Raw genomic sequence first — 108,766 nt, forward strand, 5'->3', positions numbered from 1 at the left:
CCGCCGGGTGGTCGACGAGGCGCCCCAGGGCGCCGGTGAGGTGCGGGTGCGCGCCGGCCGCGAGGCAGGCCGCCATCTCGCGCTCGGGCAGGCCGTCGCTGGTCATGGCACCCTTGAACAGCTTCAGCGCGACCGCCTCGGCCGGGGCCCCGCCGCGGCGCCAGAGCGCCCGGTGCACGCGGCCCGAGGCGCCCTCGCCGAGGAGGTCGCCCGGTTCGAGATCGCGCCAGGGCACGCCCGGCACGTCGCGGCGCCCGGGCGCGTCATCGACGGGATTGCCCGCGAAGGAGGTCCAGGCCAGGGCCGGCAGGGTGGTCAGCCAGGGCGGCAGCGCCTCCAGGCGGTTGGCGGCCAGCCGCACCAGCTCCAGGTTCGGCGCCCCCGCCAGGCTCCCGGGCAAGGCCGCCAGGGCGTTGCCCGAGAGCATGAGCTTCTGCAGGTGCGGGCGCTGCCCGAGGGCGTCCGGCAGGGCGGCGATCCGGTTGTCCGTGAGGGTGAGCCAGCGCAGGGCCGGGGGCAGGGCCTCGCCCGGCACCTCCTCGAGCCCGGTGCCGCGAAAGCCGACCTGGCTCAGGGACGGGCAATCCCCCAGGACCGGCGGCAGGCGGGTGAAGCGGCTGCCCGAGCAGAACAGCACGCGCAGGTGCCGCAGGCGGCCGAGATCCGCCGGCAGCGCGTCGAGGTGGCTGCCGCTGAGGTCCAGGAGCTCGAGGGTGTCGGCGAGGCCGAAGACCTCGGGCGGGAATTCGGCGAGGCCGGGGGGAAAGCGCAGGGCCCGGGCCCCGGCGCAGTCGCCCCGGCGCAGGGAGGCCAGCTGGGCGGCCAGCGGGTCGGCCAACGGGTCCTGGGTCATGTCGGGGGCGCGGGGAGCCGGATCATGCCGCCGGTCCTAGCGCGGGTGGGGGACCGGGCGCACGACTTTTCGCGCGCAGGGCCGCGGCCCGGCCAGCGCCGGCGCGGGGATGGGCGGCGTCGAAGGCCTCCATCAGGCGGGCGGCGTCGACCTTGGTGTAAAGCTGCGTCGTGGCGAGGGAGGCGTGGCCGAGCAGCTCCTGGATCGCCCGCAATTCGCCCTGGCGCGCCAGGAGGTGGGTGGCGAAGGAGTGGCGCAGGGCGTGCGGCGTCGCGCTCGGGGGTAGGCCCAGCCCGCCCCGCATCGCCGCCACGGCGTACTGGATGATCCGCGGCGAGAGCGGGCCGCCCTTGGCGCCGACGAAGAGCGGGCCGTCCGGCGCCAGGGCGTAGGGACAGGCCGCCACGTAGTCGGCCACCGCCGCCGCGACCACCGGCAGCACCGGCACCATCCGGGTCTTGCCGCCCTTGCCGAGCACGGTGACGGAATCGGTGCCCGGCACGGGCGCGTCCTTCGCCCGGATCCCGAGTGCCTCCGAGATGCGCAGGCCCGAGCCGTAGAGCAGGGCCAGCACGGCGGCGTCGCGCGCCAGCACCCAGGGTTCGCGGGTCTCGCCGGCCCGCAGCTCCGGCCCGGTCATCGCCCGGGCGGCGTCGATGGGGATCGGGCGCGGCAGGCGCCGCTCCACCTTGGGCGAGCGCACGGCGCCCAAGGCCGCCACGGTGCCGTGGCCCTGGCGCTCGAGGTGGCGGGCGAAGGAGCGCAGGCCCGCCAGCGCCCGCATCAGCGAGCGCCCGCCGACCCCGTCCGCCCGGCGCGCGGCCATGAAGGCGCGCACGTCGCGCGGTTTCAGGGCGACGAGCTGGGCGATGCCGGGCGGGCCGTGCCGCCCGGCGCGATGGGCCAGGAACTGGCGCAGGTCCCGGGCATAGGCCTCGACGGTGTTGGGCGAGAGGCGCCGCTCCCGCGCGAGTTCGTCCTGCCACGCCCGGGCTTCGGCACGCAGGGCCGCGTCCCCGGGAAACGCCAGGGCGTCGGCGGGGAGCGGGGCGGGACCGGGTGCGGAGGATGCCATCCGGCCACTGAAGCCCGAGAGGCGTTGACGCTCCGTTGCCGAGGGGGCGCGGGGTGGCGGAATCTGACTGCCGGGGAGGTCGGCTTCCGACCCTTTGCAGAAGCCGACAACGTCCGCTTCCAGGTTGCTAATTAGACAGAAGCCTACGACCGGCACGGGTGGAGTTCTGCCAAACTGGTTTCGAATGACAATTCTCGGTCCCAGTCATTCGATAGAGTGGATGTGAGTAAAGTATCCATCCATAGTGCTGTGGTTCGCATGCTGCGAATTGACAGCAACAGGAGCAGCATATGAGAATAGTTACTGCAGCCGTGGCGTGCTTCGTAAGCGCTTCCGGAGCCTTCGCATTAGATACACAGGACATCCACGGGACGTGGCGCCTTTCGAGTGCTACCCGGAAGATCGTGGATACCAATGAGGTAATCGACGCCTATGGTGGTCCTCGGCCAACCGGCTGGATCAACTATGGGAAAGACGGGCGCATGATGGTGATTTGCGCTTTCGAGGGTCGCGAAAAACCTGCGGCAAACGATAAGATGACGGATGAGGATCGGGTCCGCCTCCACAAGACGTTCTTTGCTTACGCAGGCACCTTTAAATTCGACGGCAAGAAAGTCACACATGCCATTGATACGTCGTGGAATGAGGTTTGGACAGGTACGTCACAGGTCAGAGAAGTGGAGTACAGCGATAATAAACTCACACTGGTCACTCCGCCCTTTAAGTTCAATGTCGACGGCAAGATGAGCGTAATCACGCTTGTTTGGGAACGGTATCCTTGAAACTTCAGGGTTTCAGATTCAATATTGTCCTATAATGCCAAGCGGAATCTGGTTTTTCGAAGCATTGTGAGCGATCCGTACGAAAGCACTTATTACGTCCGTTTTAGCAACAGAGTGGATCAGCGCTCAGGGTGAGGTTTAAGTGTGGAGAGGAATGTCCGCTTCGGCGAGAAAGGCCAAGGGCGGCTCCCCACCCTTCTCAGACCCTTGGAAGGTCCGCTTCTCGGCAGCTACGTCGAGGATGACCCACGTCCAGGGTGGTGGATTTCCGACGGTCCGCTTTGGGAAGTGAGGGCTGAGAAAGTGGCCCTCACTCGATCGAGCAACCGCAGTGATCAGCCTTCATCCGCGTTCTCGAAGAGCGGTGTCCTGATCTGGGCCCATGAGGCGTCAGGCGATGCAAATGCCTGGAACCTCGACCTTACGGAACAGATGGGGGCTCGCCCTCGCGCTCTCTGGATACTCCGAGAGTTTCGCCCGAAACTCGGGGTTGGCGAAGGCGGCCCGGAAATGGGCGACGGACTGCCAAACCGCATAGTTCAGAAAGGCACCGCTTCCCGCGATGCCGCGATGAAGCTGTGTCGAGATGAAGCCCGGCTGCCGTTTCATGATCGCCGCATCGCGGCTCCAGACCTCCAGAAGCGCGTCCGCGTCCTCTGGCGGGACGACGAAGGTGTTGATCAAGACGATCGGACCAGCCTCCTCGTCGGCCAACTGGTCGGCGAGGGTCACGGTGCTGTCCATTTCGATGAACGTCGACATCGGGTGCTCCCTGGGCATGCAGGCCAATGAGTTGCCTTCGTGATGCCTACATGGCATCATAATGTCATTATCAGCGAAATGGCATCATGATGTCAATAGGGCGGTGATCTCTGCGATGTCCGAAGTTTCTCGCTCTGCTGAAGCGCTGACCGATCTCGTTCTCACGCTCTTCCGGGTCAACAACGCGACGCTGATCTGGGGCGACCGCCTGGTCGAGCCCTTCGGGCTCACCAGCGCGCGCTGGCAGATCATGGGGGCCATCGCCTGTGCAGATCGGCCGCAGCCGGTGGCTTGGCTGGCCCGGGACCTCGGCGCAAACCGGCAGAACGTGCAGCGCATCGTCAACGAACTCGCCAAGGACGGCTTGGTGGCCTTCGAGACCAACCCGCACCACAAGCGCGCACAACTCGTAGTTTTGACGACGGCAGGTCGGCACGCCTACGAAGCCGCCGTTCGGGCTTGGTTTCCGGCGGCCGACGACTTGGCCAAAGACATCCCTTCCGACGATCTCGCCACGGCGCTGCGTGTTCTCGGAATGCTGCGTAACAGGCTCGCGGAGAGCGGCGCCGATGCCGAGGACCGGAGCGCATAGCTCACGGTCGGCTGACGCTCCCGACGCCCCAGGTATCGTCCACAAGGACGGCTGCTTTCGGGGATCGCTGGCGGAACGTCCGCTTGAGGGCGAAGGGTCAGGGTCTGCTCCCCACCCTCTTCGGACTCTGGGAAGGTCCGCTCCTGGGTTATCGATGGGGTAAGGTCCAACGACTGGGTCGGGTGAAAAGCGGCCGCTCGCGGTGGTCACTTATGCTGCCGCAACGGGATCACGCACCGGACTAAGTTTACTGCCGATACAAGCGGGATAACCATGATCAGGAGCGAGACGGCAGCAAAGGCCCACGGCCACTGAATAGCGGTCTGGCTGACCGGCGTGGCACATGAGCCCGGCCGAACGCTGACGGCGATCTGTTCCCCGAGCTTCGGCCTGTGGCTCCAGTAGCCAAGCGATACATCGGCGCGACATTCTATTTCGCGTCCCTCGGCCATGCCGCTGTATTGGACGACCGCAACGATGACCCCCCGAAAACTACGCGCAGACAACACACGTGCGTCAATACCCTGTCCATCGCGCAATACGGCCTCGTGCTCAAATTGGGATAATGTCAAGCTGCCGAAGTAGTAAGTGAGGACTAAGCCAAGTAGTAGCCCAGCGAAATTCTCTCGGACACGTTGCCTTCGAGCGTCAGCTTGGGTAACGTTTTCCATCGAACCATCGCAACAGCCGCCGGACAAAATGACCCGCGAACCCTACTATCTGGTGTCAGAGTGATTCAAGAAGCTTGGCTGCCACTTGCCTAAACAACCTGACGGTCCGCTTTCGCGCGGTAACGCGAAGAGTCAGACGCCGCCGCTGCACTCGTTCCTGACCCACAGCAGACGTTAAGAAGCGCTTTGCATAGAGCTCTTACTCTGCTTCTGAGAGGTAGGCATGAAGTGGGTGAAGAGAGCCGCACTGGTGTTTTTGGCGCTGATGGCCCTCGCAATTGTACTCAGCGTCCGCGCATGCTGGAAGATTAACGAGGAGATCGACCGCTGCTCTGACCAGACATCAGGAAGCTACATCTGGGATGACGCCGCTCGCCGTTCGGAATGCGGGCGACGATAGGTCCGCTATCCACTCTCAGCGGCCTATCCCATCACCGCGTGATCTAGCTGCGCTTTGAGCCAAGATACTGCTGGGTGTACCGAGCTATCACGAAACACGGCAAGGATAGATTCAAAAGATATATGATGAACGTATATTCTGTGGGAACTTGCAGGACCATGCAAACTCCGACCAACAAAATACTTACAAAGAAAATCTTCAAGGATCGCGAGATTGCTGATCCCAGCGTGGGAACATCAAAGAAAAATTCGACCATAAAATAATAGATGCTTAACATGCGGTTCGCCAGACGCGTCTCATCAGCACTGTAGCCGATAGGTGTGAAGGGCTGCTATCCATTCCGGACCGAAATTGTCGGGCGGCAGACGAGTGTCCGCTTCCAGGAGTCCGAGTGAGGACCGCTCCCCACCCATCACCGACGCAGAGGGGCGGGCCTAACACCCGCCCTCGATCCGAAACGGGCCGCCGCGACGTCTCATTGCCATACAGAAGCGCCCGTCACTCGCCCCACATCCAACCCCTCACCCCCGGCCCATCCGGTCCCCCAAAAAATCCCAGATCCGCGCCTCGGCCCGGCGGGATTCCGGCAGGCCCAGCAGCGGGTAGACGTGCATCAGGCCGGGCTCCTCGTGATAGGCGAGGGGGGCCTCCTCCGCCCGGGCGAGGGCGGCGAGGCGGCGGGCATCGGCCACCAGGATGTCGTGGGTGCCGCAGAAGAGTTCGATCGGCGGCAGGCCCCGCAGGGTGCCGAAGAGGGGGCTGACCCGCTCGTCCGTGAGGTCCCAGTCGCCTGCGTACCAGCGCCCGAGGGTCCGCACGCCCGGGCGCATCAGCATCACGTCCCGGGGTTCGATCCGGGCCTGGGACGGGTCGGCGGTGGTGACGTCGAGCCAGGGCGAGATCAGGACGAGGCCGGCGGGACCGGGCAGGTTGCCTGCGCCGCCGGTCTCCCGCACCTGCATCGCCAGGGACAGAGCGAGGCCGCCTCCGGCCGAATCGCCCATCAGGGCGATCGGCGCGCCCGGATCGGCCTCGGCGCAGGCCCGGTAGACCGCCATCGCGAAGGCGCTCGCCTGCGCGCAGGCATGCTCCGGCGTCAGCGGGTAGAGCGGCACCGTGACGGTGAGGCCCGTGGCCGAGACCAGCCGCGCGAGGAAGCGCCAGTGGAGGCGGGTGATCGGGCTCGTATAGGCGCCCCCGTGCAGGTAGATCACCCGCCCCGTGCGGGCTCCCTGGCCGGGTGCCCCGGCCCCCGTGCGCGGCGCCCGTGCCCCTGCGCGCGGCGCCCGTGCCCCCGTGCGCGGCGCCAGGGTGTAGACCTCGAAGCCGTCGCGGGTCTCCCAGGTCACCGCCAGGGTCCGGCGCAGGGCGGGCGTCGGCCGGGCCGGCCGCGGGCGCCGGGCCACCGCCGCCTCGGGGTCGCGCTCCGCCTGGGCGAAGCTGCGCCGCCGCCCGGTGAGGCGGATCGCCAGGGCGAGGAGGCGCGCGGGCAGGCTGGTCACAGCCGCCCCGCGATGGAGTCGCCGACCCGCAGGGCGTTGGCGATGATGGTCAGGGTCGGGTTCACGGCCCCGATCGAGGGGAAGAAGCTCGCATCGGTGACGTAGAGGTTGTCGATGCCGTGGGCCCGGCAATCGAGGTCGAGCACGGAGGTGGCCGGGTCCGTGCCGAAGCGCAGCGTCCCGGCCTGGTGCGCGGTGCCGCCGATGGGCGTGTCCTTGCCGAGATAGAGCGAGCGGTCGAACAGGTGCGGGTGCACGTCGAGCTTGCCGCAGAGGTCGCGCAGCTTCTGCTTCAGGCGGGTATGCCCCTCCATGTTGCTCTCGGTGAGGTCGAGGCGGACCCGGCCGCCCTCGTAGAAGATCCGGTTCTCCGGCCGGGGCAGGTCCTCCGAGGTCAGCCAGAAGTCGAGGGAATGCTTCGCGATCCAGTCGAAGGGCTTTTCGGGAAACCATTGCAGGAAGCCCGGCAGGCCCTCGCCGTGGATCTGGGTGCCGTCGGACTTGCCGACCATCTGGATGTGGCCCAGCGGAAAGTCCCAGTCGTCCGAACCGAAGTAGAAGTCGTTGAGCCCGAGGGTCTTCTGGAACTTCGTCGGGTTCGGGGTGCGCGAGACTGCCAGCACGGTGGCGTTGTTGTGGCGCATGTAGTTGCGCCCGACCTGGCCGGAGCCGTTGGCGAGGCCGTGCGGGTGCGCCTCGTTGGCCGAGCGCAGCATCAGCAGGGCCGAGGAGAGGGCGCCGCAGGCCACCACCACGATGTCGCCCGAGACCGTCCGGCTCTGCCCGTCGCGCACGAGCTCGACGCCGGTGATCGCCCGCCCGCTCGGGCTGGTGAGGAGGCGCTCGACATAGGCGCCGGTCCACAGGGTGAGGTTCGGGTGCCGGGCCAGGGCCGGGTCGACGCAGATGATCTGCGCATCGGCCTTGCCGTTGGTCAGGCAGGGATAGCCGTCGAAGGCGTCGCAGCGGATGCAGGCCGAGTGCGGCAGGGCCTTCCCGTCGCGCTCGTCGAGGAGCACGCCCACCGGCAGGTGGAAGGGCCGGTGCCCCTCGCGCTTCAAGCCGTCGAACAGCTCCTGGATGCGCGGCTCGTGGGAGACCGGCGGGTAGGCGTAGGGCTTGTCCGCCGGAGGCTCGGTCGGGTCCTCGCCGCGCAGGCCGTGGACGTGGAAGAGCTCCTCCGCCGCCTGGTAGTAGGGCGCGAAGGTGTCGTACTTCACCGGCCATTCCGGCGCCTCGCCGTCGGGGTGGCGCACCACGTCGAAGTCGCGGGCGCGCAGGCGCAGCAGCACCGAGCCGTAGACCTTGCTGTTGCCGCCCACGTAGTAGTGCAGGCCCGGGTGGAAGGTGCGCCCGTCGGCGCCGTACCAGGTCTCGGGCGCCTGGTAGCGCGCATCCACGAAGACCGCCTGACTGTCCCAGTTCTCGCGCTCCCGCGGCAGGTAGCCGCCGCGCTCCAGGAGCAGCACCCGCTTGCCGGTCTGGGCGAGGCGCCAGGCCATGGTGCCGCCGCCCGGCCCCGAGCCCACGATCACCACGTCGTAATGGTCCTGATTCATGGGGGGTTCCATGGGGCGTCCTTCGGGATCCTGCGCCGCGGGCGGGTCGGTTCGCGGATGCCGGCACCGGAGCCTCGCTTGCGCCACGATCGCGCGCCGCGGTGCAGCATCCGGTGCTCCGAACGTTTGAACCCCCGCGCGGGTGCCGCGTTCAACCGCCGATGGCATCACGTTCTGCCGAGCCATCCCATCCCGGCGGGTCGCCCACCTCTCAGGTCAGGACCGGATCTTGGTCGCACTCAGCATCGGTATCGCCTTCGCGGTCCGGCTCCTCCTGGTCCTGCTGTTCCTGCCCTTCAGTGCGCTGGACAAGATCCTGAATTTTCGGGGCGCGGTGGGCCAGGCCCGCGAGCGGGTCCCCAGCACCGGCCTCGCCCGCGCGCTCATCCTCGCCGGGCTCTTCGTCGAGGTGGTGATGTCGGCCGGCATCCTCACCGGCATCGCCGACCGGGCCGCGGCCTTCGTGCTCGCCGGCTATTGCGGCGTCACGGCCCTCCTGTGGAAGCAGTTCTGGCGCCCGGGCGACTTCTGGGCCGGCGGCGACAGCAAGGGCCGGGGCCTGTTCTGGGACTTCCTCAAGAACGTCGCCCTCGCCGGCGGGTTTCTGCTCATCACCTTCGGCACCGGGGCCGACACGGTGCGGCTCTTCCTCGCCGACCCGCTGGCCTCCTCGCAGCCCTACCGCACCACCCCCGTTTCCACCCCCGTCAGGACGAGCCCATGAGCGACGAGACCGCCCCCGAAAAACCCCGCGTGCCCTACTGGCACCTCTGGACCGACGCCGAGGGCGTCAGCCACCAGACCCGCTGCGCCCTGACCGATTTCGACATGAAGTCGATGCAGCCGCCGGCCGATCCGCAATGGCAGGGCACCAAGACCCATGATGGCGCCACCGTGATGGTCACGGTGCAGCCGGTGGGCTGGACCGGCGCCTGGCACGAGAACCCGAAGCCCCAATGGATCATCCCGCTCTCGGGGCGCTGGTTCGTCGAATCCATGGACGGCACCCGGGTCGAGATGGGGCCCGGCGAGATCTCCTTCGGGGAGGACCAGAACACGAAGGCGGTGGACGGGCGCCAGGGGCACCTCTCCGGCACGGTCGGGCCTGAACCCGCCGTGCTGATGGTGGTGCAGTTCGATGCGCCGCCCACCGTCGCCACCCCGTGCCGGTTCCGGTAGCCCCATGGCGTCCACGCTCCCGAATCCGGGCGTCGAAATCGTCGATCCGCGCTTTGCCGGATACCTGCTGGGCAATGCCGAACTGGAGGAGATCGCCACCGGCTTCCGCTGGATCGAGGGGCCGGTCTGGTTCGGGGATGCCGACTGCCTGCTGTTCCAGGACCTGCCGCGCGACCGCACCCTGCGCTGGAGCGAGGCGGAGGGGCTCTCGGTCTACCGGGCGCCCTCGCACTTCGCCAACGGCCAGACCCGCGACCGCCAGGGCCGGCTGATCGCGTGCTCGCACCGGAACCGCTGCCTCACCCGCACCGAATACGACGGCGCCGTTACCACCCTCGCCACCCACCATGCCGGGCGCCGCCTCAACGCCCCCAACGACGTGGTGGTGGCCTCCGACGGCGGGATCTGGTTCACCGACCCGGTCTACGGCATCGCCACCGACTACGAGGGTGGGCGCCAGACCTCCGAGCAGCCGCCGGCCCTCTACCGCCTGGACCCGGCTTCCGGCGCGGTCCGCGCCATGGCCACCGATTTCGACGGACCGAACGGGCTCGCCTTCTCCCCCGACGAGCGGAGGCTCTACGTCTCCGAGACCGGCGACCAGAGCCGGCCGAACCCGCGCCAGTACATCCGCGTCTTCGACGTCGGCTCCGACTTCGCGCTCTCGGGGGGCGGGGTCTTCCACACCGTCGCCCCCGGCTACTGCGACGGGATGCGGGTCGACGAGGACGGCAACGTCTGGAGCAGCGCCGCCGACGGCGTCCACTGCATCGATCCCTCCGGCAACCTGATGGGCAAGATCTTCGTGCCCCACCGGGTCTCGAACCTGACCTTCGGCGGCCGGATGAAGAACCGCCTGTTCATCGGCGGCTCGCACACCCTCTACGCGATCTTCCTCAACCGGCGCGGCGCGCAGACCCCATGACGGGGGACGTAAAGCCGGATAGCGGGGCCGGACCGCTGCGCCTGGACCGGATTCGCCTCGTCAGCGCCGATCCTGAAACGCTGGCGCGGTATTTCACGGCGGCGCTCGGGTTTTCCCGCGTGACCTCGACACGACCTCTGGTCGACCGGCGAACCACTTTTGGCGAAACCGTCGTGTCCCTCCGGCTCGGCGCGCAGGCCGTCGACCTCGTCGGGTTCGACCGTCCGGGGCGGCCCTATCCCGACGCCGTGCCGGGCTGGAGCCCCCTGTTCCAGCACATCGCCATCGTGGTCTCGGACATGGCGGCCGCGGTCTCACGCCTGTCGGCGACGCCGGGCTGGCGCCCGATCTCCACGGCCGGGCCGGAGCGCCTGCCGGCGGCCTCGGGCGGCGTCACCGCCTTCAAGTTCCGCGACCCCGAGGGGCATCCCCTTGAATTCCTTGCGTTTCCCCCCGGGCAGGTACCGGAGGCCTGGCGCAGCGGCGGCCCCGATCCCTGCCTCGGCCTCGATCATTCGGCGATCTCGGTGACGGATACCGCCGCGAGCCTCGCCTTCTACGCGGGCCTCGGCTTCAGGGCGGCGTCGCGCTCCACCAATGTCGGTCCCGCGCAGGCCCGCCTCGACGACGTGCCGGACCCGCACGTCACCGTGACGGGCCTGAGGCCGCCGGGGGCACCGACACCGCACGTCGAACTCCTTGACTATGCAGGGGAATTTTCCCGCGGCGGTCACGTCTGCGACGACCGCGACATCGCCGCCACCGTCCTGGTCTTCGCCGGCGCCGATGGCGCGCCCCGCCACCTCCGGGACCCGGACGGCCATCGGCTTCGGCTGACCTGAGATCCTCGTCCGGAGCGGCCCGCCCGTGGGGCGCAGCGCCGAATGCGCCCGGAACCGGAAATTCACGGCCTGCGGACCCCGTCGCGCACGCCCTCGCCGGACGGCGTGTCCGCCTGCGTCGCGATCCAGGCCAGCGCTGCAGCCAGATCGCGGAAAGGCGCCGGCCTCGGAGAACCGAGGTTGCCGAAACCCACCTCCAGGAACCAGTGTCCGGCCTCCGGGCCATGGTCGGCCGAGAGTTGGATCAGGATCGCGACGAGGAGCCCCTCGTCCATGACCAGCCGGCCTTCCTCGTCGCTGCTCCCTGTCCGGATCCGGATGGACTGGAGGCTCAGCGTCATGGGCCGGGTGGCCGCTTCTGATGCAGGTAGGCCGGGTCGAATTCCGCGCGGTTCGTCAGTGCGTCCCAGTCGTGGATGACGAGGCGCTGCCCCTGAAGGGTCAGCAGTCCCTGGCCGCGCAGATCCTGTAGGACGCGGTTGACGTGGACGTTCGAGACGCCGATCGCATCGGCGATGTCACCTTGGGTGAGGGGCATCTCGCAGGCGAAGTCCCGCGCCAGTCCCATGCCGTGCAGCTTCAAGTAGATCTCGCAGAACAGGTGCGTGATCCGGCCGAGCGTCGAGCGGCGTCCGATATTGGTCATCCACTCCCGGAAGATCGCCGCGTCCACGAGGGTATCCCGCCAGAGGGCGGCCGTGATGCCGGGATGGTTGCGGGTGAGGTCGAGCATCGCCTCGTGCGGGATGAAGGCCAGGGTGCAGGCCGTCAGGGTGCTGAGGCTATGATCCATCACCGGCAGGTGCAGGCTCTGCAGGTCGGGGATGTCCCCGGGGATGTGGACCGACAGGATCTGCCGCTTGCCCTCGTCGAGGAGCTTGTAGCGGAAGGCCCACCCTTCGAGCAGGAGGCAGCATTGCTTGGGATGGTCGCCGTCGCGCACGATGTCCTGATGGGCGCTCAGTTGCCGGCGCGTGACCGGCAGGCGTTCGATCGCCCGACGCTCGAGGTCCGAGACGGTGATGATCGTCTCCAATTTTCGAACGAGCAGGCTGAGATCGGTGCCGGCGGCAAGGCTCATTGCGCAAGTGCCTTTCTCGGGCAGGTTTGGCGTGGGCAGGAGTGACGCATCGGAACTCCGTAGACCGGCCGGACCGCGCAATCCTCACCTACTAACATGAAGACAGGTGGGGAGGTGCCCGCGTTGGCCGGGTCTGCCCGCGGGTATCGACCTCGCCCTCTCGCCAGGGGGTGTTCCCGAATGGGCCTGCTTTAACAAGGCGAACGCCGGCGCATTAACAAATATCAGTGACAGGCCTGACTACGCCGATCAGTCTGAAAGTATCACGCGGATGTGAATGGGCCCTTCGCTGGTGGAAGCGATCCCCGATCTTACCGAAGAACGTGGCGGGGGCGTGAGAGACCCGCGCCGCTTCGTTCAAGTCCAGATCGGCCACACCCCCTGGGGGCATGCGACCCTGCCCCTGCAAATCCGTCTGGCTCGCGGATTCTCATGTCGCATGACCGGGTGGGCAGGGATGAGATGCCCGTCACCCACGCATTCCTGGCCCAGACCCTGGGATCCCAGCGCCTCGGCACGACCCTCAGCGTGCAGGCGCTCGAGGCGCTCGTCGCCAGCAGCAACGGACCGCCCGAGGGCGAATATCACCGGCTCATTCCGCAGGGACCGGACCCGGAGCGCGGCGCCGGGATCTGAGCCGGTGTGTCCCGTCGGATGCGCGCGGCCTGACGCGGGTCTGAAAGGCGGGGCTGGGCGGTTGCAGCTGTTGAGACTCGAGCCGCCCAGCCCCTATCGGAGCGCGGACCTTGGGAAGGAGGCACTTCGATCGGGGGGGGAATCTGCATTCTGATGGAACGCGATCACCCACGATTACGTCGCACCACGTGATGTCCGCGGAGCGCCTTTTAGAAAGTCGGAGCCGACGCAGGCACGTGCGGCCACATCTTCAGTACGTCGGCATCACGGCTACCGGATTCAAGCGCATCGAAGTCCGGGCCTCATGGAGGACCCGCCTCTCGCCAAAACTCAGTCGTTATTCTGGACGAAGTCCCATGCGAATGGTTGGGAGGCGGTCCGAATTGAGGCAAGATCTCATGAATATTCAAAGATAAATTTGAATAACAGAAATGCATGAAGATAATCGGTCGCGGGGCGGATTTGGAAGATTCCATGGCAGGGGCCGACCTGCACACGGTTCGCGACGAGAAATGCCTGTGGACTTGGTCGACCACGGCACCGTACAACCATTCCAAAGACGGGGCCGCCGCCGCGGACATCCGGCGGAGCACGACTCACGACTGGGCAACACGGCAGGAAACGCATGATCCGTTTGAATTTGAACGGCGCCATCCGCGAGGTCGAGGCCGAACCCGACACGCCGCTCCTCTGGGTCATCCGCGAGCAGGCCGGCCTCACTGGCACCAAGTACGGCTGCGGCATCGCACAGTGCGGCGCCTGCACGGTGCATATCGACGGCACGGCGGTGCGCTCCTGTTCGATGCCGGTCTCCAGCGTCACCCCTGACCAGAAGATCGTGACGATCGAGGGCCTGTCGAAGGATCGCTCGCACCCGGTGCAGAAGGCCTGGGCCGAACTCGACGTGCCGCAATGCGGCTTCTGCCAGTCTGGAATGATCATGGCGTCGGCGGCGCTGCTGGCGCAGAACCCGCACCCGAGCGAGGCGCAGATCCGCTCCGAGATCACCAACATCTGCCGCTGCGGCACCTACAACCGCGTCCTGGCCGGCATCAAGCTCGCCGCCGATGGCGGCCAGGCCGGTTGAGGAGACAGCCATGAATGCCCTCGCGAACAAGCCTTCCCGACGCGCTTTCGTGGCCGGCGCCGTTGCCGCCGGCGGCCTCAGCCTCGGATTTCACGTGCCCTTCCCCGAGGCTGCCGCGCAGGAGGCTCCGCCGGCGCTCACGCCCGAGGTCAATGCCTGGGTGGTGATCAAGCCGGACGAGACTGTGGTGATCCGCATCGCCCGATCCGAGATGGGCCAGGGCACTCTCACGGGCCTCGCCCAGCTCGTCGCCGAGGAGCTCGGCTGCGACTGGAGCAAGGTGGTCACCGAGTATCCCACGCCGGGCCAGAACGTCGCCCGCGGCCGGGTCTGGGGCGATTTCGGCACGGGCGGCAGCCGCGGCATCCGCGAGTCCCAGGACTATGTTCGCAAGGGGGGAGCCGCCGCCCGCATCATGCTGGTCGAGGCCGCCGCCCAGGGTTGGGGCGTCGCTCCTTCGGAGTGCCGGGTCGAGAAGGGCGTGATCAGCCATGGGGGCTCCGGCCGCACCACCACCTTCGGTGCGGTGGCGATGGCGGCAGCCAAGGTCACGCCGCCGAAGGACATCGTCCTCAAGGATCCGAAGGACTGGACCATCGCCGGCAAGCCGGTGAAGCGCCTCGATACCGTCGAGAAGACCGACGGCAGCCAGATCTACGGCATCGATCTCACCATGCCTGGCCTGCTGAACGCGGCAATCCGCGACTGCCCCGTCTTCGGCGGCACCGTGAAGAGCTTCGACGCCAAGGCTGTCGAGGGTATGCCCGGGGTCAAGAAGGTCGTCGCGGTGGGCGATACCGGCGTGGCGGTCATCGCCGACACCTTCTGGCGTGCCAAGACCGCCGTGGAGGCCCTGCCGATCGTCTGGGACGAGAGCCCGAACGGCCAGGTTTCGAGCGAGACCATCGCGGCGACCCTGCGCGACGGCCTGGACGCCGAGGACGCCTATGTGGGCAACAAGGGCGGCGACGTCGCGACCGCCCTGAAGGGCGCGGCCCGGGTCGTGGAGGCGACCTACGGCGTCCCCTTCCAGAACCACGCCACCATGGAGCCGATGAACGCCACGGTGCGCTGGACCCCGGAGCGCTGCGAGGCCTGGGCACCGACCCAGAACGGCGAGGCGGCGCTCGCCGCCGTGGCCGAGGCCGCCGGCCTCTCGGCGAAACAGTGCGACGTCTACAAGCTCCTGCTTGGCGGCGGCTTCGGCCGGCGCGGCGCCACCCACGACTGGCTGCGCCAGGCCGTCCTCATCGCGAAGGAGATGCCCGGGACCCCGATCAAGCTGATCTGGACCCGCGAGGAGGACATGACCCACGGGCGCTACCACCCGATCACCCAATGCCGGATGCGCGCCGGGCTGGACGACGCCGGCAACGTCACCGGGCTGCACATGCGCATCTCGGGGCAATCGATCCTGGTCTCGGTGGCGCCGAACCGGATGGTGGACGGCAAGGATCCGGTGGTGTTCCAGGGGCTCAATGCCGGCGGCGCGGAGGCCGCGATCGGCTACGCGATCCCGAACATTTTGGTCGACCACGCCATGCGCAACCCGCACGTCCCGCCGGGCTTCTGGCGCGGCGTGAACATGAACCCGAATGCGATCTACCTCGAATGCTTCATGGACGAGCTCGCCCATGCGGTGGGACAGGATCCCCTGGCCTTCCGGCTGAAGCTGATGGAGCAGCACCCCAAGCACCGGGCGGTGCTGCAGGCGGTGGCGGACAAGGCCGGCTGGGGCTCGAAGCCCCCGGCAGGCGTCCACCGAGGTCTCGCCCAGATGATGGGCTTCGGGTCCTACGTGGCAGCGGTGGCCGAGGTCTCCGTCGGTGAAGACGGGACGGTCAAAATTCACCGCATCGTCGCGGCCACCGATCCGGGCCATGCCCTCAACCCACAGCAGATCGACGCCCAGATCGCGGGCTCCTTCGTCTACGGCCTGTCCGCGGCGCTCTACCAGGAATGCACCGTCAAAAACGGCCGCATCGAGCAGACGAACTTCGACACCTACCCCGTGATGCGGCTCCAGGAGATGCCCGTGGTCGAGACGATCGTGATGCCGTCGGGCGGCTTCTGGGGTGGGGTCGGCGAGCCCACCATCGCGGTGGCGGCCCCCGCTGTGCTGAACGCGATCTATGCGGCCACCGGCAAGCGCGTGCGCCAGATGCCGGTGAAGAACACGGACCTGCGCCGGGCGTGATGCGCCCGGCTGTGCTCGCGGCCTGGCTGCTCGCCGGGTCCGTCGGGATGGTCCTGGCGAGGGAGCGCCCGCCGCCGGGGGCTTCCTCCTGCGCCGGGTGTCACGCCGAGGGGGCCGCGATGGGGGCGATCGACGGTCGCCCGGAGGCCGAAATCGCGGCGGCGCTCGCCCAGTACCGTTCGGGCGTGCGACCCGCGAGCGTGATGAGCCGCATCGCCAGGGGTTTCTCGGAGGAGGAGTCCCGAGCGATCGCCGCCTACCTGTCGCGGCAGCGTCCGGCCGCCCCCGAGACGAGCCAGGAGCGACCATGAGCCCGACGCGCCGCGCGGTCCTCGCCACTGGGGCGGCCTTCGCTTTGGGGCGGCCGGCTCTGGCTCAGGGCGCGGCGAAGGTCGTGGTGATCGGCGGCGGCTTCGGCGGCGCCACCGCCGCGCGCGCACTGCATGGCGGCGGCCTCGACGTGACCCTGGTCGAGGTGAACCCGACCTACGTGTCCTGCCCGTTCAGCAACGAGGTCATCGCCGGGCTCCAGCCGATGGCGGCGCAGCGGTTCGGCTACGAGGGCCTTGCCCGTGCCGGCCTGCGCGTCGTGCACGCCGCTGCCACCGGCATCGACGCGAATGCACGCCGGGTGACGCTCGCAGACGGCACCGCACGCACTTATGACCGACTCGTGCTCTCGCCGGGGATCGACCTGCGCTTCGACGCCATTCCCGGCTACGACGCGGCGGCGGCCGAGCGCATGCCCCATGCCTGGAAGGCGGGCGAGCAGACGCTGCTCCTCGCCCGGCAGCTCGCCGCGATGCCCGAGGGCGGCACCGTGGTGCTGGCGGTGCCGGGCAATCCCTATCGCTGCCCGCCCGGCCCCTACGAGCGCGCGAGCCTGATCGCCCATGTGCTCAAGACCACCAAGCCCCGCGCGAAGCTGATCCTCCTCGACGCCAAGGACACCTTCTCGAAGCAGCGCCTGTTCCAGTTGGGCTGGAAGGCCCTCTACCCGACGCAACTCGAATACGTCCCCCTGGCGGAGGGCGGACAGGTCACTGCCGTCGACCCGGACGCCATGATCGTCCGCACCGACTTCTCGGACTACAAGGCCGACGTGGCCTGCATCATCCCGCCCCAGCGGGCGGGGCGGATCGCCGCCGTCGCTGGCGTCGCCGACCGCAGCGGCTGGTGCCCGATCGATCCCGTCACCTTCGAATCCCGGCTGGTGCCCGGCATCCACGTCATCGGCGACGCGGCCATCGCCGGGGCGATGCCGAAATCCGCTTTCTCGGCCAACGCCCAGGCCAAGGTCTGCGCCGACGCGGTGATCGACCTCCTGGCTGGCCGCGCACCCGAGACGCCGAAGCTGATCAACACCTGCTACAGCCTGGTGGCGCCCGGCTACGGCATCTCGATCGCGGGCGTCTACCACCCGGCGGGCGGCGTCCTCGCTGACGTGGAGGGGGCCGGCGGCATCAGCCCGGTCGACGCGTCGATGGCCCTGCGCGAGCAGGAGGCCCTCCACGCCGCCGACTGGTACCGCACCATCACCCGGCAGGTCTTCGGGTGAGGCGCGTGCCCGGATGGGTCTGGATCGGCTGCACGATCCTGGCCGCGCGGGCCGAGGCCGCGGCGGGAGCCGAACCGGGCGCGGAGCCCCTGCGGCCCGTCACCGTCGTCGACCGCGCCATACCCGCCAGCCTGACCGGCGTGCCGGGGGATCCCGCGCGGGGCCAGGCCCTCGTGACCGACCGCACCAAGGGGCTCTGCCCGCTCTGCCACGCCGGGCCGTTCCCCGAGGAGCCGTTTCCCGGCAATCTCGGCCCCGACCTCGTGGGCGTCGGCGACCGGCTTGCGCCCGGAGCCCTGCGCCTGCGCCTCGTGGACGGCCGGGTCTTGAACCCGGACACCATCATGCCCTCCTATTACAGCCTCGCCGGCACCACGCGGGTCGGCGCAGCCTGGCGCGGCCGGCCGGTGCTGGCACCCCAGGAGATCGAGGACATCGTCGCCTTCCTTGCGACGCTACGCGAAACCCCTTCGGAGAGGCCGGCGCCGTGAGCCCGCACATGTCCCACCACCCGAGCCGACGCGGCGTCCTCGCCCTTGGACCCGGCCTCGCCGCGACCGTCGCCCTGCGCCCGGTGGCGGCCGGGGCCGCGATCCGCACCGAAAGCACGGCCGAGGCCATCCGGCGCTTCGCAGGCGAGGCCGAGATCCTCCCGGGGCGCGTCCGCCTCGACCTGCCGCCGCTGGTCGAGAACGGCAACGCGGTGACGATCACCGTGGCGGTGGACAGCCCCATGACGCCGGAGGACCATGTCCGCCGCATCGCGGTGTTCAACGACAGGAATCCGCAGCCGAACGTCATCACCGTATACCTAGGGTCGCGTGGAGGTCGCGCTGCGATCACGACCCGAATCCGCCTCGCCGACACGCAACGCATCACCGCCATCGCGGAGACCAGCGACGGGCGCTACTGGTCGACCACGGCCGACGCCATCGTCACCCTCGCCGCCTGCCTGGAGGGCTGAGCCGCCATGGCCCGCACCCTGATCAACGTGCCGAAATCCGCCCAGGTCGGCGAGGTCGTCACGATCAAGACCCTGATCTCGCACCCGATGGAGACCGGCTTCCGGCCGGGGGCCGACGGGCGCATCCGCCCGCGGGACATCATCACGGAGTTCGCCTGCCTCTACGACGGCGAGACGGTGTTCCGGGCCGAGCTGTTTCCGGCCACCGCAGCCAACCCCTACCTGACCTTCAGCCTGCGGGCGACGCGGACGGGCACGCTCACCTTCACCTGGCGCGGCGACAACGGTTTCTCGCAGACCGAGACCGCGACCCTGACGGTGACGTGAGGCGGTTCGCGCTCCTGATGGTCGCGGTCCTGTCGGCGGGGCCGGGGCGGGCGGACGGGAGTCCCGCCGCCGCGCGGCGCTCGGGCTTCGACACCATGAGCCCCGACATCCAGGCGATGCAGCGCGACGGCATGGCCAACCCGGCCCTGCTCTGGCTCGCGGACGGCGCCGACCTCTGGGGCAAGCCGCCGGCCCCGGGCCGGCCCGCCTGCGCCGGCTGCCACGGCGAGGCCGGGACCACGATGCGCGGCGTCGCCGCCCGCTACCCGGCCTGGGACGCCGAGACCGCGGCCCCCCTCGACCTCGAGGGCCGGATCAATGCCTGCCGGCGGCGCCACCAGGGCGCGGAGTCCTATCCGTACGAGAGCCGTGAGCTCCTCGGGCTCGCCGCCTACGTCGCCGCCCAGTCCGCGGGCCTGCCGATCACGGCCCCGGACGATCCCCGCCTCGGTCCCGCCCGGGCGGCCGGCAAGGCGCTGTTCACGCAGCGCATGGGCCAGCTCGGCCTGTCCTGCGCCGCCTGCCACGACGACAACCCCGGACGCCGCCTCGGCGCGGCCCTGATCCCGCAGGGCCACCCCACCGGCTATCCGCTCTACCGCCTGGAATGGCAGGGGGTCGGGTCCGTGCAGCGGCGCCTGCGCAACTGCATGACGGGAATGCGGGCCGAGCCCTTCGCCTACGGCGGGGAGGAGTTCGTCGCCCTGGAGCGCTACCTCATGGACCGGGCCGCGCCCCTGCCGGTGGAGACCCCGGCGGTGCGCCCGTAGGGGTCAGCGGAGCCGGGCCAGCACGAGCCCGCCGGCCGCGGTGAGCAGGACGACGATCCAGGGGGGCGCCCGCCCTGCGGTGAGCAGCACGAAGGCCAGGACCGCGAGGGCGAAGTCGCGGGCATCGCCCACGGCGCTGACCCAGACGGGATCGTAGAGGGCGGCTCCCAGGATGCCGACCACGGCGGCGTTGGTGCCGCGCATCGCCGCCTGGGCGCGGGGACGGGCGCGCAGGCCGTCCCAGTAGGGCAGGGCGCCGTAGACCAGGAGCAGGCCCGGCAGGAAGATCGCCACCAGGGCGATGACCGCCCCGGGCAGGCCGTGCGGCACCGGGCCGACCGCCGCGCCGAGATAGGCCGCCACGGTGAAGAGCGGCCCCGGCACCGCCTGGGCGGCGCCGTAGCCGGCGAGGAACCGGGCCGGATCGATCCAGCCGGGGCCGACCACCTCCGCCTGCAGCAGCGGCAGCACCACGTGGCCGCCGCCGAACACCAGGGCGCCCGCGCGGTAGAAGGCGTCGAACAGGGCGAGCCCCTGGCCCGCCGGACCCGCGGCGCCGCTCGGGGCGAGCAGGGCCGGCCCCATGAGGGTCGGCCCCACGAGCAGCCCCGCGAACAGGATCAGCGCCACCGCGCCCGCCCGGCGCGAGACCGGCACCGCGAGGCGGCCGACGGTGGCGGCGGGCGCACCCCGGCACAGGATCAGCCCGGCCGCGGCCCCGAGGGCGATCGCCAGCACCTGTCCGACGGCGCCGGGCAGGAAGACGACCCCCATCAGCGCCGCGACGGCGATCCCGGCGCGGGGCCGGTCGGGGGTGAGCGTGCGGGCCATGCCCCAGACCGCCTGGGCCACCACCGCCACGGCCACGAGCTTGAGGCCGTGCAGCACGGCCTCCGCCCAGGGGCCCGTCAGGGCGCCGGCCCCGAGGGCGAAGGCGAGGAGCACCAGCGCGGAGGGCAGCGTGAAGGCCGCCCAGGCGGCGAGCCCGCCGAGGAGGCCGCCGGCCCGCAGCAGCCCGAGGGAGAAGCCGACCTGACTGGAGGCCGGCCCCGGCAGGAACTGGCACAGGGCGACGAGGTCGGCATAGCCCGCCTCGTCGATCCAGCGCCGGCGCTGCACCAGCTCGTCCCGGAAGTAGCCAAGATGCGCGATCGGACCGCCGAAGGACGTCAGACCGAGCTTGAGGAACACGCCGAACACCTCGGCGGCCCGGCCGGGACCCGGACGCGTCTTGGGGAATGGAGGCTGTGCCTGCCCGTTCACGCGGTGATCCTCATCGTCGACACGTCTGCAGCACCCATCCCGCTCTCGATCGACCATGGACCGGTTCGGCGGGCGGATACCATCCGGCGCGGCCTAAGTCGCGGCGATTCCCACCGGCCGGCCCGTCCCCGGGGCGCGGCGCACCGGCGGACCGCAGGCGCGCCGCGCGGGAAACGCCCAAACGAGGCGCAGAGCAATCAAGTCTCGCTATAGTACGCATCGTCCTAAGTAAAGTACGGATCGTCACCTAATCAATCGACTCGAAGGTCTGTACTTACAAATCCATAAACCAATCCCGGTCGAGATTGATGTGCCTAGACGGCATTGATGGCTCCAAACCTGGATTGCATCTCATGGACTATTCTGTTGGTCTAACTCAGGCTGCGCGTGACAACGTGCTCTCTCTGCAGAACACCGCGTCGCTGATGTCTACCAATCAGGAGCGCCTGACGACTCGAAAGAGCGTCAACAGCGCCCTGGATGATCCGGTCAAGTATTTCACCGCGCAGGCGCTCACGGATCGCGCCGGCTCCCTGACGAGCCTGCTCGCAGGCATGTCCAACGGCATCCAGACCATCAAGCAGGCGTCGAATGGCCTCGACACGATCAGCACCTACGTGAAGTCGATGCAGGCGGTGGTGCAGCAGGCCCAGAGCAGCGCCGCGCAGAACCTGCCCAAGATTTCCGGGACCGCCGTCCTCGGTGCTCCGAACTTGGCCACTGCCGCGGGCATGAGCGTCCGTGACTACTCCCTCGGCATGACCCTGATCGCTCCGGTCGCCCCGGCCAAGGCCGGTGCCAACGGAAACGTCGGGCTGGCGACGACCGTCAACACCCTGCAGATTTCGGCTGGCAACGCGAGCTACAGCTACACGATCACGGCGTCCGACACGGTCGCCGACCTCGTCAGCCAGATCAACAAGTCGGGCCTCGCCACCGCGTCGGTGGACAACCAGGGTTTGATGCAGGTGGTCGGCGAGGGATCCGATCCTCTCACCATCAATCTCGGTGCCGCCGCGACGCCGCCGGCGACCGGCTTCACCGCCAACACGACGGCGACGACGCGGATCTTCGGTGCGAAGTCGAATGCCGTCGTCGGCGGCCTCACCTCGGCGGCCCGCTCGGCTCTGGTCGAGCAGTTCAACACCTTGCGCACCCAGATCGACTCCGCAGCCAAGGATTCCGGCTTCAGTGGCATCAATCTGCTCAACGGCGACAAGACCTCGGTCGTCTTCAACGAGTTGACCGGGCCGGACCAGTCAAAGCTCGTCGTGCAAGGCACGGTGACCAACTCAGCAAACCTAGGGATCGGTCTGATGCAGGATATAGCCACGTCCGCCGGTGGGTCGAACTTCGGCATCCAGAACAACGCGGACCTCACGAAAGCGGCGGACGCGCTGACCGGTGCGCTCAACACCCTGAAGACCCAATCGAACGTGCTCTCCTCGAACATGTCGATCATCCAGACCCGCCAGGACTTCACCAAAAGCATGACCAACATCCTCGCGACCGGCGCCTCCAACCTGACGGCGGCGGACATGAACGAGGAGGTTGCCAACTCGCAGGCCCTGCAGCTTCAGCAGTCGCTCGGCGTCTCGGCGCTGTCCCTCGCCAATCAGGCGAACCAGAGCATCCTGCAACTCCTGCGCTAAGCGGACCCAGCAACTCGGCGCGGTTCGATTGACCGCGCCGAGTTGCGCCCGGGGTTCGCGCACGCCGGTGCGACCGCGGCCCCTCTCTCAGCATGATCCGGCCGGCCATGGCTCTCGCTTCCGAACTGTCCAGATGGCTTGCCGCAGGGGCAGCGCTGACGGGTGCCATCGTGATGATGACGCAGTCCGCCCCCTCGTGGGACGGTGTGCGGATCGGGCTCGTGTGTCTCGTCTCATGGGCGATCTTCACGACAATCGGGTTTGCAGGCGGGTTTGAGGCACTCGTTACCGGCCGGACGCGCAAGCGGGCCGGACGTTCATCGACCGGGCGCCCGGCAAAACCGGACCCGGCCGGGCCCCTGACGGACGGCCCTGCCGCGAACGAGCGGACATCGCCGGAAGCCCCGTCCCCGCCTGCTCCAGCCTCGTCCGCCGCATCCCTTCCGGCCCATCGGAAGCGGATTCTACAACGGAGATTTCTCTGATCCATCCGGTCTGACAATTTTCAGTCTCATCTATGTTCAAATAACTCTGTTTCGTCTCAGCGTAGATTACAGATAAGTGTAGATTACTATCAGGTCTATGGGCCGCTGATCGCGGGCTCGTTCGGGAATTATTCTGTCGAATGCAGAGTCGACCGCGATGAAAGACGAGCCTGATCCGTTCCGTTGCTGTTGGAATAGTTCCAAGGTCATACGCCAGTGACCTCCTGGATTATCCTCCGGCGGGCCGCGATCGGGGCTTCCGGTCGGCACCATCGTTCTTGGACCGTCCCGCGTTGCGCGTGCTCCACTCTCCCGGCGTTCGAGATTGGCAGGCTTCCGTCCGAGGGGCGGAGCGACCCGTCAGACCACCCGTCCGGTCCGGACTAGGAAATAGTCTTTCTGTTTCCGGGATGAGGTTCGAAGTCGCAGTCTATAGGCCAACTTATAATGTAAATTATAGATATATCTGAATCTTATGGAAGATAGATACGGCGCCTGATCTTTCTCTATCCCAGTCGGGAGGAGCGATTGCATGGTGTGCCCATTCGACCGAGATCGCAGGCGCTGTCCGCGGCCTCCGCGTCGCCCGTCGATGCGGGTTCCGCACCCTGGGCGCCCTTTTCCGAGGATGGGCTTCGCCGAGGGAATCCGCCGCAGGCACGCGCCTGGTCGGGCGGCACGCGTCGACGAGTCCGACCGGGACGCACGCATCTCCGCGAACCGACTCAGGGCCGTTTCAGTCAGCCAAAACCGCGCGCGTGCACGCAAGACGGGTGCAGCGCAGCGCGCGCGGCGTTCTGAGACTGACGATGGCGTGTGCACGGACGGACGTTCCGTCCTTCAATCCAGACAATCCATCCCGGAGCGTGCGGATCCGCTGTGGCGCTATTCACTGCGCGAAGAGCGAACAATAGATTGTCCGGGAGGCGTACTCCGGGATATCCGGACTGTTTTAGGTCAATCGAGAGGGCCATAGAACTGGATCGGATAGATGATAGAGTATCTTTTCCAGAGCATCGCCGACAACAATACGCGTCGAAGAGCCTGGATTGATGCCTTGGCGGATCTATTCGAGGTGCGTTGCGAGCAGGACGTCTTTGTTCCGTGCAGTGTATACCAAAGATATTATAATCTGAAGAAAATGATGTTTACCGAGACCGACGGCTTCAAGCAGGTCGCGGAGAGAAAATTGTCTCAAATCGCGAACCAGAACATCGATCACATCTGCATCTCCCTCCAGCTCTCAGGTCGGAAAAAGATTGCAACCGGAAGGTGCGTTTCGGAAATCGAGAAGGAGATGCTGGTCGTCTTCGATCTTTCTCAGGAGCTCTCGATCGACCGCGCGGGCGGGGGCGCCGAATTGGGTGCGATCGTGCCGCGCCGTGTCCTGGATGGTTGGCGCGGCGATCCGTCGAGCTGGCATGGACGGGTCATCCCTCCGACGACCACACCCCTCACCCTTCTGCTCGCCGACCATCTGAAAGGCTTGCGGACCTGCCTTCGGACGGCGGCCCCGCTGCAGAAGAACAGGCTCGCCGAAGCCTCCATCGCCCTCTGCAACGCGGCGTTCATCGCGGAGGCGGACAGCGCCTACAATCACACCGGCGTCCTCGGGATCGCCGTGCGCCAGGAAATCGACCGAAACCTCGCCGCGATCGACGCCGAGACGCTGATGGCCAAGTTCGGCCTGTCGCGGACGCCCCTCTACAAGCTGTTCGAGGCCGATGGGGGGGTCTACGCCTATATCCGCAGCCGGCGCCTCGCGCACGCCATGCAGCAGCTCGCCTGCGCCGCCGGCGGGCGGCGCCCGAGGATCGCGCAACTGGCGTTCGAGAGCGGTTTCGAGAACGAGCAGGTGTTCAGCCGGGCGTTCCGGCGCAAGTACGGCCTGAACCCGAGCGAGGTCGACGCCACCTGCCAGGTCTGCCCGCACGACGACCGCGCGTCACGCCTGCTGTCCTGGCTGCGTGAACTCTAGCCGATCGCGGGTCCTGCTCACGGCGCCGCGCCGTTCGCGCCCCGTCGGCTCAGCAGGTCCTTGCGGAACTTGGCATCGGGGCGCTGCAGGAAGTGCCCGGCGCAGCGCATGTGCTCGTGCATCTCGCGCCCGACACGTCGGCGCCCCGGGACCGAGCGGCGCTTCGATCCCAGGGCCCGCCTCGTCCCGGATGCGCGGGAATCGGTGTCCGGAGAAGCCCCGGTTGGGCACGGGCGGACCGCCCGCGGACTGGCCGGTGCTCAATTCGCAGGAGTCCGAAGGTGCACGAAAGCAAAAATTCGAAAAACGGATTCATACATTGTGAATTGCTGGCCCGTATGCCTGTAGCGCGTAAGATTTAAAAATCGAGCCGCATGCAACTTCTGCGTTATAGAGCTTGTATCACAGAAACTTGTTCCGATGCTGTTCGATCAGAAAACCTTTCGAAAGATGGTCTTGAATCGTACAGGACATCCCTGCCAGCCTGAAACGACCGGAAAAGCCGACGTTTTTCTCAATGTGCGTGCGGTTGCGCTGCTCGAACGATTCCGCTCGGACAGTCGTGGCGCGACCGCCGTCGAATTCGGGCTCGTTGCAATTCCGTTCTTCACGATGCTTGCGGCGATCATCCAGATCTCGTTTCAGGTCTGGGCTGCGCAGAACCTCGACTATGCTGTGCAGAAGGCAAGCCGATCCATTCTGACGGGATCCTTTCAGGTGGCCAATAGCGGGCAGCGGGACCCGGCCGTTCTGTTGGGACGTCTGCGGGACAATCTCTGCAACTCCGGCGCGCTGATGCCGGCCTTCGACTGCCAGTCGATCAAGCTCGACGTCACGCTGAGCGGGTCCTACGGCAGCGGCAGCGTTTCCAGCCCGTTCGACTCGAGCACGGGCGGCTGGTCCCGCACGGCCGGGACGCAGTTCAGCTGTCCGCAGCCGGGCGCCATCGTCATCGTTTCGGCGGCCGCGAAGTTTCCGGTGTTCTTCTCGTTCCTGAAGCTGAGCCCGAATACCTTCGCCGATGGATCCCAGCTGATGCTGTCGACGGCCGTCTTCCGGACGGAGCCCTACCAGACGACATCGACCACGGGCTGCAACACCTGACATGGGTTCGCCAGGCTCCTTCCCGCCACCTGCCCGGAACATCCACGCCGTCCGGATCCGTGCCCGTTCGTTCGGGCGGGCGGCCGAAGGCGTGTCGGCGGTGGAATTCGCCCTCATCTTCCCGATCATGCTCCTGCTGCTGGTCGGCATCATCGAGCTGTCGAATGGTGTCGACAACTGGCGCAAGGTGACCCTCCTGTCGCGGGCCGTCGCGGATCTCACGTCGCAGGGCGACAAGCAGAACCCGATGACGGATGCGGCGATGGCCGACATCCTGAAGTCGGCCAAGCTCATTCTTCGTCCCTTCGACACCACGAACGTCAAGATCGTCGTGAGCGCGCTGGGGGTCGACCTGAAGGGCTTCTCCCTGAGGCCCGTCGTCTGTTCGAGCGCCGCCACGGACAACGCCAAGGCGCGCGCCACCGGGGCCGCCGCGGACCTGAGCGTTCCGCAGGGATTCCAGGTCACCGGCACCCGCTACATCCTCGCGGAGGTGACGATGCCCTACGCGCCGATGCTGGGCAGCGCCCTGGTGAACCAGCTCGGCGGGACCAACGGGCAGATCACCCTGACCGTCAACACGCCCTGGCCGACCCGCGGCGGCCAGCCCTACGGGGTGAACCCCTACAGCGAGGTGGTCCTGCCCAAGGGATCGCCCTGCCCCGCCCCCGTGACCTGAGTGCGACGAGGTGAGGAGATGATCGTGCGTCGTCCTGGTTTGGTCCAACGCTTCCACGGCGATCGCCGCGGGAACGTCGCGGTGATCTTCGCGCTCGCGAGCCTGCCGCTGCTCGCCTTCGCGGGGGCCGCCCTCGATTACGGAACCGCCACGCGGATGCAGGCCAAGCTCCAGGCGGCCACCGATGCGACGGCCCTGAGCCTGTGCCAGAGCCCGAGCACGACGACCACGGCCCAGATGCAGGCCCAAGCCCAGGCCATGATGGCCGGCTACATGGGAGCCGCCGGATTGACGGTCGATCCCATCAGCGTGACGACGAGCCCGCGCAAGATCGTCCTGGCCACCCATATCAGCTCGCCGGCCCTGTTCGGCCAGGTCTCCAAGACGCTGGATCTGAATCCCACCGCCGTCGCCCAATGCGCGACGCCGCTTCCGAAGACGTTCGAGATCGCCCTCGTGCTGGACACGACCGGCTCGATGAGTTCGAGCGGCGGCAGCACGACGAAGATGCAGGCCGCCCAGCAGGCGGCGAACAACTTCATCGACTACGTCCACAACAACCCCGCCTTCACCGCGGATACGCGGATCTCGATCGTTCCCTTCGCGGCGTCCGTCGCGGTCAATCCGGTCACGTACCGGAACGCGGCCTGGATCGATAAGCTCGGCAAATCCTCCTACCACTGGAACAACGTCAGCGGCGCCACGGCGGCCGGGTTCACCAGTCGGTTCGGGATCTTCGATTCCCTCAAGACCGTCTCGCCGAGCTGGGGCTGGGGCGGGTGCCTGGAGACCTTGCCCTATCCGCTGAACGTCCAGGACGGGCAACCGGGGGCGAGCGCCGATTCCCTCTACGTCCCGATGTTCGCACCCGACGAGCCCGGTCAGGGGACGACGTCCTATACGACCTATGCGGGGAACTACACGTTCAACAGCTACCTGAACGACGCGACGGGCTCCAATTCCTGCAAGGCGGACACCAGCCTGAGCTTCGCCGCCACCGAGGCGCGGGCCTGCAAGTACGTCAATCCCCAAGGCGCGGCGCCCACGGAGAGCTCCTACCTCGCCCTGCCGAACGGACCCAATTTCGGCTGCACCAGTCAGCCCCTGCAGCGGCTGACCAACGACGTCACGATCCTCAAGTCGCTGGTCTCGAGCCTGAAGCCGCAGGGCGCGACGAACATCCTCGAAGGCCTGATGTGGGGATGGCGCACGGTGTCGCCCAACAGCGTCTTCGGCGATGGCGGCTCCTACGCCTCGGCGAACGTCAACAAGATCATCATCCTGATGACGGACGGGGCGAACAGCTGGAGCGACAACCCCTACCAGAACTACAACGGGACGTTCTTCTTCTCGATGGGGTATTTCAAGAACGCCGACGGCTCGACGCCGAACGGGCGCCTGCCGCCCAACTACCAGAATCTCACGACCACCACCCAGGCGCGCAACGCCCTGGACGCCCTGACCCAGACGGCCTGCACCAACGCCAAGGCGGCCGGCATCCAGCTCTACACGATCGGCTTCAGCACCGCGGGCGATCCGATCGACAGCCAGGGCCTGAGCCTGCTGAACGGCTGCGCGAGTTCGCAGAGCCAGGCGTTCATCGCCAACACCTCGGACGCCCTCATCGCGGCCTTCGACCAGATCGGAAAGAGCATCGGAACGCTGCGCCTGACCCAGTGAGGGCACCCGTCCCTGGGCCGGCTTCCAGACGCTGAGGGCCGTCGTCCCGGGCCCGACCCTCACACACCCGCGCCGTTCGCGCCCCGTCGGCTCAGCAGGTCCTTGCGGAACTTGGCATCGAGGCGCTGCATGAAGTGCTCGGCGCAGCACATGTGCTCGTGCATCTCGCGCCGGACGGCCTCGGCGTCCTCGGCCCGGTAGGCGGCCACGAGGGCGCGGTGGCTTTCGAGGTTGTGGGCGCCGAAGGCCTCGTGCTCGGTGAGGCTGTCGCTGCGGAATTCCACGAGGTCGCGCAGCAGGCTGTTGAGGAACCGGCACATGAAGGCGAGGAGCGGGTTGTCGCTGGCGTCGCACAGGATGTCGTGGAAATCGACCTCGACCACCCGGCCGAGGCCGCGCTGGTCGCCCGCGTTGGCGGCCTCGCAGGCGGCCATGTTCGCCTCCAGGCGGCGGAACTCCGCCTCGCCGAGGCGGCCGACCACGCTGACGCCGAGCGTCACCTCCAGGCTGCGGCGCAGGGCGTAGACCTGGGCGAAGTCGAGCTCCTGGAAATGCAGGAACCGGCGCAGCTGCTGCGCGGCGGCGTCCACCGAGATCGGGCGGATCTCCGGGCCGCCGTTGGGGCCGGACTGCATCGTCACCAGACCCTGGACCTCCAGGGCCTTCAGGGCCTCGCGGATCGTGCCCTTGGCGCAGCCGTAATGCTGCATCAGGGCGCGCTCGTTCGGCAGGCGGTCGCCGGGGGCCAGGCGTTCGCGGGCGATCCGGTTGCAGAGATCCTCGGCGATCTGGTCCGACAGCTTGATCCGCCGCATCGGCGCGGGCGGGCCGTCCACCTCGGGCGTGGTCATCGGGGAGCCGGACTCGGTGGAGCCCAGGCCGCGTCGGCGTCGAGGGGGAAGATCGGGCGGGCGAGCTTGGCGAACGGGAACAGGCCGTAATCGGAGCTGGTGACGCCCCGGCTCGCGCACTCCACCACCGCCCGGGCGAGGGGCTCGAAGACCGGCCGGCAATACATCCGCGACTTCAGGATCAGCACCCGGGCCGCCGCCGGGTCGAGGCCGAGGCTGGTGAACACGCCGAGGTCCCAGGGCTCGTGCGGCTCTTCCGTGACGAGGATGCGGGCCGCGCCCGTGTCGAGCACCGCCGCCCGGCCCATGCGGCAGCGTTGGCCCGTATAGGTCGGGCCGGTGATGACGTAGTCCCCGTCGCCCAGCGCCGTCACCGTGCCGGCGAGGGGGAGGGGGGCCTGGCGCGGGAAGCCCGGCAGGGGCACGCGGTTGCCGAGGCCGCAGGCGACCCGGGCGCCCACGCCCGCCGCGTGCAGGGCGGCCACGGCCTCCGGATCGCAGATCGGGCCGGCGAGGATGCCGTCCATCCCGGCGTCGAGGGCGGCGGCGAGCACGTCCATCACGTCGCAGGTGCCGCCCGACATGCAGTTGTCGCCGTGGTCGAGGAGGAGCACCGGGCCGTCGCCGGGCTGCGCCAGCGCGGCTTGTCCCGCCGCGATGGACTCGGCCAGCGGCGCCTCCGCGTAGACGAAGGCGTCCCGGGCGTCCCAGAGCCCGGCCGCGAGGTCGCGGGCCGCCGCGTCGGCGGCGCCCTGCGTCTCGGCCGTGACCGTGACCGAGACGCCGGCCTCGGCGAGGTCGGCCAGGGAGAAGCCGCCGAAGATCGTGGCGGCGAGCACGCCGGGGCGGGCCTCCGCCGCCCGGGCGGCCGCCACCGCCGCCTGCATCGGGCCGGGTACGCGGGTGTCCATGCGCAGGGTGTGGGCGAGCATCGGCGGGTGGACCCAGGCGCGGTGGGGCCTGAGGCCTTCGTCGAGCATGCGCCCGACGATCCCGGCGACGCGGGCGCCGGTCTCGGCCATGTCCACGTGCGGGTAGGTCTTGAAGCCGGCGAGCGCGTCGCACTGCGCCACCATCGCGTCCGTGATGTTGCCGTGGAGGTCGAGGGCGACGCCGAGCGGCACGCCTGGCGCCAGGGCGCGGATGCGGGCGAGCAGCGCACCCTCGCCGTCGTCGTGGCTCTCCGTCACCATCGCCCCATGCAGGTCGAGGAGGATGGCGTCGCAGCCCGGGCGGATCGCGTCGAGGATCGCCGCGCAGAGCGTCTCGAAGGCCGCGTCCGCCACCGGGCCGCTCGGGTTGGCATGGGCCGAGACCGGCACCGCGACGGTGGCGCCGCGCGCCTCCGCGAAGCGGATGAAGGCGCCCAGCGCCGTGGTGCTGTCGCGGCCCGCCGCCAGGGCCGCGTCGCCCCAGAGTGGGTGGAAGGCGGCCAGCGGGGTGGCCAGGGGCGAGAAGGTGTTGGTCTCGTGGTTCACCCGGGCGGTGACGATGCGCATGGCGGCAACTCGTGTCGTTGGGGTCAGGCCGCGGCGCTGTGGCGGGCGTCGTAGTCGAGCACTGCGTCGAGCAGGACCTGCGCGCCGGCGGCGCATTCGGACGGGGCGGTGGATTCGGCCGGGTTGTGGCTGAGGCCCCCGGCGCTCGGCACGAACACCATGGTGGTGGGCACCAGGCCGGCGACGTGGGCGGCGTCGTGGCCGGCCCCCGAGACCATGTCGCGGGTGGCGTGGCCGCCCTTCGCGGCCGCCCGCCGGACGGAGGCGATGCACTCGGGGTCGAAGGCGACGGGCGCGGTCCGGGCGATGGCCTGCAGGCGGGTCTCCAGCCCGAGCTCGGTGGCGACGCGCGCCACGGCCGCCTCGAGTTCCGCCTCCAGGGCGTCGAGCACCGCGTCCTGCGGGTGGCGCAGATCGACGGTGAGGAAGACGTGGCCCGGGATGACGTTGTTGGAGTTCGGCGTCACCGTGAGGTGGCCAACGGTGCCCACCGCGTCGGGGGCGTGCGCCTGAGCGGCGGCGTCCACCGCCTCCACCAGCCGGGCGGCGCCGACCAGCGCGTTGCGGCGCAGCGGCATCGGGGTCGAGCCCGTATGGGCGGACCGGCCCTCCAGGGTGACCTCGAACCAGCGCATGCCCTGCACGCCCTGCACCACGCCGATGGTGGCGCCTTCCGCCTCCAGGATCGGGCCCTGCTCGATGTGCAGTTCGAACATCGCCCCGAACGGCACCGCGCCCGCAGGCGCCGTGCCGCGGTAGCCGATGGCGTCGAGGGCTTCGCCGAAGCGCGTGCCGGCGCTGTCCTGGCGCGCCTCGGCCCAGTCGCCGGCATAGATGCCCGCATAGACGCCGGAGCCGAGCATGGCGGGGGCGAAGCGCGCGCCTTCCTCGTTGGTCCAGTTCACCAGCAGCAGCGGCGCCTCGGTGACGTAGCCGGCCCCGTCCAGGGTGCGCAGCACCTCGAGCCCGGCGAGCACGCCCAGCACCCCGTCGAACTTGCCCCCCGTGGGCTGCGTGTCGAGGTGGCTGCCGAGCGCGATGGGCTGCAGGTCCGGGTTCCGGCCGGGGCGCAGGGCGAACATGTTGCCCACCGCATCCACCGTGAGGGTGCAGCCCAGGGCCTCGACCTGGGTCCGCAGCCAGTCGCGCACCCGGCGGTCCTCGTCGCTCAGGGTCAGGCGGGCGATGCCGCCGTCGGGGGTGGCGCCGATGGCGGCGGTCTCGGTCAGGGTGTCCCAGAGGCGTTCGGCGTTGATGGTGAGGTTCGACATCGGTGTTTCGGAGTCCCTGCTGCTCACGCCGCCTTCACGCCGAGGAAGCGGTCGCGCGCCGCCTCGTCGGCGACGAAGTCGGCATTGCCGGCCGCGTAGGCGACGCGGCCGAGTTCGAGGATGTAGTGGCGGTCGGCCAGGCTCGTGCAGACCGCCAGGTTCTGCTCCACCAGCAGGATCGGGACCCCGGCCTCGCGGATGGCGCGGATCTGGGCCACGATCTCTTCGACGATGACGGGGGCGAGGCCTTCCACCGGCTCGTCGAGCATGAGGAGCTTCGGCCCGGAGAGGAGGGCGCGGGCGATGGAGAGCATCTGCTGCTCGCCGCCCGAGAGCTGCGCGCCCCCGTTGCGGCGGCGCTCTTCGAGACGCGGGAACATCGCGTAGATGTCCCGCAGGCCCCAGGGCGAGCCCTTGCGCACGGCGATGGCGAGATTCTCCGCGACGCTGAGCAGGCTGAAGATGCCCCGGTCCTCCGGCACGAGGGTGAGGCCGGCCCGGGCGATGCGGTGGGCGGGCCAGCCCGCTACGTCGGTTCCGTGGAACTGCACCCGGCCGCCGCGCGGGGGCAGGAGGCCGCTGATCGCCTTGAGCGTCGAGGTCTTGCCGGCACCGTTGCGCCCGAGCAGGCAGACGATTTCGCCGTCGCGCACCTCCAGGCTGACGCCCTGGAGGATGTGGCTCTTGCCGTAGAAGCCCTGGACCGCGTCCAGGCTGAGGGCGACCGGGCCGCTCACGAGGCGTGCGCCCGGGCGGGCGTGAGGTCGCCCGTGATCATGTTGCCGAGATAGGCCCGCCGCACCTCCGGGTCGTCGCGGACCCGGGCCGGCGGCCCCTCCACCAGCACGCGGCCGGCGCGCATCACCGTTACGGTGTCGGAGATGTTCATGACGATGCCCATGTTGTGCTCGATGAACAGGACGGTGTGGTCGCGGCCGAGGTCGCGGATCAGCGCCGTCATGGCGGCGATGTCGTCGATGCCCATGCCGGAGGTCGGCTCGTCGAGGAGGATGACCTTCGGCGCCGCCGCCATCGCCATCCCGACCTCCAGGCGCCGCTGCTGGCCGTGCGAGAGCGCGCCCGCGGCGCGCAGGGCCACCGCGGTCAGGTCGAGGCGTTCCAGCATCGCCTCGGCCATGGCCAGCGCCGGCCGGTTCGCCTCGGCCCGGCGCCAGGGGGCCAGCGCCTGCCAGGGCGTCTTGCCCTGCGCGGCCAGCCGCAGGTTCTCACGGACGCTCAAGGTCGGGAACAGGCTGGTGACCTGGAAGGAGCGGGCGAGGCCGAGGCGCACCCGCTCGTGGTCGGCGGTGCGGGTGATGTCCCGGCTGCCCAGGGTGATGCGCCCGGCCGAGGGCGCGATCCGGCCGGTCAGCGCATGGAACAGGGTCGTCTTGCCGGCGCCGTTCGGGCCGATGATCGAGTGGACGCTGTTTTCGGCGATGCGCAGGGTCACGTCCTGCAGGGCGACGAAGCTGCCGTAGCGGACGCCCAGGGCGTCGGTGGCGAGGATCGGCGCGCTCATCGGGCGACCTCCGGTGCGCGGCCGGTCTCCGCGCCGGGAAGAGCCTCCGGCGCGGGCGCGACCTCGGGGGCGGTCACCACGGGCCGGTCCGGCGCCGGATCGTCGACCGGCGGCGCCCGCGTCACGAGGGCGACGGCGTGCTCGATCAGGCCCCAGAGGCCGCGCTGCAGGAACAGCGTGATGACGATGAGGAGGAGCCCGAGGAGGAGGAGCCAGCGCGGCCAGATCGCCGAGAGGGCGTCGGCGGCGAGCAGGTAGGCGCCGGCCCCGAGGAGCGAGGCGAACAGGTTGGCGCTGCCGCCGATGATCGTCATGATCAGCAGGGTCTCGCTGGTATGGTAGTCGATGTTCGAGAGGGGCGCGACGCCGATCAGCATGGCGTGGAGCGCGCCCGCGAAGGCCGTCACCGCCCCGGAGATCGCGAAGGCCGCGACCTTGAAGGCGCGCACCGGATAGCCGATCGCCCCGGCCCGGCCCTCGTTGTCGCGGATGGCGAGCAGGGTGCGCCCGAAGGTCGAGAGCGCGACCCGCTGCAGGGCGGCGAAGAGCCCGAGGAAGAGCACGGCCACGAAGGCGTAGTAGGTCCAGGGATCGGCTAAAACCGTGCCGGCGAGGCGCGGGCGGGGAATGTCGAGCAGGCCGTTGTCGCCGCCCGTGAGGCCGCTGAAGGTGTAGGCCAGGAAGTAGAACATCTGCGAGAAGGCCAGCGTCAGCATGACGAAGTAGACGCCCTGGCGCCTGATCGAGACCCAGCCCACGGCGGCCGCCACCAGCGCCCCCATAGCCAGGGACAGCAGCAGCATGACGGGGGCGGGCAGGCCGGCGCGGACGAGGCCGAGCCCGGCGACGTAGCTGCCCAGGCCGAAGAAGATGCCCTGGCCGAAGGAGAGGAGGCCGGTATAGCCCAGCAGAAGGTTGCAGGCGGCGACCGCCAGCCCGTAGATCAGGATCTCGCTGGCCAGCGTGCCGGAGCGCATGACGAGGGGCAGGATCAGCACGGCGGCGAGCGCGAGGCCGAACTGGACGAGAGGCCGGTCGAGAAGAGGGACCATCGCGAAATCCTCCTCAGGCCCGGCCGAACAGGCCGCGCGGCATCGCCATGATGATGCCGGCCATGCCGAGATAGATGACGAGGCGCGCCCCCTCGGGCCACAGGGTGGCCATCAGGCTCTGGGCGATGCCGACGAGGAGGCCGGCGGCGAGCGCCCCGGCGTAGCTGCCCATGCCGCCGATCACCACCACCACGAAGGCGATGCCGAGCGCCTCGACGCCCATGAAGGGCTCGACGCCGCGGATGGGGGCGGCCAGCGCCCCGGCCAGCCCCGCGAGCCCCGCGCCGAGGGCGAAGACGGCGGTGTTGATGCGCAAGGTATCGTAGCCGAGGAGCGCCATGTTCGCGGGCGATTCCGACCCCGCCCGCACGATGGCGCCGAGCCGCGTCCGGTCGAGGAGCCACCACAGGCCCGCGGCCAGGAGCGCCGTGAAGCCGATTACGAAGAGCCGGTACTCCGGATAGACGAAGTCGCCGAGGATCAACACGCCGCTCAGTTCCTCCGGCGGGGCGACGTTCCCGCCGAGGGGTCCCCAGACGATGATGACGAGTTCCTGCACCACCAGGGCGAGGCCGACGGTGACGAGGATGTGGAAGGTGTGGGGCAGCTTGTAGACCCGGCGCAGGAGCAGCCGCTCGGTCAGGGCCGCCAGCCCCGCGACGACGAGGGCGGCGAGCGGCATCGCCACCCAGAAGCTCAGGCCCCGCTCGACGCCCTCGTAGGCGAGGTAGGCCCCCAGCAGGTAGAACGCCCCGTGGGCGAAATTCACGAACTGCAGCAGCCCGAAGATGATGCTCAGGCCCACCGCCAGGAGGAAGTAGAGCATCCCGAGCCCGAGGCCGTTCAGGATCTGGAACAGGTAGGTCACGGAGTCTCCCGTTCAGCCAAGGTGTCGTCCGCGTCGCGGGTCGGGTGAGGGGTGCGCGCTGTCCGGAGAGGTCGCCCCCTCGCCCGGTCGCTCCGCGACCACCCTCCTCCGCGGAGGGGGGAGGGTCGGAGCCAGCCCTCACGCCATCTTCCTCACGCCATCTTGCAGCCGGCGGCCTCGGGCGAGAGGAACGACTTGCCGGACTGGATGACGTCGGCGAAGTCGTCCTTGTCCTTCATGGCGGACTTCGCCTTGCCCTTGAGCAGGTAGTAATCCTTGATGACCTGGTGGTCGGCGGCGCGGATCTCCTCCTCGCCGGTCAGGCCGGCATAGCGCATCCCTTCAAGGGCCTTGATCACGGCGGGGCCGTCGGCGCTGCCGGCCTTGGCGGCGGCGTCGAGGAGCAGCTTGGTGATCTGGTACGAGCCGGCGAAGGAGTAGTTCGGCGTCATCCTGGCGGTCTCGCGGACCTTGGCCACCAGGGCCTTGTTCAGGGGCGAGTCGATGCCGTGCCAGTACTGCGCGCCGAAATAGACGCCCTCGCAGAGATCGGCACCCAGGGCCTCGAACTGCTCCAGGCCCGAGGCCCAGGCGAGCACGATGGTCATGCGCTTCTTGAGGCCGAAGCTCACCGCCTGGCGCAGGGCATCCGAGGATTGCGAGCCGAAGTTGAGGAGCAGCAGCACGTCGGGTTTGGCCGCGATCGCGTTGGTCAGGTAGCCGCTGAACTCCTTCTCGGCCAGCGAGTGATAGCTGTTGCCGACATGCTCGATGCCCTTCTCTTGGAAGACCGCCTTGGCTGCGCTCAGCAGGCCCTCGCCGAACACGTATTGCGGAGTGATGGTGTACCAGCGCTTGGCGTTGGGCATCTGCGCGATGAGGGGCCGCACCGTCTGTGCGATGGCGCCGAAGGTCGGCACCGTCCAGCGGAAGGTGCTGCGGTTGCAGTCCGAGCCCGTGATCTCGTCGGCCCCCGCCGTGGTGATGAAGACGCCGTCGGACTTCGCCGCCTCCTTGCCCATCACCAGGGCCTCGGAGGAGAGGATGCCGCCGGCGAAGAGCCGGGTGCCCTGCGCCATCGCCTCCTGCACCTTGCGGGCGGCCGGCGCCGGCTTGCCCTCGGTGTCGATGTCCGCGACCGTGACGGTGCGTCCGAGGACCTTGCCGGCCTCCTGCGCCGCGAACGCGGCGCCGAGCGAGGCGTACTTGCCGTTGGCCGCGAAGGCGCCGGAGATCGGCAACGGGGCGCCGATGACGAGAGGCCCCTCCGCCGCGTGGGCGCCGCGCAGGACACCGGACACCGGGAGGCCGGAAGCCCCCAGGGCGGCCGCCGTCAGCGAGGTCTTCAGAAACGCACGACGATCACGCATGGCACCGCTCCTCGCTCTCGCGCCGGACGAACTATCCAAACTATACGCATAGAATATGCGCGTGTTCGATCCGTCAAGCGGTCGTGGATGTTGCGCTGCACTTGTGCAATTGCGGGTCGTGAGCCGGGATTTCAGGCAGGCGATGCTCGTTATCGCTGCAGGATCGACCGGGTCTTGGCGCGCTTGACCGGGCCGAGTGCGAAGGTCGATTCGATCGAGGCGACGTCGTCGTGGCGGCTGAGGTTGTCGTTGGGGAAGCGCGCCGCCTCCCGGTGGCGACGCCGGCGGGCTTCGCACGCCCGCCTCAGGCCGGAGCGCGCCAGCCGATCAAGGCGTCGCCGATCGGTCTGGGGCTGGACGGACGCGCCGATCCGACCCCGAGGGGGAGGCCGGTTCAGACCCCGATCGCGCCGTTGTGCAGGGCGCGCAGCTCGACGTAGCTCATGGTCTCGCTGCTCCAGCTCGGCCCGTCGCAATCGTGGAGCCGCTTGGGGAGCGGCTTGTGCTTGTCGCCCTGGTAGAACCCCAACACGACGGTCTGGCCGTCGGTATCGTCGCGCTCGATCCGGTAGGCCGGCCGAACCTCCGATCCGAGGCGGCTGATCCGAACCCGCAGGGTCGGATTGCGCGCCTGGTCGGGGACCATGTTGCGGTAGACGCCTCTCAGGTACTCGAGGCGGTCGGCGTTCCGGCCCGCGAGATCCGCGATGGAGACGTTCTCGGCGAGCATGGCGGGGGAGGTCATGGGGTTCGGCTTTCGGTTGGGAGCGGGGGCGCTTCGCAGCGCCGGTCAGGCGACGGCCGGGGCTTCCTCGGTCGTCACAACGAATCGGGTCAGGGTGTTGGGCCCGAAGGTCAGGGTGAGCGGCACGTCGGCCGCATCCCGGCCGTAGGCGATCAGGATGCGGCCGATCCGCGACGCATTGTTGCGCGGATCGAAGGTGTGCCAGCTTCCATCGAGGAAGACCTCCATCCAGGCCGCGAAGTCGCCCGGTGCGTGCGGGAGCGGCAGGCCGATGTCGCTGACGTAGCCGTTGCAGTAGCGCGTCGGGATGTTGAGGCAGCGGCAGAAGGCGATGGCGAGGTGCGCGTAGTCGCGACAGACGCCGCGCTGCTCCTCGAATACCTCGAAGGCGGTCCGGGTGGCGCGGGCATGCTCGTAGCCAAAGGTGATGCGGTCGTGCACGTAGTCGCAGATCGCCTGGATACGGCTCCAGCCGGGCGGCAGATGGCCGAACAGGTCCCAGGCGATCTGCGAGAGGCGGTCGGTCTCGCAGTAGCGGCTGCCCAGGAGGAACAGGAGGCTGTCGGTCGGGAGCTGCGCGATGGGCGTCTCCGCCGCCGTCGGGTGCGGATGGTCCCCGCGGCCCCCGTCGCGCACGATCGTCTCGGTCTTCAGCGTGAACGCGCCGGCCGGAGCCGTCATCCGCTGGCACCAGTTGCCGAAACTGTCGCGATAGCCCTCCAGCGGCACCGCGGGCTGCGTGACGAGGTGGTCCGGGCGCTCCAGGTCCGAAACCCGCGAGGCATGGACGTTGAGGGTGGCGATGACCGGGGTGGGCTGGGGGAAGGTGTAGGTCATCTCGCAGCCGACGAGGATGCGCATGGGGTCTCTCCGGGATTGTCGTCGCGCGCGGGAGGGGGCCGCCGGGCCGCGAGGGGGCGGTTCCGCTGGCCGAGGGGCTTCCCTCAGTGCAGGGTCGGCGGCGGCTCCAGGAACACGCGCATGCCATCGCCCGCCTCGACGGCCTCGGTGAACGCGTCGAGGGCATCCGCGTCGCAGGCGAAGGTGGTGTCCCAGAGGGTCGACCATCCCGTCGGATCGATGACCTCCAGCGTCCAGGGATCCTGGGAGCCGGCGAAGCGGTAGACGTTCACCGTCACCGTGATGCCGTCCTGGGTCGCCTGTCCGGTCAGGTCCGAGAACTCCATCGTCGGTTTCTCGTAGGGCATGCGGTGTCTTTCTCGATGGACGAGGTCACCGCAGGAGCCCGGACGGGTCCCTATCTCATGAGCCGAATAACAGGTCTTTAGCAGAGTTCGGGTCGCAACGGTTCGAAAATCGCAATCTACCGCAACGATGCGTCGTCTCATCGGCCCTGCACACTTTAGTCCAGTCCTCGTCGATCTCGGACCGAGAGAAAGTTCGCTTATCCGACAGGGCTGCATCGGGAGGCCGATGCGTCTGTGAACGTTCGGCCGCGAAGTCCTGTCACGGAGCGACGCGTTCCCAAGACACGGGCCGAGACACGGGCCAAGACACGGGCCAAGACACGGGCCAAGACACGGGCCAAGACACGGGCCAAGANGACGGGCCAAGAGACGGGCCAAGACAGAGGCCCGGGCACAGAGCCCGTCCCGTGCGCCGGTGCGGCCGGGTCGATGACGGAAGGCTACCCGGCCTGGGCCAATTATCCAGTCTTGGCCAACAGAAAGAGCCCGGTGCCGATGGCGAGCAGGGTTCGGGACACCCGGGAGAAGGCGAGGGCGCCCGCGCCGTCCTCCAGGGATCGCAGATGGGCGACCTGGGCGAACAGCGCGGCCCAATAGGCGGCCCAGAGGCCCAGGACGGAGATCAGCCCCATCGGCCCGGCGGCTAGGCTTCCACCCGGCGCTCGTGCCGCCACAGCGCGATGGCGTGCCGGCGCGCCTCGTAGGCCCGCCGCATGGGCGTATCGACGGCGCCTTGCCCCTCCGGACGGTAGCCGAAGCGGAGGACGCCGTCCGAGCCGTAGAGACGCGTCATCTCGGAACGCCACACCTGATCCGTGCGGGTGAGAACCGCCTCGGTCTCGGCCAATCGGTTCATGGGCATCGGGGCTCGCTGATGTGAAGTGATCTTCATCTCAACGCGCGCGGACGCCGGAGGCTCCGGGACGCGTTCGGCACTTTCTGGCGCCGCCAGGGCCCCTCGCAGCCGTCGAACGCCCCTCCGGCCGCAGGGCGCTCCGCTCCGACATCCGGCCTGGGCCCACCCTGACCGGAACCGGGTGTAGCCATTGTCAGGTATCCGGACTGGCCCCCTGGAGGTAATCCCCTTGGCGGAATTACTTTATCCGATCAACTGAGTATGATTCGAGACATGCGGGATTCGTTCCAGATCTGACAGTTGTCGATGCCATCACGATTGCCGATGGATGGCATCATCGAATCATTGATCTGCGTTGGCCGAAGAGAAAAAGCCTGAGGGATTTGTCCTTTCGGCGGTGGACCAATTTTCTACTCTTGCGAGGGGACGCTTTGTCATGCCCACGGTTGATGGCAACCTGAACGATTGGACATCGTCGGCTCGGCTCAATCCCGCAGGCACGACAGCGGCCGGATACAGTTTGTATGGCGACCTGTCGGGCGGTGTCCTGACCTTCGCCCTCCAGGCGCCGACGGGGACGTCGATTGGGGCGTACACGACGATCTGGCTGAACACCGACAAGAATGCCGCCACCGGCTACAGCATCTGGGGTCTGTACGGGGGCTACGACTACAACATCAATATCGCTGCCGACGGAAAGCCGTACCTCTATCGCGGGGGCGACGGACAGACGCTCGTGTCGGCGACGCCGCTGACCGCCGTCTATAATGCCGATCGCACGGTGCTGGAGGTCAGCGTCTCGGCGGCGCAGATCGGGACGCCGAAGAGCCTCAACGTCCTGGCCGACGTGAACAACAGCGTCTTCCTACCGGGCGATTACGGGGCCGGCCCCTACACGGTCTCGGATGCCAGCACCCTGCCGGCCCGGACCTATACGGGGCACAAGGTCGGGATCGTCTACTCGGAATCCACGGCGGCGAACTACTTCAGCCCGATGGCGTATTCGCAGCTCTACATGGCGGCGCAGAACCAGGCCGCGGCCGCGGGCGTCCCCTACGACCTCCTGTCGGAATCGGATCTCACCGATCTGGCGAAGCTGTCGAACTACGACACGCTGATCTTTCCCTCGTTCCGCAACGTCGCCGCCGCGAAGGTCGCGGCGATCACCGACACCCTGACCAGCCTGGAGAAGACCTACCACGTCGGCATCATCACCGCCGGCGACTTCATGACGAACGACGAGAAGAACGCTCCGCTCTCCGGCGATTCCTACGCGCGCATGAAGGCGCTCTTGGATGTCAGCCGCGTCGACGGGGTCAACGGCGCGAACGTCGAGGTCAAGGCGGCGGCCACGACCAATCCCGTCATGGCCGGGTACACGGCCGGCGAGTCGATCCACCAGTACACGAACATCAGCACCTCCTACTTCACCAGTACGGACGGGCTGGGAACGACGCTCGCCAATCAGATCGTCAACGGGCAATCCAACATCGCGGTGATGGCGACGCAGACCGGGGGCAAGAATGTTCACTTCGCCACGGACGGCATGCTCGCCGACAACAACATGCTGGCCCACGCCCTGGATTGGACCATGGCGCCGGCGACGGGGCCGGATGTCAGCCTCCACATGAGCCGGAACAAGGCGATCGTCGCCGCCCGCGTGGACATGGATCAGGCCATGTACACCGATGATGTCCGGCCGGCCTCCGGATCGGGCATCTACGACAAGCTCCTGCCGATCCTGACGCAGTGGAAGCAGGCCTACAACTTCGTCGGATCGTACTACATCGATGTCGGCAACAATCCGGCCGAGGGCGAGGTCACGGACTGGACCTACTCGAAGAAGTACTACAACCAGATGCTGGCGATGGGGAACGAGATCGGCTCGCATTCCCTGACCCATCCCGAGAACACCAACCTCCTCACCGCGGCCCAATTCCAGACCGAATTCCAGCAATCCCGCGCGATCATCGAGCAGCAGCTCGGTCTGACCAATATCGGTGCCGCCGTTCCCGGGGCGGGAGAAAATCTCGCCACCGCGCGGCAGATCGCGCAGTACTATCCCTACATCTCCGGCGGCGCCTCCCTGATCGGCGCCGGGTATCCGGGGGCGATCGGCTATCTCAGCCCGACGGCCACCGATATGAAATCGGTCTACATCGCGCCCAATACCTCCTTCGACTTCACCCTCGTGGGCTACCAGCACCTCACCGCCGCGCAGGCCTCCGCAGCGTGGGCCAAGGAGTGGGCGACGCTGACGGCGCATTCCGACCTGCCGGTCGTGGTCTGGCCCTGGCACGATTACGGTCCGACGAATTGGCTGACCGATACGACGGATGCCGGCTACACCCAGCAGATGTTCACGGATTTCATCGCACGGGCCGCGCAGGCGGGCTCGGAATTCGTGACCCTGAACGATCTGGCCCAGCGTACCGCGACCCTCGAGAAGTCCGACGTCAGCTACAGCTTCGATGCGGCCGCGAACGTCCTCACCGCGTCGGCGACCACCGCGGCCGGAGATCTCGGCAAGTTCGCCCTCGACATCGGCAGCGGCCATACGATCAAGAACGTGGCCGGCTGGTACGCCTACGACAGCAACAGCGTCTTCGTGCCGAAGGCGGGCGGGACCTTCAAGATCGCCCTCGACGGCACGCCGGACGACGTCACCCACCTGACGACCCTTGCGGATCGGTCCGACCTCCTCAGCGTGACCGGCGACGGCACCAACCTCAGTTACTCGGTCGTCGGTGAGGGCCACGACATCATCCAGCTGAAGTCCCATGTCGGGCAGATGGTGCAGATCACCGGAACGGATGGCGCGAGCCTCTCCGGCGCCAACCTGGATCTGACCCTGACCGGACTGGGACAGCACAACGTCTCCATCGTCCTCGCATCGGCGCCGGTCGGAACGACCGCGAGCGATTGGATCTTCGGAACGGACGGCGCGGATACGATCAATGCCGGGGCCGGCGCCGACACGCTGCAAGGCCTCAGCGGCAACGACACCTACATCGTCGACAACTCCGGAGACCGGATCATCGAGGCCGTGAATGCGGGGATCGACACCGTTCAGAGCGCGGTGACCTACACGCTGGCGGCGAATGTCGAGAAGCTCGTCCTGACGGGGACGAACGCCATCAACGGAACGGGCAATGCCCTGGCGAACGTCCTGACCGGAAACAGCGCGGCGAACACGCTCGCCGGCGGCGACGGCGCCGATATCCTGGAGGGCAAGGCCGGAAACGATATCCTGACGGGCGGGCTCGGCGCCGACGCCTTCCTCTTCAGCAAGGCCGGTCAGGGCATCGACCTCGTGCGCGACTTCTCGCGGGCGCAGGGCGACAAGATCCAGGTGCACGCCTCCGACTACGGGCTTCCCGTCGGCACGCTCGCGAGCGACTGGTTCGAGACGAGCGCCACCGGTCTCGCCACGAAGGCGCACGCGGAGTTCGTCTTCAATTCGGGGTCGCACACGCTGAGCTGGGACGCGGACGGCATCGGGAGTGCGGCCGCCCTTCAGGTGGCCACCTTCTCCAACAACCCGCTTCTCCAGTATCAGGATTTCGCGATCGTGGTCTGATCGCGCGATCGACCCGGACGGATCCGAAGCGCCCGGCGCGGGCGGCCCGGCGTTCGGTCCCGGCCGGGGGGCAATCCGGCGGACGGGCGATCGCGGCTCCCCGGGTGTTGCGCTTTTGTTCTAGGCCGCGACGGGCCGGACGGTCATACTCCCCTCCATGTCGATGACCGTCCGCGCCGCCTTCCTGCTGATAAGCCTCGCGCCACAGGCGGCGACGGCGCAGGTGCCTGGCCGGTCCGAGGCCGGGCTCGCCGCCCTCGAACAGACCTGGCACGCCTGCGTGCGGGACGCGTTCGCGCAGCAGCCGCGGACGCAGAGCCGCGCCGGCTCCCAGCGCAACGCCCTCGATGCCTGCCAGGCCCAGGAAGATGCCTTCGTGGCCGCGGCGATGACGGAGGTCGATGCCGGATCGCGCGAGGCGCGCGCGGGCGAGCCGGCCCGACGTCCCGCCCTGACCGAGCGGGCGCGCGCCTGGGCCGCCTCCGTCGCCAGCGACGTCCTCGATCCGGTCTCGTCCTGGCTCAGCGCCCTGCGCCGGTGAGTGGACGGCCCATCCGGGCCGCCCGAAAGGCCAGGAGGATCCCGGGGACGCCCACGAGGCCGTACAGCACCATCAGGGCCCGTCCGAGGTGTTCGGCGCCGAAGACGGTGTCGGCCAGGAACCCCAGGAGGGGCGGCCCGGTGCCCGAGGCCGTCAGGGTCACGGCGGCGATGAAGAGGGCGCTGACCCGCCCGCGGAGGCTGACGGGCGTGAGGAGCTGCACCCCCGTCACGGCGGGGGGGGCGGTGAACCCGATCACGGCCGTGAGGAGGGTGAAGGCGGCGAGCGAGAGCGTCCGGTCTGCGGCCACCGCCATCACGATCGCGGGCGGCAGGGCCGCCATCAGGCCGAGACCGAGCAGGCGCGAGGCGGCCGCACGCCGGCGCGCCCGCGCCACCCGGTCCAGGAGCAGGCCTGCGGACAGATGGCCGAGCGGACCGCCGATCAGCAGCAGGCCGCCCAGAACCACGCCGCTCTCCGCGGGGCTCATGCCGTGGTTTCGCACGTAGAGGGTCGGCCCCCAGGCGGCCAGGGTCCGACCCATCAGGACGGCGCAGGCCGCGGCCGCGAAGTGGGGCAGGTAGATCCGCCGCCGCCGCAGGATCCACGCCCAGGCGGGGTTCAGCCCCGCCCTGGCGGCGGGTGGCGCCCGCGGCAGCCGGACGGCCACCGCGCCGAGGATCAGCACGAGGTTGGGCAGGCAGGCGAGCAGGAACAGGGCGCGCCAGGGCGGCAGCGGGTCGAGGCCGGGAAACGCCAGGCCGCCGCGCAGGACGAGCCAGGCCAGGACCGCACCGCCGGCGAGCAGGGCGAAGCTCTGCCCGAGGCTGCCTCCCGCCGTGTACAGCGACACGTTCCGGGCCATGCGGCCCTGCTCGGAGCCGTGGGCGATGAGCGACAGCGAGGCCGGCGCGAGACCGGCCTGTCCCAGTCCGAGGACGAACCGGCTGAGGAACAGCACCGCGAAGGAGCCCGCGAGTCCGAATCCGAGGGTCGCCAGGGTCCAGAGGCCGATGCTGGCGAGCAGGATCGTCCGCTGGTGCCCCCGATCCGCCAAGCTGCCGAAGAGCGGCATGGTCAGCGCGTACAGGATGACGAAGGCCGAGCCGTGGAGCAGGCCGAGCTGGGCGTCGCTGAGGGCGAGGTCCTGCTTCACCGGGGTCGTCACGAGGGTGATCAGGAAGCGGTCGCTGGCCGCCGAAAGCTGCGCGAGGATGAGCAGGACCAGGGGGCCGAACCCCAGGACCCTGCGTGCCGGAGCCGTGAGCGGGCGCCGTCCGGCGGTCTCGCTCATACGGTCCGCGACGCGCGAGGGGCGGTCCGCGACGCGCGAGGAGGCCGACGCACGCCGGAGTCGAGGGGCATCAGTAGAGCTCGCTGTGCCAGGCCGCGAGGGGCCAGGATCGATCGCCCCGGGCATGCGGGTCGCCGCGCAGCTGCTGGATATGGGTCCGGAACTGTCCGGGCGGGCGGCCGAACGCCGTCCGGAAGGCGCGGTTGAAATGCTGCTCGCTGGCAAAGCCGTAGGCGTAGGCGAGGGTGGCGATCGAGCGCGTTTCGCCCTGGCGCCGGAGGGCATCGCGCACCCGTTCCAGGCGGCGCTGCTGCACGAAGCGCGCGACCCCGCCATCCGGCAGGAAGGCCCGGTAGAGGCGACTCCGCGAGATCCCGAGTTCCGCCGCGATGGTCTCGGCGCTGAGGTCGCGATCCGCGAGGTGCCGCTCCACGTGGGCCTCGGCCTCGCGGCGGCGGGCGGCGTCGTCGGGGCCATCGTGGACGGCGGCCCAGACGATCGCCTCGGTGGGGGCGGCATGGCCGCGCAGCGCGGCGGCCAGCAGCATGCCGAGGACCGCGCTCGACCGCGAGACCACCGAACCGTCGAGGGTCTCCGAGCGGCGGGTCAGGGACACGATGAAATCGGCCACGAGGCCGCCCACGGTCTCCGGAAGGATCGCCCCATGGAATTTGCGCAGGTCGGGGACCAGGGGCTCGATGAGCTCGCGCGCCACCGGCGTCGAGATCTGCCGCACGCGGTGCGCCCGGCTCTGGTGCGGCAGCGTGTTGTCGCAGACCAGGATCTCCCCCGGTCGGACGCGGCGCTCGTGCCCGGGCGGGCCAGCCAGGAGGTCGCCCTCGAGGAGCAGGTGGAGCGTGATATGGTCGAAGCCGTCCCGGCGCACCCGCTGCGGGGATCGGCTGTGCTGAAGCCCGTTCAGCTGGCGCTTGAACAGGATCATCCGATCCAGCCGGTAGGCCTGCACCTGCGCGGAGAAATCCGGGCCGATCCGTGCGACATCGGCGCCGCCGGCATAGAGGTCGCGATACGCCTCGAATGCGAACTCCGCACCGACCTCCTGGGTGGAAAAGGCAAACGACGGAAGCGACACGTCTGACTGAACCCGACCGGATGGATCAGAGGGCCCATCGGACAAATCCCAATCGACCCATTCTCACACCCCCCGGGATGGGCGTTCCGAACGCGCGAGACAACTCACGGTTCTGTGATCGATGCAAGAGATCAGTATGAGGGCGCGCCATCCCAGTTGAGCGCGCTGCCGGCGCGGCGGCAAAGGCTTCTTGGTGCCAGCGCCGTCGGCCCAGGACAATAAAACGTTCCGCCTCAGTTTCCACGATGGCGGATCACGACATACCATCGTCGAGGCCGTCGAGGCTGCCGCCGCGCCCGACACGCAAGCAATCGGACGCGCTGCGATCGGCGACCAGGATAAGACCTTCTCCGGGGCCGCCGCCCCCGCACGGCAACGCCTCGGTAACCGTTACGCCCTAACTCTCGCGAACCCCGCCGCCCACCAAACTCCGCGATCCGCACGATGACCAGAGACCAGCTTGCCGCCGAGTTGCTTCGTATTTCCAAGCTGCAACTCAGCGATATCACCCGTGCCGTCAAGAATGGCGAGAAATCCATTGCCTTGAACGAGGTCATCGATCTGGGTCGACGCCTGAACCGCCTCGCGGATGCGGTCGCGGGACGCCCGGCGCCGGTCGCCACGCCCGCGCCCGCCGACGACAGCCTCGTTCAGGCGTGAGCGCCGCATCGGAGTGGCGGGCCGAGCGGAACGTCGCCGCGCGCGCGCGCCTCGACCGCGCCCTGCCGGGCATCTTCCCGGCCCCCGTCCTGCGGCACGCCCTGTCGCGCCCGCTGATCCCGCCGACGCCGCGCCTCGCGGTGGAGAGCTACTGGCGTGCGCATCTCCTGCGCGCGGACCGGCTGGCGCGGGCCCTCGCCACACGCTCGGGCCATCCCGAGGGCTGGACCTGGCGTCTCGGCACCGAGAAGGGATCCGGCCTCGCCGCCACCTTCCGGATGCCGCCCTCGCCCTTCCGGGAGCCGGCCCATGCGCGCGGCAAGGGCCATTGCTGCATCTGCGGGCAGCCGGTCTTCCGCTTCGGTTGGCACCGGGATCTCTGGGGGGCGGGCGTCCCGAACAAGAATGCGCGCTGGCACGCGGCCTGTGTCGCCGCCTGGAAGCTCTGGGTGGCGCCCAGCGACCAGGTGAAGGTTCTGAAAGCGCATCAGCGCCACCGCTGCGCCGCCTCGGGCAAGCGGTTGTTCAAGACCGCCGAGGTCGACCATCGCGTGCCCCTCTACCGCGTCTGGCGGGAGCACCGGGACGATCCCTGGCCGACGCTGCTCGGCTTCTGGGGCGCCCCGAACCTTCAGGTCGTCAACCGCGGGGTCCACGTGGAGAAATGTGGCCGCGAGGCTGGCGAGCGGGCGCTGAGCCGGCAGGTGGCGCTCCTGCGCACCGCCTTCCCGGCGGATCGCGCCGAGGAGGCCGCACCGGAGCGCCTGCCGGTCGACGGGACGGGCTGACGGGCCGGGCGGCCCTGGCCGCTCAGAGGATCCCCTCGATCAGGTCCAGTTCCTGCGCCTCGCCCGCCTCGATGTACCAGTTCTCGGGAGCCCGCTGCAGCACCGTGTCCAGGGTCACCTGCGAGCCCCGGATGAGGTTGGCGAAGCCCTCGTTCTGGATCGCGATGGAGCACTCGATCTCGTGCAGGGCGGCCTTCACGCTGGCGATGCAGGTCGTGAGCGGTCCGTTGAGGACCACCTGCTTGTCGAGCTTGCGCTCGTGGATCATCAGCCGCGTGCCCCGGGTGAGATAGCGGTTCGACCGGGCGAAGAAGCTCATGAAGGTGGTCCCGGCCGAGTAGATCGCGGCCTTGCCGAGGAAGACGAACCGGCGATCGGTCAGGAGGCCGGTCTTGAAGCGGATGTCCTCGCCCATCATCCGGGCGACCTCGGGATCGCCGCCGAGCGTCGTCAGCTCGACCACCACGAGGGTTCGGTCGCCGACCGCGTCGAGCTGGCGGCGGAAATCCCGATACATCTCCTGGTCGACCGTCCCCGACAGGAGGATGGCGGGGGCGTCGAACGCGGATGGCGGCAGGGCGGGGGTATCCATGGGGCACTCCTGGTGGCCGAGGCGCGGCCGTCGCAGCGAGAACGCAAGTTCCCGGCCCAGGATCGGTTGCGTCCGCCGCGGACGGAATGCGTCGGCTCGCCCGCGCCTGTGCCCGCATGGACGAGGAGGTGAAAGCGCGCGAGTCGATCGTCGCCACGCAGATACGGCCACCTGCCGCCAACCGGCGCGTTTCCCATTCCGATCGGACCGGACCCGCTCTAACTCCGGCAGGGCATGGGCGCCGGCGGATTCCGGGTCTGGCGCCGCTCGTCCCGTGGGAGCGTGCCGCAGACGGGCCCTTCCGATCCGATCCTCTCGGAACGGAGAGCCTCGGACCCCCTCGGTGCCGCTCCCTCCGCACCGGTCGACAGGGCGTGCCGCTTCAGTACGGCATGCCGTCATAGGGCTGCCGGCTCGGGCGAGGGCGCGCGCGAACCGGCCGATCGAAGCGGCCCTCGTAGGCGCCCAGATACGGGTCGAGGGCGGGATCGCGGTAGTTGCCGTTGTTCACGCCGGCCGATCGATCGTTGCCGCTCAAGGCGGCGTAGGGCGACAGGCCGTCGCCGCCGCCGCTGCCGCCCCGGGCCAGCGCGCCGCCGCCGAGGCCCAGAACGAGGGTGCCCAGAACGAGGGTGGCGGAGAGCGTGGTGCGTCGGATGGCTGTCGCCATCATCGCATTGTGCGCCATGAGGACCTCCTGTCGCGTTGAGAACGGACGCGTGGCACGGACTTTCGGGCCGGGGCCGCGCGGCCGGAGGATCAGCGCTCGGCCCGCAGGCTCTTGAGGAAGCGGCGTGCGACCTCGCGCACGGCCTCGTCGTCCCGGGTGTCGTCGTCGGCCTTGTCCCAGAGGTGGTCGACGCTCGCCTCTAGGCTCTTGAGCAGGTCCGGATGTTCCTGGGCCAGGAACCGGATCGTTCCGAACAGGAGGTGCTCGGTCGCGAGTTCACGGTGGCGCGCGTCCGCGATTCGGGACTCGGCGGGGGCGGGATCGGTTGCAGCATGGGTCATGCCGACACAACGAACGGCCCCGCCAGCGGTTCAGGGACTCCTGCGGTCGTCGCAAGCTTTCTTTGGCCTCTTCGAAGGATTCCACCCCGTTCCGCGAGGAGGGTCACGGGTCGAAGCACGCAGGCTCAAATCCTCCGACCATGATCCCGTACCCCGATGCTTCCGTTTCGCCGCGGGTTCGGCGAGAACCGGCGGCGCATGGGGGGTCGGCCGATTCGACATCCCTCCACCCTGGATCCTCAGCGAACGCACCGGATGGCACCGATCTCCTCTTCGAACGAGCGTTCCCGCACGCGCGGGTCGGGCCCCCTCCGCTTCGACACGGACCTCGCCGCCGGGATCGGTCTCGCCTTCGTGGCCGGCTTCGTCGACGCGGCCGCCTTCATCGCCCTGACGGGCCTGTTCACCGCCCACGTGACCGGCAACTTCGTGCTGCTGGGGGCCGAACTCGTCTCGACCTCGACCGGCGTGGTCGCCAAGCTCCTCGCCCTGCCGGCCTTCGTGGGGGCGGTCGCGGCCACCCGGCTCCTCGCCCTGGCCCTGGAGCGCCGCGGCCGGGCGCCCCTGCGCTGGCTGCTGGCCCTCGAGATCGCCTTGCTGGCCGCCTTCTGCGTCGTCGGTCTCGCCCTCTCGCCCCTCGGCTCCCCCGATGGCGCGGCGGCGGTGACGGTCGGGATGCTCGGCGTCGCGGCGATGGGAGTCCAGAACGCCATCGGACGCCTCGGCCTCGCGCATCTCGCCGCCACCACGGTGATGACGGTCAACGTCACCCAGGCGGTGATCGACCTTGTCGACTGGGCGCGGGGCGCCGTGCCGCCGGACGGGGCTGCGCGGGGGCGGATGCGCCGGATGCTGCCCGCGGTGCTGGCCTTCGCCGTCGGCGCCCTCGCGGGGGCCTTCGGCGTCGCCGCCGTCTCGTTCGGCTGCCTCGTCATCCCGATCGCGGTGCTCACGGTCCTCGTGCTCCTTCGCGGGGATTGAGCCGCGGCGTGGGATCGGACTCAGGCGCGGCAGGTGAGCAGCCCGTAGGCGGTCACGCGCTGCCAGCCCATGCCCTCGACCGTCGCCATCGGTCTCACATAGGGTTCCGCGAGCGGGAAGACGCGCGCTCCGTCCGGCGGCGCCTGGCCCTCCCGCAGGGGCACCACGATCCAGGCGGGCCCGTCCGCAGCCGCACAGAGCGTCGCGACCGCACCGGCCGGCAGGTCGTCGGCCCGCGGGGGCACCGGAGGCGCGAACGGCCTGCGCTGGGCGTCGGTGGCGAGGCCGAGGGCGATGAGCCGGTCGATCCGCTCGGACCACAGCATCGCCAGAGGGCGCGAGAAGACGATGCTGGCGCCCTGAAGGTTGGTGATCCAGCTCGGGCGGCCCAGCGTCAGCCAGGTCTCGGCCCGCCCGTCCAGCCAGAGCACCTCGCCCGGCCGGCGCGCGATGGCCTCGACGAGACCGGGCAGCAGGGTGCGGTCCTCGATCCGCCGGAACGCCCGCGCCCGCTCGTCCCAGAGGCCCAGGAGGGCGATGACTAGCGCCACGGCCAGGACCGGCCGAGCGACCCGGGACCGCTCAGCGGCGAGCCACGCGAGGCCGGCCCCGAAGGCGAGCGACGGCACGATCGGGAAACTTCGGATCAGGCTAAGGCCGAGATGGGCGCCCTCGGTCCGGTTCGCGGCGAGCCAGCCGAGGGCGAGCGTTTCGAGGAGGAGGCGGCCGGCGACGAGGAGGCCGACCAGACCCAGGGTCGCGCGCATCAGGCCGCGCGACGGCGCTAGCCGGTCCCGGCGGAGTGCCGCGTGGACCCCGACGGCGAGGAGGCCGGCGGCCGCCGCGATGGGCAGGTCGGTGGAGAACACCCAGGCGAGCCCCAGGAGGGCGAGGGTGATCCGGTCGCCCGGCGTCCCACGCGGGAGGATGCTGGCGCACAGGCCCAGGGCGGCGGCGCCGAGGACGGAGGTCACCCAGAGGAAGCGCCAGGGCTGGACCTGGATCACCAGGAGCGACGACCATTGCTCCTCGAACACCGTGGTGGCCGCCACCCCGCCGGCGCCCGCCAGGAGCGCGGCCAGGAGGAGCCTCCGAGCCCGGATCGGAACGCGGGTCGCGGCGACGAGGATCGTGGCGGCCTGCACGAGGGGCGGACCCCAGGCCTGGCTCGGCCAGAGCGTGGGGAAGAGGTCGGCACAGCGCTGGCGCAGGATCTCGAGGAAGGCGGGATCGACGGGCTGCAGCAGGCGCGCGAACAGCGGCACGCCGAGGCGGGCGGCCACCAGGATGGCGAGGAGACCCGGGACCAGGACCAGCAGCCAGCGCCGGTTCTCCGCCACCAGGGCGAGGACGAGCACCGCCAGGCCGGCCAGCCCCATGATCGGGTGGACGAGGCCTCCCAGGGCCATGAAGGCCAGGGCCCCTGCGCGGCGGCCGGACAGGCTCGCCGCGAGACCGGCGAGGACCGCCGCCTCCGCGAGCGTCCGGGGCGTCGCCAGCGCCTCGCCGACGCGGAAGATGCCGGGATAGCCGTAAGAGGCGGGCAGGACCGCCATCGCCGCGAGGACGACCCAGCGCCGCCGGCCGGCGCCCAGGGCCGCGGCCAGGGCCGAGGCGGCGCAGAACCAGGCGATCAGCCCGACGAGGCTGACGGCCAGGGCCGCCGGACCGGGCCCCAGCGCCCCCACCAGCGCCCGTAAGGCGACGGGGAACAGGCTGAAGCGCGACTGCCCATCATGGGTGAACATGAGGTCGCGTCCGACCCCGTCCGGATCGAGGTCGGCGAGGGCCCGCCCCACGTAGATGCGGGCATCGCCGTCGATCCCCTCGTAGGGATGCAGCAGGAGATAGAGACCCCCCATGCCGAGCGCCGGCCAAGCCGAGCGGCGCAGGACCGCCGCCCAGCGCGGAACGGCTCCGGGCATGGGGACGGTATCCGGGACGGCCACCAGGGGGTCGGAGGTCCCGGACGCCGCGCGCATCGTCAGGCTGCCCGGCGCGGCACCATGCGCTCGCTCGTCAGGGCGTCCTGTGCGCCCGAGACGCCCGCCTCGGTGTATTCCGCATCCTCGTTCACGCACCACGGATCGTAGCGGCGCTCCCCGGCGAGGATGTTCTCCACCGTGAGCATCGCGGTCATCATCGCGTGGTCCTGGTTGTTGTACTTGTGCATGCCGTTGCGCCCGACGAGGTGCAGGCTCGGATAGGCCTGTTCGAGGTCCCGCCGGATGGTGGCGACGTGGGCCTTGTAGTCCTCGTCGTAGACCGGATAGGCCTTGGGCTGACGCACGACGCAGGCGTCGACCACGTCCTCGGAGCGGATCAGCCCGATCTGGCCGATCTCGCGCTTGGCCAGCGCGATGAGGTCGGTATCGGACTGCGCCCAGAGCCCGTCGCCCTCGAAGCAGAAATACTCCAGGCCGAGGCAGGTATGCGCCGCGTCCGGCACCATCTCGGGCGACCACGAGCGGAAGTTCTGCACGCGCCCGACCTGCACGGACGGATCGTGGATGTAGATCCAGTTGTCGGGGAAATTCCGGTCCGAACGCGCGATCAGCGCCACGGTGAGGAAGTCCCGGTACTGCAGGGCGCGGGCCTGGAAGGTGCTGATCGGCGCGGGCGAGAGCGATCCGACGAGTTCGCGCAGCGGCGCCGAGGAGATGACGTTGCGCGCCGTGAAGGTCTCGCGGGTGCCGTCGGCGGCCTTGGCCGTCACGGTCCAGAGGCCGGTCCGGACCTCGTAGTGCAGGCCGTCCACGCCCCGGTCGAGGCGCAGCGTTCCGCCCTGGGCCGCCACCTTCGCGGCGGCCGCCTCCCACATCATGCCCGGCCCCTTGCGGGGATAGCGGAAGGACTCGATCAGCGTCTTGATCACGGGCTCGCCGGCGCGCGGCGCCCTGCGCAGGCCGAGGGAGCGAACCAGCGCGTCGCGGATCGCAGCCCCGAGATCGAGTCCGTTGATGCGCTGGGCCGCCCAGTCCGCCGAGATGGCGTCGCAGGACATGCCCCAGACCTTCTCCGTGTAGGTCTTGAAGAAGATCGAGAACAGACGTTCGCCGAAGCGGTTGCGGACCCAGTCGTGGAAGCTCTTCGGCTCCGCGATCGGACGGGCGCGGGCATAGAGGTAGGAGGCGACGCAGGCGGTGCTCTCCAGGATCCCAAGGTTGCGCAGGGCCTCGAAGGCCTTGAGCGGATAGGCGTAGTACTTGCCCTTGTAGAAGATCCGCGACAGGCGCGGCCGCTCGATGAAGTCGTCCGGCAGCAGCTCGTCCCAGAGATCCACCACGGCCTTCGATTTCGAGAAGAAGCGGTGACCGCCGATATCGAACAGGTAGCCGTTATGCGCGACCGTGCGGCTGATGCCGCCGACCTGGGCCGGATCCTTCTCCAGGACCGTCACCGAACGCCCGGCCTTCGTCAGCAGATAGGCGGCGGTCAGGCCGGCGGGTCCCGCCCCGATCACGAGCGTTTCCGAGTGGTGGCTCATCGGGCAGGACCGTCAAGTTAACCGAAGGACGACACACCTCCGGGATAGCGCGCGAGTGGTTAAGGAAGCCCTGTCTGCGCCGGGGCGGGGGCCTCCGCGCGCAGGGCCCCCGGGGTCCCGCGGTACGCGGTGGCCCTCCCGCCGTCGGCCCGGCGCCCCATATGCGCACGGTCCTCCCGCCGTTCGGAACCGCCTTGCTCAAGATCGCCGCTCTCGCCTTCGTCCTCCTCTATCTCGCGCCCATCGCGATCTCCGCCGCCCTCTACGCCCGCCAGACCCGCGGGGACTGGCGCTCCGCCGACCGGTCCAGCACCGGCCTCCTGCCGCCGGCCGCGACCCACCCCGAGGCGATCGTCCGGATCTTCTCGGCGCGGACGGTGAGTTGGCGCGGCATCCTCGCCACCCACAGCTGGATCGTCGTCAAGGAGGCGGGGGCCTCCGCCTATCAGCGCTTCGACTACACGGCCTGGGGCCAGCCGATCTGGATCGACCGATTCGTGCCCGACGGGCGCTGGTTCGGAAGCGTTCCCGACACCATCGTGGCCGCCGACGGTCCCACCGCGGAGGCGATGATCCCGCGCATCCGGGAGACGATCCGGACCTACCGCTACGCGCAGCCGGGCGATTACACGGTCTGGCCGGGTCCGAACTCGAACACCTTCGTGGCCGCCGTGATGAGCGCGGTGCCCGAGATGGCGGCGAGCCTGCCGGCCACCGCGATCGGCAAGGACTTCCCCTACGACGGCCGCTGGATCGGCCTGACGCCGTCGCGAACCGGCCTGCGGCTCAACCTCGGCGGCTATCTCGGGCTGACGGTGGCTTGGGTCGAGGGCCTCGAGGTGAACCTGCTCGGTGCCGTGGCGGGACTCGATCTGCGGCGTCCGGCCCTCAAGCTTCCCGCCCTCGGTCGCGTGGGATGGTGACGGGCTCGGCCCCCACCGGGCTCCCTCGAACCATCCGACCGATGGACCGTTTCATGGCATCGGGAGGTGTGCTCATGACCGTCGTGGCTTCGAACAAGATCTGGCTGGAAGGCAGTACCGCCCGGACCGATGGGCTCCCGGTTTCCGCCAATCCCTATCCGGCCGGATCGCAGGAGAGCGCGGACTGGCTGGAGGGCTACACCACCGTCGAGGCCGAGCAACTCGGCGTCAGTCCGGATGCCGGCGAGAACATGTAGGCCCGGCAGGGGCGGGTGATCTCCGCTAGCGCGTCAGGCTCGCCTTCACCGTTCCGGTCGTCGCCGGCTCGGCCAGGGCGGCGGCGAAGGGATTCAGTCCCCTCTGGTCGACCACGCTGGCCGAGTACAGCGACAGGGCCGCCAGTAGACCGATTCCCAACGTGGCCTTCAGAACCGTCCAGAGGCGGCCGGTAGCGGAGCGCATGGTTCCATCCCTGACGTGGCGTTCAGGCTGCTTCGGCCGGGTTCGTGGCGCCATGATGGCCGGCCGCGGGAACGCGCCGCCCCGAGGGGGCGACGGGGGCCAGGGTCACGGGCGGTTTCGGGTGTCGCGGATGGCCACGGGACACCATCCCGAGCCGTCCCGGTACAGCGACGGCAGCGCGGAGGCGAGGTATCGCGATCGACGTGCGTCGGCGAACCCGGATCCGCGGCGCCGCCACGAGCGGCTCCAGGGTCCGTCGCTCTCGTCACCGGCGTCCCCGCCCCGGAATGCGCATCCTCGGCGGCGATCCGGGGCGAGGATGCGCCGAGTTCAAGGGCTCGGCACGGGCCGCGGCCTGCGACTCCTTGCTTGGGCGTCGGCAAGGAACGCCCGTCGCTGCGAGACATTCACTGCTCACATTCAGACAGTCGTGGCATACCAACGGGGTTCCCCGCATGCGCAACCATATCACGCCCGACCATCGCGCCCTGTCGGGGCCATCGATCGAGGCGGGTCAGAGTTCCGGTTCCGCCGCCCCGACCCAGCGCCTCGAGCGGCTTCACGACCAGCACGGCGGGCCTGTGGCCGGCCCACCGTCCAGGCCGCCCGGCGCCCGCGTCTCGCCGGCTTCCGACTTCGAAGGCTTCGGCTCGTTTTCCTGAGCCGAAGCCCGCACCGGACCGCGTCCCCGACGCGATCATTCGCCCTCACAGGATTTTTTCGATGACCACCCTGACCCATCTCGATGCCACACCCCGCCAGACCACGAACGATGTCCGCAACGTCGACGCCAATCGGACCGGGCCGCACAGCACGTCGATGAACCGCGAACACCGCGTCGGAAACACCGTCGACCAGGTGGATCAGGTCAGCAGCGTGACCCTGCTCGGGTTTGCGGTGGCGGGATCGATCGTGATGCTCGCCGCCCATTGGCTGGTGGGCTGAACCTCCGGGGCGACCGGCGGTCGCCGATCGATCGTAGCTGCATGGACGGACCGATGACCCGCACCCTTCTGACCCTCGCCGCCTTGGCAATTGCCCTGTCCGCCTCCCCCCTGACGCATCCGGCCTCGGCGGAACCGCTCGCGCCCACCGGCGGAGCGGGAAATACCGGGGTCACCACGCCGTCCATGGCCCCGGGCGCCGCGCCGCGGGCCAGCGACGCCGTGGGTCGCCCCGCACCGAACGTCGTGGGCAATCCGAGCCCCAATTCCATTCCCGGAAGCAGCCCGGGCCTGAACATCGGCGGCACGCCAACCAGCGGGCCGCCCGGGACCGGTGGTGCGGCGGGCGGCCCTTCGATCGGCAACCAGTAGCGGGGCAGCCCGGCGCCGCCCCGGTTCAAGGGCGACACGCCCGGCTGCCGTCCATCGGATAGGGCGTGACGACGGCAATCCAGGTCGAGGCCCTGCCGCCCGCGCATGCCCGACAGCAGGCACCGCGCGTCGGCGCGTCGCCCGGAGAGGCGCCATCCGGCCCACGGAGTTCGCGCAGCCATCGGATGATTCCGGCTCGGCCGTTCGTCTATCTCATGCCTCCCGAAACCCGGGGGCTGTTACCTTGACACCCGCGCGGTTCACGCCGTGGCGGGTGTTTTTTCTGGCTTCGCCCTGGGACATCGTCAGGAATCGTCCGGCGTGACGGGCATTGGGCCGATCGACCGACCGGCCGGCTCGTCCGCCCTGCGCAGGATGGGCGCGCGACTCTATCGCTGAACGCGGCAACGCCCGTCGCGACGAGGCGATCGGACGGGTCTGCGAGATCTGCGATGCCGCGCGAAGATCTGCGCAGCGCCGGCGTCCGATTGTTATCCGAGACAGGTCTCGAAAGGGACAGGGGCCCGAGTAAGGCGATCTTCGCATGCGACAGCGAAGATCCCGGCCGTGCGAGCCGACCCTGACCGCCAATGGTCGGAACGCCAATCCATCGCGGGGATGCTGCCGGTGCGACGCACGTCCTCCTCGGTGCCAGCATCCGCGGGGGGGCGTCCGTCGAATGCCTTCCCCGGTTCTGCGAAAGCTCCGACGCGTTTTTCGGTTCCTGTTGCTGGATTGTTGCTGCGAATCGTCCACGATTCGTGTCGAATTCCTCCGTTGAGGTCGACGCCCGATCAACCGTTAGGTCTCACCGCGCCCGCCCGGCTCCGGCCGCGGCGGGTTTTGATTGGCAAGTTCCGATTCGCAAGTTCCGATCGACAGGTTCCGATGGGAACGACGAAGGCGGACCGGCTGTTGCCCTGGTAATCTCGCCATCAGGACACCCCATGATCAGAACTGCCGCCCTCGCCCTCAGCGCCTCCCTCTTCAGCCTGTCCGCCCTGGCCCAGCCCGCCACGGCCCCTGGCGCCGCCCCCGGCCAGCCGCGCGGTACCGTGGTCCAGGGCCAGCCGAACACCACGGGCAACGACCCGAGCGTGTCCGTCTCCCGGGGTGCGACCGGTGCCGAGACGGCGACGACGGACTCGGCCGCGGGTGGAAATGCCGGCAAGCCCGAGCAGGCCGTCCCCAACAGCAGCGCCGGGGGCCGTTGACGCCTGACGGCCTTCGGCAAGGCCTGTTCTTGACAAGTCCCGACCGACCCGCCCGGCTCCAGCCGCGGCGGGGTTCTTCATGCCCGGGGGTCAAGCCACCGGGGGCCGCCTCAGCCGACGTCGACGTCGATGTCGAACGCCATGCCGCGGCCCGGCCCCTGGTCGGCATAGTCGACGAGGGCATAGCCGCGCTCGCGCAAGGCGGCCTCGAGACCGTCCCGGTGCTTTCTGAACGTCTGCCCGATCGCCAGAGGCGTCAGGCGCGGATGGCTCTGTCGAAGCTGGTCGACGCCGATGCTCAAAGGCGCGCCCTCGCGGTCGGCGATGCGGATGAGGGCGGATGCCAGATCCGCGGCCTTGGTCTCGGCCGCCGATTTCGCCTTGAATGCCATGATCGGATCCTCTTCTCGTATCATCCGTGATGAGGACCGGCCCGTGTGGATCCCGCCTCGTGCCGGCCACCCCATCGCCCCCGGTGATCGAGTGGGCGGTCCGCGCCCTGCTGGGTTCGCCGGGCAAACGGAACGCGCCGAGCGTCCGCGCCCTCCGGCCCTTTCACCCGGCGTGGGAGAGGGGCCGAGCGCCCGTGCCCGGATCGATACCGGGCCGGTGGCCGCCCCAACACATGTTCTTCCTTCGTTCTAGCAGATGCCGGGGCGGGATGCACGGGAGAACCGGCAGTCCCTCCAGACCCGAGGCGCGCCGGTCGGGCCTGCCTTTACGGCAACCAGGAGCTCGACGATGATCGAGGAACGGGAAGGGCGGGGTCCTCTACAACTAGGCTATAGCATCCCAATCACAAAGTCGTGTCTGAGTCTGCCACTTTCAATCCGCGATAAAAACCGCGGACGACCATGATAACATCAAGCAAGAGTAACGCGGCGTTCACTGAAGCTTTTGACGAAGACATAAGGTCTCCCGGGCTAAATGCATCCCATGATGCTCACCCTCGCAACGCTTCTGGAAAGCCAGGCCGTCGTCTCCGTCCTGGCTGCAGCGACGATCTGCACCCTGAGTGCCTGGCTGACGGTGCACCTGCTCCGGAAGGCCGAGGCCGCGCCGGCGACCCGACGCGGACGATGGCTGGTGGGCACGGCCCTCGCCGCCGGGCTCGGAGTCTGGACCACGCACTTCCTGGGCATGCTCGGATATCGGACCGACGTCATCTTGGGCTTCCATTCCGGGACCACGATCGCGTCCGCCCTGATCGCCGTGGTGGCGGTGGGCGTGCCCTTCGCGCTCTCGGCCCTGCCGAAGGGTCGCCCGGCCCGGGGCCTCCTGGGTGCCGTGGCGGGGCTCGGCATCGGCGCGATGCACATCACCGGCATGTCCGCCCTCGAAGGCTGCACCCAAAGCCAGTCGGACACGGCCAACGCCCTGGCCTACCTGCTGGGGGCGGGGGTGATGGCGGGGGCGCGCCTCCTCCCCGAGCGCCGGCCCTTCGATGCGATCGCCTGCGCGCTCATCGTCCTGGCGGTGTGTGGAACACACTTCACCTCCCTGGCCGGGACGGTGCTGGAGGGGCAACCCACCGCGACGCTCGGCCCGAACGTCCAGGTGGCGCTGAGCATCCTGACCGCCGCCGGTGCGGCGATCCTCATCACGGGTGCCTTCGTCGCCCTGGCGGCGACCCGGCGCTTCGAGGCCCAGGAACAGGCCCACCTGAACGTCCTGGCGACGGCGCTCCAGAACATGTCCAACGGCATCCTGAAGATCTCGTCCCAGGGATCCATCGAACTCTACAACCAGCGCCTCCTCGGCATGCTCGATCTGGCTCCGGACGCCGTCCGGGTCGGGATGCACCTCGAGGACTTTCTCAAGGCCACGGGTGATTCCAACGGATGGGATGCCGAGCGCACCGCCCGTGTGGCGGGCAACCATTGGCTCTGGATGGGCAAGGACGAGGAGACCCGGATCGAGCACCTCTTCGACGACGGCCGGATCCTGTCGATCGCCTGCCAGCCCGTCGCCGACGGCGCCGTCCTGACCTACGACGACGTGACCCGGGACCGGCGCGCCCAGGCGGAGATCTCGCAACTGGCCTATCACGACCCCCTGACGGGTCTGTGCAACCGGCGCGCGCTCAACGAACGGATGCTCGCCGTGCATCAGACGGGGGCTCGATCCACCCTGCTCCTGCTCGATCTCGATCGGTTCAAATTCGTCAACGACACCTTCGGCCATGCGGTCGGTGACCAGTTGCTCGTCGCGGTGGCGGGCCGGCTGCGCGCGCTCATCGGCGAGGCGGACTTCATCGCCCGGCACGGCGGCGACGAACTCGCGATCCTCACGGCGGGCGATACGGCCTCGGCCAAGGCCCTGGCAGACCGGATCGTGGCGGAGATCGAGAAGCCTTACATCCTCGCGAGCATGACCGTGGTCGTCGGCTGCAGCATCGGCGTGTGCGGCCTCGACGACAGCACCAGTCCCAGCGACCTGATGCAGCGAGCCGATATCGCCCTGTACGAAGCCAAGCGCCGGGGCCGCGGGGTGGCGGTCGGCTACCAGCCCGGCATGATCGAGGCGATCGCCGCCCGCGGCCATCTCGAGAACGATCTGCGCGGGGCGCTCGCCCTGCGGCAGTTCTATCTCGTCTATCAGCCGATCCTGTCGCTCACGACCGACCGGATCGTCTCCTGTGAAGCCCTGATCCGCTGGAACCATCCGCATCGTGGACTGGTCTCGCCGGATGAGTTCATCCCCCTCGCCGAGGAGACCGGGCTGATCGTTCCGATCGGACAATGGGTGCTGGAACAGGCCTGCCGGGAGGCTGCGAACTGGCCGGACGCGCAGCATCTGGCCGTCAACGTGTCCGCGGTCCAGCTCCGTTCGCCCCTCCTGCTGACGCATGTCGCCGAAGCCCTGGCCGCGAGCGGCCTGCCTGCGAGCCGGCTCGAACTCGAACTCACGGAGACGGCGCTTGTCGAGGACGGGCGGCAGATCGCCCATACCCTGGACGCTCTGCGCCGGGTCGGCGTCAAGATCGCGATGGACGATTTCGGGACGGGCTACTCCTCCCTTGCCCACCTGCGCGATCTTCCCCTCGACCGGATCAAGATCGATCGCAGCTTCGTCGCCGCGGCGCTGGACGACCGGCAATCCCTGGCGGTCATCAAAGCGGTGACGCAGATGGGCCGCGACATGAACATCCCGACCCTGGCGGAGGGCGTGGAGAGTCGCGAGCAACTCGATCTCCTCCGGGCGATCGGCTGCGACGCGGTCCAGGGCTACCTGATCGGCCGGCCCTCCCGTCGCCAGACGGTCGCCTACCCGGAGGGCGGCGCCCGCGCGGCGTAGGCGCCGGACCGCCCCGCAGCCCGCCTTGGTCGGCCGCCGGTGGATGGGGTGCAACCGCCCAGGGGCTGAACCCCCAGGCGTCCGGTTGTGTGAATGTTAACCCAAGGCGGGTGATCGATCAGGATGCGGCGCGTTCGGGACCTATCGGGATCCTTACGCGCCCAGGGGCGTCTTCCGCCCGGTCCAGGTAGAGCGATGCAGAACGATCCACGGCTGTTCAGCCTGCCCCGCTGGCGCGTGACACGGTGGCTGACCGATGCGGGCCACGAGGTCCCCGACGAGATCCGCAAGGCCCTGGTCGCGAGCCTGTTCGGGACGCTGCCGATCTTCGCCGGGGGCGTCCTAAACACTCTGGCGGTCTCGGCGCTCGTGGCCTCGCGGATTCCGCAGAGGCCGTTCCTGCTCTGGTGTGTGCTGGAGTGCGGCATCTGCCTCACCCGCCTCCTGGTGCTCGTCATCGCGCAGCGGGCCGCCGCCGCGCGCCGCAAGACGCCGACCGACCTCTATATCCTGCTCGGCCTCGCCTGGGCCGCCAGCGTCGGCTACGGGACCTTCATCAGCCTGACCAGCGGGGACTGGGTCGTGGCGACCCTGGCCTGCCTCTCCGCGGCGGCGATGGTCGGGGGCATCTCGTTCCGCAACTTCGGCGCGCCGCGGCTCGCCGGGGCGATGATCGTTCTGACGCTCGGCTCCTGCTGCCTCGCCGCGCCCTTCACCGGGGAGCCGCTCCTCCTCATCACGTTCCTGCAGATCCCGTTCTACCTTGCCAGCATGAGCGCGGCCGGGTTTCGCCTGAACCGGATGCTGGTGGCCACCATGCAGGCCGAGCGCGACCATGCGTTCCGGGCCCGGCACGACAGCCTGACCGGCCTTCTGAACCGGGCCGGGCTGGCGGACGCGATCGCAGCGCGGCGCGATGGTCTCACGGCCCTGCTGTATCTCGACCTCGATGGCTTCAAGGCCATCAACGACACGCATGGCCACGCCGCGGGCGATCAGCTGCTCCAGGCCGTCGCGGAGCGCCTGCGGTCCAGCGCGCGACCGCAGGATATGGTCGCGCGCATCGGCGGCGACGAGTTCGTCGTCCTCACCGATGTCCCGGCGCCCGCCGCGCTGATCGCGTTCAGCGACCGGATCGTGGCGCAGATCTCCGTTCCCTTCCCCCTGGATCGCGCGCGGACGGTGCAGGTCGGGGTCAGCATCGGGATCGCGCTGGCGCCCGAGCACGGCACCGACCTGGCGGGCCTGCTCTCCGCGGCCGACGAGGCGCTCTATGCCGCCAAGGCCCTGGGCAAGAGCCGCAGCGCCCTCGCGCCGCAACGCGCGGCGGCCTGACCCGACGGCGGGCGAACGGCCGGGGCGGGCCGACCGCATGCCCGGGTGACGATCGTCGAGGACCGAGTGGCAAGGACCCTATGACGAAGACCCGGTGAGCCCGGCGCCGGAGCGGACGGCGCGCATCCGTGCCGGTCGCCGCGCGCCCGGCGCAGCGTCGTGCGGTGAGCCGGGCGGCACGGCCCCGGTTCCGCAATGGCGGAACCCGGGAGCGCGAACGAACCATGGGAGCGATCGCGGTAAGGCGAGCGACCCGCGCGGCGTCCACCGATTGCAACCCCCTCGCCGGACTTTCCGCAAGCTTCTCGCCCCTCACGGCCCCAGGGCTCACGACCGGGGCTGATGCCCCCCAGAACGCGTACGGGGCGGCGGTGACGGGCACCCGTCCGGCCCGCTCCGTCGGCACGCCTCGCGCTTGCTGCGAGGATATCAGAGGCTTGCGTTTCGGCAGGATGGTCGTTGATCCGGGCGCGGATCAAGGATGTCCGTTGGCTGTGGCATCCCTCCGATGGTGCCCGTCTTCGAAGCCCCAAAGGGGTCTATCGTTTCCGACCCTCAGATCAGGTCCGAGAATACACGATCTGACCAACCCTTGAGATTGGCCCGGCCCGATGGCGTGGGAAGCCGTTCGCCGCGCGGCGGCTTCGGGCCTCTTGGCCCGGGCGTCGTCTTTGTCTGACGGCTTGGTTTTTGTGGGCCACCGATGGCGTCCCGCTCGAACAGGAGACACGCTCCCTGTTCATCCGATATCCAGCCTCGGTCAGCCCATCCGATGAAGCGCCCGTCATAGGCATAAACTTTGTCATCGTGGATGAAGGCCACAGCCTTGCCGCTCCAGAGATAGAGCGAGTGTCCATCGTGGCAGAAGACGGCCTCTCGCCCGGCCTGGTCAAAGAATTCGATCATGGCCGGTGCCGCCCCTCAAGTTGCTGCGTCAGGTCCGACGCGTCATGCCGAGATTCACAGACCTAATCCCGGTCCCGGCTTTCCGGCGTGTCGACGCCATCGGTGACGCGTGCGATGTCGGCCACGGCATCATCGAACTGGACAGGCGCACACTCATATCACGTATTCCAGCTCGTGCCCGATCAGTCTGCGCATGGTTTTTCAAGATCAAAGCCTGCGCTGAGACATGATTTGATCCCGGGTGACGAATGAGGGCTTCGCTATTCCGAAACGCGATTGCGGGAATATTTCTCTGATGCCGGTGTGCATCACGGACGCGAAGAGCGGGCACCGATGCCCTCTCCCGCGGCCATCGCCTGTGGGGATGCATCGTCTGGTCTCGACCCCACCGAGGTATGACGGGCGATCCGCTTCCGTAGCACTTAAGGCAGCGGCCTGCCGTTCCGCTCGATCCGCTTCAAGAGCTGGATTGCTCGACCAAGCGCGAGCATCACAAATCCGCCGATCGTCCCTCCCAGGGCTGGGCCGAGGTAGGCGCCCCCTTCAGATGCCGGTGCTCCCGAAGAGGCGAGCAGGAAGAAGATGCCGAACGCGATGTGCAGCGCTCCGGCGATGTAGAGCGTGAGTTTCACGGGGTACCCTTCAAAATCTTTCGCGGACATGGTGTCCGCACCTACGCCTGCGCGAGCCGTCGTGTGTGCGCTAGTGCTCCGCCTGGTACGCTATCCCATTGCCGGCCACGATATCCGGGCGTCGGCGACGGAGAGAGACGCGCGCTCCCGCCTTGCGACAGCTGGGGGAGGCGCATGCCTCGCTATCACTTCAACGTCTATGACGGCATCGTCCTTCTCGACAAAAAGGGTGTCGAGTTGCCGGACGCTATGTTCGCACGACGAGAGGCTATCCGGTATGCGGGCGTCCTTCTGGAGGAAGGCGCAAGACTCGAAAGCCTTGGTCGGGAATGGCGGATGGAAGTTACCGACGGAACGGAGCTGATCCTATTCCGGCTGGATTTCTTCGTGACGCCCTCTCCAGCCGCAAGTCCGTTGAGAGCCAGTCCGTTGAAAGCGCTTGGTCAATAACCCTGGTCCCTGGATGCCTTCGGGTTGGCTATCCATTTCAGCGGTTGATGGAGGTCCGCTTTAGGTTCGATTTTATCGCCTTTGCTTGCGGGTTCGTGATGCTGTCTGGTTGATCGTAACATGCCGACTGCACGAACCAAGATCGGAGCGTGGAAAGTGCGCATGGCTCAAGCCCGACGGCCCTGATGGAGCTCGAGCTCCGCGAGATCGGGATAGGGGCGCAGAGGATGTGCGATCACTGCACCGATCCACCCTCAGGCGCCTGCAGCATACGCAGCGCTTCGCCGGAAATTTCATACAGGTCGGACACGCCCTGGTGGCCCATCGGGATGCCCACCTTCTGATCCTCTACGGTGGTGAGGATGACGATTGCCATGCGCTCTCCCATCATCAGGTCCGGCTTCGGCATCATCAAAGGGAGGAGTACGTCGCCCTCGGAGGCGTCCGATCGCGCCTCTTTCGCCACCGAGGGTCGAAACGGCTTCTGCTCGCTCATAACCATCTCCGCAGCTGAATTTGAGAGGCGCCGATGGCTGAGCGCGCTTCCCCAGTCGGTCTATTCAGAGTGGGGGCCGGTCACTGCATGACCTCGGAGTCTGGCTTCAAACCGCGCAGTGCCTCACCGATGACCTGGTAGAGGGTCGACAGCGCCTCGTGTCCCAGAGGTATGCCGAAACGATCTCCATCGACGGTCTTCAGGATGAGGATTCCGACGTCCTCGCCCATCAAGATGCCGGCCTTGGCTTCGCAGAGGGGGAACATGAACGGGCCTTCGCCGTCGAACTCGACCTGCTCGGCCGCCTCCAGCGCGAAGAACTGATCCTGTTCGGAGCGGTTCTCGTCGGCCATTGATGATCTCCTGCTCCGTCATCGTGCGGAGACGTTCGATGCCCTCGCAGGGCACGCCCATCATGTATCATGGTTTCCTATGCGCAGGGACGTGAGGCAGCATGCGGGTCGCCAGGACCGCACCCAAACGAGGCTCTGCTCGGCTGTATGCCCGTGATGCTCGCAGGCATTGCATGGGCTTACGCTATATCGGAGCGTGTTTTCTCGCGTAGGCGCCGTACGCTCCCAATTCGGGGTCGACGTTAAGCTTCTAAGGAGACGGGTTGCGCCGCGTCTCCACTTTGAGGGATGGTGAGCCGAGCCCACCTTGAGAGGGTCTTTCTGGGAAGCGGCTGCAGATGTCGTGCTCAAACCTGAAGAGCACGGCGATCGAAGAGCCTTAAACCATTCGTTCGCTCATCAGCATCCCGGCATCATCGAAGATGCCCTCCCACACCGAGGCTGCGACGCGAAGCGTGACCCGCCAAGTGCCGACGTGCTCCTCGATGCCTTTCTCGATGCGGCTGGTCACTTGCCCGAGCCGCATCTTCTGGCGCATCAAACGGGGATTGATCATAAGCCGGGAATGCAGCTGGTTCGGATCCAGCATCCAGTCGCCACTATCGTTTCGCTCCAGACGCATAACAAGCCTTTGATCAGCTTGGCGGCAAATGCGGAGCTGAACGCGAAGATAGCACGGATTCCCGACTCGAGGTGCGTGCCGATTATGAACGTCGACGCGCCTGAACGAAGCGCAAGCGTTTAGACGCCGGCTTCCATTGATCCGCTCGCTCGCGGACGTGCCGCCGGCCCAGATAATTTCTTTAGAAGTCCAATCTATCACGAGCGGGCGCGTTGACGCCCCGTGACAGACCGCATCGCATCTCAGGACGGCGAGAACGAACCCGACTCACGGACGGAGCCGGGAGATGGGGACGCCGCGCAGGCCCAGGCCCGGGAAGGCCTTGTCCGACACGAGGCCATGTCGGTGCGGGCCGCAGACAGCGAAGACCGCGCAGTCTGGGCTACGCATGCCGGCCGTGCAAAGAGCGGCGCCCCTCGATCACAAGGGGCGCCGGGACTGTTTAGTAATAGCTGCGCCGGCCGTAACCCCGATCGTGACCGTAGCCGTGACCGCGTCCTCGACCGAAGCCGAACTCTCGACCACCGAAGCGATGTCCGAAATGGCGACCACCGCCGTAGCCATGGCGACCGTATCCATCACCATAACCGCGGCGACCGTATCCGCGGCCGCCATAGCCTCCGTAGCCGTACTGGACGGTCTCTACCGCGGCCGCAGGCTCAGTCATCGCCGCGACACCGAGCGGTGCTGCCGAGGACGGTGTCGGTGCCAGAAACAAACTGGCAGCCATCAGGCCAGCACCGAGCGTGAGCGTCTTGAGCATTGGGTATCTCCCTGCGGACCTACCCATTCAGATAGGCTGCACGTCCCTCGTAGCAGGCCCAATCTGAACGGCGTCCACGCTCTCTCGCCGCCGCTTTACTCGATGGAGACGGCCCCAATACCCGTCAGGAACCCCGGGGGCCAAAACGTATTCGGGTGGTCGGGCTCCGAGGGGTTCCTGATGGTTGGTCCGAGCACAGAGTGGCCGGGTGCTTCGAGGTTGGTTTGGCCGGTGCGTGACGCTGGTGTCGGCAGTTCGCCCGCAAGGGGGACGTCGCCATCAAACCGATGGTGCCTGGCACTCTCAGCTGACCCGGCCCAAAGCCAGCCGGTCGAGTCCATGTGACTGTCCGGCTTTGATCCGCCGAAAAGACCAGTTGAACGACCGGGATGCGCGCGACGCTGCCACGAAACGCTCTTACAGAACCGGAGCTTGAAAGCCGTTCGATGCGGATCGCGCCGAGCGCCGCTTTGTAACCCCAAGCTAACCACGGCTCTCGGAAGCCGATGTTTGTCAGTCCGAGAGATTCATGATCGAGGCCCGCGCGGAGCGAGAACGTATGGTGCCGGTTGCGGGACTTGAACTCGCGACCTACCGCTTACAAGGCGGTTGCTCTACCAGCTGAGCTAAACCGGCGTGCGTTCCTGCGCTACCAGTGCCGTTGGCCCGGCGCAAGCCCGAGTAGGGGGGACGGTGCCGGATCGGCGGATGTCAGGCGGCGCGATCGTCGAGGCGGCGGGTATCGGCGAAGATGCGGCCGTCCGGGAAACGGTAGCGGATGGTCTCCGTCAGGCGCCCCTGCGCGCGGATGTCGATGGCCTCCGGGCGGGTGAGACGGTCCTGCGCCGCCATGGCTTCGACGGCCGTCATCGGGACGTCGCGGCCGCCGCCGAGCTGGCGCCACCACTGGACCGCCTTCTCGCGCGGGTAACCGACCTGCGCGAGGCCGACCACGATCCGGTGGTGCCGGCCATCGCGGAGGTGAAACGTGATCGCGAGGTCTTCCGCCGAACCGGAACGGGCGCGGGTGGCGAAGGTCCAGCCGGCGACGCCCTGCCAAGCCGATTCTGCGCGGACGGGCATCGGCCGGGAGAGGATCGGATGGGCGTCGTCGGCGGAGGCCTCGTGGCCCGGGTCGTCCCGCTCCGCCTCGGGCTCGACCCAGCAGGCCTCGCAGGTGCTGGCGTTGAGCGCGATCAGCGCGCCGCAGCCAGGGCAGGGCTTCGCCCGGATTTCGCCCTCGCGTCCCCGGATCGCGGCGGCGCTGCGCGCGGTGACGATGTCGACCGGACCGTGCATGCGGACGAGGCCGGCATAGTCGAGGATGAGGGCGTCCGCCTTGTCCGGAGCCCGGCGCAGGGCACGACCGACCTGCTGCACGTAGAGCCCGGTGCTCTGGGTCGGGCGCAGCAGGGCGACGAGGTCGACCTGGGGCACGTTGAAGCCGGTGGCGAGGACGCCGACCGAGGTCAGGCAGCGGATCCGGCCCTCGCGGAACGCCCGGACGATGCGGTCCCGCGCCCTCCTGGGCGTCTCGCCCGAGAGGGTCTCGCAGCTGTGGCCCTCGGCCCGGATCGCGTCGCGCACCGCCGTGGCGTGGGCGACGCCGGCGCAGAAGGCGAGCCAGGCCCGGCGGCCCTGCCCGTAGCCGACCATCTCCTCCACCGCCGCGCGGGTGATCCAATCCTGGTTGACGGCGGCCTCGAGGGCGCTCGGGATGTAGTCGCCCCCGCGCCGCGGCACCCCCGTGACGTCGAGGGTCGTGGCGGTGGCCTTGGAGATGAGCGGCGCGAGGTAGCCCTGGTGGATCAGGTCGCCGACATTGGCCTCGTAGACGATGGCTTCGAACAACCGGCCGGGGCCCGCGTCGAGGCGCCCGCTGTCGAGGCGGTAGGGCGTGGCCGTCAGGCCGACGACGCGCAGGTCGCGGCGCTCGGCGCGCAGGGCGGCCAGGAAGCGGCCGTAGCGGGTCTCGGCGTCGCGGGGGATGAGATGGGCTTCGTCTACGACCACGAGGTCGAACGCGTCGAGGTCGCGGGTCCGGTTCCAGATCGACTGGATGCCGCAGAACAGCACCTGTGCGCCGGCCTCGCGGCGACCGAGGCCGGCGGAATAGATACCCGCCGGTGCCTCCGGCCAGAGCGCCAGGAGTTCGCGGTGGTTCTGGGCGATGAGTTCGCGGCTGTGGGTGACGACGACTATGCGATGGCGGGGATCGCGATCGAGCATCTCTCGCACCAGGGCGGCGATCACCAGCGACTTGCCGGCACCGGTCGGCAGGACGATGAGGCCCGGGCCCTCCTGTCGTGCCCAGGAAGCATAGAGGGCGTCGAGGCTGGCGCGCTGATAGGGGCGGAGATCCATCGGCGGCGTTTCTAGCGCCTGCCGCCTCCGGCGTCCGTGGCCAATCTGCCGCGCGTCCGCGCCGTCGCCGTCCGACGCCCAACGGCCCCGGCACGCCAGGGGCCGTCCATCGGGCCGGTGGGCCGTTCCGGTCCAGACCGCAGAAGTCTCCGACGGTCGGATCGGCACGTGTCGGGGCTGTCGCTCTGCCCTGCACGAGTGCGGCGGCCTTCGTGTCTCCGGAGCGGCCCTTAGCGTCGGACACGGCCTGCGTCAAGCCCTTTCGGAACCCGTGCTCTCGAAGTCCGATCGCCCGTCAGGCCAGACGGGTCCGGCGAAGACGCTCCGCCGGACCCGCCTCGTCGAGCGGAGGCCGGACTCAGGCCGCCGCTAGGGCTGCCGCCATCTTCTGCGCGAAGGCGACGGGATCCCGCGGCGTGTCGCCGTCCTGCACCCGGGCGAGGTCGAGGAGGGTCCCGGCCGCGTCGGTGATCGCCTCTTGCGCCTCGACCTTGGCGCTGAGTGCGCGGATCAGGGGATGGCGCGGATTGATCTCCAGGACCGGCATACCGCCGCCGCCCCGGCCGGCCCGGCGCAGGAGCCGCTGCATCTGCAGGTCCGGGCCATGGCCGGAGGCGGAGAGCACCACGGCGCTCTCGACGAGGCGGTCGGTGGCGCGCACGTCGGAGACGTCGGGGCCGAGCGCGTCCTTGAGCGCCGCGACCAGGGCCTCGACGGAGGCCGGGGCTTCTTCGCCCTCGGGCGTTTCGCCCGCGAACTTCGAGAGGTCGACGGCCCCTTGCGTAACCGAGCGCAGGGACTTGTCGTCGAAGCGGGCCAGGGCCTCGGGCCAGAAGGCGTCGACGTGGTCGGAGAGCAGCAGCACCTCGATGCCGCGGGCGCGGAAACCCTCGAGCTGGGGCGAGCGCTTCAGGGCGTCGGCATCATCGGCGACGAGATAGTAGATCGCCTCCTGACCGTCCTTCATCCGCGAAACGTACTCGGGCAGGGAGGTCCAGCCCTCGACGGCGGAGGAGTGGAAGCGCAAGAGCGGTGCGATCTCGGGCCGCCGCTCGTGATCCTCGTAGATGCCCTCCTTGAGGACGGGTCCGAAATTCTCCCAGAACGGGCGGTAGCCCTCGGCGTCCTTGGCCCGGGTGGTGAGCTCGGAGAGGACGCGGCCGGTGACAGCGCGGCGGATCTTGGTGAGCACCGGGGTCGCCTGCAGCATCTCGCGGGAGACGTTGAGGGGCAGATCCTCGGTGTCGACCACGCCCTGCACGAAGCGCAGCCAGGAGGGGAGGAGCTCCGCCTCGTCGGTGATGAACATGCGACGGACGTGCAGGCGCACCTTGCTGGCGCGCTCGCCCTCCACCGCCTGGAACGGCTTCATGCCGGGCACGAACAGCAGCGCGGAGAATTCCAGCGCCCCTTCTGCGCGCCAGTGCAGGGTCGCCCAGGGCTCGTCGAAGTTCATGCCGACATGGCGGTAGAACTCGGTGTACTGCTCCGGCGTCACCTCGGACTTCGCCTTACGCCACAGGGCCGTGCCCTGGTTGGCGTTCTCCTCCTTGCCGTCCTCGCCGCGGATCGCGATCGGCACGGTGATGTGGTCGGCCCATTTGCGCACGACGTGGTCGAGCCGGTAGCTCTCCAGGTACTCGTCGGCATCCTCCTTGAGGTGCAGAACGATGTCGGTGCCGGGCTCCGCCCGGGTGGCGGGCTCCAGGGTGTAGCTGCCCTGACCCTCAGACGCCCAGGTCCAGGCCTCCTCCGAGCCGGCCCGGCGCGAGGTGACGGTGACCCGGTCGGCGACCATGAAGGCCGAGTAGAAGCCGACGCCGAACTGGCCGATGAGGCTCGGCTTGTCCTCGGGCCTGGCGTCGCTGAGGGTCTGGCTGAAGGCGCGGGTGCCCGAGCGGGCGATGGTACCGAGGTTCTGGGCCAGCTCCGACTTTGTCATGCCGATGCCGGCATCGGTGATGGTCAGGGTGCGGGCCGCCTTGTCCGGCGCGATGCGGACCTTGGCGTCGGCGGGCAGCGCGGAGGCCTGATCGGTCAGCGCCTCGAAGCGGCGCCGGTCCATGGCGTCGGCGGCGTTGGCCACCAGCTCGCGCAGGAAGATCTCCCGGTCGGAATAGAGGGCATGGACCACGAGGTCCAACAGACGCCCGACCTCGGCACCGAATTCGTGCCGTTCCACGGTGTCGCTCAAGGGACCGCCTCCTGATGTCGAAAAAAGAATGAAGCGAGCGCGATATGCCGTCGCGCCCCGGCGAATTCAATGGCGGCCAAGGTCCGGAAGGGTCTGGGCGGGGAGGGGATAGGTCGGACGCGGACCGGCATGCGCGGCGCGCAAACCCGATTTCCCGCTGCCGGCGCGCAACCTTCGCGGGTCTCGGGCGTAGCCGTGCCTTCACGACATATGACGTCCCTTCCCCTCACGACAGCGAGACGGCCCGAGATGGAACCGATGAAGCCGATGAAGCCCATGGAACCCATGAAGGGATCCGACCCGTGGTGGCCGCAGGAACTGGGGCAGCCCTCCACCAGCGGCGGCCAGAACGACATGCGCTACGCGTTCTTTCCCGACAAGCACCGCCTGCTGATCGAGCGGGACGGCAAGCGGACGACCTATGACAGCGGCGATCACCGGATCAGCGGCGTCTCGCAGTCGAACGGACGCTCGCCGACCTTCACGAGCCAGAACGGCGACGTCGCCGTGGACGACCTCAAGGTCGTCGACTGATCCCGGACCGTCGCCGGGGCTCGGTCGCCGGGCGCGGGTCCTGGCAGCCGCGACGAGCGGGGCGCCGTCAGGCCACCGCCCGGGCGGCGTCGCTGTTCCCGCGCGACCAGCGCTCGATCGCCCTGGGGACTTCGGAGGCCGGACTCGGCTTGGCGAAGAAGTAGCCCTGGCCCTCGTCGCAGCCCTCGCTGCGCAGGCGATCGAACTGCGCCTCCGTCTCGATCCCCTCGGCGGTGGTGCGCATCCCAAGGCTGAGACCGAGGCCGATCACGGCCCGGACGATGAGGCCGGAATCGGTCTTGTTGGTGATGTCGCGGACGAAGGACTGGTCGATCTTGATTTTGTCGAAAGGGAAACTTCGCAGGTAGCTCAAGGACGAGTAGCCGGTGCCGAAATCGTCCATGGCGATCCGGACTCCGAGGCGGCGCAGGGCATAGAGCGTCGCCAGGGTGGCGAGGTTGTCCTTGAGGAGCACCGATTCGGTGATCTCCAGTTCGAGCCGCCCCGGCGGCAGCCGGCTCTGCGCTAGGGCCTGGCGCACCGCCTCGACGATGACCTCGTCGCGGAACTGCACCGCGGAGACGTTGACGGCGACCTTGATGCCGTCGGGCCAGCGCATCGCCTCGGTGCAGGCGGTGGTGAGGCACCAGGCGCCCAGCGGCACGATGAGGCCGATCTCCTCGGCGACCGAGATGAAATCACCCGGCGGAACGAGGCCGCGCACCGGGTGGCGCCAGCGCACCAGGGCCTCGAAGCCGCCGATGCGCCGGGCGCGGAAGTCGTAGATCGGCTGGTAGTGCAATTCGAACTCCTCGCGCGCCAGGGCCTCGCGCAGGTCCAGTTCGAGGGCCCGGCGGGCCTGGAGGCTGACATCCATCTCCGCCTCGAAGAAGCGCCAGGTCCCGCGCCCATCCGCCTTGGCGCGGTAGAGCGCGACGTCGGCATTCTTGAGGAGCTTGTCGCAGGTGGTGCCGTCGCCGGGCGCGAAGCAGATGCCGATGCTGACGCCGACGCTCGCACGGTGGCCGTCGAGGTCGTAGGGCGCGCTGACCACCTCGACGATCCGACGGGCGAGCACGGCGGCGTCCCGGGGCTGCTCGGCCTGTGACAGGATGATCGCGAACTCGTCGCCCCCGAGGCGGGCCACGGTGTCGACCTCGCGCACGCAGGCACGCAGGCGGTCGGCGACCGCCCGCAGCAAGGCATCGCCCACCGGGTGGCCAAGCGTGTCGTTGACCTCCTTGAAGCGGTCGAGGTCGAGGCAGAGCACCGCGAACGGGCTGCCGCGTCCGAGGTGGGCGACCGCTTCCTCGATCCGCTCGCCGAACATCGCCCGGTTCGGCAGGCCCGTGAGCACGTCGTGCCGGGCCATGAAGGCGATGCGCGCATCCGCTTCGCGGCGCTCGGTGACGTCCTCGTAGGTCGCCACGAGGCCGCCCCCGCGCACCGCCTTGTGCGAGACCGCGACCACGCGCCCGTCACCGAGGTGGAGGAAATCGGAATCGACTGCGCCGCCGCTGGCGGTCTCGGCCTGGGCCAGGGCGAAGGCATCGGGCTCGGGCTGCGGGTAGTCCCCGCGCGCGGCGCTGAGCCCCGCGACGTCGCGATAGGGCAGACCGAGGGGAAGCTGCCCGGGCTCGAGGCTGAAGATCTCGCAGTAGCGCCGGTTCACGACGGTGAGGCGGCCGTCGGCGTCGAAGAGGCAGAGGCCCTGGGACATGTTGTCGAGGGCGGTGTCAAGGCGCAGGTTGGTGGCCTGGAGGATGGCTTCCTGCTCCTTCAGGAGCGTGATGTCGCTGCAGACCGCGATGAAGCCGCCCGTGCGCGTGGCGCTCCGGCTGATCCGAAGCCAACGGCCATCGCCGAGGCGCAGCTCGCTGCGCTCGTCGGTCGTGGCAAGGAGCGCCTGGGCGAGGCTGCCCGGACCGGCTTCACCCGCCGCGAGCGCGGCGATCGTGCGGCCCGCGGGCCGGGTCCCGGCGGCGAAGCCGAGGTAGTCCTCCGCCTGGCTGTTGGTGAGGCTGATCCGCCCGGCCTCGTCGACGACCACGATCCCCTCCCGGGAGGTCTCCAGGGCATCGGCGAGGCGGTCCTCGGCGGAAATCCGCTGTGCGACCTCCTTCTCCATCGCACGGCGGATGTTGTCGCGCATGGTGCCCATGGCCGACAGAAGCGTGCCGACCTCATCGGCCCCTCCGGCCGGCATCGTGCCGCTGAGGTCGCCGCCCGCGATGCGGGTGGCGACCTGCGAAGCATCGGCGAGCGGCCCCATGATGCGGCGCGCCAGGCAGAAGGCGACCGTCCCGGAAAGCAGCACGGCGATCAGGGTGCCCAGGAGGTTGAGCCGGGTCTCACGGGCCACGATGGCGCGGGCCTGCTGCCGATAGATGAAGCCGTCGCCGGCCGTATAGTTGATGAACAGGTCGAAGTTTTCCTCCGCCACCGCCGCGTGGCGGTCGAGCTCCGCATAGGCAGCCTCGCTCCGGCCGAAATCGGTGATCCTGGCGCGGGCCTCCGTCCACGCGGACACCGCGCGCTCGGCCGCCTGCGCCGCGCGGGTCGCACGCTCGGATTGGGCGCGCTCCACGGCGATCTCGAGGTCCTCGGCGAGGAGGCGCTGCAGGCTGGCGAAGCGCTCGTCGAGGCGGGTGCGGGCCGCCGGATCGGTGACCATCCAGCGCCGGGCCTCGGCCGTGCGCATCCCGGCGAAGTCGGTGGCGGCGGCCCGGGCATAATTGATGGACATCAGCGACCGGTCGAAGGTCTGGCTGACCAGTTCGTCGGCGCGGCGGATGCTCGACGCCGCCGACAACCCGAGCGCCCCCGTGATGGCGCTCATCACGAGGAACGCGATCACGATCCGTCCCCGGATCGTGCCGAGCATCGCGGCGACGGCCTCCGCGAGCCGCCGGCCGGGACGCGCCCGCGATGTCATCGGGTCTGCGGGCGATGTCATCCAGCCTTGTCCCGTCCCATCATCGCAGCAGGATGACCGAAAGACGTTAAGGCGATCTTGAGATCGGGCCGGCAGTTTATCCCCTTAACCGGACTTTCACTCAGGCGTTTTATGGTTGTGGAGGTCGAAAGGCTCTTGAGCATCGAGACTGCTCGTCGTGGTTCGGTCGCGGCTCGTTTCGATCCTGATCGTCGTTGAACGAACGGAAAACCGATGCGGCCCTCGACAATTGCTTGCCTGGCCTTCGGGCTTCTTGGTGCGATGAGTGGCGGGCTTGCGTGGGCCACCGTCGGTGCGCCCAGCCTGCACGTGTCCCAGAAGGGGCGCGCCTTTCAACCCAATGCCCTTACGGTTCCACGCGGTGCCAACGTGGAAATCGTCAACGACGACGGCGACCTACTTCACCACGTCTACATCGATGCGCCGGACTTCACGTTCGATTCGGGAGACCTGAGGCCCGGGAGCCGGACCCAGGTCGTCTTCAACGTGGCTGGGACCTTCGCCGTCCTGTGCGGGATCCATCCGAAGATGAAGTTGACCGTACGGGTCGACGGCCGCTGACATCCGGGGCGATCGACCGTCTCCGAATCGAGCGCCGCCGGGGCTCCCGCCGGAGCCGCCCGCGGCGCGTCCCGTCGCGCCCGCACGGCGCGCGAGCGACCCTCAGAGCAGGGTCGACCCCTGCAGCACGGCGTGGGCGCCGTAGTAGAGGCCGAGAAAGGCCGCCAGCGCCGCCCCATAGCCCACGGGCGTGAGGGCAAGGTTACGCAGGCGATAGGGCGATGCGGCGTTGTCGGCCGCGAGGGCCACCATCGCGACGATGATCGGCGCGTGGCCGATGGCGTCGACCTTGCCGAACTCGAAGATCGCCGAGATGAAGGTGGCGGCCAGCAGGATCGCGGCGACCCGGCGGACCAGCGGGGTGCAGACCAGCGCGAAGGCCAGGGCGAATTCCACCGCGCCGGCTGCCTTCATGAAGTATTCGCCCGTGAACCCGAGCGTCATCGCCGGATGCTCGATGAAGAGCGGGAACGACCATTGCGGATAGGCCCACTTCTCGACGGAGGCCCACATCAGGGTGATGGCGGCGGTGTAGCGCACGATGTCGAGGGGACGGAGGCCGCCGGGTAGGGAGCGGCCGAGGCCGGTCAGCGCGCAGTAAGCCGCGACTCCGAGGAAGATCGGGTAGTCCGCGAGGTGGAAGGCGCCGTACTGGACCAGGGCGGTCGTGAACAGGACCACGATGCCGAGGGCCGAGAACGGCATGGTCCGCCGCCACAGGAAGCCGGCCGCGATGGCGAGCTGGAACCACGGGAGCGCGCTGCTGGTCGTCTTCAGCTCGGGCGTCAGAATGACGCCGCCGAGGGTCCAGAGCGCGACGAAGAAGCCGCCCAGAACCGCACGGAACAGGAGCTCGGTGTTCTCGCGTGCCCAGGCCGTGGTCCGGTCGAGGGATCGCGTGAGTGCTGCCCCCAGCACCGTACCTTCGAGAAGACCGCCCACCATCAGGGCGAGCACGGAGAGGCCGACCAGCTTCTCGAAGTCCGAGCACAGGACCTCGCCGAGGTCACGAGGCGACCCGACCAGGTCGTAGGCGCAGAACCATTTCACGTGTGCCATCGCGGCGTCGGAGCCTGCGACCGTGAGGACAGCCGCCATCATCATGACTGCGGTGCGCGGCAGCCAACGTCTTCCGGGGTACATGGAGGGAAGCCCTATTCACGACACCGGCGCGGGGGCCTGCCGGCGCGATGAAAACTACGCGCCTTCGCCGGTTTGCGGAAGGAACTTGTTAATAGACCTTTCCAAATGGTTAACCTGTTGCTTGCCGGCATCGGCCGTGATCCGCGTCCGACCGGTCGGATGCATGGGGATCCCGTAACGCTTCGATGGCGATGCTGTCGGAAAGCCTGCGCCCGGACAGGGTCCGCTAACCCTCGCGGGGCTAAGCCGGGGATCGCCCGTCTCAACCTGAAGAGCCCGATGATCGCGACCTTGAGCCTATCGAGCCTGATGGTGGGGACCGGCCTGTCCTACGCGGCGGCGCGCGCGCCGAGCCGGGCCGACGCTCTCGAACGCTGGTCCGGGCGCCTTCTCCTCGGCGGGCTCGGCCTCCTCGGGGCCGCTCTCCCGCTCTTCCGCTGACGCGACCCGACAGCGTCCCTGACGAAGGGCGATCCCTCAGTTGAGGCGGGGCGGGACCGCGAGGCTGGCCGTGCCGTCGGCGCTCAGGGTCTTCAGGAACGCGATCAGGTCGCGCTTCTCGGCGTCGGTCAGCCCCAGCGGCTTGATCGCGGTTGATCGGCTGGGCCGGTCGATCCCGCCGCGATCGTAGAGATCGATGACGTCGCGCAGGGAGGTCAGCGAACCGTCGTGCATGTAGGGGCCGCGCTCGGTGACGTCGCGCAAGGTGGGGGTCTTGAACGCGTAGCGGAGCTGAACCGAATCCGGAAAGAACGCGGCCCGTCCCACATCCGCCTCGGCGCCGACGCCGACGTCGTGGAAGGATCCGTCCGTGAAGGTCCAGCCCGAATGGCAGCCGGCGCATTGCGCCTTGCCGTTGAAGAGCGCGAACCCGGCCTTCGCACTCGGGCCGATGGCGCGGGCGTCGCCCGCGACCCAGCGATCGAACGGCGCCTCGCCGGAGACGATGGAGCGCTGGAAGGTCGCCAGCGCCAGCTCGACGGTCCGCCGACTGATCGCCTCAGGCGATCCGCCGGCTGCGGCGCGTTCGGGGAACGCCGCCGCGAAGGCGCGGACGTAGCCGGGATCGGCTCTCAGCCGTGCGAGCAAGGTCGCCTCGGGCAGGTTCATCGCGCTGGCGCTGGTGATCGGCGTGAAGGCGACGTTCTCGAGGTCGCGGAATTTGCCGTCCCAACCGAGGATCGGGATCTGGGCCACGTCGAGCAGGGTCGGCGTGCGCACTTTCATTGCCGCGCCGGTCTCGCCGATGCCGCGCGGGCGGCCGTCGCTCCACGATTGAGTCGGGACGTGGCAGCTGGCGCAGCTCATGGTGCGCTCGCCCGACAGGAGCGTATCGAAGAACAGGCGCTGGCCGAGTGCGGCCTTGGCCGGGCTGTAGGGATTGTCGGCCGGGTAGACCGCCTCGTCGACGCGCCGATAAGCCTCGCGCAGCGCCGACAGCTCGGCCTGCGTCGTGCTGACATTCGCTTGTTCCGGCTCGCCGGCACCCGAGGTGCGTAATCCGAGGCCCGATGCCGCGAAGGCAATCAGGGCAACGCCGGCAAGCGCGGCGCTTACCCGTCTGCGCATCGCGATCTCCTGATCCTCTCAGCGCTAGTCCGGATCCGTTAACGAAGTCTCACGCGAAGCCTCTCCCGCCCAAATGCCGCAGCACCGAACCGGTGCCGGTTGGCGCGAACGTTGCTTAGGCCGCCTCAGTCAGCAATGGCTGCGAATCCCGTCAGGTGTCCTGGGATGTCGCATCGCTTCAGGACGAGAGGCTCGGAATGACGAAATACAAACTCGAGTATATATGGCTCGACGGCTACACTCCGGTGCCGAACCTTCGCGGTAAGACCCAGATCAAGGAATTCGACGCGTTCCCGACCCTTGAGCAGCTTCCGCTCTGGGGCTTCGACGGCAGCTCGACGATGCAGGCCGAAGGCGGCAGCTCCGATTGCATGTTGAAGCCCGTGCGCCACTTCCCGGATTCCACGCGCAAGAACGGCGTACTGGTGATGTGCGAAGTCATGATGCCGGATGGCGTCACCCCGCACGCCTCCAACAAGCGCGCCACCATCCTCGACGACGACGGCGCCTGGTTCGGCTTCGAGCAGGAGTACTTCTTCTACAAGGATGGCCGTCCGCTCGGCTTCCCTGCCTCCGGCTATCCGGCTCCGCAGGGGCCGTATTACTGCGGCGTCGGCTACAAGGAAGTCGGCAGCATCGCCCGCAAGATCGTCGAGCAGCACCTGGATCTCTGCCTCGATGCCGGCATCAACCACGAGGGCATCAACGCCGAGGTGGCTAAGGGCCAGTGGGAGTTCCAGATCTTCGGCAAGGGCTCCAAGAAGGCCGCCGACGAGATGTGGGTCGCCCGCTACCTGCTGCAGCGTCTGTGCGAGACCTACGAGATCGACGTCGAGTACCATTGCAAGCCGCTCGGCGCGACGGACTGGAACGGCTCGGGCATGCACGCCAACTTCTCGACCGAGCACATGCGCACGGTGGGCGGCAAGGCGTATTTCGAAGCCCTGATGGCGGCCTTCAAGGAGAACCTCGACGACCACATCGCCGTCTACGGCCCCGACAACCACATGCGCCTGACGGGCAAGCACGAGACGGCGGCGATCGACCAGTTCAGCTACGGCGTCGCCGACCGGGGCGCCTCGATCCGCGTGCCGCACAGCTTCGTGAACAACGAATATAAGGGCTACCTCGAAGATCGCCGTCCCAACAGCCAGGGGGACCCCTACCAGATCGCCTCGCAGATCCTGAAGACGATCTCCTCGGTTCCGACCGCGACGAGTCAGCAGGCGGCTGCCTAGTTTTTAGGCGTCAATTCGTCAATTTTGCTTCGAACCTAGGCAGGGTCCGCCGCGTTCTGCGAGGCGGGCCCTTCTTTTTGCCTGTTCGGATGGCAAGTCGGTCGGAGCGAGTCGGTCCTCCCGCCTTCAAGCGCCGAAGATCGACCAGCCCAGCCGCCGGGTGAGCATCTCCAGGGCGATCCGTCCAAGATGGGAATTGCCGGAGGCGTCGAGGCCGGGCGACCAGACGGCGATCGAGGCCTTGCCCGGCGCGATCGCCAGGATGCCGCCGCCGACGCCGCTCTTCCCCGGAAGACCCACCCGATAGGCGAACTCCCCCGAGCCGTCGTAATGTCCGCAGGTGAGCATCACCGCGTTGATGCGCCGTGCCCGCTCGGGCGACACCACGGACAACCCCGTCAGGGGGTTGCGCCCCGAATGAGCGAGGAAGCGGCCCGCCTGGGCGAGCTGCCGGCAGGACATGCTGAGGGCGCAGTGGTGGAAGTAGACGCCGAGGGTGAAGTCGACCGGATTGTCGAGCACCCCGAAGGACTTCATGTAGTGGGCGAGCGCCATGTTGCGGAAGCCCGTCCGCAGCTCGGAGGCGGCCACCGCCTCGTCGATGGCGATGCTGGAATCCTGCGCCAGGAACTGCATGAAACGCAGGATCTCGCCGATGGCCTCACGGGGCTGGTGGCCGGACAGGATCAGGTCCGTGACCGCGATCGCCCCGGCATTGATGAACGGATTGCGCGGGATGCCGCGCTCGCGCTCCAGCTGGACGATGGAGTTGAAGGGGCTGCCCGAGGGTTCCCGACCGACGCGGCGCCAGAGGCGGTCGCCGGCCATGCCGAGGGCGAGGGTCAGGGTGAAGACCTTGGAGATGCTCTGGATCGAGAAGGGTTCGTCGCTGTCGCCGCCGGCCGCGATCCGCCCCTCGGCATCGATCACCACGAGACCGAAAGCCTTGGCATCGACACCGGCCAGTTCGGGGATGTAGGTCGCCACCTCGCCTCGGTCCGGCCGCTCCCGCATCTCGTCGGCGATCTCGCGAACGACATGGTCGAGGTCGGGCACGTCGAGGCTCATGGGCGATTCCGGGGGAGGGCTGGAACGAGGGTTCGGCGACGGGCGCAAACCCCGGGCCATGCCGGTATCCGGCCCGGCCCGGGATGGCACGGTGGGCTTGGACGCCCAGGCTCAACACCGTCACCGTATTGTTCAGCTTGGCGACAGGATTGTGGGACTATAGAACCATAACGGCGACGCTTCGGTGATGTATCGCATTTGTTTCTAACTGTTTCTATTTAATGCTCGTGGTCTTTCGCCTGCATTCGGCGGCTTAAGATCAGATGAATGCTTTTTTCAGAGGTCGTTAAATCGCGCAGCCGTAGCACGGCCGCCGAAATGACGGCGCTCCGGACTCTCCGGCCCCGGCCGTCGAGCGTCGAGTAGCAATGAGCATTGATTCGAGCGACCCGAACCGCAGCGCAGATCCAGGCGATCTCTCCCTCGTCGCGCCGATGGCGGCGTCCCGCGGGGCCGCGGAAACAACGGCCACGATGGCGGTCGCCCGCTCCGAAGCGGGCGCGCCCGAGGCCGCGCGCGCCGGAACTTCCGGCGTCGCGCCGCCTCCATCACCCTGGGCCCGCCAAGGCGAAGCCGGCATGACGGTGGAGGCGCGCCGGCGCATCGGACGCAACCTGCGCCTCCTCTATGCCGAGGTGCTGAATCAGCCGCTCCCCGACCGCTTCGACGCCCTCCTCGCCGCTCTGGCCGCCCGCAGCACCACGCGAGGATCCTGATGACCAACGCGATGCCCCAACGGGTCGGCACGCCGCAGGGCGCCGATGCCGAGATGCGTGAACTCCTGCTCGGTGCGATTCCGGCCCTGCGCGCCTTCGCGTTCTCGCTGACCTACGATCTCGACCGCAGCGACGACCTCGTCCAGGACACCCTGGTGCGGGCCTGGACCAAGGCCGACAGTTTCACCCGGGGCACCAACCTGACGGCGTGGCTGTTCACCATCCTGCGCAACCTGTTCTATTCCGAGCAGCGCAAGCGCAAGCGCGAGGTGGAGGACGCCGACGGTGCCCTGGCGGGGCGTCTGACCAGCCTGCCCGAGCAGGAGATCCGGGTGGAGATGCGCGAGTTCCAGGAGGCCTTGAACGCGTTGCCGTTCAGCCAGCGCGAGGCCCTGGTCCTCGTCGGTGCGCAGAGCTTCACCTACGAGGAGGCGGCGGAGATCTGCGGGGTCGCCGTGGGCACCATGAAGAGCCGTGTCAGCCGCGCCCGCGGCCGGCTCATCGAGAGCCTCGGGATGAACGGCACCGACGAGATCGGCGCCGATGCGTTCACGCGGGCGGCCCTGGGGTCGCCTCCCGGGTAAGGGACATCGCCGGTTGAGGGCATCAGCCCGAGCCGGACGCATCTCGCGTCCGGCTCGGGATCAGATCAAGGCTGTCCGCACCGCGCGGGCGATCTCGGCGGGCGGGGTATCGCTCCGGTCGCCGAGGAGGCGCCGGCCCGAAGCGATCACCTGCAAGGCTTCGCGGCTGCTGCCGTCGCGCAGGGCCACCGCTTCGAGGTCGCGCAGATACTCGATCACGCCCTCTCGGGCCTTGCCGTCCCGGGCCAGCACCGGCTCGACCCGCGACGTGACGTCGTTCGCCACCGAGGCCCAGAATGCGGCCGGTCCGGCGGAATTCTCGTGCATCGTATCGCTTCCCTGACGTGTGTGGACGCGCAGGGTCCGACGACCCGCCGAGCGAGCAAGGCGATCCGCCGCCCAAGCGGCCCTTTCGGGGTCGACCCGAATCCAAATTAGCAAGAGAGAAGCGGGGCCTTAATAACCTTCATCAAGAACGAAGCAAAAACAAATGGAGGATTTTGTTACAAAGAGGCCCAGACTGTTGTTCGGTTTCCAGCCCTAAGTTGTAGATCGGGCTCGTGCGAAGCTCTGCCTCACGAGCACGAAGCACAAGCGACGTGTTTTCGAATCATGCGCGTTTCATCAAGGCACCCCGAGACTAGCCTCTCGATGCACGGGCCCTGGCCCTGATGGCTCGGGGGTACGCCGACCGGCAGGAGGAGCCGAATTTCCCGTCGGCTCCTCGATTCTGCACGACGACACCAGCGGAGGCATCCCTGGGGGTGGGCACCCGCGACATCAAACCCGCGACGACCTCATCGTCCCCACGCTCCACGAGATCTACGACGCGGAGCACCGGATCACGAAAGCGCCGCGCAAGATGAATGCGAAGAGGACGCATCCGGAACTGAAGCAGCGCTTCGCGATCCACCTGCGCCAGACCGAGGACCCGATCCAGCGACTGGCGAAAGTCTTCCAGATGCACGTCCCCAGCCCCAAGGCGGTGACCTGTCCGGCGATCAGCGGCCTCATTGAGGAGGCCGACGCGGAGGACGGCGAGATCGTCGACACAAGGCTGTGCGGGACCCTGTCCTCGTGGCCTCGGCCCAGGCCGTGGAGCACAACGAGATCGCCCGCTACGGCACTCCTCCCGTCCCGGGCCAAGCGCCCGGGACGGGAGGAGTGTGCCAGCGCGCTCCAGCAGAACCTCAACGCGAAAAAGGCGACCGACCACCTGCTCGCCGCCAGGGCCGAGCGTCAGGTCGGTCCGCGCGCGGCCGGAGTCCGACCGGGCGGTGCACGGAGGGCCTTGCGCTGATCGGAGCCGTTGCTTTTTGGGTTGCGTCCCGCGCACCCTGACGCCGCCCGGTCGTCCGTCCGCGGCGGATCGAGACTCCCCGACGAGAGGCCCATGGCCCGCAAGCGTGCGCGACCGACCAACGAGATCCTGCTGGAGGCGGCGGTCCGCCTCGGCCTGCCGCCCCGGAGCGTCGAGGTGGAGGCCCTCCGGCTGCATCTCGGCCTGCCGGACTATGGCGGTCTCGTCGACGACGCGGTGGTCGCCAAGGCCCTTCGGGAGCTGAAGGCGCGGCGCACCTTCGCGGAGGGCGGAGTTGCGGCCGTGAGGAAGGCGATCCCCAGCCTGCGCGCCGCGGTGATGCGGGACGGCAGCATCGCCTGGACCATCCGGACCTTGATCCCCGTCCTCGATGGCGGGCGCCTCGACCTGCGGATCGACGCGAAGCCGGAGACGGGTGTCGCCGGCATCCTCTCCGGCATGGCCCATCGCAACGATCCGAGCTGGCGCCTCGAGGAACTGCGTGCCGCCGTCGCCGAGGCCGGGCTGCGGACTGCGAAGTCCCTGCGCCGCGCCGTGGAGCGCCTGCGCGAGCAGGTCGCCGAGGACCTGCACGAGGTCGGCGCCGATGCCGCCACCTATATCGACCACCTCGACCGTTCGCTGCGTTCGCGCGCTTTCCTCCTCTCGCCGAACCTGAACCAATCGCTCACCGACACCCTGAAGGGCGTGCGCGCCCGCGCCCGCACCGTGGCGCGGGAGGATTCCCGCTTGCGCCGCCTGCGCGACCAGGTCGGCTTCGGCGCCTATATCGAGAAGTTCACCGCGGCCCGGCGCCTCGGCCGGCGCATCATCTTCCACATGGGGCCGACCAATTCCGGCAAGACCTACGCGGCCCTGGAGATGCTGCGGGCGGCTGAGACCGGCACCTACCTCGCGCCCCTGCGTCTCCTCGCGCTGGAGAACTACGAGGCCCTGGCCGAGCGCGGCCTGCGTGCCGGCATGGTAACGGGCGAGGAGACGCTGGGCGACCTCAACCCGACCCACACCGCCCGCACCATCGAGACCGCCGACCTCACGCGGCCCGTCGACGTCGCGGTGATCGACGAGATCCAGATGATCGCCGATCCCGATCGGGGCTGGGCCTGGACCAACGCCCTGTTCGGGGTCGCCGCCCGCACCGTGGTGGTCTGCGGCTCCGACGATGCGCTGGCCGCCGTGCGCCGCGCCGCGGAGGCCGCCAACGAGTCCCTCGAAGTGATCGCCTTCGTGCGCAAGACGCCGCTGGTGCTGCAGGAGACGCCCGTTCCCCTGGAGAAGGTGATGCCGGGCGACGCGGTGGTGGCCTTCTCGCGCCGGGCCGTCCACGAGAACCGCGAGATCCTGGTGGCGGCCGGGCACCGGGTGGCGACGATCTACGGAGCACTCTCGCCCGAGGTGCGGCGCGCGGAGGCCGCGCGCTTCCGGACCGGCGAGGCCGACGTCCTCGTCACCACCGATGCCATCGGCATGGGCCTCAACCTCGGTCCGCTGAAGCGGATCGTCTTCTCGGCGGTGCGCAAGTGGGACGGGGTCGGCGAGCGGGGGTTGACCAATTCGGAGATTCGCCAGATCGCCGGCCGCGCGGGCCGGTTCGGGCATCAGGACGAGGGTTACGTCGCTGCCGTTGACGAGACCGGGCTGGAGCCGATCCGGGCGGCGCTGGCCGGGGCTCCCACGGCGCCGGCCGCCGACACGCGCTTCTACGTGCGCCCCGACCTCATCGCGATCAATTCCGTGGCCGAGGAGATGCGCACCGACAGCCTGCGCGAGGTGCTGGCGCATTTCGCCCGCGCCACCTTCTACGCGGGCTCGCCGTTCCAGCCTTCCGCCCTGGAGGAGATCCTGGAGATCGCCCGCGTGGTGGACAAGGCGCGGTTGCCCATCGCCGAGAAGTTCGCGTTCTCGGTCTGCCCGGTGGACCGGCGCGACCCGGTCTCCCTCGGCCTGCTGGAGCGCTGGACCCAAGCCCGCGCGGTGGGCACGACGGTGCCGGCTCTCCGGGCGAACCTCGCGGGCGAACTGGACTACCAGGAGCGGACGGTGAAGCTCGCCAGCGCCTATCTCTGGCTGTCCCGGCGCTTTCCCGAGACCTTCGACGATGCCGAGGCCATGCGCACGATGCGGGCACGCGCCAACGGGGCGATCGAGCACCATCTTCGGGAGACGGCGACCCGCAAGGTCGAGCGGCGGACGCGCCGGGCGGTCACGCGGGGCTGATCAGGTCGCCCTTGGGCCACGAAAACCGGTCGGCCAGGGGAGGGGCAGCCCCTCCCCGACGCCGATCCGGGGTGTTGCTTCAAACGGCTGGGCTCAGGCCGACTTGAGGTGCGCGGCCAAGTGCTTGTTCATCTCGAACATGGTGCACTTGTCCTTGCCGAAGACCTTCTTCAGCTTGTCGTCGGCGAGGATCTCGCGCTTGTTCTCGGGATTCTGCAGGTTGTGCTTCTTGATGTATTCCCAGACCTTGCTGACCACCTCGCCACGGGGCAGGGCGGCGTCGCCAACGACGGCGGCGAGCTCGGAGGACGGCTTCAGCGGCTGCTGCAGGGCGTTCGGCTTGGCGCCATCACCCTTCGGCGCGGCGACCTTCTTGCCCTTGGCGGCGGGCTTCTCGGCGTCCTTCGGGGCAGCCTTGGGGGCGGCCTTCTCGGCGGTCTTGGTGGTGCTCTTTGCCATGGGGTGTTCCTCCGGATGTCGACGGTGAGCGCCGGTACGCCCACGGCCGGTGGCCTCGCAGCGCATAGCTGCAACAACTAAGCGGTGCCGCGAGCGTTCCAAGGGAAAACCGCTCTCGGCGCGCTCGTCATCCACAGGCGCGGAGGCTCGTATCCGGTCGAGGCCGCCCCAGGGCGAAGTGAGATGGCCTCGACTTGGACGAGAACTTCATCGTCATCGACCTGTACTTTGGCATGAAGGCGAAGGGAGCCACCGGCCTGGCGGCTCGTAGAGCTGCGCGGAAAGCTCTAGAGTTACAGTTGGTTAGGGTATTTTCGGTGGCACGGTGCCAGCCCGTGCTCCGGCACCCACCCCCGGCCCCAGCCCGGCTTAGACGTCGTGCGGGGGAGCGATTCCGGCCCGGGCCCGCGCCTCGGCCCAGAGGTGCGGGCGTGGGCGCAAGAATTTCCGTTCGCCGTGGAGAATTGATCGGACTCCCGGGCGCGACGGGATCCTCGGAATCTGGACCCGGTGCGAGCCCGCTGCGCCCGATTTCGGGACGGAGCGGCGGCCGGGGCATCACCGAACCTTAAGGGCGATCGACGAAACCGGGGGCATGATCCTCCTTGCCTTCACGCTTTCGCTGGGTGCCGCCGTCGCACTCATCATCGGACTCGGCACGCTGGTCTCCATCGAGGCCCAGACCGGTCCCGGCGGCCGTGCCGATGCCGGTCTGATCTGACCGGCGGCCCCGAACCGCCCGCGTCCTCGAACGTTGCGCCAGGGTTCCGTCCCGGTCGCGATCACCCCTTCATGTTCGACACCTCCGTCGCCTCGTCCCTCGACAGCACGGCTCACATCATCCAGATCGCCCTGACGCCCGTCTTCCTCCTCTCGGGCATCGCGACGCTCCTCAACGTCTTCGGCACCCGCCTCGCCCGGGTGGCCGATCAGGCGGAGCGCATCTCGCAGGCGATCGACGGCGCCTCCGGCCTCGACCAGGTCCGCCTGGCGCGGCGCATGAACGCGCTCCGCCGGCGCTCCCTCGCCCTCGACGCCGCCGTGATCCTCGGGGCGCTGGGCGGGGTCGCCACCTGCGGGGCGGTCCTCACGCTGTTCGTCGGGGCCTTGCGGGACGCCACCGTCGCCGACATCCTGTTCGTGCTGTTCGGCCTCGCCATCCTCTGCACCCTGAGCGCCCTGATGGTCTTCGGGTTCGAGATGCTGCTGGCGAGCCGTGGGATGCGTCAACGGGTGGCCGTGCGCCAAATCGAGGTGGCCGAGGAGACCGGCGTGCCGGTGGACGAGCGGGCCTGAATCCGGAACCCCCGCGCGGGTGGCGGCTTGTCCGGTCGAGCGCGGCATCCCGTGCCCCCGCCGCCCGAATCCACTCTGCAAGAGGAATGCGCATGCCGACGGACCTCCCGAACGAGCGCAGCATCCGCCCGACCGGCTCGATGGAGCTCGACCCCTCGGCCGAGGGCGTCGCGATCGACGAGACCCGGCGCCTGATCGCGTCGAACAAGGTCGAGGGCACCGCCGCCTACAGCCGTGAGGGCGAGTCGATCGGGACCGTCTACAACTTCATGGTCGACAAGGTCTCGGGCCAAGTCGCCTACGCCGTCATCTCCTTCGGCGGCTTCCTCGGGCTCGGCGAGAGCTACCATCCCGTGCCCTGGCGGGCGCTGACCTACAGCGTCGATCTCGGCGGCTACATCGTGGACATCGACTGCGACACCCTGGCGGGGGCGCCGACCCACGGCCCCGGCGAGGATCCCTTCGCCGACCCGGCCTTCGGCGGCCGCGTCGACGGCCATTACGGCGGCTCCAAGGTTCCCACGGCCTGAAGGGATCTGCCGCTCGAGGGCTCGCCGGGCCGGTCAGCTCTCGGGCGCCGCCAGGATCCGGTCGAAGTCGAGGAGCGCCGTCTCGATCACGATCTGCGTGCGGCTGATGACGTCGAGCTTGCGCAGGATCTCGGAGACATGGGCCTTCACGGTGGAATCCCCGACCTGGAGCTCGTGCGCGATCTGCTTGTTGAGCTTGCCCTGGCGGATCATCGCCAGCACCCGCACCTGCTGCGGCGTGAGGCTCGCGACCCGCTCGGCGATCGGCGCCTTGCGGGCGGACGACGGGGGCAGGGTCGCGTTCGGCAGGCTCGCCGGTACCCAGAGTCCTCCGGCAAGAACGTCGGCGATGGCCCGTGTCAGCGTCGCCTTGTCGACCGCCTTGGGCACGAAGCCGGCGGCGCCGTGATCCAGCGCCTCCCGGATGATCCGCGGATCCTCCAGTCCGGAGACGACCAGGATCGGGACCCGCGGCGCCTGCGCCCGGATCGCCAGCAGGCCTTCGAAGCCGGTCACGCCCTGCATCGACAGGTCCAGGAGAATGATCTCGATGGCGGCCTGCGCCGCCAGTACGGCACAGGCGCTGGCGATGCCGTCGGCCTCGTGCAGCGTCGCGTCCGGGTAGGCGAGCCCCACCGCGCTGGCGAGCGCGTCGCGAAAGAGCGGGTGATCGTCGACGATGAGGAGATGCATGCCCGTTCCGCCCGGTGCGTGCGCCCCTGTTCCCGAGCTGTTCGGTGCCGCATTGCGCGGGAGCCGGCCGCCCGACATACTCGTGTCACCGCGGAGAACCGGGCGTCAAGTCCGGCACGCGACGCGCAGGCGGGGAATGGAACGTGGCACAGGGGACGCAGGTGCGCACGCATCTGTGCGGCATCACGACGACGTGGACGGACGCCGCCGCGGCCGACGGGGCCATCGCGGAGATCGGCGCGGCCATCGGCCCGCGTCCCGTCGCCCAGATCGTGGCCTTCTTCTCGGCCGATTACGACGTCGAGATCCTGAATCGCGACCTCAGCGCGCGCTTTCCGGGCGCGGGCATCGCGGGCTGCACCATGTCGGGCGGCATCTCGCCGGCGGGCGGCCTCGATCGCGGCCTCGTCGTGATCGCCTTCCCGAAGGCGGGCTTCCGCATCGTTTCCACGCTCTTGGACGCCATCGACCACCTCGACGTGGAGCGGACCGCTTCCAGCGTGCGGACCCTGCGCCGAAGCCTCGACGGCGCGGGCGCCGATCCGGCATCCGGCCGCTGCTTCGCCCTCTCGCTGATCGACGGGCTCACCAACGCCGAGGAGACGGTGGTCTCGGCCATCGCCTGGGCCCTGGACGGCATCCCCCTCGTGGGCGGCTCGGCGGGCGACGACCTCACCTTCCGCGAGACGGTGCTGCTCCATGACGGCCGAATCCATCAGCGCGCCGCCGTGCTGCTCCTCGTGGATTCGGATTTCCCGACCCAGATCTTCAAGAGCGACAATTTCGAGCCGACCGCGACTAAGTTCGTCGTCACCGCCTCCGACGACGAGCAGCGTACCGTCCACGAGCTCAATGCGGAACCGGCGGCGCGCGAATACGCCATGGCGGTGGGGCTCGATCCGGAGCGCCTGTCGCCGATGAGCTTTGCCGCCTATCCGCTCGCGGTGAAGGTCGGTGGCGAGTATTTCTGCCGATCAATCCGGCGCATGAACGCGGACGGCTCGCTCAGCTTCTTCTGCGCCATCGACGAAGGCGTGGTGCTCACCCTGGCGCGCCCGCGCGACATCGTGGCGGCCACGGAAGCCGAACTCGCCCGCCTCGACGCGGCGCTGGGCGGCATCGATCTCGTCATCGGCTTCGAGTGCGTGCTGCGCCGCCTCGATGCCGAGAGCCGGCAGGTGCGGCACGGCATCGTCGACCTCTACCGGCGCTACGACATCGTGGGCTTCGACACCTACGGCGAGCAGTACCGGTCGATGCACCTCAACCAGACCTTCACGGGCATCGCCATCGGGCGGGGCGAGCCGGCCCGCGGCGAGGCCGAGCCATGATCCTGCCGCCCGAGGCCGCGTCCCCCGCCCCGGAGGAGGACACGAACCTGCGGCGCATCGCCAAGCTGGAGCGCATCAACGCGGCCCTGATGGCCCATGTGGAGCGCAGCATGGACCAGCAGGGCGGGGCCTATTCCTTGTTTCAGACCGCCACCATGCTGGAGGGGCGCGTCCGCACCCGCACAGAGGAGCTGACCGGGCTGATGCACCGCCTGGAGCGCTCCAACGCCGCCCTGGTGGCGGCCAAGGAGGAGGCCGAGAACGCCAACCGCTCGAAGACCCGCTTCCTCGCGGCCGCGAGTCACGACCTCCTGCAGCCGCTCAATGCGGCCCGGCTCTCGGCCTCGGCCCTGGCCGACCTCGGCCTCGGTCCGGAGGCCGCGGCGATCTCGGGGCAGATCGAGCGCGGGCTCCAGATCATCGAGGACCTGATCAAGACCCTCCTCGACATCTCGAAGCTCGATGCCGGTGTGGTACGCCCGGCGATCAAGCCGGTGGCCCTCGGCGAGCTTCTCGCCGGCATCGCGGCGAGCTTCCGGCCCTTCGCCGAGCGCAAGGGGCTGCGCCTCACCGTGCGCGGGCCCGACCTCGCTGTGGCGAGCGATCCGATGCTGCTCCAGCGCATCCTGCAGAACCTCGTCTCGAACGCCATCCGCTACACCCGGCAGGGCGGCGTGCTGGTGGCGATCCGCCACCGCGGGGACGCCTGCCGCATCGAGGTGCTCGACACAGGCTGCGGCATCGCGCCGGCGGAGCAGGGCCTGGTCTTCGAGGAATTCTTCCGGGGGGGTGCCGAGGGGGAGGGGGGCGAGCCGGGCCTCGGCCTCGGCCTCTCCATCGTGCGCCGCATGGCGCAGGCCCTCGATCATCCCCTCGATCTCGCCTCCCGGGTCGGGCGCGGCACCCGCATGGCCCTGACCGTCCCGGTGAGCCTGACGCCGCCGGAGCGCGCGGTTCCGTCCGCCCCCGTGACGACCCGGCTCACCGGCGCGCGGGTGCTGGTGGTGGAGAACGATCCGCCCACCGCCGATGCCCTGGAGCGCCTCCTGCGCACCTGGGACGCCGAGGTCTGCGTGCATCGCGACCTGGCCGGGGTGGCGGCGTCGCTGGCGGCCGGGAAAAGCCTGCCGGATCTGCTCATCCTCGACTACCATCTCGACAACGGCGCCTGCGGCCTCGACGTGGCGATCCACCTTCAGGCCCGTGCCGAATCCCGTTTGCCGGTCATCGTCACCACCGCCAACCACTCTCCGGAGATCGAGGCGCAGGTCGCCGAATTCGGGGCGCAACTCGTCCATAAGCCGGTGCGGCCGGCCGAGTTGCGGGCGCTCCTGACCTATCTGCTGACGTAAGGGGGCTCCCGAAGGATGCTCATCCCAAGAGTATTTTGAATAATCTTGGCCGTGTCGGAGGCATCGTTCCGTCTTGGTGCATCCCGGCCGCAGGAACGCAAAATCTTTTGCGGCCGCACTGTTAGTTCAATTTGATACGCGATTGAAAAATTTGCATTGCACCAAGATAAAATTGCGCTGCAACGAGAGTTGTGGTGCCCTTGCGAAGCTTCCTGCGGATCTTTACGCTGTCGCGTCAGAATAAGACTTCCCCATGTGCGACCCGCTCCAGGCTCTGACCTGCCGCCCGTCGCCGGCCTGGGGTGCGGAGGACGGCCCGGTTCATGAAGAAAAACAAGGTCATCACGGCTGGCGAAGCGATCGCTCTGATCCGGCACAACGACGTGGTCACCACGACGGGCTTCGTCCAGAGCTGCATTCCGGAGGCGCTGCACGCTGCCCTGGAGAAGCGCTTCGTCGACACCGGCGCACCCCGTGACCTGACCCTGATCATGACGGCGGGGGCCGGCGACAGCAAAGGCCTCGGCACCGGGCGCCTGCACCACGAAGGCCTGCTGAAGCGCGTCATCGCCGCCAATTTCGGCCGCATGCCGAAGGTCGCCAAGGCCGCGCAGGAAGACAAGATTCTCGGCTACAACCTCCCCCAGGGCGTGATCTCACAGCTCTACCGGGCCTGCGCCGCCGGCCAGCCGGGACTGTTCTCCAAGGTGGGCCTGCACACCTACGTGGATCCGCGCCACGGCGGCGCCCGGGTCAACACCGTGACCCAGGACGAAATCGTCAAACTGGTCGAGGTTGATGGCGAGGAGTGGCTGTTCTACACCGCCACCAAGATCGACGTCGCCTTCATCCGAGGCACCTCGGCCGATCCGTCGGGCAACATCTCCTTCGAGAAGGAGGCGCTGACCCTGGACTGCCTCGCCCAGGCCATGGCGGCGCGCAACAACGGCGGCATCGTCATCGCGCAGGTCGAGCGCATCGTCGATGACGGCTTCCTGCTGCCCAAGGACGTCCGCGTGCCCGGCATCCTGGTGGATTGCGTGGTGCTCGCCGAGCCCGAGATGCACCGCATGAACTACGGCGTGCAGCACGATGCGGCGCTGGCCGGCCAGATCCGCGTGCCCGTGAGCGGCATGAAGAAGATGCCCCTCGACGCCCGCAAGGTCATCGCCCGGCGCGCGGCCTTCGAGCTGCCACCCAACGGCGTCGTCAACCTCGGCGTCGGCGCTCCCGAGGGCATCTCGGCGGTGGCCAACGAGGAGAAGGTCACCCCCTACATCACCCTGACCACCGAGGCCGGCGCGGTCGGCGGCGTGCTCGCGTCGGGGTCGAGCTTCGGCGCGGCAACGAACGCCGATTGCGTCATCGACCAGAACCAGATGTTCGACTTCTACGACGGCGGCGGCCTCGACATGACCTGCCTCGGCCTCGCCGAGTGCGACCAGCACGGCAACGTCAACACCAGCATGTTCGGTGGGCGCCTCAACGGCTGCGGCGGCTTCATCAACATCAGCCAGAACGCCCGCTCGGTGGTCTTCGCCGGCACCTTCACGGTGGGCGGCCTGGAGACCGTGATCGAGGACGGCAAGCTCCGGATCGTCACGGAAGGGCGCTCGCAGAAATTCCTGCCGCAGGTCGAGCAGATCACCTTCAGCGGGCACTACGCGCAGATGCGCTCGCAGCCGGTGATCTACGTCACCGAGCGCTGCGTCTTCCAGCTCACCGACGAGGGGCTGGAACTCATCGAGGTGGCCCCCGGCATCGACATCGAGCGGGACATCCTGCCCCATATGGGCTTCCGGCCGATCATCAAGCAGCCGATGCCGATGGATGCCCGCCTGTTCCGCGACGAGCCGATGGAACTGCTCGCCGACCTCTTGAACCTCAACCTGCCGGAGCGGGTGAGCTACGACACCGAGCGCAACATCCTGTTCGTGAACCTGGAGGGCTGGCACGCCCGCGCCAAGAGCGACCTCGACGACCTGCGCATGGTGCTGGTGGGGGCCTGCAAGAAGGCCGGCCAGCGGGTCAACACGGTGGTCAACCACGACGGGTTCCGCATCAACGAGAACCTCTACGACGACTACGCCCACATGATCCAATACCTGCAGGCGAATTACTATCTCACCACCACGCGATACGCGACCAGCGCCTTCCTGCGCCTGAAGATGGAAGAGGCCCTCAACCGCCGCGGCCTCGCCCCCCACGTCTTCGAGCGCAAGGAGGACGCCCACGCCTTCCTCGAAGGCGCCGGCAAGGTGCGCCGCGCCTCCACGGCGATCGCCTCGGCGGCGTGAATCGAAGGGCGTCGTCGGCCCGGACGCCGGCGTCGCGCTACGTTGAGGCGCGCTCATGGTTCTTGCGTCGGCGCTTCCGCGCCGGCACAACCGGTCCGTGCCGCCCCCTCGTCCCAGCCTGCCGGCCCTCGGGGCCTTCCTGGCGATCGCGAAGCATCGCAGTTTCCGGCGTGCGGGCCTCGAACTCGGCGTCAGCGCCTCGGCCCTGAGCCATGCCCTGAAGGGTCTCGAGACGCAGCTCGGCGTCCGCCTCCTTAACCGGACCAACCGGAGCGTTACCCTCACCGCCGCCGGCGAGGATTTTTTCGCGTCGCTCGATGGGCCCTTCCTGGCGATCGGGCAGGCCGTCGAGGCGCTGAACCGCCATCGCGGTGCGCCGGCTGGGCGCGTGCGCCTCAACGTGCTGGAGCACGCGAGCGCGCTCCTCCTCGCCCCGGTCCTTCCGGTCTTCCTCGCCCGCTACCCGGACATCGCGATCGATGTGCGCGTGGCGAATCGCCTGCTCGACGTGGTCGATGCGGGCGCCGATGCCGGGATCCGCTACGGCGACACGGTCCCGGAGGACATGGTCGCGCAGCGCCTCTCCGCCGACATCCGCTGGGTCGTGGTGGGCGCGCCCGCCTATCTGGAGCGCTTCGGGGTGCCGGCGCATCCCCACGACCTTCTCGCCCATCGCGGCCTGCGCGTCCGGCTCGGCGACGACCGCATCTATCATTGGGAGTTCGAGCGGCACGGCGAGGCCATCGCCGTCGATGTGCCGGGGGCGCTGACCCTCGACAGTACCGGCCTCGCGGTGGCCCTCGCCCAGGCCGGAGCGGGCCTCGCCTACCTGCCCGAACCCTGCGTGACGCCGCTGATCCGGGCGGGCGCGCTCCGGTGCGTGCTCGGCGACTGGTCTCCGTCCGGCGCCGCCTTCCACCTCTACTATCCGGGGCGCCGTCAGCTGCCGACGGGCCTGCGTCTGCTCATTGCCCTCATCCGCGAGATGCGCCCGCTCGGCTTCTAGGTCGCGTCGGATCGGCCGGGCACGATGAACGGGACTCATCGCTCCGATGAGGCGATGCCGGCTCACGCCTCGTTTTCGCCCCGCCTACATCGCGGTGGGCGCTCCGGATCGAGGGGCCGATGGCGACGCGGTCATCGGGACATCCCGCGAATCCGGGACGTCCCGCTTCCCGAACCCGTGAGGTCCCGCCCATGTCCCGTCCCGATCGATTCACCGGCCGTGTCGCCCTCGTCACCGGAGCCGCGAGCGGCATCGGGCGCGCCACCGCCATCGCCTTCGCCCGGGAAGGGGCCCGCGTCGCCATCCTCGATCGGACCGAGGCCGCGCTGCAGCCGACCGCGGAGGCGATCCGGGAGGTCGGCGGCGAGGGGCTGGTCCTTGCCTGCGACATCGCGTGGCCGGAGCAGGTGGAGGCGGCGATCACCGAGACGGTCGCGACCTTCGGGCGGCTCGACATCGCCTTCAACAATGCCGGCGTCGAGAACGTCGCGGCGCCGGTGGCGGAGATCGCCCTCGCGGACTGGGACCGCATCCTCGACATCAACCTGCGCGGCACCTTCGTCTGCATGAAGCACGAGATCGCGCAGATGCTGCGCCAGGGCGGCGGCGTGATCGTGAACACCGCGTCCGGCGCCGGCATTCGGGGCGTCGCGGGGGGCGCCAGCTACGCCGCCTCGAAGCACGCCGTCATCGGTCTCACCAAGTCGGCCGCCCTCGACTACGCCACCGCCAACATCCGGGTGAACGCCGTCCTGCCGGGCAACATCGCGACGCCGATGATGGACCGGTTCACCGGGGGCGACATCCAGAAGGCGATCGACCTGGAGCCGGTCGGCCGCCTGGGCCGGCCCGAGGAGATCGCCGAGGCGGTCCTGTGGATGAGCGCCGAGCTGGGCGCCTTCGTCACCGGCGCCGCGATCTCGGTCGATGGCGGCTGGTCGCTCTGATCCTCCCGTCCGCGGTTCGGCTCGCCCCCGTCGAGGCGGCTGCGGTTGCGGGACGCGCCGCGGCCTGAGAAGACGGAGGGATGATCGTCCGTTCGCGCCCGAGCCTCCTCGACATCCTGTTCACCCTGCGCGGCTCGATCCTGCCGAAGGTCGCCCTCAAGGTCGGGGGTATTACCCTGGTGGCGGTGGTCGTGGTGGCGGTGGAGCGGCGCTGGCCTGAGGCGTTCCCGATCACCGCCGGCGTCGGACCCTTCACCCTGATCGGGATCGCCCTGTCGATCTTCCTGAGCTTCCGAAACAGCGCCTGCTACGACCGCTGGTGGGAGGGCCGCCGCGCCTGGGGCAGCCTCGTGGTCGAGACCCGGGGGCTCGCCCGGCTCGTGACCGCCCTCCTGCCGGGGGAGCCCGTCGAGCCCCTGCGCGGACGTACCCTGCGGCGGCTCTCTGCCTTCGCCCACGCCCTGCACGCGCAGCTCCGCGGCGGCGATCCTCAGACGGCGGCCGCGCCCTGGCTTCCGGAGGCAGAGGTCGCGCCGCTGGCCCGGCATCCGAGCGCGGCGGATGCGGTGCTGGCCGGGCTCACCGCCGATCTGGCCAGGGCCTATCGTCAGGGTGTCCTCACCGACGTGCTGTTGGCCGCCCTGGAGCACAAGATCGCCGCCCTGGCACAGGTCCAGGTGGTGTGCGAGCGCATCCAGAACACCCCGCTGCCCTTCGCCTACACCCTGCTCCTCTACCGCACGGCGTGGATCTACTGCCTGCTGCTGCCCTTCGGCCTCGCGGCCTCCCTCGGCTGGGCGACGCCGGTGGCGACGGCCCTGGTCGCCTACACCTTCTTCGGCCTCGATGCCCTGGGCGACGAGTTGGAGGAGCCCTTCGGCCTCGCGCCGAACGACCTGCCCCTCGACGCGCTGCTGCACACCGTCGACGGCATCGTCCTCGACGCCCTCGGAGAGACCGCGCCGCCGCCCCTGGTGCCGAAGCGCTACCTGCTGACGTGAGGGGCCGCCCCACGTGCATCCGATGGTGCCGGCCCGGCGCCTCGGCTGAGGTCTGGGAGGGGTGGGGCGCGGCCTGTCCGCTTCAGGCGGGGAAGCGAGACACGTCGCCTTTGCGCAGGGTTATTTTAGCGGCAGGAACACCTCCGCGACCGCCTCGTGCTCCGGCATCTCCGGGAAGAACGAGAGGCGCTGGCAGTAAAGCGGGAAATCCCGCGCCTCTTCGCCGCTGGCCCGGAGCCAATCGCGATAGAGATAGAGTGCGGGAGGCTCCAGATTGTCGGTGTTGCCAACGACCCGCAGCACCGCACAGCGTCCGCCCGGGATTTCGCCGACCTTGATTTGCTTCCCGTTCGCCGCGATCGGCTGGTCGGTTCCGACACAGAGGTCAACGCCATAGTCGGCGGGTGACAGGGGACGCCGGTCGGACCGCCAGACGGTGAAGGTCGGGTTCGTGCTGGGGCGCAAGCCAGCGGCCTTCCGCCATTCGATGAACCGCCGAATGGTAGCCCCGAGCGTCGCCGGATCACCGCGGTGCTCCATGATCGCCACCCGCGTCGATGGCACATCGCGGATCGTCACGTCGTCGGGCGTGAATGTTCTCAGCATGAGCGTGTTCCTCGCGTTGTCGAGAGGCCCGAAGGCCGCGAGCCACGATCCCCAGTCGGGAGCCTTGCTGAAAGACGACGGCGACTGCCCAAACCGTTGCCGAAAGGCACGGGCGAAGGCATCTGGTGCGTCGTAGCCGGCATCCATCGCCACTTCCGTGACGCTTTGGGCATCCCTGTAGGCCAACCGGTATGAAGCGCGCTTCATGCGAGCAAGCTGAACGTAGCGGTGCACGGACATCCCGAAGGTCGCCGTGAACTGCCGATGGAAATGGAACTTCGAGAAAGCCGCGATGGCGCTGACCGTCTCCAGATCCAGATCGTCGTCCAGGTGCCGATCGATGTGATCCAGCACCCTCCGCATCCGGGCGTGGTAGTTTCGGAGCGCCGCACTCATCGTCCCGACCTTCGTGGCGCGACCAGCTAGGCGCAGACGGGCATGACTTGCTCGACCGATCTTGCGGTTCTGCTCGGGCTGTATGCTGCTCCGAAGTCTGTTCGCGGGCGAGCCGTATCCTCGCGTGAAGGGCAGATTTGGGTCGACGGCGGATACGTCCCGAAGCGTCCGCCATCGATCCGAGGTGTCAGTATTCCCAGAAGATCCGCTGCAACTCCTTCGAGTCCTGCGTCTTCGTCAGGGCGACGGCGGCGAGGATCTTGGCCTTCTGCGGGTTGAGGTCGTGGGCGACCACCCAATCGTACTTGTCGTCGGGCTGCTCGGCGTTGCGCAGGACGAAGCCGTCGCCGACGCGCGAGGAGCGGATGATCTGCACGCCCTTGGAACGGATGTCCTTCAGGGTGTCGACGAGGTAGCCCGCCACCGAGCCGTTGCCGGTGCCCGCATGGATGATCGCCTTGGCGCCGCCCGCCACCGCGCTGGTGTAGGCTTCGGGGTGCATGTTGCCCGAGCCGTACACGATGGCGACCTCGGGGAGGCTGTCGATGCCGTCGATATTGAATTCGGAGGTGGTGCCGTGGCGCTTCACCGGCGCGCGGAACCAGTAGGTCTTGCCCTCCACCACCATGCCGAGCGGACCCCACTGGCTGAAGAAGGCCGAGGGCTTGATGTTCACGCGCTTGGTGGTGTCGCGGCCGGCCTGGATCTCGTCGTTCATGGTCAGCAGCACGCCTTTGGCGCGGGCATCCTTGGCGCCGGCCACGGTGACGGCGTCGAGGAGGTTGAGGGCGCCGTCCGCCGAGATCGCGGTCGAGGGCCGCATCGAGGCCACCATCACGATGGGCTTGTCGGTCTTCACCACGAGGTCGAGGAAGTAGGCCGTCTCCTCCACGGTGTCGGTGCCGTGGGTGACGACGACGCCGTCGACGTCGTCGCGCTTGACCAGGGCCGAGACCTTCTTGGCGAGCTCGATGAGCTGCGCGTTGGTGAAGCTCTCCGAGGCGATCTGGAACGCCTGCTCGCCGCGCACGTCCGCCACCCCGGCGATGGCCGGCACGGCGGCGATGAGCTTGTCCACCGGCACCTTGGCGGCCTGGTAGGTGGCGCTGTTGGCCGCATCCGCGCCGGCGCCCGCGATGGTGCCGCCCGTGGCGACGATGACGACGCGGGGCTTGGCCGCAGCGGCGGGGGCGGAGGCCGTCTCGCCGGGCTTGGCCGGAATCGGGCCCTCCAGCGCGATCGCGGGGAGGGCGGTTCCGGCCATCAGGGCCATCAGGGCGATCGGCAGGGTACGGCGCATGGGAATACTCGGGTCGTTTCGGGAGCGGCATTGTGGCGCCGCGCACCGGCGAGGCCCAGCCGAAAAACGCGCCCGTGACGGGTCAATCCCGAGGCATCCGGAAAACCGTCATCGGGGAGGTTGGATCGCGCGAGCCACCGGGCTGTCTCGGGGGCCGTCCTGACCGGAAGATCCGGCGGGGGCCTTGCACACCCGCCCGTCCGGGGCGAGGAGGCTGTGCGGTACTGCGGGGATCGAGCGGAACGAACCGATCATGACCATCGATCACATCGATCTGTCCCGGGTCGACCTCAATCTGCTGGTCGCCCTCGACGCGCTCCTGGCCGAGCGCAGCGTGACCCGGGCGGCCGCCCGCATCGGCATCGGCCAGTCGGCGATGAGCAGCAGCCTGGCGCGCCTGCGCACCCTGTTCTCCGACGAGCTCCTGACGCGCGCGCCCGAGGGCATGCGTCCGACGCCCCGGGCCCTGGCGCTGGCCGAACCGGTGCGGACCCTGCTGCGGCAGGTCCAAGCGCTGGTGCGTCGCGATGCCGAGTTCGATCCGCGTACGGTCTCCCGCACCTTCACCATCGGCCTGCCCGACAGCGCCGAGGTGCTGATCGGCCCCCGCCTCCTCGCCCACCTGCGACGGGAGGCGCCGGGCATCAGCCTGCTGCTGCGGTCCATCGACCGCATCCGCATCCTGCAGGAGCTCGATGCGGACCGGGTCGACCTCGGCATCGGCTTCTTCTCGGAGGGGCAGACCCACCACAAGCAGCGCCTGCTCTACCGCGACAGCTATCTCTGCATGTTCAATGCCGACCTCGTCGGCCTGACGCCGCCGATCTCGCTCGACGACTACCTGCGCTTTCCCCACGTGCTCACCAGCCTGAAGGAGACCGCCCACGGGGTCGTGGACGATGCCTTGGCGCGGCTCGGGCGCCGGCGCACCCTGGCGGTGACGACGCCGCGCTTCCTCGCGGTGCCGTTCCTGGTGCGCAGTGCGCCCGTCCTGACCACGATGCACGCCCGGCTCGCGACCTTCTTCGCCGGGGCGCTGGGCCTCACCGTGAGCCCGGCCCCGGTCGCCCTGGAGGATGTCGCGATCTCCATGCTCTGGCACGCCTCCTACGACGACGATCCCGCCCATCGCTGGCTGCGCCGGACCCTCCTCGCCCTGGTGGAGCAGCCGACCGGAACGATCTGACCGTCGGGGGGGGCGGGGCGCAGCCACGGAAGCGGCACAATCCTGCGCGATTTCCGCGGCGCGTGAGGATTCGCACGGATGTGATTCACGGGAGGGCGGGGTTCGTTACCGTTCATCAACCGTTCGGTGATTCCCTCCCACAGTGACGCTTCTGGATTTGCACAGGCTCTTCGGGATCAAAGGAACGGAGCTATGAAGAACTCGCTGGTCGCGGCCCTCGTGGCTGCCTCGTTCGCCGTCGCCGCAACCCCGAGCGCCCAGGCGCGCGATGGCATCGGAGCCGGTGGGGCCGCCGCCCTCGGCGTGCTCGGCGGCCTCGCCATCGGCGGTGCGATCGCCTCGTCCCAGAACGATGGCTACTATCCCGGCCGCCCGGTCTACCGCGCCCCGCGCCCGGTCTACGTCGAGGAAGAGGTCTGCCACATGGAGCGCCGCGGGTACGTCGACGCCTACGGCTACGAGCACATCCGCCGCGTCCGCGTCTGCGAATAAGACAGACCGAGGGGCGAGCGGTCGCCTCGGCGCGGTCGCGCCCCGATCCGTTTCGATGTCAGGCCAGACGGCCCCGCCTCTACGGCGGGGCCGTTCGCGTTCCGGCGGCCTCCTGGCTGCGCCGCCACGCCGGAACCGTTCACCAGGGTCGTCTCCGTTTCGCCGCTTCCTCGGGAGCAACGCGCCAGCGTCCAGCCCACAAGCATATAATTGTATTAGTTCTAAAATGTTGCTCCGCGATCACGTCGCGAAGTTGTTTAGATCTGCGCCCTAACCGACTCGTTGACCATCTGAAATTTTTGTTTCAATTGGCCACAATACATTTGGTCGTAGGTCGAACCGTGCCGTTTTTCTTTGTGATCCCCTGCGCACAACCAAAGCGCGGTATCTTCAGCTTGAGGATGGCCCTGGCCAGTTCAGTGGCTGCCATGGTTGCGAGTGCGGCGACTCCGGCGAAGGCCCAGCAATCCAGCCCGCCGAGCGCGTCGGCCGTGACCCTGGATACCCTGGAGGTCGTCGGCGATCGTCGGGGCGCCGCCGCGATCGGCGCGGCCGAGGATCCGCGCGGACCCGTTGCCGGATACGTCGCGACCCGCTCCGTTTCCAGCACCAAGACCGACACCGCGATCATCCGGACGCCCCAGGCGATCTCCGTGGTGGGGCGCCAGCAGATCGACGACCAGAAGCCGGCCTCGCTCGCCGAGGCGACCCGCTACGCGCCGGGCGTCCGCGGCGAGACCTTCGGTGCCGACCCGCGCAACGACTGGTTCCTAATCCGCGGCTTCACCGCCCAGGAATCCGGCTACTTTCTCGACGGGCTGCAGCTGTTCACCTCGGCCTTTGCCACCTGGAAGCTGGAACCCTTCGGCCTGGAGCGGCTCGAGATCCTGCGCGGGCCGAATTCCGGCCTGTACGGCGGCGCCAGCCCCGGCGGCATCATCAATGCGGTGAGCAAACGACCCCCCATCGTGCCGATCCGCTACGTCGAGACCGGCGTCGACAACTACGGCAACGCCTATGCGGGCTTCGACATCGGCGGTCCGGTGGATGCGCCGGGCATCGAGGGCAAGCTGTTCTACCGGCTCGTCGGCCTCGGCCGGGCGGGCGGCACGCAGGTCGACTACGTCAACAACGACCGCTTCTTCTTCGCGCCCTCGATCACTTGGAAGCCGGACGCCGACACCTCGCTCACCGTCCTCGCCCAGGTGCAGCGCGACCGCGCCGGCACCCAGAACTTCCTGCCCTACGAGGGCACGGTCACGCCCGCGCCCTTCGGCTTCATCAAGACGAGCCGCTTCACCGGCGATCCGGCGACCGACCGCCTGACCCGGTCCCAGGACATGATCGGCTACGAGTTCGAGCACCGTTTCGACAACGACATCAAGTTCCGGCAGAACGCGCGCCACGGCACCGTCACCGTCAATCTCTTCAACCGGTACGGCGGCGGCTACGCCACCACGCCGGCCGCGGGCGACCTCAGCCGGTTCGACTTCTTCACCCGCGGCGCCGCAGTGCAGAGCGACATCGACAACCAGTTGGTCATTCCGTTCCGCACGGGAGATTTCGGGCACACGGTGCTGGCTGGCTTCGAGTACCGCCGCTACCAGATCGACGATTACCAGGCCTTCGGCTTCGGTCCGCCGCTGAACCTGATCAGGCCAATCTACCCCAACACACCGCTCAACCTGGGCGCGCCCTACCAGAACGCACTGATCACCCAGAACCAGTTCGCGGCCTACCTGCAGGATGAGATCACATTCGGGAATTTCTCGATGGTGCTCAGCGGTCGCCACGACTGGGTCGCGACCGACAACGACAATCGCATCGGCGCCAGCGCCAGCCGCGATACCAGCGCCTTCAGCGGCCGCGTCGCCTTGATCTACAACGACGAGTCCGGGCTTGCCCCCTACGTGTCCTATGCGCAGGGCTTCAACCCGACCGTCGGCCTCAACGGCGTGACCGGCCAGCTCCTGCTGCCTGAGAGAAGCGAGCAGACCGAGGTCGGCCTCAAGTACAAGCCCCCGGGCTTCGACGGCTATTTCGCCGCCGCCCTGTTCGACCTGACCCGCTCGAACGTCGTGACCACCAATCCGCTCAACATTCAGCAGGTGGTGCAGACCGGCGCGGTGAACTCGCGCGGTGCCGAGATCGAGATGGTGGCCAACCTCGCGCCCGGCCTGCGGGCCGTCGCGTCCTACACCGCCTACGATCTCTCGGTGACCCGCGACCTGAACACGGCCCTCCTCGGCCGGACGCCGACCAACACCCCGGAGCAGTACGGCTCGCTGTTCCTGGACTACACGTTCCAGAGCGGCGTCTTGCGCGGCTTCGGTCTCGGCGGCGGCGTGCGTGGCGTCGGACGCTCCTTCGCGGACCAGGCCAACGAATTCCGCGTGCCGGGCTACGTCGTTGGCGACCTCGTGGCTCACTACGATTGGGAAGGCTGGCGCTTCGCCCTCAACGTGTCGAACGTCTCGGACGAGCGGATCGTCAACAGCTGCAGCACCGTCACGGCCTGCTACTACGGCGAGCGCCGCCGGGTGCTCGGCAGTATCGGCTACCGCTGGTAGCCACCCGGGGTCGGTCTCGGCGGGATGACCCTGCCGAGACCGGTCACAGCGGCTGGTAGGTGTGCTCCTCGGCCGGGAAGGTGCCGGAGCGGACCTCCTCGGCATAGTCCTTCACGGCGGCCTCGATCTGGCCCCGCAGGGTGCCGAAGCGCTTCACGAATTTCGGCACCCGGTCGCTCAGGCCGAGCATGTCCTCAAGGACGAGGATCTGTCCGTCGCAGGCCATGGTGGCGCCGATGCCGATGGTGGGCGTGGTGATGTCGGGGGAGGTGGCGATGGCCCGGGCCACCGGCTCGACGATGCCCTCCATCACGATGGCGAAGGCGCCGGCGTCGTTGATGGCGCGGGCATCGGCCATCAGGCGGCGCTCGCCGTCGGCCTCGCGGCCCTGCACCTTGAAGCCCCCCATGGTGTTCACCGACTGGGGGGTCAGGCCGATATGGCCCATCACCGGCACGCCGCGCTCCACCAGGAAGGCCACCGTCTCGGCAAAGCGCGCGCCGCCCTCCATCTTGATCGCCCCGGCGCCCGTCTCCTTGAGCACGCGGGCAGCGTTGAGGAAGGCCTGTTGGGGGCTCGCCTCGTAGGAGCCGAAGGGCATATCGACAACCACGAGGGCCCGCGAGGTCCCCCGGATCACGGCCTGCGCCTGGACGATCATCATCTCCAGGGTCACCGGCAGGGTCGATTCCATGCCGTGCATCAGCATGCCGAGGGAGTCGCCCACGAGGATGAAGTCGCAATACGGGTCGAGGATGCCGGCGGTGTGGGCGTGGTAGGCGGTCAGCGCGATGATCTTGCGCCCCTCGGCCTTGCGCTTCGCCAGGTCGATCGCGCGGATGCGGCGGGACTGAACGGCTTGCGACATGGGACTCCACCCGGCTGGTGCGGATCGCCGGAATGCGGCGGACCGTCTGCTGGTGGCGTCTCTATACACGGCCTCGCCCGCACGCGCGCGGGCCGAAGTAACGGTCCCCCGGCATTGTCGCCGGATCTCCGATCCGTAAAACTCTTATTTTATCGGTGGCATACCAAATATCGCCCCCGCTGGCGACAGGTCATCTCAGCGAGGATCTGAGCGTCGTAAGTCCTGCCCGGGGGCGTCGGTAGCAGCGATGGCGTCGCTGCTCCTAGCTCTCTCCGGGCGTTTCCTCCCTAGACTTGCGGGCGCCTGTATTCTCCCACAACGCAACCGCTGTCAACTGCGCATGCGTCGGTGTGTCTGCAGATATCTGCAGATCATTTCAGCGTCGTCGCAGCATGGGAAAACATCGTGCCCGATCAAGGAGTTCGTATTGCGATGTCCCGGTTCGACTGATCGTCCGCTCCGGCAGGTTTTCGGGCGCGGCTGGGCTTGCGGACCAAGAGGCCCTTGGCTGGGTTCCTGACCTAGCGCTGCGCTGCGCCTCCGGCTCGGGCACTCCACGTGGGGTCCTCGGGGATCACCGTGGTGGGGTGGCGCTCCTGCCAGCCCTCGATGCCCTCGGGGAACCAGTGCACGCGGGTATAGCCCTGCAGCACCAGCCGCTTGGCCGCATTCCAGCTGCCCCAGCATTCGGGATGGCAGAAGGCGACGATGGCCCGGCCCCTGTCGCCCCCGGTCAACTCCTCGACGCGCTGGAGGAAGAGCGTCTCGCGAGCCGGATCGAGAGGCGCGGCACCGGCATTGGCCATCCAGACCGCGCCGGGGATCGAGCGGTGGGCGGGCAGCCAGGGCCGGTCGTCCGGAAAGCCCGCCGGGCGCCGGTCGGCCAGGGACACGTCGAGAAGGATCGGCTTGTCGCAGGCGATCAGGGCATCGAGGGCGTCGATGTCGATGACCGTGGCGCCCGACAAGGTGGCTGGGGTGTAGCCCCGTTGCGGCCCTGTCCAGATCCCGTCCGGTTCCGGCACGTTCAGAGGGGAATCCGCTGGGCCGGCCGCCGCCAGGACGAGCATGGCGGTTCCCGCGACCGCGAGCCGGACGAGCCGCCGCATCATGGTGCGGACCCGCTCAGTTCGTGGCGCTCGGCGCCGTGAAGCTGTGCTCCCAGCGGCCGTTCTGGTTGTCGGTGGCCACGACCTTGATCGGCCCCTGGCCCTCCGGCTGCAGGCCGAAGTTGATCACCGGGTTCGACGCGATCGAGATGTCGCCGTCGAGGGTCAGGACGGCCTGATCGCCGCGGGTGATCGCGACTTTGTTGATGTAACGGGCCGGCGTGTAGTCGCGGGTGATCTGGTTCATCTGCATGCCGCTGAAGTTCGGGTGACGGATCATCAGCGTCGCCTCCACGGGGCGCCCGGGCTGGGCCTCCGCGAATTTCAGCTTCATGTCGCCCATCCCCTTCATCGCCTCCTCGTCGCTCATCCCCATGGGCGCCGAGCAGCCGCCGGAAGCCTTCACGAACTTCGTGGTCTCGAAGAGCCGGCCGTCCTTGGTCTCCACCACGGCGTGGATGTTGGTGTAGTTGTTCACCCGCACCCGGAGCTTGATCTCGCCGGCATCCGCCCCCGGGCCGAAGGCGATGTGGGCGGCGTAGGGCGACGGGTTGTCGTCGATGACGAGGTGGATGCCCGCGACCTTGTCCTTCTCCGGCATGGTCAGGGTGATCGGGACCAGCGAGGCATCGAGCGCCCGCACCGGCGCGTCGATCTTCACGAGGCTGTCGGTCGGTGCGATCGTCTTGTCACCGAAGATCGACGTCCGGATCTCCTTCCAGCGGGCGAGGCGTTCCGACTCGTCGTCCGAAGCCCCGGCGGCAAGGCTCGGGCTGGTCCGCAGCGCGGTGCCGGCGCCGACCAGCGGCAGGGCGAGCGACAGGGCTGCCAGGACGGAGCGGACGAGAACAGGTTTAGCAATGGAGCGGGTCATGGCGTTTCTCCTGCTGGATGATCGTTCTTCTTGCGACATCTCTTACATCACGTGGCACCGGGCGGGATCGGCCTCAAGCCACGCTCGCACATTGAGGTCTCGGGTCATGATCTCGAGTGATGGTCTCCTGCCACGCCCTCATTCCCATTCCAGCTCCTTGAAGGCCTGGGTGACGTTGCGGCCGTTATAGGTGTCGAACAGGACCCACCGGTCGCGCTCGGACTGGGCGACGGTCCGCACCGCCTTCTCGATCGGCACGTCCGCCACGATGGCCTTCCGCGTCTCGTCCCGGAGGATCGTGAGATAGCGGGTGAGGTCGTCGAGGGCGGGCGCGACATCGACCAGCTGCGGTCCGTGCCCCGGAACGGCCTTGGTCGCCCCCATCGCGCGCAGGCGGTCCGCCTCCTTGAGCCAGCCCACGAGGCTGCCGTCGAGGGAGGGGATGCGGGTGACGAACAGGAGGTCGGCGGGAAACAGGATGCCGCTCGCCGAATCGCGCATCGAGAGGTCGCAGTTCGTGTGCGCCGCGCCGTGCGCGGCGAAGCGCACGACGCGGCCGCCGAGATCCACCTCGGCGCCGTCCGTCACCTCCAGGGTGGGATAGACCACGCTGCCGGCCCGGTCCGCACCTAGAATCTCGACGAGGCGCCCGCGATAGTATTCGCCCCGGGCATCCAGGGCGGCGCGCAGGGCATGGTGGCCCACGTAGACCGGCTTGTCCTCGGCGAAGGCCGCCGCCCCGAAGCAATGGTCCGGGTGGACGTGGGTCAGCACCACGTGGCTGATCGGCTTGTCCGTGCGCTTGCGGATCTCCGCGCGCAGCCAGGCGCCATCGGCGAGGCTGCCGCCGGATTCGGTGACGAGCACGGACCGGTCGCCGACGATGAAGCCGATATTGGCGATCGCGTCATCGTTCTCCGGGGTCGCCTCGGCGTCGGGGCCGCGCCGGATGAAGATGCCGGGGCCGACCTCCTGCAGGTCGAAGCCCTCGGCCGACCGTCCGAGGGTCGGCAGGCAGCACAGGCACAGGCCGCCGAACAGGGCGCCGCGCCGCGTGGTGCTCCAGCGTGGTCGGCCGGCATCCGCCCGCATGAACTTCCTCCATCTTCTTGTCTACCAATTAGTAGGTAGATTTTTTCCCGCGTCAACGGCATAAGCGGAAGGCCGGCGGCCGGGCGATCACGGACTCGCGCGCGGGCGCCGAGGGGCGAGGGCGGTCGTCCGCCAAGGAGACCACGGGACGATGAGGGACACCCGCGCCGCGCTGCTGCTGCAGGCCGAGACCCTGGTGCGGCGCCGGGGCTATGCCGGCTTCAGCTATGCCGACCTTGCCGAGACGGTCGGGATCCGCAAGGCGAGCATCCATCATCACTTCGCCACAAAGTCCGACCTCGCCCATGCCCTGGTGGCCGCCTACGACGCGCGCTACGACGGCGCCCTGGCCGAGATCCGAGCCGACGAGCCAGACGCGATCCGTCGGATCGCCGCCTATGGGACGCTCTATCTCGGGGGCGTCGAGGCCGGGCTGGGCTGCCTCTGCGCCGTCTTGGCGATCGAGGGAGAGGCTCTGCCGGATTCCCTGCGCGCCGACATCGCCCGCTTCTTCGACAAGCACATCGCCTGGTTGGAGGGTGTGCTCGCCGAGGGGATCGCGGCTGGGAGCGTCCGGGGCTCCGTCGCGCCCGGGGCAACCGCCCGCATGGTGATCGCCGCCCTCGAAGGCGCCCTGCTCATGGAGCGCCTGCTGGCGGGGCCGGCGGGATTCCGCGGCACACTCACGGCGCTCTGCGACGGGCTGCGGGCCGGCGGGGTTTCATCCGATCGGGGTTTCATCCCGCCGGACTGATACAATATAACAGGCTGCAGCGACGCCTCCCGCGCCATCGACGAAGAGTCTCCATGTCCGACAGCCCGAACACCGCCTCCGCGAAGATTCCCGTCACCGTGCTCACCGGTTACCTGGGCGCGGGCAAGACCACGCTCCTCAACCGCATCCTCACCGAGAACCACGGCAAGCGCTACGCGGTGATCGTCAACGAATTCGGGGAGATCGGCATCGACAACGACCTCATCATCGGCGCCGACGAGGAGGTGTTCGAGATGAACAACGGCTGCGTCTGCTGCACGGTGCGCGGTGACCTCATCCGCATCATGGACGGCCTGGTGAAGCGGCGCGGCAAGTTCGACGCGATCATCGTCGAGACCACCGGCCTCGCCGATCCCGCCCCCGTGGCCCAGACCTTCTTCATCGACGAGGATGTCGGCGCGGCCGCCCGCCTCGACGCGGTGGTGACGGTGGCCGATGCCAAGTGGCTCTCGGACCGCCTCAAGGACGCGCCGGAAGCCAAGAACCAGATCGCCTTCGCCGACGTGATCCTGCTCAACAAGGCCGATCTCGTGGCGGAGGCGGACCTCGCCCGGGTCGAGGCCCAGATCCGCGCGATCAACCCCTACGCCAAGGTCCACCGCACCGAGCGCTGCGCGGTGCCGCTGGAGGCGGTGCTGGAGCGCAACGCCTTCGATCTCGGCCGCATCCTCGACATCGAGCCCGACTTCCTCGAGGAGGGCCATCATCATCACCACGACGACGACATGCAGTCGGTCTCGGCGAAGATCGACGGACCGGTCGACCCCGAGAAGTTCATGCCCTGGATCTCGACCCTGACCCAGGTCCAGGGCCCCGACATCCTGCGCTGCAAGGGCATCGTCGCCTTCCCGGACGAGCCGCAGCGCTTCGTCTTCCAGGGCGTCCACCAGATCCTCGACGGCGACCTTCAGGGGCCGTGGAAGGACGACGAGCCGCGCGTCTCCCGCGTGGTCTTCATCGGCCGCAAGCTCGATCCGGAGGCGATCCGCGCCGGCTTCGAGGATTGCAAGGCCGGGTGACGAGCGATCGTCGCGGGACGGGCGCTCGTCCCCCGGGCCGTCATGCGGCCTTCATGCCGGCCAGGAACTGCGACACCTCCTGGCCGAGGTTTTCGGAGTAGCGCGACAGCTCCCGGGCGGCACTCAGGACTTGGCTGGCGGCGGCGCCCGTCGATCCGGCGCCGGCGCGGACATGCTCGATGTTGGTCGTCACCTCCTGGGTGCCCTGCGCGGCCTCCTGGACGTTCCGGGCGATCTCCCGGGTGGCGGCGCCCTGCTGCTCCATCGCGGCGGCGATGCCGTTCGCGTAGGTCGACATGTCGGCGATGGTCCGGCCGATCCGCGTGATGTCGGACACGACCTCGCCGGTGGCACCCTGGATCTCGCCGATCTTGGTGCGGATCTCCTCGGTAGCGCGCGCGGTCTGCCCGGCCAGTTCCTTCACCTCGGAGGCGACGACGGCGAAGCCGCGGCCGGCCTCG

The 108,766-nt window shown here is 68.8% G+C and carries 105 protein-coding genes, 1 tRNA gene and 2 pseudogenes; 55 read left to right on the forward strand and 53 right to left on the reverse strand.

The features are described 5' to 3' along the window. A pseudogene (locus ASF18_RS24750) lies at positions 1 to 853 on the reverse strand (leucine-rich repeat-containing protein kinase family protein); the annotation flags it as partial. A gap of 22 nt (positions 854 to 875) precedes the next feature. Then, on the reverse strand, positions 876 to 1,928 hold the full coding sequence (locus ASF18_RS13140) for a tyrosine recombinase XerC (protein ID WP_056211788.1): 1,053 nt from the start codon (positions 1,926 to 1,928) through the stop codon (positions 876 to 878). Between the two features lie 290 nt (positions 1,929 to 2,218). On the opposite strand from ASF18_RS13140, the gene ASF18_RS23050 reads away from it, so the two are divergent. Continuing rightward, entirely contained in the window at positions 2,219 to 2,710 is a 492-nt protein-coding gene (locus tag ASF18_RS23050; RefSeq protein ID WP_082487487.1) for a lipocalin-like domain-containing protein, read from the forward strand. 390 nt (positions 2,711 to 3,100) lie between these two features. Here ASF18_RS23050 and ASF18_RS13145 read toward each other — a convergent pair whose 3' ends face one another. Next, positions 3,101 to 3,472 (reverse strand): antibiotic biosynthesis monooxygenase family protein, encoded by a 372-nt coding sequence (locus ASF18_RS13145; protein ID WP_056352143.1) that lies wholly within the window; start codon positions 3,470 to 3,472, stop codon positions 3,101 to 3,103. 115 nt (positions 3,473 to 3,587) lie between these two features. Between ASF18_RS13145 and ASF18_RS13150 the strand changes: the two genes are divergently transcribed. After that, positions 3,588 to 4,064: a MarR family winged helix-turn-helix transcriptional regulator gene (locus ASF18_RS13150; RefSeq protein WP_056352146.1), complete on the forward strand. Its 477-nt coding sequence runs from the start codon at positions 3,588 to 3,590 to the stop codon at positions 4,062 to 4,064. A 1,592-nt stretch (positions 4,065 to 5,656) separates the two neighbouring features. Here the strand turns inward: ASF18_RS13150 and ASF18_RS13155 are convergent. Further along, the gene (locus tag ASF18_RS13155) at positions 5,657 to 6,637 is read right to left on the reverse strand and encodes an alpha/beta hydrolase (RefSeq protein WP_056352149.1); all 981 of its coding nucleotides are present in this window, start codon (positions 6,635 to 6,637) and stop codon (positions 5,657 to 5,659) included. Further along, positions 6,634 to 8,208: a GMC family oxidoreductase gene (locus ASF18_RS13160; protein WP_244472693.1), complete on the reverse strand. Its 1,575-nt coding sequence runs from the start codon at positions 8,206 to 8,208 to the stop codon at positions 6,634 to 6,636. The genes ASF18_RS13155 and ASF18_RS13160 overlap by 4 nt, the downstream gene beginning before the upstream one ends. A 217-nt stretch (positions 8,209 to 8,425) precedes the next feature. Here ASF18_RS13160 and ASF18_RS13165 point away from each other — a divergent pair, with 217 nt between their 5' ends. The 4 genes from ASF18_RS13165 to ASF18_RS13180 are packed head-to-tail and all read left to right on the forward strand — an operon-like array spanning position 8,426 to position 11,142. Continuing rightward, positions 8,426 to 8,920 (forward strand): DoxX family membrane protein, encoded by a 495-nt coding sequence (locus ASF18_RS13165; RefSeq protein ID WP_056352155.1) that lies wholly within the window; start codon positions 8,426 to 8,428, stop codon positions 8,918 to 8,920. Beyond that, positions 8,917 to 9,375, forward strand: a complete 459-nt coding sequence (locus ASF18_RS13170; RefSeq protein ID WP_056216166.1) for a hypothetical protein — start codon at positions 8,917 to 8,919, stop codon at positions 9,373 to 9,375. The genes ASF18_RS13165 and ASF18_RS13170 overlap by 4 nt, the downstream gene beginning before the upstream one ends. 4 nt (positions 9,376 to 9,379) lie before the next feature. Next, the gene (locus ASF18_RS13175) at positions 9,380 to 10,300 is read left to right on the forward strand and encodes an SMP-30/gluconolactonase/LRE family protein (RefSeq protein ID WP_056352158.1); all 921 of its coding nucleotides are present in this window, start codon (positions 9,380 to 9,382) and stop codon (positions 10,298 to 10,300) included. Then, positions 10,297 to 11,142, forward strand: coding sequence for a VOC family protein (locus ASF18_RS13180; protein WP_156394165.1), 846 nt, complete (start codon positions 10,297 to 10,299; stop codon positions 11,140 to 11,142). The genes ASF18_RS13175 and ASF18_RS13180 overlap by 4 nt, the downstream gene beginning before the upstream one ends. Before the next feature lie 62 nt (positions 11,143 to 11,204). Here ASF18_RS13180 and ASF18_RS13185 read toward each other — a convergent pair whose 3' ends face one another. Both ASF18_RS13185 and ASF18_RS13190 read right to left on the reverse strand, forming a co-directional pair. Next, positions 11,205 to 11,483 (reverse strand): hypothetical protein, encoded by a 279-nt coding sequence (locus tag ASF18_RS13185; RefSeq protein WP_056352161.1) that lies wholly within the window; start codon positions 11,481 to 11,483, stop codon positions 11,205 to 11,207. Beyond that, entirely contained in the window at positions 11,480 to 12,223 is a 744-nt protein-coding gene (locus ASF18_RS13190) for a Crp/Fnr family transcriptional regulator (RefSeq protein WP_056216157.1), read from the reverse strand. Before ASF18_RS13190 ends, ASF18_RS13185 begins: the two co-directional genes overlap by 4 nt. Positions 12,224 to 12,685: 462 nt before the next feature. On the opposite strand from ASF18_RS13190, the gene ASF18_RS23725 reads away from it, so the two are divergent. From ASF18_RS23725 to soxA, 9 genes are all read left to right on the forward strand, one after another. Further along, complete coding sequence (locus ASF18_RS23725; protein WP_156394164.1) at positions 12,686 to 12,859, forward strand: hypothetical protein; 174 nt, start codon at positions 12,686 to 12,688, stop codon at positions 12,857 to 12,859. Between the two features lie 625 nt (positions 12,860 to 13,484). Then, on the forward strand, positions 13,485 to 13,946 hold the full coding sequence (locus ASF18_RS13195) for a (2Fe-2S)-binding protein (RefSeq protein WP_056216155.1): 462 nt from the start codon (positions 13,485 to 13,487) through the stop codon (positions 13,944 to 13,946). 10 nt (positions 13,947 to 13,956) lie between these two features. Continuing rightward, positions 13,957 to 16,143 (forward strand): molybdopterin cofactor-binding domain-containing protein, encoded by a 2,187-nt coding sequence (locus ASF18_RS13200; RefSeq protein ID WP_056352165.1) that lies wholly within the window; start codon positions 13,957 to 13,959, stop codon positions 16,141 to 16,143. Beyond that, a complete protein-coding gene (locus tag ASF18_RS13205) occupies positions 16,143 to 16,454 on the forward strand; it encodes a c-type cytochrome (protein ID WP_056275969.1) in 312 nt (103 codons plus the stop codon). The genes ASF18_RS13200 and ASF18_RS13205 overlap by 1 nt, the downstream gene beginning before the upstream one ends. Next, a complete protein-coding gene (locus tag ASF18_RS13210; protein WP_056352178.1) occupies positions 16,451 to 17,701 on the forward strand; it encodes an NAD(P)/FAD-dependent oxidoreductase in 1,251 nt (416 codons plus the stop codon). The genes ASF18_RS13205 and ASF18_RS13210 overlap by 4 nt, the downstream gene beginning before the upstream one ends. An 89-nt stretch (positions 17,702 to 17,790) precedes the next feature. Next, on the forward strand, positions 17,791 to 18,192 hold the full coding sequence (soxX, locus tag ASF18_RS13215) for a sulfur oxidation c-type cytochrome SoxX (protein ID WP_244472723.1): 402 nt from the start codon (positions 17,791 to 17,793) through the stop codon (positions 18,190 to 18,192). An 8-nt stretch (positions 18,193 to 18,200) separates the two neighbouring features. Next, positions 18,201 to 18,665, forward strand: coding sequence for a SoxY-related AACIE arm protein (locus ASF18_RS13220; protein WP_056352180.1), 465 nt, complete (start codon positions 18,201 to 18,203; stop codon positions 18,663 to 18,665). Positions 18,666 to 18,671: 6 nt separating this feature from the next. Beyond that, positions 18,672 to 18,992: a thiosulfate oxidation carrier complex protein SoxZ gene (gene soxZ, locus ASF18_RS13225; RefSeq protein WP_056216145.1), complete on the forward strand. Its 321-nt coding sequence runs from the start codon at positions 18,672 to 18,674 to the stop codon at positions 18,990 to 18,992. 17 nt (positions 18,993 to 19,009) lie between these two features. Then, positions 19,010 to 19,762 carry a sulfur oxidation c-type cytochrome SoxA gene (gene soxA / locus ASF18_RS13230; RefSeq protein WP_056352828.1) on the forward strand — a complete coding sequence of 251 codons (753 nt, stop codon included), beginning with the start codon at positions 19,010 to 19,012 and terminating at the stop codon, positions 19,760 to 19,762. 3 nt (positions 19,763 to 19,765) lie between these two features. Here the strand turns inward: soxA and chrA are convergent, their stop codons facing one another. Next, a complete protein-coding gene (gene chrA, locus ASF18_RS13235; protein WP_056352184.1) occupies positions 19,766 to 21,025 on the reverse strand; it encodes a chromate efflux transporter in 1,260 nt (419 codons plus the stop codon). A 308-nt stretch (positions 21,026 to 21,333) separates the two neighbouring features. Between chrA and ASF18_RS13240 the strand changes: the two genes are divergently transcribed. The 5 genes from ASF18_RS13240 to ASF18_RS13260 all read left to right on the forward strand — a co-directional run bounded on the left by ASF18_RS13240 (position 21,334) and on the right by ASF18_RS13260 (position 28,603). Continuing rightward, the gene (locus tag ASF18_RS13240) at positions 21,334 to 22,677 is read left to right on the forward strand and encodes a flagellin (protein WP_082487493.1); all 1,344 of its coding nucleotides are present in this window, start codon (positions 21,334 to 21,336) and stop codon (positions 22,675 to 22,677) included. 1,476 nt (positions 22,678 to 24,153) lie between these two features. After that, positions 24,154 to 25,140: an AraC family transcriptional regulator gene (locus ASF18_RS13245; protein ID WP_082487495.1), complete on the forward strand. Its 987-nt coding sequence runs from the start codon at positions 24,154 to 24,156 to the stop codon at positions 25,138 to 25,140. 420 nt (positions 25,141 to 25,560) lie between these two features. Next, positions 25,561 to 26,244 carry a TadE/TadG family type IV pilus assembly protein gene (locus tag ASF18_RS13250; RefSeq protein WP_244472694.1) on the forward strand — a complete coding sequence of 228 codons (684 nt, stop codon included), beginning with the start codon at positions 25,561 to 25,563 and terminating at the stop codon, positions 26,242 to 26,244. Positions 26,245 to 26,344: 100 nt separating this feature from the next. Beyond that, a complete protein-coding gene (locus ASF18_RS13255) occupies positions 26,345 to 26,923 on the forward strand; it encodes a TadE/TadG family type IV pilus assembly protein (protein WP_244472695.1) in 579 nt (192 codons plus the stop codon). A gap of 81 nt (positions 26,924 to 27,004) precedes the next feature. Then, the gene (locus tag ASF18_RS13260) at positions 27,005 to 28,603 is read left to right on the forward strand and encodes a Tad domain-containing protein (protein WP_244472696.1); all 1,599 of its coding nucleotides are present in this window, start codon (positions 27,005 to 27,007) and stop codon (positions 28,601 to 28,603) included. Positions 28,604 to 28,662: 59 nt separating this feature from the next. Here ASF18_RS13260 and ASF18_RS13265 read toward each other — a convergent pair whose 3' ends face one another. The 13 genes from ASF18_RS13265 to ASF18_RS13320 all read right to left on the reverse strand — a co-directional run bounded on the left by ASF18_RS13265 (position 28,663) and on the right by ASF18_RS13320 (position 39,845). Continuing rightward, positions 28,663 to 29,454 carry an FCD domain-containing protein gene (locus ASF18_RS13265; RefSeq protein ID WP_056216136.1) on the reverse strand — a complete coding sequence of 264 codons (792 nt, stop codon included), beginning with the start codon at positions 29,452 to 29,454 and terminating at the stop codon, positions 28,663 to 28,665. Then, positions 29,451 to 30,953, reverse strand: coding sequence for a M81 family metallopeptidase (locus tag ASF18_RS13270; RefSeq protein WP_056352191.1), 1,503 nt, complete (start codon positions 30,951 to 30,953; stop codon positions 29,451 to 29,453). Before ASF18_RS13270 ends, ASF18_RS13265 begins: the two co-directional genes overlap by 4 nt. Positions 30,954 to 30,976: 23 nt before the next feature. Beyond that, on the reverse strand, positions 30,977 to 32,224 hold the full coding sequence (locus tag ASF18_RS13275; protein ID WP_056352195.1) for a Zn-dependent hydrolase: 1,248 nt from the start codon (positions 32,222 to 32,224) through the stop codon (positions 30,977 to 30,979). Positions 32,225 to 32,247: 23 nt separating this feature from the next. After that, positions 32,248 to 32,961, reverse strand: coding sequence for an ABC transporter ATP-binding protein (locus ASF18_RS13280; protein WP_056216130.1), 714 nt, complete (start codon positions 32,959 to 32,961; stop codon positions 32,248 to 32,250). Then, on the reverse strand, positions 32,958 to 33,746 hold the full coding sequence (locus ASF18_RS13285; protein WP_056216128.1) for an ABC transporter ATP-binding protein: 789 nt from the start codon (positions 33,744 to 33,746) through the stop codon (positions 32,958 to 32,960). Before ASF18_RS13285 ends, ASF18_RS13280 begins: the two co-directional genes overlap by 4 nt. Continuing rightward, a complete protein-coding gene (locus tag ASF18_RS13290) occupies positions 33,743 to 34,798 on the reverse strand; it encodes a branched-chain amino acid ABC transporter permease (RefSeq protein ID WP_082487501.1) in 1,056 nt (351 codons plus the stop codon). The genes ASF18_RS13285 and ASF18_RS13290 overlap by 4 nt, the downstream gene beginning before the upstream one ends. A gap of 13 nt (positions 34,799 to 34,811) precedes the next feature. Then, entirely contained in the window at positions 34,812 to 35,666 is an 855-nt protein-coding gene (locus tag ASF18_RS13295; protein WP_082487503.1) for a branched-chain amino acid ABC transporter permease, read from the reverse strand. 152 nt (positions 35,667 to 35,818) lie between these two features. Continuing rightward, positions 35,819 to 37,036 (reverse strand): ABC transporter substrate-binding protein, encoded by a 1,218-nt coding sequence (locus ASF18_RS13300; protein ID WP_056216126.1) that lies wholly within the window; start codon positions 37,034 to 37,036, stop codon positions 35,819 to 35,821. A 394-nt stretch (positions 37,037 to 37,430) separates the two neighbouring features. Continuing rightward, a complete protein-coding gene (locus ASF18_RS13305) occupies positions 37,431 to 37,781 on the reverse strand; it encodes a hypothetical protein (RefSeq protein ID WP_056216124.1) in 351 nt (116 codons plus the stop codon). A 45-nt stretch (positions 37,782 to 37,826) separates the two neighbouring features. Continuing rightward, a complete protein-coding gene (locus ASF18_RS13310; protein ID WP_056352199.1) occupies positions 37,827 to 38,642 on the reverse strand; it encodes a transglutaminase family protein in 816 nt (271 codons plus the stop codon). An 83-nt stretch (positions 38,643 to 38,725) separates the two neighbouring features. After that, a complete protein-coding gene (locus tag ASF18_RS13315; RefSeq protein WP_056216120.1) occupies positions 38,726 to 38,989 on the reverse strand; it encodes a hypothetical protein in 264 nt (87 codons plus the stop codon). 458 nt (positions 38,990 to 39,447) lie between these two features. After that, a complete protein-coding gene (locus ASF18_RS24280) occupies positions 39,448 to 39,621 on the reverse strand; it encodes a hypothetical protein (protein WP_200917584.1) in 174 nt (57 codons plus the stop codon). Positions 39,622 to 39,632: 11 nt separating this feature from the next. After that, positions 39,633 to 39,845 (reverse strand): hypothetical protein, encoded by a 213-nt coding sequence (locus ASF18_RS13320; RefSeq protein ID WP_244472697.1) that lies wholly within the window; start codon positions 39,843 to 39,845, stop codon positions 39,633 to 39,635. 436 nt (positions 39,846 to 40,281) lie between these two features. On the opposite strand from ASF18_RS13320, the gene ASF18_RS13325 reads away from it, so the two are divergent. Together ASF18_RS13325 and ASF18_RS13330 are read left to right on the forward strand one after the other, a co-directional pair. Continuing rightward, positions 40,282 to 43,425: a polysaccharide deacetylase family protein gene (locus ASF18_RS13325; protein ID WP_082487505.1), complete on the forward strand. Its 3,144-nt coding sequence runs from the start codon at positions 40,282 to 40,284 to the stop codon at positions 43,423 to 43,425. A gap of 157 nt (positions 43,426 to 43,582) precedes the next feature. Beyond that, a complete protein-coding gene (locus ASF18_RS13330) occupies positions 43,583 to 43,966 on the forward strand; it encodes a hypothetical protein (RefSeq protein ID WP_056352204.1) in 384 nt (127 codons plus the stop codon). Here the strand turns inward: ASF18_RS13330 and ASF18_RS13335 are convergent. Together ASF18_RS13335 and ASF18_RS13340 are read right to left on the reverse strand one after the other, a co-directional pair. Then, on the reverse strand, positions 43,947 to 45,260 hold the full coding sequence (locus ASF18_RS13335; RefSeq protein ID WP_056216112.1) for an MFS transporter: 1,314 nt from the start codon (positions 45,258 to 45,260) through the stop codon (positions 43,947 to 43,949). The genes ASF18_RS13330 and ASF18_RS13335 overlap by 20 nt on opposite strands. A gap of 70 nt (positions 45,261 to 45,330) precedes the next feature. Further along, positions 45,331 to 46,353: a helix-turn-helix domain-containing protein gene (locus ASF18_RS13340; RefSeq protein WP_056216111.1), complete on the reverse strand. Its 1,023-nt coding sequence runs from the start codon at positions 46,351 to 46,353 to the stop codon at positions 45,331 to 45,333. A 444-nt stretch (positions 46,354 to 46,797) separates the two neighbouring features. Between ASF18_RS13340 and ASF18_RS13345 the strand changes: the two genes are divergently transcribed. Then, positions 46,798 to 47,013, forward strand: coding sequence for a hypothetical protein (locus ASF18_RS13345; protein WP_056216109.1), 216 nt, complete (start codon positions 46,798 to 46,800; stop codon positions 47,011 to 47,013). Then, positions 47,010 to 47,801 carry a hypothetical protein gene (locus ASF18_RS13350; protein WP_244472698.1) on the forward strand — a complete coding sequence of 264 codons (792 nt, stop codon included), beginning with the start codon at positions 47,010 to 47,012 and terminating at the stop codon, positions 47,799 to 47,801. Before ASF18_RS13345 ends, ASF18_RS13350 begins: the two co-directional genes overlap by 4 nt. 22 nt (positions 47,802 to 47,823) lie before the next feature. Here ASF18_RS13350 and ASF18_RS13355 read toward each other — a convergent pair whose 3' ends face one another. The 3 genes from ASF18_RS13355 to ASF18_RS13365 form a co-directional block, all read right to left on the reverse strand. Further along, positions 47,824 to 48,393, reverse strand: coding sequence for a hypothetical protein (locus ASF18_RS13355; RefSeq protein WP_056352207.1), 570 nt, complete (start codon positions 48,391 to 48,393; stop codon positions 47,824 to 47,826). A gap of 382 nt (positions 48,394 to 48,775) precedes the next feature. Next, the gene (locus ASF18_RS13360; protein WP_156649842.1) at positions 48,776 to 49,063 is read right to left on the reverse strand and encodes a hypothetical protein; all 288 of its coding nucleotides are present in this window, start codon (positions 49,061 to 49,063) and stop codon (positions 48,776 to 48,778) included. Positions 49,064 to 49,152: 89 nt separating this feature from the next. After that, positions 49,153 to 49,404 (reverse strand): hypothetical protein, encoded by a 252-nt coding sequence (locus tag ASF18_RS13365; RefSeq protein WP_056216104.1) that lies wholly within the window; start codon positions 49,402 to 49,404, stop codon positions 49,153 to 49,155. A gap of 255 nt (positions 49,405 to 49,659) precedes the next feature. Here ASF18_RS13365 and ASF18_RS13370 point away from each other — a divergent pair, with 255 nt between their 5' ends. Continuing rightward, positions 49,660 to 50,385, forward strand: coding sequence for a YoaK family protein (locus ASF18_RS13370; RefSeq protein ID WP_082487518.1), 726 nt, complete (start codon positions 49,660 to 49,662; stop codon positions 50,383 to 50,385). Between the two features lie 20 nt (positions 50,386 to 50,405). On the opposite strand, the gene ASF18_RS25065 is transcribed toward ASF18_RS13370, so the two are convergent. Together ASF18_RS25065 and ASF18_RS13380 are read right to left on the reverse strand one after the other, a co-directional pair. Next, positions 50,406 to 52,310: a hypothetical protein gene (locus tag ASF18_RS25065; protein WP_156649795.1), complete on the reverse strand. Its 1,905-nt coding sequence runs from the start codon at positions 52,308 to 52,310 to the stop codon at positions 50,406 to 50,408. Between the two features lie 59 nt (positions 52,311 to 52,369). Next, entirely contained in the window at positions 52,370 to 53,872 is a 1,503-nt protein-coding gene (locus ASF18_RS13380; RefSeq protein WP_056352213.1) for an NAD(P)/FAD-dependent oxidoreductase, read from the reverse strand. A 161-nt stretch (positions 53,873 to 54,033) separates the two neighbouring features. Between ASF18_RS13380 and ASF18_RS13385 the strand changes: the two genes are divergently transcribed. Both ASF18_RS13385 and ASF18_RS13390 read left to right on the forward strand, forming a co-directional pair. Beyond that, the gene (locus ASF18_RS13385) at positions 54,034 to 54,795 is read left to right on the forward strand and encodes a DUF3750 domain-containing protein (RefSeq protein WP_056216097.1); all 762 of its coding nucleotides are present in this window, start codon (positions 54,034 to 54,036) and stop codon (positions 54,793 to 54,795) included. A gap of 74 nt (positions 54,796 to 54,869) precedes the next feature. After that, positions 54,870 to 55,052, forward strand: coding sequence for a hypothetical protein (locus ASF18_RS13390; RefSeq protein ID WP_056216177.1), 183 nt, complete (start codon positions 54,870 to 54,872; stop codon positions 55,050 to 55,052). Between the two features lie 25 nt (positions 55,053 to 55,077). Here the strand turns inward: ASF18_RS13390 and ASF18_RS13395 are convergent, their stop codons facing one another. Then, complete coding sequence (locus ASF18_RS13395; RefSeq protein WP_056216095.1) at positions 55,078 to 55,257, reverse strand: hypothetical protein; 180 nt, start codon at positions 55,255 to 55,257, stop codon at positions 55,078 to 55,080. A gap of 723 nt (positions 55,258 to 55,980) precedes the next feature. Here ASF18_RS13395 and ASF18_RS13400 point away from each other — a divergent pair. The 3 genes from ASF18_RS13400 (at position 55,981) to ASF18_RS13410 (ending at position 57,787) form a co-directional block, all read left to right on the forward strand. Next, the gene (locus ASF18_RS13400; protein ID WP_056216093.1) at positions 55,981 to 56,202 is read left to right on the forward strand and encodes a hypothetical protein; all 222 of its coding nucleotides are present in this window, start codon (positions 55,981 to 55,983) and stop codon (positions 56,200 to 56,202) included. Between the two features lie 53 nt (positions 56,203 to 56,255). Further along, entirely contained in the window at positions 56,256 to 56,573 is a 318-nt protein-coding gene (locus ASF18_RS13405; RefSeq protein WP_082487596.1) for a hypothetical protein, read from the forward strand. 947 nt (positions 56,574 to 57,520) lie between these two features. After that, positions 57,521 to 57,787: a hypothetical protein gene (locus ASF18_RS13410; protein WP_056352218.1), complete on the forward strand. Its 267-nt coding sequence runs from the start codon at positions 57,521 to 57,523 to the stop codon at positions 57,785 to 57,787. 110 nt (positions 57,788 to 57,897) lie between these two features. On the opposite strand, the gene ASF18_RS13415 is transcribed toward ASF18_RS13410, so the two are convergent. Next, positions 57,898 to 58,179 carry a hypothetical protein gene (locus ASF18_RS13415; protein ID WP_056275908.1) on the reverse strand — a complete coding sequence of 94 codons (282 nt, stop codon included), beginning with the start codon at positions 58,177 to 58,179 and terminating at the stop codon, positions 57,898 to 57,900. Positions 58,180 to 58,723: 544 nt separating this feature from the next. Here ASF18_RS13415 and ASF18_RS13420 point away from each other — a divergent pair. Both ASF18_RS13420 and ASF18_RS13425 read left to right on the forward strand, forming a co-directional pair. Next, positions 58,724 to 61,084, forward strand: a complete 2,361-nt coding sequence (locus tag ASF18_RS13420; protein ID WP_162239176.1) for an EAL domain-containing protein — start codon at positions 58,724 to 58,726, stop codon at positions 61,082 to 61,084. 195 nt (positions 61,085 to 61,279) lie between these two features. Next, positions 61,280 to 62,419 (forward strand): GGDEF domain-containing protein, encoded by a 1,140-nt coding sequence (locus ASF18_RS13425; protein WP_056352220.1) that lies wholly within the window; start codon positions 61,280 to 61,282, stop codon positions 62,417 to 62,419. A 555-nt stretch (positions 62,420 to 62,974) separates the two neighbouring features. Here ASF18_RS13425 and ASF18_RS23055 read toward each other — a convergent pair. After that, positions 62,975 to 63,325: a 4-fold beta flower protein gene (locus ASF18_RS23055; protein ID WP_082487522.1), complete on the reverse strand. Its 351-nt coding sequence runs from the start codon at positions 63,323 to 63,325 to the stop codon at positions 62,975 to 62,977. Positions 63,326 to 63,747: 422 nt separating this feature from the next. Next, positions 63,748 to 63,987, reverse strand: coding sequence for a hypothetical protein (locus ASF18_RS13430; protein WP_056352224.1), 240 nt, complete (start codon positions 63,985 to 63,987; stop codon positions 63,748 to 63,750). Between the two features lie 144 nt (positions 63,988 to 64,131). Between ASF18_RS13430 and ASF18_RS23060 the strand changes: the two genes are divergently transcribed. Next, positions 64,132 to 64,407, forward strand: coding sequence for a hypothetical protein (locus ASF18_RS23060; RefSeq protein ID WP_082487524.1), 276 nt, complete (start codon positions 64,132 to 64,134; stop codon positions 64,405 to 64,407). 235 nt (positions 64,408 to 64,642) lie between these two features. Here ASF18_RS23060 and ASF18_RS13435 read toward each other — a convergent pair whose 3' ends face one another. The 7 genes from ASF18_RS13435 to htpG form a co-directional block, all read right to left on the reverse strand. Next, positions 64,643 to 64,903, reverse strand: coding sequence for a hypothetical protein (locus ASF18_RS13435; RefSeq protein WP_056352227.1), 261 nt, complete (start codon positions 64,901 to 64,903; stop codon positions 64,643 to 64,645). Positions 64,904 to 64,983: 80 nt separating this feature from the next. Further along, entirely contained in the window at positions 64,984 to 65,256 is a 273-nt protein-coding gene (locus ASF18_RS13440; protein ID WP_056352230.1) for a hypothetical protein, read from the reverse strand. A gap of 379 nt (positions 65,257 to 65,635) precedes the next feature. Beyond that, positions 65,636 to 65,878: a DUF6522 family protein gene (locus ASF18_RS13445; RefSeq protein ID WP_056352233.1), complete on the reverse strand. Its 243-nt coding sequence runs from the start codon at positions 65,876 to 65,878 to the stop codon at positions 65,636 to 65,638. Between the two features lie 442 nt (positions 65,879 to 66,320). After that, positions 66,321 to 66,641 carry a hypothetical protein gene (locus ASF18_RS23065; protein WP_082487526.1) on the reverse strand — a complete coding sequence of 107 codons (321 nt, stop codon included), beginning with the start codon at positions 66,639 to 66,641 and terminating at the stop codon, positions 66,321 to 66,323. A 560-nt stretch (positions 66,642 to 67,201) separates the two neighbouring features. After that, a tRNA-Thr gene (locus ASF18_RS13455) sits at positions 67,202 to 67,277 on the reverse strand. Positions 67,278 to 67,352: 75 nt separating this feature from the next. Next, the gene (locus ASF18_RS13460) at positions 67,353 to 69,005 is read right to left on the reverse strand and encodes a DEAD/DEAH box helicase (protein ID WP_056352239.1); all 1,653 of its coding nucleotides are present in this window, start codon (positions 69,003 to 69,005) and stop codon (positions 67,353 to 67,355) included. Between the two features lie 358 nt (positions 69,006 to 69,363). Next, the gene (gene htpG, locus ASF18_RS13465) at positions 69,364 to 71,199 is read right to left on the reverse strand and encodes a molecular chaperone HtpG (protein ID WP_056352242.1); all 1,836 of its coding nucleotides are present in this window, start codon (positions 71,197 to 71,199) and stop codon (positions 69,364 to 69,366) included. A gap of 285 nt (positions 71,200 to 71,484) precedes the next feature. Between htpG and ASF18_RS13470 the strand changes: the two genes are divergently transcribed. Continuing rightward, the gene (locus ASF18_RS13470; RefSeq protein WP_244472700.1) at positions 71,485 to 71,733 is read left to right on the forward strand and encodes a hypothetical protein; all 249 of its coding nucleotides are present in this window, start codon (positions 71,485 to 71,487) and stop codon (positions 71,731 to 71,733) included. A gap of 67 nt (positions 71,734 to 71,800) precedes the next feature. Here ASF18_RS13470 and ASF18_RS13475 read toward each other — a convergent pair whose 3' ends face one another. Beyond that, positions 71,801 to 74,689: an EAL domain-containing protein gene (locus ASF18_RS13475; protein WP_056277151.1), complete on the reverse strand. Its 2,889-nt coding sequence runs from the start codon at positions 74,687 to 74,689 to the stop codon at positions 71,801 to 71,803. Positions 74,690 to 74,902: 213 nt separating this feature from the next. On the opposite strand from ASF18_RS13475, the gene ASF18_RS13480 reads away from it, so the two are divergent. Further along, complete coding sequence (locus ASF18_RS13480; protein WP_082487528.1) at positions 74,903 to 75,250, forward strand: cupredoxin domain-containing protein; 348 nt, start codon at positions 74,903 to 74,905, stop codon at positions 75,248 to 75,250. A gap of 102 nt (positions 75,251 to 75,352) precedes the next feature. Here ASF18_RS13480 and ASF18_RS13485 read toward each other — a convergent pair whose 3' ends face one another. Beyond that, positions 75,353 to 76,354: a hypothetical protein gene (locus ASF18_RS13485; protein WP_056352247.1), complete on the reverse strand. Its 1,002-nt coding sequence runs from the start codon at positions 76,352 to 76,354 to the stop codon at positions 75,353 to 75,355. 318 nt (positions 76,355 to 76,672) lie between these two features. Here ASF18_RS13485 and ASF18_RS24285 point away from each other — a divergent pair, with 318 nt between their 5' ends. Beyond that, positions 76,673 to 76,834 carry a hypothetical protein gene (locus tag ASF18_RS24285; RefSeq protein ID WP_200917586.1) on the forward strand — a complete coding sequence of 54 codons (162 nt, stop codon included), beginning with the start codon at positions 76,673 to 76,675 and terminating at the stop codon, positions 76,832 to 76,834. A 36-nt stretch (positions 76,835 to 76,870) separates the two neighbouring features. Here the strand turns inward: ASF18_RS24285 and ASF18_RS13490 are convergent, their stop codons facing one another. Continuing rightward, on the reverse strand, positions 76,871 to 77,962 hold the full coding sequence (locus ASF18_RS13490; protein ID WP_056352250.1) for a cytochrome c peroxidase: 1,092 nt from the start codon (positions 77,960 to 77,962) through the stop codon (positions 76,871 to 76,873). Positions 77,963 to 78,159: 197 nt separating this feature from the next. Here ASF18_RS13490 and ASF18_RS13495 point away from each other — a divergent pair, with 197 nt between their 5' ends. Continuing rightward, positions 78,160 to 79,200 carry a glutamine synthetase beta-grasp domain-containing protein gene (locus ASF18_RS13495; RefSeq protein WP_056216051.1) on the forward strand — a complete coding sequence of 347 codons (1,041 nt, stop codon included), beginning with the start codon at positions 78,160 to 78,162 and terminating at the stop codon, positions 79,198 to 79,200. Between the two features lie 126 nt (positions 79,201 to 79,326). Here the strand turns inward: ASF18_RS13495 and ASF18_RS13500 are convergent, their stop codons facing one another. After that, entirely contained in the window at positions 79,327 to 80,268 is a 942-nt protein-coding gene (locus tag ASF18_RS13500) for a glutaminase (protein ID WP_200917588.1), read from the reverse strand. 368 nt (positions 80,269 to 80,636) lie between these two features. Between ASF18_RS13500 and ASF18_RS13505 the strand changes: the two genes are divergently transcribed. Next, positions 80,637 to 80,984, forward strand: a complete 348-nt coding sequence (locus ASF18_RS13505; RefSeq protein ID WP_056352253.1) for a NepR family anti-sigma factor — start codon at positions 80,637 to 80,639, stop codon at positions 80,982 to 80,984. Then, positions 80,984 to 81,568 (forward strand): sigma-70 family RNA polymerase sigma factor, encoded by a 585-nt coding sequence (locus ASF18_RS13510; protein ID WP_056216046.1) that lies wholly within the window; start codon positions 80,984 to 80,986, stop codon positions 81,566 to 81,568. Before ASF18_RS13505 ends, ASF18_RS13510 begins: the two co-directional genes overlap by 1 nt. A gap of 60 nt (positions 81,569 to 81,628) precedes the next feature. Here ASF18_RS13510 and ASF18_RS13515 read toward each other — a convergent pair whose 3' ends face one another. Next, positions 81,629 to 81,895 (reverse strand): hypothetical protein, encoded by a 267-nt coding sequence (locus tag ASF18_RS13515; RefSeq protein ID WP_056216044.1) that lies wholly within the window; start codon positions 81,893 to 81,895, stop codon positions 81,629 to 81,631. Positions 81,896 to 82,326: 431 nt separating this feature from the next. Between ASF18_RS13515 and ASF18_RS13520 the strand changes: the two are divergent. Beyond that, positions 82,327 to 82,868 (forward strand): annotated as a pseudogene (locus tag ASF18_RS13520) (DUF892 family protein). A gap of 93 nt (positions 82,869 to 82,961) precedes the next feature. Continuing rightward, a complete protein-coding gene (locus ASF18_RS13525; protein ID WP_056352256.1) occupies positions 82,962 to 85,106 on the forward strand; it encodes a helicase-related protein in 2,145 nt (714 codons plus the stop codon). 93 nt (positions 85,107 to 85,199) lie between these two features. On the opposite strand, the gene ASF18_RS13530 is transcribed toward ASF18_RS13525, so the two are convergent. After that, on the reverse strand, positions 85,200 to 85,565 hold the full coding sequence (locus tag ASF18_RS13530; RefSeq protein WP_055947098.1) for an SWIB/MDM2 domain-containing protein: 366 nt from the start codon (positions 85,563 to 85,565) through the stop codon (positions 85,200 to 85,202). Positions 85,566 to 86,160: 595 nt separating this feature from the next. Here ASF18_RS13530 and ASF18_RS25070 point away from each other — a divergent pair. From ASF18_RS25070 to ASF18_RS13540, 3 genes are all read left to right on the forward strand, one after another. Continuing rightward, entirely contained in the window at positions 86,161 to 86,286 is a 126-nt protein-coding gene (locus ASF18_RS25070) for a hypothetical protein (RefSeq protein ID WP_274534730.1), read from the forward strand. Between the two features lie 71 nt (positions 86,287 to 86,357). After that, positions 86,358 to 86,861 (forward strand): DUF2721 domain-containing protein, encoded by a 504-nt coding sequence (locus ASF18_RS13535; RefSeq protein ID WP_056352259.1) that lies wholly within the window; start codon positions 86,358 to 86,360, stop codon positions 86,859 to 86,861. Between the two features lie 92 nt (positions 86,862 to 86,953). Further along, positions 86,954 to 87,391, forward strand: coding sequence for a PRC-barrel domain-containing protein (locus ASF18_RS13540; RefSeq protein ID WP_056352262.1), 438 nt, complete (start codon positions 86,954 to 86,956; stop codon positions 87,389 to 87,391). Positions 87,392 to 87,424: 33 nt separating this feature from the next. Here ASF18_RS13540 and ASF18_RS13545 read toward each other — a convergent pair whose 3' ends face one another. Then, a complete protein-coding gene (locus ASF18_RS13545; RefSeq protein ID WP_082487530.1) occupies positions 87,425 to 88,084 on the reverse strand; it encodes a response regulator transcription factor in 660 nt (219 codons plus the stop codon). Positions 88,085 to 88,227: 143 nt separating this feature from the next. On the opposite strand from ASF18_RS13545, the gene ASF18_RS13550 reads away from it, so the two are divergent. From ASF18_RS13550 to ASF18_RS13575, 6 genes are all read left to right on the forward strand, one after another. Continuing rightward, positions 88,228 to 89,415 (forward strand): FIST N-terminal domain-containing protein, encoded by a 1,188-nt coding sequence (locus ASF18_RS13550; protein WP_056352266.1) that lies wholly within the window; start codon positions 88,228 to 88,230, stop codon positions 89,413 to 89,415. Beyond that, entirely contained in the window at positions 89,412 to 90,767 is a 1,356-nt protein-coding gene (locus ASF18_RS13555) for an ATP-binding protein (protein WP_056352269.1), read from the forward strand. Before ASF18_RS13550 ends, ASF18_RS13555 begins: the two co-directional genes overlap by 4 nt. 323 nt (positions 90,768 to 91,090) lie before the next feature. Beyond that, positions 91,091 to 93,064 carry a CoA-transferase gene (locus ASF18_RS13560; RefSeq protein WP_056216025.1) on the forward strand — a complete coding sequence of 658 codons (1,974 nt, stop codon included), beginning with the start codon at positions 91,091 to 91,093 and terminating at the stop codon, positions 93,062 to 93,064. A gap of 55 nt (positions 93,065 to 93,119) precedes the next feature. After that, positions 93,120 to 94,070: a LysR family transcriptional regulator gene (locus tag ASF18_RS13565; RefSeq protein ID WP_082487532.1), complete on the forward strand. Its 951-nt coding sequence runs from the start codon at positions 93,120 to 93,122 to the stop codon at positions 94,068 to 94,070. Positions 94,071 to 94,261: 191 nt separating this feature from the next. Beyond that, on the forward strand, positions 94,262 to 95,017 hold the full coding sequence (locus tag ASF18_RS13570) for a glucose 1-dehydrogenase (RefSeq protein WP_056352272.1): 756 nt from the start codon (positions 94,262 to 94,264) through the stop codon (positions 95,015 to 95,017). Positions 95,018 to 95,097: 80 nt separating this feature from the next. Beyond that, positions 95,098 to 96,018 (forward strand): bestrophin family protein, encoded by a 921-nt coding sequence (locus ASF18_RS13575; RefSeq protein ID WP_056352273.1) that lies wholly within the window; start codon positions 95,098 to 95,100, stop codon positions 96,016 to 96,018. Positions 96,019 to 96,138: 120 nt separating this feature from the next. Here ASF18_RS13575 and ASF18_RS13580 read toward each other — a convergent pair whose 3' ends face one another. Together ASF18_RS13580 and ASF18_RS13585 are read right to left on the reverse strand one after the other, a co-directional pair. Further along, entirely contained in the window at positions 96,139 to 97,020 is an 882-nt protein-coding gene (locus ASF18_RS13580) for an AraC family transcriptional regulator (RefSeq protein ID WP_056352276.1), read from the reverse strand. Between the two features lie 187 nt (positions 97,021 to 97,207). After that, positions 97,208 to 98,320 carry an asparaginase gene (locus ASF18_RS13585; RefSeq protein WP_156649818.1) on the reverse strand — a complete coding sequence of 371 codons (1,113 nt, stop codon included), beginning with the start codon at positions 98,318 to 98,320 and terminating at the stop codon, positions 97,208 to 97,210. Positions 98,321 to 98,573: 253 nt separating this feature from the next. On the opposite strand from ASF18_RS13585, the gene ASF18_RS13590 reads away from it, so the two are divergent. From ASF18_RS13590 to ASF18_RS13600, 3 genes are all read left to right on the forward strand, one after another. Continuing rightward, positions 98,574 to 99,506 carry a LysR family transcriptional regulator gene (locus ASF18_RS13590; RefSeq protein WP_056352279.1) on the forward strand — a complete coding sequence of 311 codons (933 nt, stop codon included), beginning with the start codon at positions 98,574 to 98,576 and terminating at the stop codon, positions 99,504 to 99,506. 192 nt (positions 99,507 to 99,698) lie between these two features. Beyond that, positions 99,699 to 99,998, forward strand: coding sequence for a hypothetical protein (locus tag ASF18_RS13595; RefSeq protein WP_056216013.1), 300 nt, complete (start codon positions 99,699 to 99,701; stop codon positions 99,996 to 99,998). 491 nt (positions 99,999 to 100,489) lie between these two features. Beyond that, positions 100,490 to 102,568: a TonB-dependent siderophore receptor gene (locus ASF18_RS13600; protein ID WP_210166757.1), complete on the forward strand. Its 2,079-nt coding sequence runs from the start codon at positions 100,490 to 100,492 to the stop codon at positions 102,566 to 102,568. 43 nt (positions 102,569 to 102,611) lie between these two features. Here ASF18_RS13600 and panB read toward each other — a convergent pair whose 3' ends face one another. From panB to ASF18_RS13620, 4 genes are all read right to left on the reverse strand, one after another. After that, entirely contained in the window at positions 102,612 to 103,436 is an 825-nt protein-coding gene (gene panB / locus ASF18_RS13605; RefSeq protein WP_056277125.1) for a 3-methyl-2-oxobutanoate hydroxymethyltransferase, read from the reverse strand. A 521-nt stretch (positions 103,437 to 103,957) separates the two neighbouring features. Further along, the gene (locus ASF18_RS13610) at positions 103,958 to 104,545 is read right to left on the reverse strand and encodes a rhodanese-like domain-containing protein (RefSeq protein WP_056352848.1); all 588 of its coding nucleotides are present in this window, start codon (positions 104,543 to 104,545) and stop codon (positions 103,958 to 103,960) included. A gap of 16 nt (positions 104,546 to 104,561) precedes the next feature. Beyond that, a complete protein-coding gene (locus ASF18_RS13615; RefSeq protein WP_056352285.1) occupies positions 104,562 to 105,419 on the reverse strand; it encodes a quinoprotein dehydrogenase-associated SoxYZ-like carrier in 858 nt (285 codons plus the stop codon). A 138-nt stretch (positions 105,420 to 105,557) separates the two neighbouring features. Beyond that, on the reverse strand, positions 105,558 to 106,511 hold the full coding sequence (locus ASF18_RS13620; protein ID WP_056352288.1) for a quinoprotein relay system zinc metallohydrolase 2: 954 nt from the start codon (positions 106,509 to 106,511) through the stop codon (positions 105,558 to 105,560). Positions 106,512 to 106,662: 151 nt separating this feature from the next. On the opposite strand from ASF18_RS13620, the gene ASF18_RS13625 reads away from it, so the two are divergent. After that, on the forward strand, positions 106,663 to 107,265 hold the full coding sequence (locus ASF18_RS13625; protein WP_056352292.1) for a TetR/AcrR family transcriptional regulator: 603 nt from the start codon (positions 106,663 to 106,665) through the stop codon (positions 107,263 to 107,265). 53 nt (positions 107,266 to 107,318) lie between these two features. Further along, entirely contained in the window at positions 107,319 to 108,305 is a 987-nt protein-coding gene (locus ASF18_RS13630) for a GTP-binding protein (RefSeq protein ID WP_056216000.1), read from the forward strand. Between the two features lie 40 nt (positions 108,306 to 108,345). Here the strand turns inward: ASF18_RS13630 and ASF18_RS24760 are convergent. Next, a partial coding sequence (locus ASF18_RS24760; protein ID WP_244472701.1) for a methyl-accepting chemotaxis protein occupies positions 108,346 to 108,766 on the reverse strand: 421 nt, incomplete at its 5' end.

Origin of the sequence: Methylobacterium sp. Leaf89, assembly GCF_001422215.1 — a bacterium.
In the GTDB taxonomy this organism is placed as follows: Bacteria; Pseudomonadota; Alphaproteobacteria; order Rhizobiales; family Beijerinckiaceae; genus Methylobacterium.

Bases quoted from the DNA above. Each gene is read 5' to 3' on its own strand.
- ASF18_RS13140 (WP_056211788.1), bottom strand. From the start codon at position 1,928: ATGGCATCCTCCGCACCCGGTCCCGCCCCGCTCCCCGCCGACGCCCTG.
- ASF18_RS23050 (WP_082487487.1), top strand. From the start codon at position 2,219: ATGAGAATAGTTACTGCAGCCGTGGCGTGCTTCGTAAGCGCTTCCGGA.
- ASF18_RS13145 (WP_056352143.1), bottom strand. From the start codon at position 3,472: ATGTCGACGTTCATCGAAATGGACAGCACCGTGACCCTCGCCGACCAG.
- ASF18_RS13150 (WP_056352146.1), top strand. From the start codon at position 3,588: ATGTCCGAAGTTTCTCGCTCTGCTGAAGCGCTGACCGATCTCGTTCTC.
- ASF18_RS13160 (WP_244472693.1), bottom strand. From the start codon at position 8,208: ATGGAACCCCCCATGAATCAGGACCATTACGACGTGGTGATCGTGGGC.
- ASF18_RS13170 (WP_056216166.1), top strand. From the start codon at position 8,917: ATGAGCGACGAGACCGCCCCCGAAAAACCCCGCGTGCCCTACTGGCAC.
- ASF18_RS13175 (WP_056352158.1), top strand. From the start codon at position 9,380: ATGGCGTCCACGCTCCCGAATCCGGGCGTCGAAATCGTCGATCCGCGC.
- ASF18_RS13180 (WP_156394165.1), top strand. From the start codon at position 10,297: ATGACGGGGGACGTAAAGCCGGATAGCGGGGCCGGACCGCTGCGCCTG.
- ASF18_RS13185 (WP_056352161.1), bottom strand. From the start codon at position 11,483: ATGACGCTGAGCCTCCAGTCCATCCGGATCCGGACAGGGAGCAGCGAC.
- ASF18_RS13190 (WP_056216157.1), bottom strand. From the start codon at position 12,223: ATGAGCCTTGCCGCCGGCACCGATCTCAGCCTGCTCGTTCGAAAATTG.
- ASF18_RS23725 (WP_156394164.1), top strand. From the start codon at position 12,686: ATGCCCGTCACCCACGCATTCCTGGCCCAGACCCTGGGATCCCAGCGC.
- ASF18_RS13195 (WP_056216155.1), top strand. From the start codon at position 13,485: ATGATCCGTTTGAATTTGAACGGCGCCATCCGCGAGGTCGAGGCCGAA.
- ASF18_RS13200 (WP_056352165.1), top strand. From the start codon at position 13,957: ATGAATGCCCTCGCGAACAAGCCTTCCCGACGCGCTTTCGTGGCCGGC.
- ASF18_RS13205 (WP_056275969.1), top strand. From the start codon at position 16,143: ATGCGCCCGGCTGTGCTCGCGGCCTGGCTGCTCGCCGGGTCCGTCGGG.
- ASF18_RS13210 (WP_056352178.1), top strand. From the start codon at position 16,451: ATGAGCCCGACGCGCCGCGCGGTCCTCGCCACTGGGGCGGCCTTCGCT.
- ASF18_RS13220 (WP_056352180.1), top strand. From the start codon at position 18,201: ATGTCCCACCACCCGAGCCGACGCGGCGTCCTCGCCCTTGGACCCGGC.
- soxZ (WP_056216145.1), top strand. From the start codon at position 18,672: ATGGCCCGCACCCTGATCAACGTGCCGAAATCCGCCCAGGTCGGCGAG.
- soxA (WP_056352828.1), top strand. From the start codon at position 19,010: ATGGTCGCGGTCCTGTCGGCGGGGCCGGGGCGGGCGGACGGGAGTCCC.
- ASF18_RS13240 (WP_082487493.1), top strand. From the start codon at position 21,334: ATGTGCCTAGACGGCATTGATGGCTCCAAACCTGGATTGCATCTCATG.
- ASF18_RS13245 (WP_082487495.1), top strand. From the start codon at position 24,154: ATGATAGAGTATCTTTTCCAGAGCATCGCCGACAACAATACGCGTCGA.
- ASF18_RS13250 (WP_244472694.1), top strand. From the start codon at position 25,561: ATGCTGTTCGATCAGAAAACCTTTCGAAAGATGGTCTTGAATCGTACA.
- ASF18_RS13265 (WP_056216136.1), bottom strand. From the start codon at position 29,454: ATGACCACGCCCGAGGTGGACGGCCCGCCCGCGCCGATGCGGCGGATC.
- ASF18_RS13270 (WP_056352191.1), bottom strand. From the start codon at position 30,953: ATGCGCATCGTCACCGCCCGGGTGAACCACGAGACCAACACCTTCTCG.
- ASF18_RS13275 (WP_056352195.1), bottom strand. From the start codon at position 32,224: ATGTCGAACCTCACCATCAACGCCGAACGCCTCTGGGACACCCTGACC.
- ASF18_RS13285 (WP_056216128.1), bottom strand. From the start codon at position 33,746: ATGAGCGCGCCGATCCTCGCCACCGACGCCCTGGGCGTCCGCTACGGC.
- ASF18_RS13290 (WP_082487501.1), bottom strand. From the start codon at position 34,798: ATGGTCCCTCTTCTCGACCGGCCTCTCGTCCAGTTCGGCCTCGCGCTC.
- ASF18_RS13300 (WP_056216126.1), bottom strand. From the start codon at position 37,036: ATGCGTGATCGTCGTGCGTTTCTGAAGACCTCGCTGACGGCGGCCGCC.
- ASF18_RS13305 (WP_056216124.1), bottom strand. From the start codon at position 37,781: ATGACCTCCCCCGCCATGCTCGCCGAGAACGTCTCCATCGCGGATCTC.
- ASF18_RS13310 (WP_056352199.1), bottom strand. From the start codon at position 38,642: ATGCGCATCCTCGTCGGCTGCGAGATGACCTACACCTTCCCCCAGCCC.
- ASF18_RS13315 (WP_056216120.1), bottom strand. From the start codon at position 38,989: ATGCCCTACGAGAAACCGACGATGGAGTTCTCGGACCTGACCGGACAG.
- ASF18_RS24280 (WP_200917584.1), bottom strand. From the start codon at position 39,621: ATGGGGCTGATCTCCGTCCTGGGCCTCTGGGCCGCCTATTGGGCCGCG.
- ASF18_RS13320 (WP_244472697.1), bottom strand. From the start codon at position 39,845: ATGAACCGATTGGCCGAGACCGAGGCGGTTCTCACCCGCACGGATCAG.
- ASF18_RS13325 (WP_082487505.1), top strand. From the start codon at position 40,282: ATGCCCACGGTTGATGGCAACCTGAACGATTGGACATCGTCGGCTCGG.
- ASF18_RS13330 (WP_056352204.1), top strand. From the start codon at position 43,583: ATGTCGATGACCGTCCGCGCCGCCTTCCTGCTGATAAGCCTCGCGCCA.
- ASF18_RS13335 (WP_056216112.1), bottom strand. From the start codon at position 45,260: ATGAGCGAGACCGCCGGACGGCGCCCGCTCACGGCTCCGGCACGCAGG.
- ASF18_RS13345 (WP_056216109.1), top strand. From the start codon at position 46,798: ATGACCAGAGACCAGCTTGCCGCCGAGTTGCTTCGTATTTCCAAGCTG.
- ASF18_RS13355 (WP_056352207.1), bottom strand. From the start codon at position 48,393: ATGGATACCCCCGCCCTGCCGCCATCCGCGTTCGACGCCCCCGCCATC.
- ASF18_RS13360 (WP_156649842.1), bottom strand. From the start codon at position 49,063: ATGGCGACAGCCATCCGACGCACCACGCTCTCCGCCACCCTCGTTCTG.
- ASF18_RS13365 (WP_056216104.1), bottom strand. From the start codon at position 49,404: ATGACCCATGCTGCAACCGATCCCGCCCCCGCCGAGTCCCGAATCGCG.
- ASF18_RS13370 (WP_082487518.1), top strand. From the start codon at position 49,660: ATGGCACCGATCTCCTCTTCGAACGAGCGTTCCCGCACGCGCGGGTCG.
- ASF18_RS25065 (WP_156649795.1), bottom strand. From the start codon at position 52,310: ATGCCCGGAGCCGTTCCGCGCTGGGCGGCGGTCCTGCGCCGCTCGGCT.
- ASF18_RS13380 (WP_056352213.1), bottom strand. From the start codon at position 53,872: ATGAGCCACCACTCGGAAACGCTCGTGATCGGGGCGGGACCCGCCGGC.
- ASF18_RS13385 (WP_056216097.1), top strand. From the start codon at position 54,034: ATGCGCACGGTCCTCCCGCCGTTCGGAACCGCCTTGCTCAAGATCGCC.
- ASF18_RS13390 (WP_056216177.1), top strand. From the start codon at position 54,870: ATGACCGTCGTGGCTTCGAACAAGATCTGGCTGGAAGGCAGTACCGCC.
- ASF18_RS13395 (WP_056216095.1), bottom strand. From the start codon at position 55,257: ATGCGCTCCGCTACCGGCCGCCTCTGGACGGTTCTGAAGGCCACGTTG.
- ASF18_RS13400 (WP_056216093.1), top strand. From the start codon at position 55,981: ATGACCACCCTGACCCATCTCGATGCCACACCCCGCCAGACCACGAAC.
- ASF18_RS13405 (WP_082487596.1), top strand. From the start codon at position 56,256: ATGACCCGCACCCTTCTGACCCTCGCCGCCTTGGCAATTGCCCTGTCC.
- ASF18_RS13410 (WP_056352218.1), top strand. From the start codon at position 57,521: ATGATCAGAACTGCCGCCCTCGCCCTCAGCGCCTCCCTCTTCAGCCTG.
- ASF18_RS13415 (WP_056275908.1), bottom strand. From the start codon at position 58,179: ATGGCATTCAAGGCGAAATCGGCGGCCGAGACCAAGGCCGCGGATCTG.
- ASF18_RS13420 (WP_162239176.1), top strand. From the start codon at position 58,724: ATGATGCTCACCCTCGCAACGCTTCTGGAAAGCCAGGCCGTCGTCTCC.
- ASF18_RS13425 (WP_056352220.1), top strand. From the start codon at position 61,280: ATGCAGAACGATCCACGGCTGTTCAGCCTGCCCCGCTGGCGCGTGACA.
- ASF18_RS23055 (WP_082487522.1), bottom strand. From the start codon at position 63,325: ATGATCGAATTCTTTGACCAGGCCGGGCGAGAGGCCGTCTTCTGCCAC.
- ASF18_RS13430 (WP_056352224.1), bottom strand. From the start codon at position 63,987: ATGTCCGCGAAAGATTTTGAAGGGTACCCCGTGAAACTCACGCTCTAC.
- ASF18_RS23060 (WP_082487524.1), top strand. From the start codon at position 64,132: ATGCCTCGCTATCACTTCAACGTCTATGACGGCATCGTCCTTCTCGAC.
- ASF18_RS13435 (WP_056352227.1), bottom strand. From the start codon at position 64,903: ATGAGCGAGCAGAAGCCGTTTCGACCCTCGGTGGCGAAAGAGGCGCGA.
- ASF18_RS13440 (WP_056352230.1), bottom strand. From the start codon at position 65,256: ATGGCCGACGAGAACCGCTCCGAACAGGATCAGTTCTTCGCGCTGGAG.
- ASF18_RS13445 (WP_056352233.1), bottom strand. From the start codon at position 65,878: ATGCGTCTGGAGCGAAACGATAGTGGCGACTGGATGCTGGATCCGAAC.
- ASF18_RS23065 (WP_082487526.1), bottom strand. From the start codon at position 66,641: ATGCTCAAGACGCTCACGCTCGGTGCTGGCCTGATGGCTGCCAGTTTG.
- ASF18_RS13460 (WP_056352239.1), bottom strand. From the start codon at position 69,005: ATGGATCTCCGCCCCTATCAGCGCGCCAGCCTCGACGCCCTCTATGCT.
- ASF18_RS13470 (WP_244472700.1), top strand. From the start codon at position 71,485: ATGAAGGGATCCGACCCGTGGTGGCCGCAGGAACTGGGGCAGCCCTCC.
- ASF18_RS13475 (WP_056277151.1), bottom strand. From the start codon at position 74,689: ATGACATCGCCCGCAGACCCGATGACATCGCGGGCGCGTCCCGGCCGG.
- ASF18_RS13480 (WP_082487528.1), top strand. From the start codon at position 74,903: ATGCGGCCCTCGACAATTGCTTGCCTGGCCTTCGGGCTTCTTGGTGCG.
- ASF18_RS13485 (WP_056352247.1), bottom strand. From the start codon at position 76,354: ATGATGATGGCGGCTGTCCTCACGGTCGCAGGCTCCGACGCCGCGATG.
- ASF18_RS24285 (WP_200917586.1), top strand. From the start codon at position 76,673: ATGATCGCGACCTTGAGCCTATCGAGCCTGATGGTGGGGACCGGCCTG.
- ASF18_RS13490 (WP_056352250.1), bottom strand. From the start codon at position 77,962: ATGCGCAGACGGGTAAGCGCCGCGCTTGCCGGCGTTGCCCTGATTGCC.
- ASF18_RS13495 (WP_056216051.1), top strand. From the start codon at position 78,160: ATGACGAAATACAAACTCGAGTATATATGGCTCGACGGCTACACTCCG.
- ASF18_RS13500 (WP_200917588.1), bottom strand. From the start codon at position 80,268: ATGAGCCTCGACGTGCCCGACCTCGACCATGTCGTTCGCGAGATCGCC.
- ASF18_RS13505 (WP_056352253.1), top strand. From the start codon at position 80,637: ATGAGCATTGATTCGAGCGACCCGAACCGCAGCGCAGATCCAGGCGAT.
- ASF18_RS13510 (WP_056216046.1), top strand. From the start codon at position 80,984: ATGACCAACGCGATGCCCCAACGGGTCGGCACGCCGCAGGGCGCCGAT.
- ASF18_RS13515 (WP_056216044.1), bottom strand. From the start codon at position 81,895: ATGCACGAGAATTCCGCCGGACCGGCCGCATTCTGGGCCTCGGTGGCG.
- ASF18_RS13525 (WP_056352256.1), top strand. From the start codon at position 82,962: ATGGCCCGCAAGCGTGCGCGACCGACCAACGAGATCCTGCTGGAGGCG.
- ASF18_RS13530 (WP_055947098.1), bottom strand. From the start codon at position 85,565: ATGGCAAAGAGCACCACCAAGACCGCCGAGAAGGCCGCCCCCAAGGCT.
- ASF18_RS25070 (WP_274534730.1), top strand. From the start codon at position 86,161: ATGATCCTCCTTGCCTTCACGCTTTCGCTGGGTGCCGCCGTCGCACTC.
- ASF18_RS13535 (WP_056352259.1), top strand. From the start codon at position 86,358: ATGTTCGACACCTCCGTCGCCTCGTCCCTCGACAGCACGGCTCACATC.
- ASF18_RS13540 (WP_056352262.1), top strand. From the start codon at position 86,954: ATGCCGACGGACCTCCCGAACGAGCGCAGCATCCGCCCGACCGGCTCG.
- ASF18_RS13545 (WP_082487530.1), bottom strand. From the start codon at position 88,084: ATGCATCTCCTCATCGTCGACGATCACCCGCTCTTTCGCGACGCGCTC.
- ASF18_RS13555 (WP_056352269.1), top strand. From the start codon at position 89,412: ATGATCCTGCCGCCCGAGGCCGCGTCCCCCGCCCCGGAGGAGGACACG.
- ASF18_RS13560 (WP_056216025.1), top strand. From the start codon at position 91,091: ATGAAGAAAAACAAGGTCATCACGGCTGGCGAAGCGATCGCTCTGATC.
- ASF18_RS13565 (WP_082487532.1), top strand. From the start codon at position 93,120: ATGGTTCTTGCGTCGGCGCTTCCGCGCCGGCACAACCGGTCCGTGCCG.
- ASF18_RS13570 (WP_056352272.1), top strand. From the start codon at position 94,262: ATGTCCCGTCCCGATCGATTCACCGGCCGTGTCGCCCTCGTCACCGGA.
- ASF18_RS13575 (WP_056352273.1), top strand. From the start codon at position 95,098: ATGATCGTCCGTTCGCGCCCGAGCCTCCTCGACATCCTGTTCACCCTG.
- ASF18_RS13580 (WP_056352276.1), bottom strand. From the start codon at position 97,020: ATGAGTGCGGCGCTCCGAAACTACCACGCCCGGATGCGGAGGGTGCTG.
- ASF18_RS13585 (WP_156649818.1), bottom strand. From the start codon at position 98,320: ATGCGCCGTACCCTGCCGATCGCCCTGATGGCCCTGATGGCCGGAACC.
- ASF18_RS13590 (WP_056352279.1), top strand. From the start codon at position 98,574: ATGACCATCGATCACATCGATCTGTCCCGGGTCGACCTCAATCTGCTG.
- ASF18_RS13595 (WP_056216013.1), top strand. From the start codon at position 99,699: ATGAAGAACTCGCTGGTCGCGGCCCTCGTGGCTGCCTCGTTCGCCGTC.
- panB (WP_056277125.1), bottom strand. From the start codon at position 103,436: ATGTCGCAAGCCGTTCAGTCCCGCCGCATCCGCGCGATCGACCTGGCG.
- ASF18_RS13610 (WP_056352848.1), bottom strand. From the start codon at position 104,545: ATGCGGCGGCTCGTCCGGCTCGCGGTCGCGGGAACCGCCATGCTCGTC.
- ASF18_RS13615 (WP_056352285.1), bottom strand. From the start codon at position 105,419: ATGACCCGCTCCATTGCTAAACCTGTTCTCGTCCGCTCCGTCCTGGCA.
- ASF18_RS13620 (WP_056352288.1), bottom strand. From the start codon at position 106,511: ATGCGGGCGGATGCCGGCCGACCACGCTGGAGCACCACGCGGCGCGGC.
- ASF18_RS13625 (WP_056352292.1), top strand. From the start codon at position 106,663: ATGAGGGACACCCGCGCCGCGCTGCTGCTGCAGGCCGAGACCCTGGTG.
- ASF18_RS13630 (WP_056216000.1), top strand. From the start codon at position 107,319: ATGTCCGACAGCCCGAACACCGCCTCCGCGAAGATTCCCGTCACCGTG.